The following is a 113,479-nucleotide window of genomic DNA, read 5'->3' as shown; positions in this document are numbered from 1 at the left end:
TCTCCCGCGTCCTTCGATCGACACCGGCATGGGGTTGGAACGCATCTCCGCGCTGCTTCAGGGCAAGCACGACAATTACGACACCGACCTGTTTCGTGCGCTGATCGAGGCGTCCATGCACGCCACGGGAACGGACGACCAGGGCGAGCGTCGCGCCAGCCACCGCGTCATCGCCGATCATCTGCGCTCCTCCGCCTTCCTGATCGCCGACGGCGTGCTGCCGATGAACGAGGGGCGCGGCTATGTGCTCCGCCGCATCATGCGTCGCGCCATGCGCCACGGCCAGCTGCTCGGCGCGCGCGATCCCCTGATGTACAAGCTGGTGCCGGCGCTGGTGCAGGAAATGGGCGGCGCCTATCCGGAGCTCGTCCGCGCGGAATCTCTCATAACCGAAACTCTGAAGCTCGAGGAAACCCGCTTCCGCAAGACGCTGGAGCGCGGACTGGGCCTGCTCAACGACGCTGTTTCCGGACTGGGCGAAGGCTCGGAACTCGACGGCGAGACCGCCTTCAAGCTCTACGACACCTATGGCTTCCCGCTCGACCTGACCCAGGACGCCCTGCGCCAGAAGAATATCGGCGTCGACACCGACGGCTTCTCGAAAGCCATGGCGCGTCAGAAGGCCGAAGCCCGCGCCAACTGGTCCGGCTCGGGCGAAGCCGCGACGGAAGCGGTCTGGTTTGAAATCAAGGAAGAGAAGGGCGCGACGGAATTCCTGGGCTACGACGCCGAGCGCGCCGAAGGCGTGGTTCAGGCGCTGGTGCGCGATGGGGCCTGCATCGAGGCGGCCTCCGCCGGCGAGGCGGTGCAGATCGTCGTCAACCAGACGCCATTCTACGGCGAGTCCGGCGGCCAGATGGGCGACACCGGCGAGATCCTGTTCGAGGGCGGCAAGGCTGTCGTGTCCGATACGCTGAAGAAGGGCGACGGCCTGTTCGTGCATTACGCCACGATCGAGAGCGGCGTGCTGAAACCCGACGCCGCCGTGGTGCTGGAGGTGGATCACACGCGCCGCGGCCGGCTGCGCTCCAATCACTCCGCCACCCATCTCATTCATGAGGCGCTGCGCGAAGTGCTCGGCACGCATGTGGCGCAGAAGGGCTCGCTTGTCGCGCCGGAGCGGCTGCGTTTCGACGTGTCGCATCCCAAGCCGATGAGCGCCGAGGAAATCCGCGTCGTCGAAGCCATGGCCAATGAGATCGTCGTGCAGAACGCGCCGGTCACCACGCGCCTGATGAGCGTCGACGACGCCATCGCCGAGGGCGCCATGGCGCTGTTCGGCGAAAAATACGGCGAGGAAGTCCGCGTGGTCGCGATGGGCACGGCCAAGCGCGGCGAAAAGGCCGGCAAGCCCTATTCTGTGGAGCTCTGCGGCGGCACGCATGTGCGCGAAACCGGCGATATCGGCCTGATCCGCATTCTCTCCGACACCGCCGTCGGCGCGGGCGTGCGCCGCATCGAGGCGCTGACGGGCGAGGCCGCGCGCGACTACCTCTCCCAGCAGGATGAGCGGGTCAAGCAAATCGCCGGCGTTCTCAAGACGCAGCCCGACGACATCATCGCCCGCATCGAGCAGCTCATGGATGAGCGCAAGAAGCTGGAGCGCGAACTCTCCGACGCCAAGAAGAAGCTCGCCCTCGGCGGCGGCGCAGGCGGCGGCGACGGACTGCGCGACGTCAACGGCGTCAAGTTCCTCGGCCGCGTCGTCACGGGCGTCGAACCGAAGGATCTTAAAAGCCTGGCCGACGAAGGCAAGAAGACCGCCGGTTCGGGCGTCGTGGTGTTCATCGGCGTCTCCGACGACGGCAAGGCGAGCGCGGTCGTGGCCGTCACCGAAGACCTGACCTCGCGCTACAGCGCGGTCGATCTGGTGCGCATCGCGTCTCAGGCGCTGGGCGGCAAGGGCGGCGGCGGCCGTCCCGACATGGCGCAGGCGGGTGGCCCGGATGGGTCGCAGGCCGAAGCCGCGCTCGAAGCCGTTGCGGCTGCGCTGACCTGATTGATTAACCATCACGCTTGTTTTATGGGGCCGATGTGATCCATCGGCCCCATTGCTTTTGCGGCGCAGCGGAAAATTCCCCGATTTTTAAGGCTTTTGGATCTAGCTGGAGGCAGCCAACACCCGAAGAGGCTTCGCCTTGTTTAACCTGCCCACCATGATGCTGTGCACGGGTCTGATGACCATGTCCGTATCGATCATCCTCAGCTATGCGCTTTATTACGAGAAGCGCGAGACGGCGCTCCGATGGTGGTGCGTCGCCATGTGGTGCGTCTGCATCGGCTGCCTCCTGTTGATGTTTCGCGCCGAGGAAAACACGTTCTGGATCTCCATCGTGTTCGGCAATGCCGCCATCCTGCTTGGTTATGGCTTCGTCTGGTTGGGTTTCGCCACCTTTCTCGGCACGCGCATTCCACCTTTGCTCGTTCCGCTCGGCGCAGCCATATGGATCGTCACATGCGCGATGTCCGAGGAATTCCGCAACGACTTCAATTCCCGTGCCATTTTCCTGTCGCTGATCGGCGCCGTCTACGCCGCGCTCAGCGCCCGCTTCGCCTATCGGATCTACCAGTCCGAGCGGCTGCCGTCGGCGCGCTTCACCTATCTCATCTACACCGCGCATTTCTGCACCTTCATGGCCCGTGTGGTGTTGTGCTCCATCTACCCGGTCGAGGGCGCGATAAACCCGTCCGTCGGCACCTGGTTCTCGTTGATGATGCTCGAATCCTTCGTGCAGGCTGCGTTCAGCACCTTCATCTTCGTGCTGCTGGTGCGCGAGCGATCGGAACGCCGGTATCGCCTGGCGGCCGAGATCGATGGCCTTACCGGCGCCGCCACCCGCCGGCATTTCGTCGAACGTTCGACCGCCATCCTGGCCGCAAAACCGAAGCACGCCGCGCTGGCGGTGCTGGATCTCGATTATTTCAAGAAGGTCAACGACACCTATGGTCATCTCGCCGGCGACGCGGTGCTGCGCGCCTTCGGCAGCCATGTCGGCAAGCGGCTGGAGGACGGCATGTTGTTGGGCCGCATGGGCGGCGAGGAATTCGCGCTGTTGATGCCTGATGTGGACGAGGAGCGGGCCGAAGCGTTTCTCGAAAGCCTGCGCATGTCGGTGGAACAGGCCACCACGCATTTCAACGGCAATGGCCTTAAAGTGACCACCAGCATCGGCATGGCCTCCATCGACGTGGCCGGGCGCCTGTTTGACCACCTGCTCGCGGGCGCGGACCACGCGCTCTATGTCAGCAAGGAACAGGGCCGCAACAAAGTGTCGGTGTTTTCGCAGGCGATGCAATTGCGCACCGTGCTGGAGAAAGACGGCGGCGAAACGCGCGTCAGCCTCCGCACCAAGCGGGTGAGCCGTGTGTCGGTCCGCACCAAAATGGCGCGCGACCGCGCCTGACCTCAGTCAGCGCGCGCTCCTGAGCGCCGCCGCCTGTTCGAGTGCGCGTTCGATCGACGGCGCGAACACCGTTAGCGGCGGTCCCGCATGGTGGACGCGCAGGATGGCGTCCATGTCGGGCGATGCTCCCGCGATGATCACCGTCACGCCGCGTTGGCGCGCCTTGCGCGCCATGCCTTCCACGACATTGGCGGCCGTGGAGTCGATATATGCGGCGCGGCTGACGTCGAGAATGAAGATCTGGGCGCTGTCGGAGATCCGGTCGAGGACCGCGCCCATGGATGCGGCGGCGCCGAAGAAGAATGCGCCTTCCAGCCGATAGACGACGATATCGGGATCGTCGGGCATGACGGCGTCGTCGAGCTCGGACGGCGTCGCAGGTTCCGGCGCGGCGGCCCTCACACGCACCTCCTTGCTCATCCGGTCGATGAACAGCACCGAGCCGATGAGGAAGCCCGCCAATATGCCTTCGGTGAGGTCGCGAAACACCACGATGAGGAATGTCGCCGACAACACCAGCGCATCGCCGCGCGAAGACCGTAGAAGGGCGGCAACGGCCGGCTTTTCGATCATGTTCCAGGCCACGGACGTCAGCACGCCGGCCAGCGCTGCAAGCGGGATATAGGCGGCGACCGGCGCCAGCAAGGCCATGAAGGCGAGAAGGAAGAGCGCATGCGCCATGCCCGCCACGGGGCTTTTCGCGCCGGCGCGAACATTGGTCGCGGTGCGGGCGATCGTGCCGGTGACGCAGAAGCCGCCGAACAGGGCAGAGCCGACATTGGCCACGCCCTGGCCGACGAGTTCGATATTGGATCGGTGCCGCCGTCCCGTCATGCCGTCGGCGACCACGGCGGACAACAGCGATTCGATCGCGCCGAGAAGCGCAAACGACGCGGCGTCCGGCAGGACGGCGGCCAGCTTTTCGAGCGACAGGAGCGGAATGGCCGGCGCAGGCAGGCCGCCGGGAATGCCGCCGAAGCGCGAACCGATGGTGGCGACGGGAAGATCGAGGCCGTAAGCGGCGAGCGTCGCCAGCGCTACGGCGATCAACAGGTTGGGGGCTCGCGGCGCCAGACGCTTGAGCAGAAGGATCGCGACGATCACGCCGAGGGAAATCGTCACCGCGGCGATGTTGACGCTATCCGCCGCGCCATACAGCGCCGCGAGTTTCTCCAGGACGCCGCCGGGTTCGACGCCGGCCAGCGTCAGGCCGAACAGGTCCTTCAATTGACTCGCGAAGATGATGACCGCGATGCCGGCGGTGAAGCCCACGGTGACGGGATAAGGGATATATTTGACGAAGCCGCCGAGCCTCAGCCATCCGGCGGCAATCAGCATGAGGCCGGACAGCGCCGTGGCGAGGATCAGCCCGTCGACCCCGTGGCGGGCTGACGTCGCGGCGACGAGCACGATGAAGGCGCCGGCCGGCCCGCCGATCTGGTGGCGGCTGCCGGAGAAAGCGGAAACGAGGAAGCCGCCGGCCACCGCCGTGTAAAGTCCCATCGCCGGCGTGACGCCCGAGGCGATGGCGATTGCCATCGACAACGGCAGGGCCACGATCGCCACCGTCAGCCCCGCGACAAGGTCGGCGCGAAGGCGATCGAAGCCGTAGCCTTCCTGATACACGCTCCACAGTTTGGGCGCGAAAACCTCGTCATCCGGCCGCATGCTGTCCATCCTCCAGGCGTTCGAGCGCCTGTGACGAATGTGCCTCGGTCGACCCGGCCGCGGCAATGACGAAGATCAATTCGGCGCGCGAAACTCGCGTCAGTTCATAGGCCGGCGCGGCAGGTCGGGTGCGGAGAGGGCGGCGAGCGAAGGCTTGGAAAACAGGTATCCCTGCATCAGCGTGACGCCGAGATCGGCGAGCGCCCGATATTCCTCGATCGTTTCCACGCCCTCGCACACCGGGGTGACGCCGAGATCGCGCAGCATGGCGAGCGTATGCGACACGATCTTGCGCCGCGGTCCGTGCTTGTCGATGCCGCGGATCAGGTCCATGTCGAGTTTGACGATGTCAGGCTGGAATTCTGCGAGAAGGCCGAGGCCCGCAAAGCCCGCGCCGAAATCGTCGATCGCCGTCTTGAAGCCCATGGCGCGATAGGCGTGCAGGATCTTGAGGAGATGGGCCGTGTCGACGCGTTCGCCCTCGGTGAACTCGAAAATGATGTTCTCGATCGGGAAATGCGCGCGCTTTGCCGCGGCCAGCGTCTGGCGGATGCAGGCCGATGGCTCGTAGACGGCGTTCGGCAGGAAGTTGATCGACAGCATGGCGCCGGTTTCCGCCAGGCTCAGGCCGGCGGCGAGATCGATCGCCTTGACGCGGCAGAGCTGGTCGAACGCGTATCGATTGTCGTCGTTGAGGCTGGACAGGACGACGCCCGCGCCTTCGCCGTTCTGGCCGCGCACCAATGCCTCGTGAGCGAAGACGCGGCCCGTGTCGGTGTCTACGATCGGTTGGAAGGCCATGGTGATGGCGATCGGAAATTTGGCCCCGCTGGCGCAGGCGGCGCAGTGTGTCATATCGTTCATTCTTGTCCCCGAGACCGGCGCTCCCACACGACGACGCCGTCGCTTTGGCGCAGATGCATGAAAGCACGAGCGCCGTTAATGTTCCGTCTCGGACAAGAAAAACGGCGCGCCCGAGTCGCGGGGGGCGCGCCGTGATCGCCGATCACGTGTCGATTTTGAAGACGTTGAACGGCATGCCGCGAGGATCGTCTCTCGTTTCCGGCAAGCCCATGTCGCGCCGCATCCGGTTGCTCAGGTTCAAGAGCCCGATATCGGCCGCCTGGAGGCGTTTTTGCCGCCTGCGGTCGCGCGCCGCCAACCAGACGGCAAGGATGACACGCAGAGGGTGGTGGCGTTCGATCAGCGCAGCAGCGATCCTGTCGATGCCGTGTTCGTCCAGAGGTTGTCTTGCAATCATCAGTTTTCAGCCCGACGCTCGACGCGCGGGTCCTCGCAATTGGGGGCGCGGACCGCATATGTCGCATGACGGCGGAAGAGCCGAGACGCGGCGTAGCGATGCGCCGGAATGGATTTAGGTTAGGAAAAAGCTGGAATCTGAGCTCAGAGCGCGCAGAACGTCGTCGGTCGATAGTTCTTCATGCCGGAGCGCACGAAACCAGCGAAAGCGTTGGGTACGACATTAAATGAATCCATCACGCCCTCCTGCGCTGGTGTTGACCTGCGCAAACTGTCGCATGGCTTTTCGGTTCTGGCAAGCGGGCGCAATCGAAAATTGCGCTGAAGGAACGGCCCTGTTGCCTGGGCGCCACAGATCGTTAGATGGTGAGACCGAAGCCCTGCAGTAGCCGGCGCGTGGAAAAATCTGGTTTTCCCGAGGTGAAGACGGCGCGATCGTGATGGGTGTCGGGATGCAGGTGATGCAGAACCGGAACCAGGCGCCGCGCCTGCCGCGCGATCGCCTCCGCCGGGTCGAGCCAGTCCACCGGCCAGGGCGCGAGCTTGCGGAAGAGATTGGCCATAAACGGGTAATGCGTGCAGGCGAGCACGACGATATCCGTCTTGCGGCCGTCCTTTTCCTGGAAGCACTGGCTGATCTCGGCGCTCACCGCCTCGGGATCGAGCGCTTCGCCGCGAATATAGGCCTCCGCCATCCGCGCGAGATGCTCGGAGCCGACCAGGCGGACATCGCACTGGCTGGCAAAAGACTGGATGAGATCGCGGGTATAGGCGCGCTTGACCGTGCCTGGGGTGGCGAGCACCGAGACGAGGCCCGACCGCGTGCGCTCGGCCGCCGGCTTGATGGCGGGAACTGTGCCGACGAATGTATGCTCCGGGAAGGCGGCGCGCAGATCGGCGCCGGCCAGCGTGAACGCCGTGTTGCAGGCGATCACCGATATTTCCGGTCTGTGTTCTTCAAGGATGCCTTTGAACAGGTCCAGGAGGCGCGCCTTCAATTCCGGCTCGCCCCAGCCGCCATAAGGAAATCCGGCGTCGTCGGCGACATAGACGAAATTGCGTTCGGGCATCAGCACCCGCAACTCCCGCAGCACCGTCAGTCCGCCGATGCCCGAATCGAATACGAGGATCGGCCTGTGGAGTTCAGTCATCGCCATCATCCGGATTGCCGGCGCCGCGCGGATTCTTGCGGCTGAACCGGTCTAGGGAGGAAACCACGCCCCGGAACACCTTGATCTCTTCGGAGGTCAAAGCGCGGCGGGACCATACGGCGCGGAGATTCTCCACCATTCTCGGCTTTTTGGCGGCGGGGCGGAAATATCCGCGCGCATCCAGCGCCTCCTCGATGTGATCGTAGAATCCGAACAGTTCTTCCTTGGTGGCCGGCGTCTGCGCCACGGCGGTAAACAGTGTTTCGTCTTCCCTCTCCATCCGTGTCTTCATCCATTCATAGGACATCAGCAGCACGGCCTGGGCGATGTTCAGCGAGGCGAAGGCGGGATTGACGGGGAAGGTGACGATCTCGTCGGCCAGCGCCACTTCTTCGTTGGACAGTCCCGATTTTTCGCGCCCATAGAGTATGCCGACCTTTTCGCCCGCGTCGTATTTCGCTCTCAGCGTCTTCGACGCCACGATCGGCGAGCGGACCGGCTTGAAGCCGTCGCGCATGCGGGCGGTGGTGGCGTAGACGAAGTTGAGGTCGGCGATGGCCGCTTCCAGTGTGTCGTACACCTGGACGGCGTCGATGACGTGATCGGCCTTGGAGGCGGCGGCGCGCGCCTTGTCACTCGGCCAGCCGTCGCGTGGATTGACCAGCCGCAGTTCCGATAAGCCGAAATTGGCCATGGCCCGGGCGACCATGCCGATGTTTTCGCCGAGTTGCGGTTCGACGAGCACGACCACCGGGCCGCCCGTGAGGAGTTCGAGTTCAGAATTTGTGCCGGACATGCCTGGTACCTGGGAAATTTCTCAGGCGAATAGCGCGTTTCCGCAGCCAAGTCATGCGCTTTCCCAACCGCTTCTCATTCCGGCTGGCTGAGAATGATCTCGGGTTTGTCGCCGGCGGGCGGCGTCGCCTGGCTTTCGTCGGGTTGCGGCGCATCCGGGCCGACATCCTGGCCGCTTTTGACGATGTCCTGCATCTCCGTCATCAGCGAATCGAGCTTGCCCTCGTCGTCCTTGCGCCTGATGTCGTCGATGACGGGCTTGCCGTCTTCGGTGATCACCGAGAAATGCACTTCGTTGACGCTGTCCTTGTCGACCGAGCCGTCGTCGACGCAGGTCCAGAGCTTGAACGTGACCGTGACGTCGGTCACGCCATTCGCCTCGGCGCCGGGGGTGATCGACACATCCTTGAGCGGACAGCCGTCCTGGCCGTTGGTGATCACGTCATAGCCGAAGGGTCCGCTGGCGTCGTCATAGATCGGAAATTTCGCCGCCGCGCGATAGGCCTCGGCGAAGCGCTTGCTGTAGAGCGCATCGAGCCGGTCCTTGTCGAAATAGTCCTGCCCCTCGACCTTGGGATCGTCGCTCCACAGCCCTTCGGCGAGAGTCATCACGTTCTTGACCGGATCGGCGGCGGCCTGGGCGAGGGCGGACGTCGCCGCGGGAAACAGCAGGAGCAAGGCGCAGGCGAGGTTTCGGACGGACATGGCGGTAATCCCGTAGGTTGGCGGCAAAGGCGAGGCGCATTGCCGCTTGGGTCGTCTCATTTCACGGCCGGATCATGAGCCGCGACAGATCGACCACGCTTCTACCCTGATTCTGGCGGGAGACTGCGGCCTATTTGGGACCTGTTCAGCGCCGGCTCGTGAGGCGACGCAGATCAGACGACCGGATCACTTCCCGAGTGCTTCCAGATCCGCTTTCAACGACGACACGACCTTCTCGCCGTCCATATGCTGGATGTCGTCGATCTTGAATGCGCCGCCTTCGAGGATCGTCACGAATTTGACGGTGGTCACCCGCTTGTCGTCGCCGGGATTGCCGAAGCAGTAGACCGCCCGGAAGCGGGCGATGACGTCGACATAGATGAAATCCGGATCCTTCGTCTCGATCGAGAGGTCCTTGAGCGGGCAATTGTCCTGACCGCCGATGACGGGATCTGCGCCGAGAAGATAGCCGCCATTTTCATCGGCTTCCTGCTTTTTCCAGGCGGCGCGGTAGAGGTTGACGAAGCTCTGGGTATAAAGCTTGCCGAGGCGTCTTTCGCTGAAGTAGTTGGACGCTTCCTCATCGGTTTTTCTAGCCGCAGCCATGTCGTCGGACGAGCCGGCGGCGGCCTCCATCAGTTCCTTCGGTCCAGCGGAGGCTTTCTTCGGCGTGAAGAGGGCCGCCGTGGTCACGGCGTTGAACTCGTCGCTGACGGCGACGACCTCGTTGTCGCGCACGGTGCGGAAGATCTCGTCGATCTTGTAGACCCCGTCATACTTGCCCATCATGAACAGCGCCTTCACCACCATGTTCCGCCGCGCGTCGCCCTTGAGGCAGGTGAACGGCTTGAACTGGGCGATGACGGGGATGAAATCGGTTTCCGGCTTCTGCTGCGTGATCTTGAGATCCTTCAACGGGCAGCCGTCCTCGGCGCCGGTGATCATGTCGTAGCCGAGCACCGTGTCCTTGTTGAGCCGGCTGGCATGGCCGACGGCCTCCTCGATGACTGCGGCGAAATCGGGACCGTAAAGTCTGCCCATCCGGTCTTCGCTGGTGTAGTCCTCGTCGCCGCCGGCTTCCGACCAATTGGCGGTCGCGGCCTTCATCAATTCGCGGGCGGGCCCCGTGGCATCGGCTGCGTGAGCGGGCAGGGCGGCGCCCAGAAGCAAGGCGGCGAGAATGGCTTTGAACATGGCGTCCCCCATCATGAAGCGAAGAATTCGCCAGATCCGAAGCAGAGCGAGGATGGCGGGTCAACCGGGCGAGAATGAATCCATAGTTCACGGAACGCAGCTCCCGCCCTTGCCGGACGCCGCGATCGACCTAGGAATTTCGTCGAATCCGGCGCTTCCTGTTTGCCTCGCGCGCGGCGGGTGTTATAGGCAAGTGCATTCACAGTCGAAGGTCGTCGGCTCCCAACCGGCGGCGTCATCAAGAGGACGAAAAATGAAGAAGATCAAGGTAGCCAATCCAGTCGCCGATCTCGACGGCGATGAGATGACCCGCATCATCTGGCAGCTCATCAAGGACAAGCTGATCCATCCTTACCTTGACCTCGACATCGACTATTTCGACCTCTCCGTCGAAAACCGCGACGCCACGGGCGACCAGGTCACCATCGACGCCGCCAACGCCATCAAGAAATACGGCGTCGGCATAAAATGCGCGACCATCACGCCGGACGAAGCCCGCGTCAAGGAATTCAACCTCAAGCAGATGTGGAAGAGCCCGAACGGCACGATCCGCAACATTCTCGGCGGCGTGATCTTCCGCGAGCCGATCATCTGCAAGAACGTGCCGCGTCTGGTTCCGGGCTGGACCCAGCCGATCGTCGTCGGCCGTCACGCTTTCGGCGACCAGTATCGCGCCACCGATTTCAAGTTCCCCGGCAAGGGCAAGCTGACCATCAAGTTCGTCGGCGAAGACGGCCAGGTGATCGAGCGCGAAGTGTTCGACGCGCCGGGCGCCGGCGTCGCCATGGCGATGTACAATCTCGACGAATCGATCCGCGAATTCGCCCGCGCCTCGATGATGTATGGCCTGATGCGCAAATGGCCGGTTTACCTGTCGACCAAGAACACCATCCTCAAGGCCTATGACGGCCGCTTCAAGGACATTTTCGAGGAAGTCTACCAGGCTGAATTCCTCGATCAGTTCAAGGAAGCCGGCATCACCTATGAACACCGCCTGATCGACGACATGGTCGCCTCCGCGCTCAAGTGGTCCGGCGGCTATGTCTGGGCCTGCAAGAACTATGACGGCGACGTGCAGTCCGACACCGTGGCCCAGGGCTTCGGTTCGCTCGGCCTGATGACCTCGGTTCTCTTGACGCCGGATGGCAAGACGGTGGAAGCCGAAGCCGCCCACGGCACGGTCACCCGTCATTACCGCCAGCATCAGAAGGGTCAAGAAACTTCGACCAACTCGATCGCCTCGATCTTCGCCTGGACGCGTGGTCTCGCCCATCGCGCCAAGCTCGACGACAACGCAGACCTCGCCAAGTTCTGCGACACGCTCGAGAAGGTCTGCGTCGCCACCGTCGAATCCGGCTTCATGACCAAGGATCTGGCGCTGCTGATCGGCCCGGATCAGCCCTGGCTGTCGACCACCGGTTTCCTCGACAAGATCGACGAGAACCTGCAGAAGGCCATGGCCGCCTGAGGCGACCGCCATTGTTGATATGAGCGGGCCCGGCGTTATCTACGCCGGGCCTTTTCCTTGACCGAAAACGGACGGACCCGCAGCATGGCGCGCGTGATGATGATCCTGTTTGCGCATTGCCTGGCCTGTCTGGGAGCGTTGGCCTCGGGCGTCTTCCTGCTGGTCGGATTGGATGTGCTCAAGGGAGCGGCGGAGCCCGAGGCGCTCGCGATCGCCGTTGGCCCGATGGTGCTGCTCGGGAGCTTGCTGCTCGCCGGCGTGCAGTTCATCCCGGTCTGCCTGATCGTTCTGCTGGCCGAATGGCGCTCTCTGCGGGGCCTAAGATATTATCTCGTCTCGGGGCTGGTCTTGGGACTGGTCTCTTCGCTCGGCGGCATCGAATATGGCAAGGCGAGCGGGGAAGATCTGCTCGGCGTCGTCGCATTGATTTACGCCTTGAGCGGCCTCGTCTGGGGCGTGATCTATTGGCGCATGGCCGGCCGAACCGCCGGCGCCTGGCGTGACGCCTTGCCGCCGGCGAAATGATCGTCCTTCATCGGATCTATTGCAGCAGACTCAACATCGTCAGCGGCTGTGAATTGGCGATCGACAGGGCCGAGATCGTCAGGCTGCGTTGCGCCTCCACGGCTCTCAGCCGCGAGGAGGCGATGTCGAGATTGCTGTCGACCATTCTGCCCACCCCGCGATCCTGGGTGTCCTGCAGATCCTTGACGAAATCATTCTGCATCTCGATGCGTTTGTTGAGCGCGCCGAGATTGGACGACGCCTCGATCATGGCTTCGAGCATATTGTCGGACACCTCCATCATCTCGGTGATGTCGACATCGGTCGTCGATTGGCTGACGGCGAATTCCGTATGGGCGGTGGGGTCGTTGCGCCCGTTCAGCATCACCCAGTCCGTGCCCGCTCCGATCGCCGCCGCATAAGCGGGATTGGTGAGAATGCCGACCTGACTGTTCTCGTCGATCAGGTGATTGGTGCCGAGCGCATTGGTCATGGAGTAGCGCAGGATCTTGACCTCCACCGAGCCGTCGGAGGCGCGGCGGAAGGAGCCGACGAGCTCGCGGTCCTTGTCGTCGCTCGCATCGTCGCGCACCAGCCAATTCTCCCCGTTGAACGAGGTCTCGTCGGCCACGGTGCGCAATTGATCGCGCAACTCCTGGATTTCGGCGTTGATCTTGTCGATTTCGGCGCCCGCGCCGAGCGCGGTGAGCAATTTGTTGCGGATGTCCCTGATGACGTCGATCGCCTGGTTGAAGCCGGTATAGGCGACGTCCACGGCTGCGGCCCCGAAAGCGAGCGAGTCTTCGGCGGCCGACAACGCCTTGTTGTCGGACTTCATCTGGGTCGCGATGGACCAGTATGCGGCGTTGTCGCTCGCAGTCTTGACGCGATAGCCCGTCGCGACCTCCTGTTGCGCATTGAGCACCTTGGCGCCCTGCGCACGCAGGATATCGACAGCCGCAATCGCGCTGGCGTTGGTGTTGATACTTGTCACGGCAACTTCCGAACTCAATACATGGACGATACAAATGCCTGGCCAGGTTCCTCGAACACACTCGAACTCGTCATGAACTCGTGAAGAACTATGGCAAACCAACCGTAAACGCCTATGCTTAACGTCGGGTTTACAGGCGCGATCGCACCAATCGCCCGCGCCGCCGCGCGACCCGTCAGGCGAGGTCGAGGAAGGCGTCGGCGAAGTCGTCGAGCAGACGCCAGTCGGTGAATTCCACGTCCCCGGGTCCGGTCGACGCGCCTTCGGCCTCCGCGATCCGGCGCATCATCCAGCGCTTGAAGAAATCATATTCGGTAAATCGCAGCGCCCCCGCGGCATTGTGGATCGCCTGCGGTCTCCAGCCCGTCTCCGCCTTCAGGGCTTCCGGGAAATTCGCCGCCGCGGCGCGCTCGTCGTCGTGCTCGCTGTGGATGGACAAGGTCACCGAGACCAAGGCCGAGGGCAGGGCGTTGAGCCAGTCCTTCTCGCGATGGACGAAATCGACGAAGGCCGTCGGATAGCGCCCCGCATGGATCGGCGCGGCGAGGATGACGGCGTCGGGCTTTTCGAGCCCGAATTCCTGGGCGGCGCCGACATTCATCAGCGCTGCGGCATGGCCCTTGTCCTCGACATGAGCGGCGATATGTTCGGCGATCTTGCGGGTCTGCCCCTCGATCGAGGCGTAGATGATCATGAGTTTCATGGCGCGTCCTCCGTTTCCGGTAGATTGCGCGCATGCGGCTGCGCCCGCCTTGTGCAGGATCAAGCCGACGCCGGCTCCGTTGCGCTTTCTTTCAGCGTCAGAAGGGCGGCGATGATGTCTCGGGGCGGCAGGCTCAGTCCCGACAGACAGATATCGAGATTACGCATGGCGCCAGGCTCCTTCGCCGGACGGTAGCGCAGGCGAAGATAGGTGATCGTCATTTCCCTGCGCGCGGCGAGTTCGCTCACGTCGCCCCAGGCGAGTCGCTCGCCGCCGCGATAGAACAGGCCAGCGGCGTCCGCGATCAGCGCCGGCTTCTTCCGGTTCAGAAGGCGGCTGAGAACAAACAAGCAGCCCACGAGTGTGAAGATCGAAAAGACGATCGCCGGGACCGGTGTCATCCCACGCTGCAGGGCTTGAAGACTATAGGCGCCGGTTGCGACAACGCCGCCCGCGAGCAGAAAAAGCCAGACGATCAGCAGGCCGGGGCGGTCGTGGAGGACGAGGGGTTTTGTCATGGCGGGCCTCCGGTTGCTCCGCCAGTCATAGCAGCCTGTCGGCGCCAATGGGTATCCTTGCCGGAGGAAAGCGCCGCGCAAAATCTGTGGGGAAGATCGATTTGATTGCCCGCCGGTCAGAATCGTTGCTAGGAGAGGGATTGGCGGACGACGAGGATTGGCATGACGGCAGGCATCGACATGGGAACCGGCGCGGGCGGCACGCGCGCAACGCTCGACCTTGAGGAATTGCTGGCGACCCGCCTTCTGGTGCAGGGCAATTCCGGCTCCGGCAAATCGCATCTGTTGCGCCGACTGCTCGAACAGTCCGCTGGTTGGGTGCAGCAGGTGATCATCGATCCCGAAGGCGATTTCGTCACTTTGGGCGATCGTTACGGCCATGTCGCCATCGAGGGCGACCGCACCGAGGCCGAACTGCTCGGCATCGCCGCCCGCGTGCGCCAGCATCGCGTCTCCTGCGTGCTGTCGCTCGAAGGCCTCGACGCCGAAGACCAGATGCGCAACGCCGCCATCTTCCTCAACGGCATGTTCGACGCCGATCGCGATTTCTGGTATCCGGTGCTGGTCGTGGTCGACGAAGCCCAGCTGTTTGCGCCCGCCGCCGCCGGCGAAGTCAATGACGAGGTCCGCCGCCTGTCTCTCGGCGCGATGACCAATCTGATGTGCCGCGGCCGCAAGCGCGGGCTCGCCGGCGTCATCGCCACCCAGCGTCTGGCCAAGCTCGCCAAGAACGTCGCCGCCGAAGCCTCAAACTTTTTGATGGGCCGCACCTTTCTCGACATCGACATGGCGCGCGCCTCCGACCTGCTCGGTCTGGAGCGACGGCAGGCGGAAATGTTCCGCGACCTGCCGCGCGGCAATTTCGTCGCGCTCGGCCCGGCGCTCAGCCGCAAGCCGCTGAAAGTGGAGATCGGCAAGGTCGAGACCTCGGCGCGCTCCTCCAGCCCCAAGCTGATGCCGCTTCCCGAAGCCAATATCGACGCCGCCGATCTCATTCTGACGCCCGATCCCCAGGAATTGACCCGGCCGATTCCGCGTTATGTGCAGCCTGCGCCGCGCCCCTCCACCGATATTCTCGCCGAACTCTCCAAGGCCCGCGACATCGAGCCGGTGGAGACTCGGGAAGCCCGGCCCAAACGCGCCGAACTGACAGAGGAAGAGCGCGAGCAACTCGTGCAGGCGGCGCTCGAAGACGTTCTGAGCCAGGGCGATTCCGCCTTCCGGCCCGACGCCGAACTGTTTCAGGAATTCCTCGTCCGTTGCCGCATCCGGCGCCTGACCGGCGCCACCGTGGCGTTGCCGGAATTCCGCCAAAGGCTGGCGATCATTCGCTCCGGCGCCGACGAGGAGACGCGCGGCAGCGAGACCTGGGCAAAAGCGCTCCATCTCTCCCGCAGCGTCACCGACGACTTGAAGGCGGTGTTCCTGCTGATCGCCAACGCCGCCATCACCGGCCAGCCCTGTCCGTCCGATCAGGCGATTGCGCGCGCCTATGGCACCCATTCCGCCCGCCGCGCCCGTCGACTTCTCTCCTATTTCGAGGAACAGGGCCTGATCGTGCTGCATCAGGACCGCCTCGGCGCCCGCATCGCCGCCTTCCCCGATCTCGATGCGGAAACGGCGCCGGGCAATCCCGACCAGCTCGAAACGGAGACACGGTCGGCGGCGGAGTGACCGTGATGTCTGGGCGGATGTCGAGGAAAACTTTCGAGCCCGCCTTTCAAAAATAGGTTTCAACGAACCTGGCGGCCGCCATAGGACATGCGTGTCGAGCCCCTATACCTGCGCTTGATCGGTCTCGACCAGATAGTCGTGCGATCTACTCAAGTATCCGTTGCGCCAGTGGCTGAAAATAGATGCTGGCGATCATGCTGGCGCCGAACAAAAGCCCCGCAAGCAAATGTCTTCTCCACGAAGGCCTGTCTCCGGGTCCTTGGCTGGAAGACATGGACGCGCTCGGTGCTTCCCGAAAATCCGGCGGCGGTGCAACCGGGGCTTTGCTTGCTTCCTGCCCGTGATCGCGTTCCCTATTCTGCTGGCCTCTTCGGTCTGGGGCTCGTCGTGTTGATTGTTGATCCATAGTGGTCGCCTCCTGACCTGACATGCGGGTTGGGTGCTAGGACGATTCTCAGCTCATCCGTCTCATTCTGTTGGTCCAAACCGGGATGATCTGCGAGGAAAAGGGCGCAGGTCGTGGCTGACGCTACGGTCAAGTTCTTCGACGACGCGGCCGCCCGGTTTTGACCAACCCTTCGGGCCGGATAAGCTGAGACACGCTCCAGATATGCGGCTGGCCAAATGTCTAATAGGGCTGGCCTTTCGGCTTCCGCCAGAAAGGGGAACGCGTAGCAGAGACTTCGGGACGGCTCCTGATCGCCGTAAGACGGCTTGCCGCCTTCACCCGTCCGGAGCCAGCCCCAATTTTCGGTAGAGCCAAAGCATAAGCCATAGTACGATCAGCCATCCGAGCACGACGTCGGATAGGAAATGAGCGCCAAAAGCGACACGGTTCAGAGCAACGATTATCGATAACGGGACAATCGCCGCTGCGACGACCATTCTGTAGGGGCTGGGCACGTACACCAGGGCTGCGAGAAATGCGGCTGCCGATGCTGCTTCGCCCGACAGGAACGAGCAATTGCGCTCGCACACCGATGCGAATTGCCATGCCGGCGTAAACTCCAACGTCCCGCCAAACTCAATCACATCCCGAGGTCTGGCCCGGGAGAAGAAGTTCTTGAACACCTGAACCGTGATTGCCGATCCCAGAACATAGCTCAATACGACGAACAAGGCGCGTCTTGTCATCAAGCGAAAAGAACGATGAAGTGGTCTCGCCGCGAGAAGAACGATCATGAAGGGCAAGACAATGTAGGGCAGCATGCGGTTGGCGTCGCGGATCCAGAGCAGCAGTGGATTTTCAGACAGATAAAACCGCGTGCCGAAGGTGAAGAACCTCGAAACGCCCATGTCGATTTGTGGAAACATGACGAACAGCATGCTGCAGAGCAGGATCACGATTCCCAGCGCAGCCAGCGGATTCAAGGAGACATAAACGCTCACAGGGTTGCAATGTCGGCGAACCGTTTCGTTGAGGCGCCGGATATAAGAAATCTTCTTGAATGACAGTTGACTGTCGTCCTTCGAGACCGAAGATGAATTTTGCACTGGGAACATCCGCTTAAAAGGGTCCTGGCCTTCACGAAATGTTGCCAGGGGTTGGATTGAAGAAGGCGCTTTCGAGGCCTCTTTTTTTGTCACGGCGTCGACAGGCGGAATGTTTGATTATGTGAAGATTTGTTTCAGGCCGGCCCGAAAAGGCGAGATCTGAAACAAATCTTAATATTCGCGCGGGCCAAAGACCGCCGCCGTCGTGCTACGGAAATCGCAAAGTGTGATGCGGATGGTATAGGGAGCCAGGGCTTGTCGGAGGCTGCTCGAATTCTGATTGTCGAAGACGACGTGGTGATAGCCGCCATGCTGCGCGATAGTCTCAATGAAAGTGGAATGAACGCGGAGATCGCCCAGAACGGCGTTGCAATGTATGCGCGGATGCGGGGATCCGGTTTCGACCTCGTGATCCTCGATGTTATGCTGCCTGGCGAAAATGGGCTCAGTCTGTGTCGGCGTCTTCGGGCTACGACGGACATACCCATCCTTATGCTGACGGCCGTCGATGCGGAAATTGACAGGATCATCGGTCTCGAAATTGGCGCCGACGATTATGTCACGAAACCGTTCAGCTTGCGGGAGCTGATCGCGCGCATACGCGGTCTGCTGCGGCGCGCCGCCTTGCCTTCGTTAAGGGATATGCGGCCAAAGCAACTGCGTTTTGACGGGTGGTTCGTGGACCCCATTCGACGGCAACTCTATGATCCGACCCACGCACGCGTCGGATTGACGACTCATGAGTTCGATATCCTGCTTGCCTTTTGCCGGAACCCGGGCCGCGTTTTGACGCGGGAGGAGCTCCTGGGCGTCACCCATGCTGGTCTGGCCGGTCCGATCGAGCGCAGCATCGATGTTCATATCAGTCGGTTGAGGCAAAAGATCGAGCTTGATTCTCGCGACCCCGTTGTCATCAAAACCGTACGGCTGGGCGGCTACGTGTTCACGGCGAATGTGGAGGAAGTATGAGGCTGAAAAGACTCCTGCCCGGCACCATAAGAGGCCAGATCACGCTGATCATTGTAATGGCGCTGCTCGTTGTCGGCATTGTCGGCAGAGCATTGGAGCAATGGGCCGGAGACGCCGCACCGGACATCGAAGAAATCGCCACGCGCGTCGACATGGTGGCTGAACTGCTCAAAACGGCTTCACCGGGCGCACGCGAAACAATCCTCGCGTCATCGCGCGCCGCCGGCTGGCGTTTTTCGTTGGCGCCCATATCGGTGAGCGAAAGCTTCACCGGACCGCCGGAACTTGAAGGCGCACTGAGCCTGATCATCGATTCGATTTTTCCAACCGACAGCACTCTGCCACCGCTAGTGGGAGGTTGGCGCGCCTTTTGGAAGGGCGAGAGAGTCATCGCCACAAAGGTCGACAGCGCCACGCTTCTTATCCTTCATGGCTTTCCAGACACAATCCTGAACAGTTCTGTCGTGAACGAGGCTCCCTATTACACTGTCGCTATCTTGGTTTTGATCGTGTCATTTTTTCTATTCGCCATTCGGGTGATAACGGAGCCAATCAAACGTATATCGGAAGCCGCCACCCATTCGGACATAAACAGCGCGGAGATTTTCGAAGAACGCGGACCCGCAGAAATCGTCGCGCTCGCCCATGCGCTCAACTTGATGCGAAGCCGGATACAGCTGATGGTTGGAACGAGGACACGAATGCTGCGTGGCATCAGCCACGATCTTCGAACCCCGTTGACCCGGTTGCGGCTTCGCGCCGATCGAATGGAGGAAGGACCGGTGCGCGAGGGCCTGCTATCGGACATCATCCGCATCGACGGTCTCTTGAACGAAGTTCTGAAATATCTGAGGGACGATTACGCGTCTGAACCGATACAGCGCGCGGATGTTGCTAGCCTGCTGCAAACGACTTGCGCTGAGTTCACCGATGTCGGTTACCACGTGCGGTTCGAGGGCCCCAATCGGATGATCATCGACTGCAAGCCACTGGCCATCATGCGCGCGGTCACCAACCTTTGCGACAACAGCGTCAAATTTGCGACCGAGGTCATTGTCGGTTTGCGGGAGTGCAAAACAGGCTGCGAGATAACGGTTATTGATAACGGACCGGGAATTCCTGAACATTTGAGAACACAAATTTTCGAACCGTTCTTCAAGGGGGATGATGCGCGACAGCAGGGTAAGGAGGGGTTCGGCCTCGGGCTTTCGATTGTCGCTGATATTGTTCATGCCCATCACGGCGCCGTATCTCTCGCGAACAACACGCCGAACGGCCTTGTCTTTAGGATCTTTATTCCAGGTCCAGTCGGTTGACCTGAGACCGCGGCGCACATGCTCTCGAAATACACCGCAGCGCCCGTCATGACTGCCAACACTGAAACAGAAAAGCCGCCGCTTTGCAGCGACGGCCTCACAAGCTTCTATCTCCGCGCCTACGCCTTATGTGTCTCTTCGTTGCGCGTCGCCCAGAGCGAGCCGAGGATGCCGGCCGCCAGGATGGCGATGGTGACGCTGAGCGAAACGGCGGGCGGGATCTTGGCGAGGCCGAACATGTCGGCGACGAAGATCTTGGAGCCGACGAACACCAGCACCGCAGCCAGGGCGTATTTCAGATAGGCGAAGCGGTGGATGAGGGCGGCAAGCGCGAAGTAGAGGGCGCGCAGGCCGAGGATCGCGAAGATGTTCGAGGTGTAGACGATATAGGGGTCGGTGGTGATCGCGAAGATCGCCGGGATCGAGTCGACGGCGAACACGAGGTCGGCCAGCTCCACCATGATCAGCGCCAGGAAGAGCGGCGTGATCAGCGTTTTCAGCTTGCCGGTCTTGGGGTCGGTTTCACGGACGATGAAGCTTTCGCCATGCAGCTTGTCGGACACCGGCAGATGTTTGCGCAGGAATTTCAGCGCCGGATTGTTGCCGATATCGTTCTCGTCATGACCGGACGAGAACAGCATTCTGATGCCGGTGATGACCAGGAAGGCCGCGAAGAGATAGAGCACCCAGTGGAAGTTCTCGACGATCGCCGCGCCCGCCGCAATCATGATGCCGCGCAGCACGATCACGCCGAGAATGCCCCAGAGCAGAACCCTGTGCTGATATTCCCGCGGAATGGCGAAATAGGAGAAGATCATCGCGATGATGAAGATGTTGTCCATCGCCAGCGATTTTTCGACCACGAAGCCGGTCAGATATTCGAGAGCCGGCTGCTGGCCCGACTGAAACCAGATCCAGCCGCCGAAGGCGACGCCGATCGTGATGTAGAAGGCGGACATCAGAAGGCTCTCGCGGATGCCGATCTCACGAGAGCCCTTGTGCAGAACGCCCAGGTCGAGAATAAGAAGCCCGAGCACGAGAATGATGAAGACAGCCCACATCCATACGGGCTTGCCGAGAAAGTCGACGAGAAGAAGGTCCATAAGTCAACCTGAGCCGGACGCGGTTGGCTAGGAGGATCCGACATCACGCGCTGTCCGGAAAGCGCGTCAGAGGGGCCCGGCTCCCAATTGCGTTTTGCAAATGGGGCAAGTTCACAAAGTTTTCAAGTCCCTTTGATTGACTTTTCCGGAATCCCCGTCTAGAAGCCGCTCAACTCCGGGCGGAAACGTCCGGTGTTTCGTTTTTGCTGACTTTAAACGGTGGCGAAAATGAGAGCATGTCCCGTGGTTTCTCCGTCTCGCGGCGTGAGAAGCCTGTCGGAGGCCGTCGCAAATGGCGGTTTTCAGAGGAGGGCGTGTTTCCTTAACCATAAAGGCGGGTTCTCTCCGCCGGATAACAAGAAAGGAAATGCGATGAGCAAGCGCGCATCGTCTAAGTACAAAATTGACCGCCGCATGGGCGAGAACATCTGGGGCCGTCCGAAGTCCCCGGTGAACCGTCGCGAATACGGCCCCGGTCAGCACGGCCAGCGCCGCAAGGGCAAGCTTTCGGACTTCGGCGTTCAGCTGAAGGCCAAGCAGAAGCTCAAGGGCTACTACGGCGACATCTCCGAAAAGCAGTTCCGCGCCATCTATGACGAAGCTGCCCGTCGCAAGGGCGACACCCCGGAAAACCTCATCGGTCTGCTGGAATCGCGCCTCGACGCCATCGTCTACCGCGCCAAGTTCGTGCCGACCATCTTCGCGGCCCGTCAGTTCGTCAACCACGGCCACGTGACCGTGAACGGCGTCCGCGTCAACATCGGTTCTTACCGCTGCAAGGCCGGCGACGTGATCGAAGTGCGTGAGCGCTCCAAGCAGCTCGCCATCGTTCTCGAAGCCGTGTCGCTCGCCGAGCGTGACGTTCCGGATTACATCGAAGCCGATCACTCCAAGATGAAGGCCACCTTCGGCCGCGTTCCGGGTCTCGCCGACGTGCCGTATCCGGTCATCATGGAACCGCATCTGGTCATCGAATTCTACTCCCGCTAATTTCTGGCTGGATCGTAGTTTTGGAAAGCCGCTCGCAAGGGCGGCTTTTTTGTTTTCAGCGTCTTTTGGAGACATCGCCATGAGAAAACTGTTGTTCGGTCTCGCTCTTGCGGCGGTGGTCATCGCCGCCGCGCTCAGCCTGTTCACCAGCATCCGCCTGCTCGGCGCGCAGAAGGCGGAGCCGGCGCCGGCCCGGCAGACCCAGCCGTCCAACGCGGCGCAATAAGCAAGCTTTGGCTTGACCCTCCGGCGCAATCCGCTATTGCCTCGGAGAACGAATTCGAGGCGGGACACGATCCATGCTCACCACCAATCCCGATGCGCGAGACGAAGACGACGGCGCATTCGCCGGCGACGCCACGATGGAGGCGCTCTATCGGCATGCGCCGCAATCGGGCAATTTCAACAAGCTCCGCAAGCGCCTCTTGCGCAATGTCCGCCAGGCGATCGACGATTTCGGCATGCTGAACGGCCAGAAACGCTGGCTCGTCTGCCTTTCGGGCGGCAAGGATTCCTATGGCCTGCTGGCGCTCTTGCTGGAACTGCGCTGGCGGGGGCTCCTGCCGGTAGAACTGATGGTCTGCAATCTCGACCAAGGCCAGCCGAATTTCCCCAAGCACATCCTGCCGGACTATCTCGCCAGCCTCGGCGTGCCGCACCGGATCGAATATCGCGACACCTATTCGATCGTGAAGGAGAAGGTGCCGGAAGGCGCGACCTATTGCTCGCTCTGTTCGCGTCTCCGGCGCGGCAATCTCTACCGCATCGCGCGCGAAGAAGGCTGCGACGCCGTCATCCTCGGCCATCACCGCGAGGACATTCTCGAAACCTTCTTCATGAATTTCTTCCATGGCGGGCGCCTCGCCGCCATGCCGCCGAAGCTGATGAATGACGAGGGCGACCTGATGCTGATGCGTCCGCTGGCCTTCTGCGCCGAGGACGAACTCGCCCGCTTCGCCGCCGCCATGCAGTTTCCGATCATCCCCTGCGACCTCTGCGGCTCCCAGGACGGGCTGCAGCGCAATGCGATGAAGGCGATGCTCGCCGACATCGAAACGCGCATGCCCGGCCGCAAGGACACGATGCTCCGCGCGCTCGGACATGTGAACCCGTCTCATCTGATGGACCCCAAGCTGTTCGATTTCGCAGGCCTGACCCGATGACATCCTTTCGCGACCATGATCTCGACCTCATCCGCAACATTCTCATCGAGGCGGGCGAGGCGGAGATCATGCCGCGCTTCCGCGCGCTCGCAGATGGCGACGTCACCGAAAAGAAGTCCTCCATCGATCTCGTCACCGACGCCGATCTGCTGACTGAAAAGCGGGTCACCGAGGCTCTGCTGCGGATCTATCCCGGCGCGCTCGTCGTCGGCGAGGAGGCCTGCGAGCAAAGTCCTCGCCTGATGGATCGTCTCGTCGACGCCGATCTGGCTTTCGTCATCGATCCCGTCGACGGCACCTTCAATTTCTCCGCCGGGTTGCCGGTGTTCGGCACGCTCCTCGCGGTTGTCGAAAAGGGCGAGACGGTCGCCGGCCTCATCCATGATCCGGTCCATGGCGACACGCTGATCGCCGCCCGCGGCGCCGGCGCCGCTGTGCATGGCAAGGGCGACTACAGGCTTCCAGCGAGGGTGATCGCGCCGCGCCCGCTCGACAGCATGGTCGGCACGGTCTCCATCAACGATATCGACCGTGATACCCGCCGTCGCATCGCCGGCAATCTCGCCAAGACCAAGATGGCCTTCGGCTATAACTGCTCGGCCTATGAATATTGGCTGGCCGCCACCGGCAAGGTCGATTTCATCGGTCATTTCAAGCTGATGCCGTGGGATCATCTCGCCGGCGTCCTCATCCATACTGAGGCGGGCGGCTATAGCGCCCATCACGACGGCTCTCCCTACCGCGTCGGACAGTTGGGCGGCGGCATCCTCTCCGCGCCCGATCGCGACAGCTGGGAGATGATCGCCCGGGAGATCCTGCATGCCGGCTGAACCAGTTTCTGGCGCAGGCGTTGAATCGGGATCTGAAGTCGCAGATTCAGTCTCTCAAGCTTTCCTCCCAAGTCTCTGAAAGGAATCGCATTTCATGTCTGTCGTCGATATCGAAGCTCTTGCTCATCTGCTCCGGGAAGCCGCCAAAGCCGAAATCATGCCCCGTTTCCGCAAACTCGGTTCGGGAGACATCCGTATCAAGACCGAAGCGTCGGACCTGGTGACGGAAGGCGACGAAGCCGCGGAACGCTTCATCAAGGCCAGATTGGACAGCGTGCTGCCGGGCGCCTTGTTCGTGGGCGAGGAGAGCGTCGCCACAGAACCCGAACTGCTGCCGAAGCTCGCCGACGCCGATCTGGCGCTGGTGATCGATCCGATCGACGGCACCTTCAACTTCGCCTCGGGCATTCCGCTCTTCGCCGTCATGGCCTCGGTGGTCTCCAAGGGCGAGACGGTCGCCGGCGTTATCTACGACCCGATGGGCGACGACTGGATTCTGGCGGAGAAGGGCGCGGGCGCCTATCAGATCACGCCCGAGGGCGTCCGCACGAAGCTGAAGGTGCGCGAGCCGGCTCCGCTCGCTGAGATGTTCGGAATGGCGTCCACCGGCTTTGTCGGCCCCGAGAAGCGCGCTCAGTTGCTGGCCAACTTCGCCAAGGTCCGCTTCCTGATGAACTACCGTTGCGCCGGCCACGAATATCGCGCCTTCGCCGGCGGCCATGTGCATTATCTGATGTATAACAAACTGATGCCCTGGGACCATCTCGCCGGCACGCTGATCTCGCAGGAAGCGGGCGCCTATGCGGCCCGGCTCGACGGTTCGCCCTATCTGCCCAGCCACACCGAAGGCGGACTGGTGCTGACCACCGACAAGGACACCTGGGACGAATTGAAGCGCGAAATCTTCGACATCTGATCCGGATATACCACGTTACATAGGCGGAGCGGTCAACCCGCTCCGCCGTATTTTTTGCCGACGCCGAACAGGCGGCCTTTCTCCGCCACCAGCACGGCGGCGATGGCGAACAGGCTGAGGCCGAAGAAGCCAGCCGCCACCGGCACGACCGTTCCGTCGTAAAGCGTGCCGATAACGGCGCCGAGCGCAGCCCCGCCGACCGTCTGCATGAAGCCGAACACGGAGGAAGCGGTGCCGGCCACCGCGCCCAGCGGCTCCATGGACAGCGTGTTCATGTTCGAACCGAGCAGGCCGAAAGTAAACATGATGACGGTGAACACGCCGAGAAAGGCGAAGAAGGGCAGGTGGCCGCTATAGCTCAGCGCCAGCCAGACGCCGCTCATGCCCATGAAGAACAGCAGCGCCGAATGGGCGACCCGACGCATGCCGAGCGCGCCGACGATGCGCGAATTGGTGAAGGACGACACCGCCATCATCATCGCCACGAAGCCGAAGGCGAGGGGGAACTTGTCGCCCAGGCCATAGATGTCGACATAAATGGGCTGCGCGGTGTTGATGAAGCCGAATAGGCCGCCCAGAACGAAGGTCGAGGCGATGCCGTAGAAAAAGGCCGAGCGGTTGGAGACGACGAGCCGGAAGCCTTCGAGAATGACGGCGGGCTTCAGCGGCCGGCGATTGTCCGCCGCCAGCGTCTCGTCCATCCGGAAATAGGCCCAGAGCCCGATCACGGCCGCAAGGCCGGACATGAACAGGAAGATCAGCTCCCAATGACCGCTGAACAGCAGCACCTGGCCGACCGACGGCGCAAAGACCGGGATGACCATGAACACCATGAAGATCAGCGACGACACTTCCGCCATCTGCCGTCCTTCGAAACAGTCGCGCACCACCGATTGCGCCACGACGCGCGTTCCGGCGGCGCCGAGCCCCTGAATGAAGCGCAGTGCGAGCAGAACTTCGAAACTCGGGGCGACCACCGCGAGCGCCGCGGCGACGACGTAGACCACGAGGCCATAGATCAGCGGCGCGCGCCGGCCGAACCGGTCCGACAGCGGCCCGAAGAACAGCTGCGCCGAGCCGAAGCCGATCAGATAGGACGTCAGCACGAATTGGCGGTGATTGTCTTCGACGATGTTGAGCGCATCCGCCATCGCCGGCAGCGCCGGCAGCATGATGTCGATCGCCAAGGCGTTCAGCGCCATCAGCGCGGCCATCATGGCGATGAATTCGGCTTTCGATATCTTGGTTTTCGACGTCATGAAAAGTCTCTTGTCATGTCAGGCGGTCGGACGGATGGCGCGGAACAGGCGCCCCTTGCGCGTCCATAGGATGACCAGGCTGGCGATGACGCCGCCCAGTCCGAAGGCCAGCGCCAGAGGCGTCGGCGTGCCGTCATAGGCCTGCCCCACCAGCCCGCCGCCGATCGAGCCGACGGTCATGGTGACGACGCCGTAGAGCGAGGAGGCGACGCCGGCGATATGGCCCTGGGGTTCCAGCGCCATGGCGTTGAAATTGCCCTGTAATACGCCGAAGGCCATCATGCAGATGGACAGGAACAGAAAGCAGACCCAGAACGGCGGCACGGCCGCGAGCGACAGCGCTGACAGCGTCAGGCCCGAGGCGGTGAACAGCAACAATGCGCCATGGGCGACCTGGCGGATGCCGAACATGCGCACCAGCCGGGCGCTGCACAACGCCGCCGCCGCCACGCCGATCGATGATGCCCCGAAAGCCAGGGCGAAGAGCTCGCCCAGCCCGTAGGCCTCGCCATAGACCTGCTGGACCGAGACGACATAGGCGAACAGGCCGACGAACGTCGCCATGCTCGCGATCGCATAGCCGGCTGTGATGCGGTTGGTGGCGATCTGTTTCAGCGCGTCGAAGACATTTTCAAACGAAATCGCGCGTCTGGCGTCGTGCGAAAGCGTTTCCTCCAGCCGAAGATAGGCCCAGGCGAACAGAGCGCTGCCGGCGATCGCATTGAACACGAACACGCCGCGCCAACCGCTGACATACTGGATCGCCTGGCCGATGCTGGGCGCGACGATCGGCACGATCATGAAGGTGGTGAACACGAAGGTCAGCACCCGGCCCATGGATTGGCCCGAAAAACAGTCGCGGATCACTGCCATCACCACGACCTGAAGCGCCGCTGTGCCGACGCCCTGGACCACGCGCATGGCCAGAAGAGTTTCGAAGCTGTTGGAGAATATCGCCGCCACGCTGCCGGCGAGATAGAGCGCCAGGCCGAAGATCAGGAAAGGCCGACGACCGTAGCGATCGGTCAACAGGCCGAAGAACAACTGCGACACCGAAAACGTGACGACATAGACGAGAATGACGAGTTGGCGGCTGTTGGGGTCGGCCACGCCGAATGTCTCGCCGATAGCAGGCAGGGCGGGCAACAGGATATCGATCGACATGGCCGCCACCGCGGCGAGCGACGCGGCGAGCGCGATGAATTCCGCCATGCCCAGTTTGAGCCTGTGGCCGGGCCCGGTGGCCGCCTCAGGCATGATGACGTCATGCATTTCGTAACCTCGGAAATATGCGGGAAGGCGCAAAAAAACGCCGGAACAGCAATGAGCGAAAGCTGAAAAAGTTACGGGCCGGAAAACCCGGCCCGTTTGGATGTCCATGTGGTTGGATCAGGCCGCCTGGCCTTTATGCGGCACGCCGTTGTCCGTGAACAACTGCTGCAATTCGCCGGCCTGGAACATTTCGGTGATGATGTCGCAACCGCCGACGAACTCGCCCTTCACATAGAGCTGCGGAATGGTGGGCCAATTGGAGTAATCCTTGATGCCCTGTCGCAGATCGGCGTCGGCCAGAACGTTCAGGCCCTTGTAGTCGACGCCGACATAATCGAGGATCTGCACCACGCGACCCGAAAAACCGCACTGCGGAAAATCGGGCGTGCCCTTCAAGAAGAGAACCACATCGTTGCTCTTCACTTCATTGTCGATGAACTCGTTGATGCCGCTCATGAAATCGTCCTCTTTGCCGAGCCGGGGTCAAGGTCCGGCCGCTTTTGTCTATCTATAGTCAACCGACAGAGCTTTTTAAAGAAGCGGCGCGGTTTTTTTCTGCGCCGCGGCGTGCGCGGCAATGAATGCGTCGACGCCTATTGCGTCGCCATGCATTTCCGCTCGCCGGCTTTTTGTATTGTTCCCGTCTCGACGTTCAACGTCTTGAGGGCGACGATCGCCGAACCCATGCCGTTGGCTTGGTTTTCCGGGAAGCTGGGGCAAGTCTTGGCCGTGGCCTTGACGGTGGTGCGCTCCCAGTAGGACAGCGTCTTGCCCTTCAGTTCATATTCGTCGGCAGGCGCGTCGAGAATCGCTTCGCCGGAGCCGAGATCATAGACGACCAGATCGCCTTGCGGGCCGGTGGAGCGCGTCAGCACCAGCGTCGAGCCGGCCAGTTCGCCGAACCAGAGCGGATCGCCTTCGCCGCCGATCACGTAGTCTGCGGTTTTTTCGTCGAAGACGCATTCCGAGGGCGCAGCGTCGCCGGAGATTTTGGTCACCGCGAAGCGGGCGCCCGGCTCTTCATCGAAAGCCTGTTCGACCACGTGATAGGCGCCGCTGGCGTGGCATTGCGGTTCCGCCATGCTCACGGATGCGAGCGACACGCAACCGCATGTGAAAAGAAGCAATATGGGATTGAACATGGAAAAGGCCTGTTAGATTCGACGCTTGGTCTTGGAGCGGGCGGCGCTGGTCCGGCGTTTGCTGACCTGTTTTTTCGCGACGGTTCTTGAGCTGGCGTCGCGGGCGTTGCGCCCCACGGAGCCGGATCCGGAGCCGGATTTTTCGGCGACTCTCTTCGTTTTGCGGCTCGACGTCGATGCGGTCGCGCTGCGGGTCTTGCGCTTGGTCCGCTTTGTGGCGCTCGGCTTCAGGCCGCTCTTCTTGAGGATCTCGGACACCGCGCTTTTGACGATGCCCGAAATGACGGCGTCCATGACATTGGACATGACCGCCCCCTCAATCCGGAGCCGATGTCTGCAGGGCGAGCGCATGCAGCACGCCGCCCATTTTGCCCTGCAGGGCGTCATAGACCATCTTGTGCTGCTGCACCCGGCTCTTGCCGCGGAAGGCTTCCGCCACCACTTCGGCGGCGTAGTGATCGCCATCGCCGGCGAGATCCCGGATCACGACGCGCGCGCCCGGTATGCCCTCTTTGATCATATCTTCGATATCGCCGGGATTCATGGGCATGGTCAGTCTCCTGCTTACTCGGCGGCCTCTTTGCGGCCATCCATGAAATCAGGGAACCATGATTCATGCGCCTTTTGCAATTCTTCAATTGCTATGGACTTGGCGGCGCCGAGCGTGACGGCTGCGCCGCCGGTCACGCCGATGAAGGGGGCGAACACGCCACGGGTCTCGGCCATCTCCAGAACCGAATCGAGATCGTCGCGCGACACCGTCACCACGTAACGCCCCTGGTCCTCGCCGAAATACACCGGGATCGGATTGGCGCCGTCGGGCGCGTTGATCGTCGCGCCGATGCCGGAAGCCATGGCCATTTCGGCGATCGCCAGCGCGAGACCGCCCGACGAGCAGTCATGCACCGAGGTCGCGGTGCGATCGCGGATCAGTTCGCGAACGAAATCGCCGACCTTGCGCTCATGGGCAAGATCGACTGCCGGCGGCGGGCCGTCCGTGCGGCCGTGGATGTCGCGCATATAGACCGATTGTCCCAGATGCGTTCCCCAGGAGCGCGGCGCGCCGACGAGCAGAATGCATTCATTGTCTTCGGAGAAGGCGATGCGCGCCATCGCCGACCAGTCGGCAATGAGGCCCACGCCGCCGATGGTCGGAGTCGGCATGATCGCCTGGCCGTTGGTCTCGTTATAGAGCGAAACGTTGCCCGACACGATCGGGAAATCGAGCGCCTTGCAGGCCTCGCCGATGCCCTTGATGGCGTGCACGAGCTGGCTCATGATTTCGGGCTTTTCCGGATTGCCGAAATTGAGATTGTCGGTCGCCGCCAGCGGCAGCGCGCCGGTGGCGGTAATGTTGCGCCAGCATTCCGCCACCGCCTGCTTGCCGCCTTCGAACGGATCGGCCTCGACATAGCGTGGGGTGACGTCGGACGAGAAGGCGAGGGCCTTCGACTTGTGGCCGTCGACGCGCACCACGCCGGCGTCGCCGCCCGGAAGCTGCAGCGAATTGCCCTGGATCAGCGTGTCATACTGTTCCCACACCCAGCGGCGCGAGGAATTGTTGGCGGAGCCCACCAGCTTGAGAAGCGCGTCGGCGACATCGGCCTGCGGCACGTCGTTTTCCGCCAGCGGCGCGGGCTTGACGGCCGGCGTCCAGGGACGGTCATATTCCGGCGCCTGGTCGCCGAGATCCTTGATCGGCAGATTGGCGACTTCGACGCCCTGATGCTTGACGCGGAACCGCAGGTCATCGGTGGTCTTGCCGACGATGGCGAAGTCGAGGCCCCATTTGACGAAGATCGCCTTGGCGACCTCTTCCTTGGAGGGCTCGAGCACCATGAGCATGCGCTCCTGGCTCTCCGACAGCATCATCTCATAGGCGGTCATGCTGACTTCGCGCACCGGCACGGTGTCGAGATCGAGCTCGATGCCGAGATCGCCTTTGGCGCCCATTTCGACCGCCGAGCAAGTGAGGCCGGCCGCGCCCATGTCCTGGATGGCGATGACGGCTCCGGTCTGCATCAGTTCGAGGCAGGCTTCCAAAAGGCACTTTTCGGTGAAGGGGTCGCCGACCTGCACGGTCGGGCGCTTTTCCTCGATCGACTCGTCGAATTCGGCCGAGGCCATCGTGGCGCCGCCGACGCCGTCGCGGCCGGTCTTGGCGCCGAGATAGACGACCGGCAGGCCCACACCCTTGGCTTCCGACAGGAAGATGGCGTCGGATTTCGCCAGGCCTGCCGCGAAAGCGTTGACGAGAATATTGCCGTTGTAGCGCGCGTCGAATTCCACTTCGCCGCCCACCGTGGGCACGCCGAAGGAATTGCCGTAGCCGCCGACGCCGGCCACCACGCCCGCCACGAGATGTCGCGTCTTGGGATGATCAGGCGCGCCGAAGCGCAGCGCGTTCATCGCCGCCACCGGGCGCGCGCCCATGGTGAAGACGTCGCGCAGAATGCCGCCGACGCCGGTCGCCGCGCCCTGATAGGGCTCGATGTAAGAGGGATGGTTGTGGCTCTCCATCTTGAAGACCACGACGTCGCCGTCGTCGATATCGACCACGCCGGCGTTCTCGCCCGGACCCTGGATGACGCGCGGACCCTTGGTCGGCAGCGTCTTCAGCCATTTCTTGGATGATTTGTAGGAGCAGTGCTCGTTCCACATCGCCGAGAAGATGCCGAGCTCGGTAAAGGTGGGTTCGCGGCCGATCAGATCGAGAATACGCTGATATTCGTCCGGCTTGAGGCCATGGCTGGCGATGAGGTCCGGGGTGATCGGGCGGTCGTTGGAAACGGTCATCGGGCTCTCGGAAAAAGTTGGAGGGCGGCGTTTGCCTGCCTATAGCCGATGGGCGGCGGCGATGCGACTGGAAAATGCGGGATCAACAGGCGCAATTCCGCAGGAATCGCATTCTCCGCATATGCGGGATCGGGACGCGTCCGAACATGAACGAACTGTAATCTGGCCACAGGGAACCGGTTCGGCGATCACGCGTTTTCCTGCTGTCACAAGCAAACAAAAGGAGCTTCGACATGGGTTCTGTAGCAGACAAGGTCAAAGGCGCCACCAATGAAGCGATCGGCAAGGGCAAGCAGGCCGTCGGCCGCGCCACCGACAATCACCGCCTCGAAGGTGAAGGCGCCGCTCAGGAGCTGAAGGGCAAGACCCAGAAGGCTGTGGGCGAAGCTAAGGATGCCGTAAAGAACGGCGTTGACCGGCTGTAACCGGACCGCAGGCTTCGATTTCGAAAGGCCGTCGGCGCACACGCGCCGGCGGCTTTTTCGTCATATCACCGCGCCTTCGCCTGAGGGCGCCTGATGCAGAATACGGCCGATCGTTTCCAGTCCACCGAGTGAAATCTGTCGATCGCGGCCCTCGCTGAAGCCGATCCGGACGTGATGGAACACCCGGTCGGTGCGCGCCGCCTTGAACTCGTCCTCGTCGTCGATCAACACGTTCTGATCGAGGGCCGCCTGCTTGAACGTGCCCGAGAGCCAGGGTTCCGGGAGCTTCAACCATAGAAAGGGAAGGCGTGGATGCGAGCGAAACTGCTGGCCGGCCAGAAGACGTCGCGCCGCCGCTTCCCGCTCGGCCAGTTCCGTGAGGACACGGTCGCGTATCTCCTCCGCCGCGCCGGAGAGAACCAGCCGCGCCGAAAGTTCCGCCAGCAGGAAGGGCAGGCCGCCGCTCACCAGCTTCTGCGTCAGACGCACACGCTGCGCCATATGCGGAGGGCAGGCGACCCAGGCGCCACGCACGCCGGCGGCGACCGATTTCGACAGTCCATTGAGAATAAAGGTCCTGTCCGGGGCGAGTTCGGCAAGCGTCGGAATGCCGTCGGCGATCATGCCGCCATAGAGATAATCCTCGATCAGCCAGACATTGTGACGCCGAGCAATGTCGATGATGTCCTTGCGCCGCGACAACGGCAGGCAGGAGGTCGTCGGATTCTGTCCTGACGTCATGATGAAGGCGGCCTTCGGATGCTCGCGCGCGCAGACGCGCTCGAAATCTTCCGGCAGCACGCCCTGCTCGTCCATGTCGGCCAGCACGATGCGGCGGCCCATCAGCGTCGCGCTGCGGGCGACCTGCGAATAGGTGAGGTGTTCGCAGACCAGGCGGTCGCCCGGCCCGGTCACGGCCGCCATTACGGCGTTGACGCCGGCATGGACGCCGAGTTGCGGCAGGACGGTCTCGGGGTCCGGCGCCCATCCTCCCTGCGCAAGCCAACGCCGCCCTGCCTCGGCCCAATCCGGCGAGACGGTCCGGGTGTAGCTCGAAATCTCGCTCGGATGCTCCGTTGCGATCTCCATCATCACCCGGCCGATGATCTCGGCCTGGCCGACATCGACGGCGGCGGTCGTGTCGAAGCGGAGCTTGCCCGATGGCGGCACGAGGGCCCGAGTGCCGCCATACGCAGAGGTCAGCGGGTCGCCGGCGGGCGACGCGTCGCGCCTTCCACCCTGCACATAGGTGCCGCGTCCGACTTCGCCGGAGACCAGGCCGCGCTCGCGAAGCAGCGCATAGGCGCGAGTGATTGTCCCGATTGTCACCTTGAGGTCATAGGCGAGGTCGCGATGCGGCGGCAATTTCGCGCCATCCGCGAGCGCGCCCGTCTTGATCGCCGTCTCGGCGGCGTCCGCGATGCGGACATAAAGCGGGCCTGTGCCGGCTTTAAGGTCTGGAAGCCAATGTGTCATGGTGACAATTCTATATATTGTCACCTTTTCACAGTCAAGTCATAGGAGGATTACGACACAATGTCCATTTTGAGTGAGTAAAAATGATGACAATAGAGACAATGATGTCGCGCGATATGAGCGAAATCAAGCCATCGCTGGCGCGCAGGTTGGTGTGGCTTTTCCTCCGCATGCGCCGCAACCGGCGGACCCGCCTTCATCTCGCCGACCTCACCGATGCAGCGCTCGAGGATATCGGGATCAGTCGCCGCGAGGCCGAAGCCGAGGCGCGGCGCTGGATCTGGCCGTGAAGGCGCAGACCCGGAGTGAACCGATCTACATCGTCAGTCTCGGCGTCAGGATCTGCCCGGCGATTCCCTCGAACACGCCGATCAACGTATTCGATTCCTGAACCAGCACAGCTTTATCGGCATCGGAAGCGCATTTTCCGAGCTCGACCGCAGTGCTGGAGGATTTGTCGATTCCAACGGCCACGGTGAAGATCGTAACACCCTTGTTCTTGGCGTTCTGGCAGACGGTGCTCATCAGCGTGTTGGATTTGACCGTGTCCTTCTTGGTGTGGGTAGGATAGGTGGGAGAGACCGTATTCGTGCCGTCCGTCATGATGATGATGAATTTTTTGACGTCGGCGTCATAGGCTTTTCCGTCCGTGAAGGGCTCGCCTTGCGACAGCGTGTTCCAGCCCCAGAGTACGCCGGGCGCGATGTAGGTTTCGTCATTGGCGACCATCGCCTTGATCGCTGCGCGCAGTTTCGTGTAGTCGCTCGTCAGCGTGGTGATGGCGGCGCCGCACTTGATGTTCATGAGCCCCGGATATTTCTTGTCCGGGCTGATATCCTGGGTGTCGAGCGGGTTGGTGCGTGAGCCGACGCAGCCGCTCCATTTGTAGTTCGTCGTCTTGTTGGAGCAGGTTTCGACCTCATCGCCATAGACGGTGTTGCTGCAAACCTTCTGGTCGTAGGTATAGGGCACGCCGTCATTGTAGCCCGTCTTCTTCTCCGTCGTGCAACCGCTTTGCGAAACGACCGGTCGCGACTTGGTGCAGACCCGCGCCGTCGTGGAATAGTCGTCCTTCACGTCGAGCCAACTGGCGTTGCGATAGGACATGCCGACATTGACATAACGGGAAAACGGCACGATCGAGAACCGCGCCTTCTTCTGCTTGGCGTCCATCTTCTCGAAGACGTCCAGCAGCGCATTCGACGCCGCCTTGAGATCGGTCAACTTCTGGCCGGTCATCGAATAGGTGTTGTCGAGCGCAAGCGCGATTTCGATATCGTCTTCGCTGCCGGATTGCGCTTGGGAGAGGATCTTCACATCGATGCCGTCGGGCCGGATGATCTTGGCGAGCGTCAACGGCGTCCTGGCGGACGCCTTCAGCGTGATGCGGTTGTCGGACGATACGGTGAAATCGGTGATCCGCACCTCGCTCGCAAAGGCCGACTTGAAATTGGCCTCGAACGAATTCTTCGCAATTGTCTCGAGAACCGTGGGCTCCGTTTCGCCCGAACTCGCCGCCGCCAGCACGGCCGCATCGGCTGCGTTCTGCATTTCGGTCCGTGTGGTGTAGGCGGTGATCATGTCGATCGCGATGCCCGAAGCCATGATCACCGGCGTGGCTACCAGCGCCGCCATCAGCGCGAAGTTGCCGCTTCGGTCGACAAGCATGGATGTCGGAGTCTTCATGGCTCTCTCCCCTGGATTGATCGGGGCAAGCCTCGCTTTCCGGATTGAAATCCCGGTTAAGCGTTTCGCTAAAATTCTAATCGGCCCACAGGTGAAACGCTTTCGTCCACATGAAGACCGCCGCCGAAGCTTGATCGGCAGCCTGAAGCTGAGAATTCTATCGAAAGTTCGCGTTATGCGCGACGGGCTGGTTTCCGAATTGTTGCAGCCTGTCCCGAATTCGGACGCCTTCGTCGCGCCGAATTGGCGCAGGTCAGCAGCCCTTGCCGCCGCGCGCCCAACGCAGCACGTCGGCGTTGATCCGGCCGGACACCGAAGCGTCCTGCATCATCGGCCCGAAGGCGCTGAGTTTGGCCCGCTCACCGCTCGCCTGGACGACCAGAAGCGGCCGCGATTCGGGCGAATGCGCCGGCACCAGGAGAATGCGCGGCGTGCCGCTGAACGAATTGAGTTCCGGGGCGAGGCGGTACTTCTTGAAAGCGGGGTCGCCGGATTTGAACCAGCAGGCATTGGCGCCGAGTGCGACGCGCTCCATCACCGGTAGCGCGCGCATCGAGGCCTGCGGGGCAGGGGCCTGGGGCGTCGAACAGGAAGCAGCGAGCGCCGAAAGGGCGATGAGCGCGGTGCGGGCCGGAAGGCGCATGCCGAATGTCTCCGTCGAACGAGGTCGGACAGGTTGCAGCTTTGGGAGGTCTCAGGCAGCGATGACGTCGAGCGCCGAGGCGAAGATGCCCTTGCCGTCGGAGCCGCCATGGGCGGCTTCGATCAAGTTTTCCGGATGCGGCATCATGCCGAGAACATTGCCCTTGGCGTTCATCAGGCCGGCGATGTGGTTGATCGAGCCGTTCGGATTGGTCTCGGGCGTATAGCGGAACAGCACCTGTCCTTCGCCCTCGATCCGCGCCAGCGTCTCGGCGTCGGCGAAATAATTGCCGTCGTGATGGGCGACCGGCGAGCGGATGATCTGGCCCTTTTCATAAGCGCGGGTGAAGTCGGTTTCGGCGTTGACCACTTCGAGCTTCACTTCGCGGCAGACGAATTTCAGCGAGGCGTTGCGCATCAGGGCGCCCGGCAGCATGCCGGCTTCGAGCAGGATCTGGAAGCCGTTGCAGACGCCCATGACCTTCACGCCCTTGTCCGCCTTTTCGCGGATCGCCTGCATGACCGGCATGCGCGCCGCGATCGCGCCGCAGCGCAGGTAGTCGCCATAGGAGAAGCCGCCGGGGATGACGATCAGGTCGACGTCGGGGATCTCGGTCTCGGTCTGCCAGATGGTCAAGGGCGCCTGGCCCGAAATCTTGGTCAGGGCGGCGATCATGTCGCGGTCGCGGTTGAGGCCGGGAAGCTGGACGACGGCGGATTTCATCGGGCAATCTCCGTAACGGGGGACAAATAGTCCGGCGGGACGTTCGCGGTGAGCCATACGCCATTGTCGGCGCGAAGGAAAGCATAACCTGCTTCCGCCATGGCCACCGCATCCACCGTCAACAGCATATGCTGACCGCGTCGCCGCATGGCGACCTGCCTGGCCGTTTCAAGATCGGGCGACAGATGGACATGGCTGCGCTGCATGGGTTTCAGGCCGGATGTCTGTATCTCCTCCCAGGCTGCCGCCGTCGTTCCATGATAGAGGATCCTCGGAGGCGCCACCGCTTCCAGCGCCAGATCGACGTCAACGCTGTGCCCTTGGGCGGCGCGGATACGGCCATCTTCAAGTGTGAACCGCTTCTTGGCGTTCTCGGAGATGACGCGCCGGATGTCGTCGTCGGACGCGCCGAGCTTCTCGCACAGCCTGTCGCTGAACTGCGAGTAGTCGGTCCAGCCATGCGGGTCGAGTTCGAGATCAAGCTCGTGCGGCGCATGACGCAGAACATAGCTCATGAATTTGGAAATCTGGGCGTCAGTGGGCATCACGATGTTTCAAGGCGTAAGGGGCTTTTGCGCCGCTTCTGCGAATTCGCGCAGGTCGAGCCGCGTCTCGATGCGATCGAACCGATCATCAATACGGGCGCAAACGCTCCTAATGCCATTCAGATCACCCTGTACATTGTGAAGATGGCCACGAATGGACAGCATGTCCTGCCGCAACTCGGAAACCGCGTGATCCACTTTGTCGAAGCGCTGCTGAAGGTTCTTCAAGATTTCGAACATCAATTCCTGCGTCACGTCGGCCATCGGCTGTTCCTCAACCATAACGAGCTCGACAACCATATATCTTCTTTAGGGTAGATTCTAGGCATGAGAATGGTCAAAATGCAAAAAACCGCCGCGAGAAATCCCGCAGCGGCCTCAAGTTCAACTACGAGCTTCAGATTAGCCCAGGCTGACGCTGTAGTTTTCGATCACGGTGTTGGCGAGCAGCTTTTCGCACATCGCCTTGAGATCGGCTTCCGCCTTGGCTTTGTCGTCATGGGAGATTTCGATGTCGAAAACCTTGCCCTGGCGGACGCTGCCGACATCGGAGAAGTCGAGCGCCGACAGCGCGCCCTCGATGGCCTTGCCCTGCGGGTCCAAAACCCCGTTCTTCAGCGTTACAACTACACGCGCCTTGATCATATGTCCCTCTGCATATCCGATAGAAGCTGGCTGCGGACCGTTCAGTCCGACTTGACGAGCACCGGGCCTGCGCCGCGGATCGGCTCGTTTTCATTGATGATGCCCAGACGGCGCGCGACTTCCTGATAGGCGTCGAGCAGGCCGCCGAGATCCTTGCGGAAGCGATCCTTGTCGAGCCGCTCGCGGGTTTCGATGTCCCAGAGACGGCAGGAATCCGGGGAGATCTCGTCGGCGAGGATGATGCGCATCATGTCGCCTTCATAGAGGCGGCCGCATTCGATCTTGAAATCGACGAGCTGGATTCCGACGCCGAGGAAGAGGCCGGTCAGGAAATCGTTGATGCGGATGGCGAGCGCCATCACGTCGTCGAGTTCCTGCGGGCTCGCCCAGCCGAAGGCAGTAATGTGTTCTTCCGACACCATCGGGTCGTCGAGCGCGTCCGACTTGTAGTAGAATTCGATGATCGAGCGCGGCAGCACCAGCCCTTCCTCGATGCCGAGGCGCGAGGCGAGTTCGCCGGCGGCGACATTGCGCACCACGACTTCGAGCGGGATCATCTCGACTTCGCGGATCAACTGCTCGCGCATGTTGAGGCGGCGGATGAAATGGGTCGGAATGCCGATCCGGTTCAGATGCGTGAAGACGAACTCGGAGATGCGGTTGTTGATGACGCCCTTGCCATCGATGATCTCGTGCTTCTTCTTGTTGAACGCGGTGGCGTCGTCCTTGAAGAATTGCACGAGCGTGCCAGGTTCCGGACCTTCGTAAAGGATCTTCCCCTTGCCTTCGTAAATCCGGCGGCGGCGGTTGTTCATAAAGTCTTCTCTTTTCGTTTGGCGGGGACTCACGCGGACTGCGGCGCCCCGTCGATGCGTTAAACGCTCATTAGCCGAAAAGATCGGAATTCACAATCACGCATCGTCCGCTGTCCAGAGATCGGCGCTTAGAGAGAATTGTAATGAACCGTTTTGCGAAGTTTTCAGTCGCAAGTTGTATAACCGGTCTTGTCGAAACGATGATCGCCAAGATCACAGACAAACGGGGACGAGAAAATGAAGAACATCAAGAAAATCGAAAGCACGCTCGAAAACAAGTTCGCTCATGACGAGGATGCGCGCTTCCACGCCATCATGCGCCGCACCCGCCGCCTCGCCGCCTGGGCCGCCGAACAGATCGGCGCCGATGCCGACGCCTACGCCTCGCAGCTCTCCGACCTCTATCTCGCGACGCCGGACGACGACGTGATGGCCGGCAAGGTGCGCCTCGACCTGAACCGGGCCGGCATTGCCTGCGCCCATTACGAAGTCCGCGTCAAGATGGTCGAGCTTCTCTTTGCCGAGCAGCAGGCCGTCGCCGCCTGACCGATCCGATTAACTCCACTTTCAGCCGCTCCGCCGGGATTTTCCGTCGGGGCGGTTGTCCTATGCGGTTTTGCCGCGAACCGTCGGGCGCCTGAGACGAAATCGCACTTTCGATTTCCGAATTGAACGACTATAAGCGTCGCGGACGATGCAACAATTCGGGAGACCCCAATGTCGGCTATCAGCGATCGCGAAAAGGCCTTCGAAAACAAATACGCCCACGATGAAGAAAAGAAATTCAAGATCATCGCCCGGCGCAACAAGTTGCTCGGCCTTTGGGCCGCCGAACTGCTCGGCAAGACCGATGCGGACGCTTATGCGAAGGAAGTCGTCGCGGCCGATTTCGAGGAAGCCGGCGATGAAGACGTGGTGCGCAAGGTCGAAGGTGATCTGACCGCCGGCGGCGTGTCCAAGTCCGCCGAAGAGATCCGCGCCAAATTGTCGGAATTGCTGTCGGTGGCCGCTGACCAGATCGAAAAGGGCTGAGTTCAGCCATCCTCACCGTGAAAGCCGCTCTTCGGGGCGGCTTTTTTTGTTGCTTTGCGACAGGCGTCAGGCCCGCGGCTTCAGCCGCGACAGAAATTGCGCGAAGACCATCGTGCCCTCGGGCCAGGGGCCATGACCCGAGTCGATATCGATATGGCCGGAATTGCCCGCGTCCACCAGAAACGAGCCCCAGGCGTTGGCCACGTCGCCCGCATGCTCATAGGAGCCGTGGATGTCGTTCTGGCTCGCCACGGTGATGGAGGGGAAGGGCAAGGGCGCATTGGGATAAGGGCCGAAGGTCTCGAAGATCTTCTTGCGCGGCCCTTTGAGCGTCAAGTCGGGCGGCGCGACGAAGAAGCCTCCGGCGACCTTGTCGGCGGCTCCGTCGAGAGCGTGCAAAGCCGCTCCGATTCCCAGGCTATGCGCCACGAGCACGACCGGCCGCTCCGCCTCGGTGATGGCCTTGCGGATGGTCTCGATCCAGACGTCGCGGTCCGGCTGGGTGAAGGAGGCCTGCTCCACCCGCCGCGCGGTGCCGAGCCGTGCGGACCAGCGGTTCTGCCAATGGTCCCGGTGCGGCGCGCCGACGCCGGGGATGAGGAGAATGTCAGTTTCAGAAGCTTTCATTCCCCTCAAATGCGTTCGTGCGGCGGCGGTGTCAAGCGCTCTGCCCGTGGCTATCGGTCAGTTGCGCTGAGTGACTTCCCACTATGTCGGTTCGCACTATTACTCGACTTCGCCGCCGTCGTCGGCAGACTCCTCCGCGGGCATGTCGGCTCCGCCGTCATCGGGCGCGGCTTCTTCCTGCCCACCCAAATCGTCTGACATGGCCTCGCCGCCATCATCGGCCGGCTCATCCATCTGGCTCTGATCATCCTCGGCGGGCGCCGCGTCTGCAGGCTCTTCCTCCATCGGTGCGGCTTGGTCGGAGCCGTCGTCTGCAGGGGCGGATTCCTCCGGCGCTTCGTCGACGGGGGCGGCTTCCTCGCCATCGTCTTGGGCAGGAGCGGCCTGTTCGGTTTCATCCTCGGCGGGCGCCGCTTCTGCAGGCTCTTCCTCCATCGGCGCGGCTTGATCGGAGCCTTCGTCTGCAGGGGCGGCTTCCTCCGGCGCTTCGTCGACGGGAGCGGCCTGCTCGCCATCGTCTTGGGCAGGCGCGACCTGCTCGGAATTGTCTTCCTGAGGCGCGGCTTGCTCATCCTGGAGATTGTCCCGATCGCTCGCGTCCGGCGCCTGCTCCTGCTCCTGCGACTGTTCGTCGGCGTTCATCTCCCCGGTATTGTCCTCCGGCGCCGCCTGCTCCTGATTGGAAACGTCCGCAGGCGCATCGGCCGCGTCGGCCGGCTGATCCTGTGCATCGTCGATCATGACGTCGTCCGGATCATCGACGGGCATAGCCTGCTCGTCGTCAGCGGCGGTGGCGGGCTCGTCTTCCAGCGTCGCCGCTTCGTCCGCTTGCGGATCGGCGGTTTCAGCCGCATCCTCGATCACCTCCTGCGAGTCGTAGCTTTCGGCAGCTTCGATTTGCTTCACCTCTTCCTCGGACGCGTATGCCTCCTCGACCGTTGCGGCGAAATTGGATTCGACGCTTTCAAATTCGCTGGTGAACGACTGATATTCTTCCGCGGAGTAGGAGAAGTCGTAGCTTTCTGAGACTTGGACGGTTTCCTGATACGTCTCCCAGGAATAGGATTGGTAGTAGTAGGTCGTCTCTTCGTAGAAATAGGTCGTTGTCGTCGAGATGTAATCCCACTGGTCGCGATAGACGGTGTAATATTCCGGTTCATAGGCCGTATACCAGTAATAATAACCGGAATAATAGCCTTCGAACGTCGCGATCAGGTAGATCGTCTGCCATTGCTGGCTCGGCAGCCGGTTTGCGCGCGAGGCGCGATCGAGCAGGCGTTGCAGCCTCTCGACTTCCTTCCTCTGGCTGGCGTTCAGCGCTTTCAGCGCAGCCATCTCGGCGAGCCGCTTCTGCATCGCGGCCAGACGGCGACCGTTCTTGACGGCAGCGTCCTTGGCGTTGGCGGCTTTGCCGCCCTTCACTCGCTTCAGATAGTCTTCCCAGGCTTTGCCGAGCGTTTCGACGCCGATCTTGACCTTCCTGTCCTTGATCCCGGAAAGACCGTAGCTCAACTCCACCTGGGCGACGGCGGAGGCGTATTTGGGCAGGCTCTTGGCGAGATTGGCGGAATTTTTGGAGCGCGCTGCCTTATCGACGGCCTTCAATTGCTTGGCGGCTTCGGCAAGCGCCTTGAGCAAGGGCGCCGATTTGCCCCGCTTGCTCCTGGGAAGCGCATTGATCGCGCGTGCGGTCACCAGGATCGCCTGGGCCTGTTTGTCCAGCAGCTGGGCGGCGTTCAGCTTCTTGGATTGGTAGGCGACGGATGTCGCCGCATGAGTGACGACTGAGTTCATGGGGCTCATGGCGAGACCCAGTGAAAGAAGCGTCGCTGGCAGGACGCGGCGGATGATGCGTGGCATAGTGGCCCCTTGAACATGCCCCGGGTTCAAACCTGTGCGCGCCGGGATCGCGCCATTGCCTCCCCTTGACGGCCGGCGCCGCGATTTTATTCCATCCATCATCGCTCATCCAAGCGGAATAAAGCTATGAAAGCGCGCGCATTTTCGAAAAATTTCTGAGAAATCCCAAAAGAAAACGGCGCAGCCCATCGCGAGCCGCGCCGTTTCAATCTCGGATCGATGAAGGCTTACGCCGCGCCGAACACCCGGCGGAAGATCGTGTCGACATGCTTGGTGTGATAGCCGAGGTCGAATTTTTCGCGGATTTCGTCTTCGCTCAGCGCCGCGCGCACTTCGGCGTCGCCGAGCAGTTCTTCGAGGAAGTCCTTGCCCTGTTCCCACACTTTCATGGCGTTCCGCTGCACGAGGCGATAGGAATCTTCGCGCGACACGCCGGCCTGGGTCAGCGCCAGCAGCACGCGCTGGCTCATGACGAGGCCGCGGAACTTGTTCATGTTCTTGAGCATGTTGTCGGGATAGATCACCAGCTTCTCGATGACGCCGGCCAGACGGTTCAGCGCGAAATCCAGCGTGATCGTGGTGTCGGGGCCGATGGCGCGCTCGACGCTCGAATGGCTGATGTCGCGCTCGTGCCAGAGCGCCACGTTTTCCATGGCGGGGACGACCGACATGCGCACGAGACGGGCGAGGCCCGTGAGGTTTTCGGTCAGCACCGGATTGCGCTTGTGCGGCATGGCCGACGAGCCCTTTTGACCCGGCGAGAAGAATTCCTCCGCCTCCAGCACTTCCGTGCGCTGCATGTGGCGGATCTCGATGGCGACATTCTCGATCGACGAGGCGATCACGCCCAGCGTCGCGAAGAACATCGCATGGCGGTCGCGCGGAATGACCTGGGTCGACACCGGCTCCGGAGCGAGGCCGAGTTGTTCGCAGACATATTCCTCGACCGACGGATCGATATTGGCGAAGGTGCCGACGGCGCCCGAGATCGCGCCGGTGGCGATCTCGGCGCGGGCGGCGACGAGGCGGGCGCGGTTGCGGCTCATCTCGGCGTAGAAGCGTGCGAAGGTCAGGCCCATTGTCGTCGGCTCGGCATGAATGCCGTGGCTGCGGCCGATGCGGACGCTGTCTTTGTGTTCGAAAGCGCGTGTCTTGAGCGCCGCGAGCACGCGATCCATGCCGGCGAGCAGAAGGTCGGCGGCGCGGACGAGCTGGATGTTTAGCGTCGTGTCGAGCACGTCGGACGAGGTCATCCCCTGGTGGACGAAGCGGCTGTCGGGGCCGATGAACTCGGCGAGATGGGTGAGGAAGGCAATGACGTCATGCTTGGTGACGGCTTCGATCTCGTCGATGCGCGCCACGTCGAACTGCGCGGCGGATCCCTTTTCCCAGATCGTCTTGGCGGACTCCTCGGGAATGACGCCGATCCTGGCGAGCGCCGTGCAGGCATGCGCTTCGATCTCGAACCAGATGCGGAACTTGGTTTCCGGCGACCAGATGGCGACCATTTCGGGGCGGGAGTAACGCGGGATCATCGGCGGCTTTCCTTGCGGCGCTTGGGGTTGCGGCCCGTCTAACAAATGCGGCCGCCCGCTTCAATGCGATGAGCGGCCAAACCACAGGCCGAAACCCAGGAAAATCGCGGCTCCCGGGAATCCGTAGATGGAAAAGGAGATGACGGTGAACTGATAGGCGGCGCTGAGCGTGGTGAAGGCGAATTGAAAGCCCCAGACGATCGTGAAAGCGGGCGCATGCCAATGGGAATAATAGAAGCGGTATTCGAGCGCGAACAACGCTGCGAGCGCCAGATGGGTGGCGAGCGCCGCGACGAGGGTCGCGCCCATCGTGCGGGCGATCCGCCTGCGTCTGCCGAAGGCCAGCCGCGACAGCCAAAGCGCCGGGGCGAAACCAAGCGCGCCGCCCAGAAAGAACATCGCCAGCACCGCCGGCCATTGCGGCGTCAGGAACTGATTGCGGTCATAAAGATCGATCCCGGCCACGAGACCCATCAACGCTCCGAACACGGGGGAACCGAAAAGGACGGCCGCCGGCGTCGGGGCCGTGTCCGCCATCCGCGCCACGAATGAGCCCAGACGGCTGCGCGCCGAGGTCATGGCGCATCCAGATGAACAGGGACTGCGATCCATCTGATGTCGTCGCCTTCGAAACCCTGGCTGGAGGCCTGGATCATGGCGACGGAGGTCGCGGCTCGATCGTTGTCCATCACGATCGCCCCGATCCGATATCCGGTCGGACATTTGCGGCTCGGGGGAACCGACCCGTCTTCGTATAGAACGCGGTCGACGGCTTTACCGCTCGCTTCGACGAGCTTCAGCAGGAAGCCGTTGAAGCCGTTGCTGGCGTTCAGGCAGTCTTTCGTGGCCGGAAACGGTTTGGCCTGAAGTTTCACCGAATAGGGTTTCGCCACGCCCGGAGCCCGCGGATAGCGGTTGAAGCGGACCGTCTCGGCATTCGCGCCGATATCGGCGGCGGCGCGATAGGCTGCGAAGGCGCCGGGGTCGGAATCCGCGCCGTAGCGGACGATCAGCCCTTTCGCCTTGGCCCAGGCGAGCGCCCGCGCCTCCTTGAGCGGCGCCTCGCGCTCGACCGTCACCCGAACGGGAGATCCCGGCGCGAATTTGTCTCGCTCGAGATCGATCACATAGATGTTGGAATAGGGAAAACCCGAGCCGTCCTGCACGCCGAATTCCTCGAAGGCGAACATCCTTGCGTCGGCGGAAAAGCCGATCACTCGCATTTCCGCCGCATCGCCTGCGCGCGTGGGACCGGTCTGGGAAACGCCAGCCGCGAAGGCGATTGCCAACAGGAGGGCTCGGAGGCGCGCGTTCATCCGCGCGCCTTTTCGGCCGCGGCGCGAATGGCCGCGATATTGGCGCGATAGGACTCGACGCCATCGCCCTTGTAGACGGCCGAGCCGGCGACCAGCACATTGACCCCTGCCGCCGCCGGAATGCCGGCGGTCTCGGCGGTGATGCCGCCATCGACTTCGAGCTCGATCGGTCGGTCGCCGATCATCTTGTGGATGCAGGCGATCTTGTCGGTCACGGCGGGGATGTATTTCTGGCCGCCGAAGCCGGGATTGACGCTCATCACCAGGATGAGATCGACGTGGTCGATGACGTATTCCAGCACGCTTTCCGGCGTGGCGGGATTGATCGAGACGCCGGCCTTCTTGCCGAGCGCGCGGATCGCCTGCAGCGAGCGATGCAGATGCGGGCCGGCTTCGGCGTGCACGGTGATGATGTCGGCGCCCGCCTTGGCGAAAGCTTCGAGATAAGGGTCCGCGGGCGCGATCATCAGATGGCAGTCGAACACCGCGTCGGTCAGCGGCCTCAGCGCCTTCACCACATCGGGGCCGAAGGAGATGTTGGGGACGAAATGTCCGTCCATGATGTCGAGATGGATCCAGTCCGCGCCAGCCTCCACGGCGTCCGTCACATCCTGTCCCAACCGGGCGAAATTGGCGGCGAGGATGGAGGGGGCGATCCGGATCGGTCTGTGCATCTGCGCGTCTCCCATGACAGTCGCTTGGTCTTGCAGGTCGCGCGGCGCGGCGCGTTCGCCGAGGCCATAGCACTCCGGCTTCACGCTCGCAATCGGCGCTCCGCCGAAGACGGGTCGGGCGGAACGAAAGCGCATCAGAGGCGGCGCTCTATCTCCACCGGCCCGAACACCCGCTCCACATTGGCCTTCAGGATGGTGTCGACATCGCTCATCATCACCAGTTGCCCGAGATCGACGAGGCTGGTCACGCCGTATTGCGCTATGCCGCAGGGCACGATGCCGCCGAAATGATCGAGTTCCGGGTCGACATTCAGGGAGAAGCCGTGAAAACTCACCCATTTGCGCAAACGGATGCCGATGGCGGCGATCTTGTCTTCGGTCATGGAGCCGTCGGGCAGGCGAGGGCGCTCCGGTCGCTGCACCCAGACGCCGACGCGATCCTCGCGGCGTTCGCCGCGGATATTCATGTCGGAAAGAGAGCCGATCACCACGTCTTCCAGTGCGGCGACGAAGGCGCGCACGTCCTGCCGGCGCCGCTTGAGATCCAGCATCACATAGGCGACCCGCTGTCCCGGGCCGTGATAAGTGTATTCGCCGCCGCGCCCCGTCGCGAAGACCGGGAAGCGGTCCGGCGACAGCAGATCCTTGGCGTCGGCGCTTGTGCCGGCGGTGTAGAGCGGCGGATGCTCCAACAGCCAGATCAGTTCGTCGGCCTCGCCGGCGGCGATTCTCGCGACTTCCGATTCCATCTCGGCCACCGCGTCCGGATAGTCCACCAGCCCGTCGGAAATGCGCCAGCGCACGGGATTTCCAGCCACTTGGGGCCACATGGACTGGGAAAGTTCGGCGCGCTGCATGGCGAAAAAATCCTCGAAAGCGATCTTGCGCCTATGTGGGGAAATTTATCCACAAAGGCAAGCCGCGCAAGGCGAAGCCGAGAGTTTCAGCGCTTTGCGGCGGCGCCGAAAAATATCGTCAAAAATCTTTCACACCGCTCTTGTGCGGCCGGAATCCATTTGCTAGATGCTCCCTCGCCGACGGAGTTCGGCACTCTACCACGATGCGGTCGTGGCGGAATTGGTAGACGCGCAGCGTTGAGGTCGCTGTGGGGCAACCCGTGGAAGTTCGAGTCTTCTCGACCGCACCAATCAAAAAAGCCCGCCTTTCGAGGCGGGCTTTTTTGCGTTGCAACGCCGGCGAGACACGTGGCTTTTATCAAATCTTCGTGTTGACTTATCTTCTAATTTGCTGCGGGATGTCTTTGAAAGATTTGCGAATATGCCGCAATCGAAAGGCGGAGTGACATGTGGACAGACGGTGCCTGGTATGAGCGTCGCTTGATCGGATTACATCGGTTCGCCAGCAACGTCCAACGGGTTCCCGGGTTTGGATACGGCCTTGCGCTCGTCTCGTTCGTATTGGCGCTTGTCCTTCGTATGGCGTCGGACGATTATTTGCCGCCTGGCTTTCCCTTTTTGACGTTTTTTCCTGCGGTCATCTTGTCGAGTGTGTTCGGCGGCGCGCGCGCGGGTATACTGTGCGCCGTCCTTTCCTTGCTGTCCGCCTGGTATTTCTTCATTGCGCCATATAGCGAATTCGGCGTCAGCGCGCCGGTCATTCTCGCTCTCGCTTATTTCGCGCTGGTCGCCACGATCGACATCACGATCATCGCCTGGTTGAACAAGTCGATCGCGGCGCTCGAAATCGAAAAGGAACGGAGCCGCAAGCTGGCGGAAGAACGGCTGGACCTCGCCCGCCATCAGCGCTCACTGTTTCAGGAACTGCAGCACCGAACGGCGAACAATCTCGCCATGGTGGCCTCGCTTCTGTCGATCAGCCAGCGCAAGCTCAAGCATATTCCCGAAGCCGTGGATGTTCTGCAGGATGCGAGGCTGCGGATCGACCAGATGTCGCGCGTGCATCGCCGGCTCTACGACCCTTCGACCGACGCGGTCCGGCTCGACAAGTTTTTCCGGGAATTATGCGAGGATCTACTGACCACCGGCGGCGTCAGCGACTATGAACTCGCCGTCGATTGCGATCCCATCGAACTCAGCGTGCAGCAGCTCACCAATCTGTCGATGATCGTGCTCGAAGCGCTGATGAACGCGCTGAAACATGCCGGCTCCGCCTCGGGCAGGCTTCGCTTGTCGCTCGGGCTCAAGCGTCAGGAGGACGGATCGGCGATTCTCGAGGTGCAGGACAATGGCGGCGGCTATCCCGCGGATTTCGATCCGTCGACCAGCCGTCAGCTCGGGTTCCGCCTGATCCAGTCTTTCGCCGACGGTTTGCGTGGGGACGCGCGGTTTTTCAACAGGGACGGCGCCGTGGTGGCGGTTCACTTCAAGCCGTGCAGCGAAAATCACGCTTTCGAGTGACACCGCTCGAAATTTAACGAAAGACACAGCACGGTCTCAACAGTCCGGCGTCTAAACATGGGTCAACGTCTTCTTTTGGAGCGCCCATGCCCCTGTCACCTTCCTCGATCCTGTTGCTTGCGTTGAATGTCGGGCTGCTCTGGCTGCTGATGGCCGCGCCGCTCGGCCGTCGACGCATCGTCATGCGCCGGACCTTCGACGCGGCGCCGGAACAGGTCTGGGCGATGGTTCATCCGCTCGGCGCGCACGCCACCTGGTCGCCCAAGATTGTCGAAAGCCAGGCCGGCGAGGGCGAAGGTCGCGTGCTCCAGACCATGAGCCACCACGATCGCCGGGGAGAGCCGATCCGTCGCATCCTCGCGCTGGAAAGCATCCCGGCTCATGGGCAACTCGCCTATGCCGCGCGCGTGGTCGAAGATTCGGCGTTGGACCCCGTCTTCTGGTCCGACTATTCGGAGACGCGCAGCGTGACGGCGAGGGACGGCAGGTCGGAATTGACGGTGGAGCTGGCCGATCGCTACCGTGGATTGGCGTTCTTTCTCTATCGCGTCATCATGCTCCGGCGGGAACTGCGCGATATCGAGACCTGGTTGAAGACGGGGAAAGCCGAACAGACGGGCATGCTGGAGCGTCCTATGACGCAAGTCCTGCTGGCGGTTTTGTCCACATTGCTGCTCTGGCCGTTTCTCGGCCTGACCACCCACGGCCTGATGCTGTCGACGATGCTCACCGTAACGATCGTGTGTCACGAGTTGGGCCATATGGCCGCCTATCGCGCGTTCGGTCATCAGAAGGTGCGGATGATCTTCATTCCGCTGCTCGGGGGGCTGGCGGTCGGCGGCAGACCCTATAATTCGAAATTGGAAGTCGCGGTCTGCGCCCTGATGGGCGCCGGCTTTTCGGCCTTTCTCGTTCCGATCGGCGTGGCTCTGCACGGCCTGGCGTCCGGACCCAATCCGCAAGCGGCCGATCTGGTGCTTTTGTTCCTGTTGGTCAGCGGCGCGTTCAACATGCTCAACCTGCTACCGATGTCGCGCTTCGACGGCGGTCAGGTGATCCGCCAGGTGTTTCCGACCCGCGACGGCTTGATGGGCGCGACATTCCTGGTCACTGCGGCGGTGCTATGGATCGGCTGGCGGATCGGTATTCCGATGACCGCGCTTTACGGGGGCCTTGCGGTGATGTTGGCTCTGAGCTTTCTGACCCAGGGCAAATCGACGGTGAAGCCGCGGCATGAACTCGACGAGATGACGCCCGCCGAGCGGATGCTGGTCGGCTTCGCCTATTACGCCGCGCTCGGCATCCACGGCCATGCGCTGATTTTCGCGAGCGATCGCCTGTTCGGCTGACCGTCTCAAAAAGCGAAGACGCCAGCCACCGGCACATGGTCCGACGGCTTTTCCCAGTCGCGCACATATTTTTCCACGCTGGTCGATTGCAGCCGATCGGCGGCCTCCGGCGAAAGCAGCAGGTGGTCGATGCGGATGCCCCAATTCTTCTGCCAGCTGCCGGCCTGGTAATCCCAGAACGTATAGAGCGGCGCGCCGTCCGACGTCGCTCTGACGGCGTCCGTCAAGCCGAGATTTTCGAGCCGCCGGAACGCCTGCCGCGTCGCCGGCAGGAAGAGCGCGTCACCCTCCCAGACTTTCGGGTCCCAGCAGTCATGCGGCTCGGGGATAACGTTGTAGTCGCCGGCGAGAATGAACGGCTCTTCGAGCGCCAGTCGGTCCCGCGCATGCGCTTCGAGGCGCTGCATCCAGCCGAGCTTGTAAGGATATTTGACCGGATCGGCGGACGGATTGCCGTTGGGCAGGTAGAGGCAGCCGACGCGCACTGCGCCGCCCTCGACCGAGAACACCGCCTCGATATAGCGCGACTGCTCGTCCGCATCGTCGCCGGGCAAGCCGCGCAACACGTCTTCGGGGCGCAACTTGGAAAGCAGCGCCACGCCGTTGAAGCCCTTCTGGCCATGGGTTTCGACATGGTAGCCGAGCGCCTCGATCTCGCCCCGCGGGAAGGCGTCGTCCTGGCACTTGATTTCCTGCAGGCAAACGATATCCGGCGCCGACTCCTTGAGCCAGGCCAGGAGATTGTCGATGCGCGCGCGGACGCCGTTGATGTTCCAGGTGGCGATTTTCATGCGGATCTTCCTCGGCGCTTCATATCTCGGAGGGTTTGTCTAACCTTTTCCGACATGTGCCGCCAGATCCTGAATCGATCGCCGAACAGCCTCAGATGGCGAAACTCGTTCCGCATCCGCAGCTTGCCACGGCATTCGGATTCTTGATCTGAAAGCTCTGGCCCATCAGATTGTCGACGAAGTCGATTTCGGAACCTTCCATATAGACGACGGACATCGAATCGATCAGCACCTTGGCGCTGTTTTTCTCGATCACCAGATCGTCGTCGCCCTGGTCGCTCACCAGATCGAACTTGTAGGAAAAGCCCGAACAGCCGCCGCCTTCGACCGAGACGCGCAGTGCGGTCTTGGCGGGGTCCTTGGAGACGATCGCGGCAATGCGGCGGGCGGCCGCGTCGGTGAGTGAAATCATGTTGCTCATGCTGGTCTTCCTCTCCAATCGGGGTCAAGGTCCGTTGGGTGAGTTGATGATACGCCAAAAGAGAAGCTTCGGGCAATGTCCTGCTTTTATTGACTGGACGCACTAGGTAAGTAGGAGGCTCACAGGCGTCAATGGGAATGGAGTTCATGACGATAGACAGGCAGGCCCTCGGTTTCGGCGTCGGCGCGCTCGCGCCTTATGCCGCGGACGCCTGGAAGACGCGCGGACGACTGTTTTCCGAAGGCGGCAGCCCCACGCGCTCCGATTTCCAGCGCGATCGCGACCGCATCGTCCACACCACCGCTTTCCGGCGCCTCAAGCACAAGACGCAGGTGTTCATCGCCCATGACGGCGATCATTATCGCACGCGACTGACCCACACGATCGAAGTGGCGCAGATCGCCCGGGCTCTGGCGCGCGCGCTGAAGCTGGACGAGGACCTCGCCGAGGGCGTGGCGCTGGTGCATGATTTCGGCCACACGCCCTTCGGCCATACCGGCGAGGATGCGCTGCACGCAGCCCTCGAACCCTATGGCGGTTTCGACCACAACGCCCAGTCGCTGCGCATCGTCACCAAGCTCGAACGCCGTTACGCGGAATTCGACGGCTTGAACCTGACTTGGGAAAGCCTCGAAGGGCTCGTCAAGCACAATGGCCCGTTGGTCGGCCCGGACGGGCAGGGGACGCGCGGTCCCGTGCCGCAACCGATCCTGGACTACTGCGCCCTTCATGATCTCGAACTCTCCAATCACGCCAGCCTGGAAGCGCAGGTGGCGGCCATCGCCGACGACATCGCCTACAACACCCATGACATCGACGACGGCCTGCGCTCCGGCTACCTCACCTTCGACATGCTGGAGGAAGTGCCCTTTCTGTCCGGGCTGATCCGTGAGGTGCGGGACCGTTACCCCGGTCTCGAGGCAAGCCGGCTGACCCATGAGATCATGCGCCGCCAGATCACCCGCATGGTGGAGGACGTGATCGGCGTCACCCAGCAGCGGCTCAAGGATGTGAGGCCGGAGACAGCGGACGACATCAGGACCGCAGGCCTGACCTTCGCGAGCTTCACCGAGGACATGGCGGTCACCGACAAGCACATCAAGAAGCTGCTCTTCACCCATATTTACCGGCATCCCGAGATCATGCGCATCCGCGCCGGCGCCGCCCAGATCGTCACCGATCTCTATTCCGCCTTCATGGCGGCTCCGAAGGAGATGCAGAGCCATTACTGGTACGATCGCTTCGACAGCATGCCCGAGCAGATCAAGGCGCGCCATGTCGGCGATTATCTCGCCGGCATGACCGACAATTACGCCGTCGCGGCCCATAGGCGCTTGTTTGACCACACACCGGATTTGCGATAGGGCAGCCCGCGACAAGGCTGAGACGGCGGCTGCGATGGCGACCGCCGCCGAAAGGATATGCGATGAACCTGTTTGCGGAATTCGAAACCCGGATCAAATCCATCCTGACCGACAAGGTCATTCCGGAGGACAAGCGCGGCGCTGATCTCGCCCGCGTCGTCGTCGAACCGCCGCGCGACGCCTCGCATGGCGACCTCGCCACCAATGCCGCCATGGTTCTGTCCAAGCCGATGGGCATGGCGCCGCGCGCGCTGGCCGAAGAGATCATCAAGCATCTGAAGGAAGACGCCGATGTGGCCGAGGTGGCGGTCGCCGGCCCCGGCTTCATCAACATCCGCCTTTCCGGCGCCTATTGGAGCCGTTTCCTCGCGGGGGTGATCGTGGCGGGCGAGGCCTATGGCCGCTCGACCATCGGCGGCGGCCGCAAGGTCAATGTCGAATATGTCTCGGCCAATCCGACCGGCCCGATGCATGTCGGCCATTGCCGCAACGCGGTGGTGGGCGATTCGCTCGCCAATGTGCTGATCGCGGCCGGCTATGACGTCACCAAGGAATATTACATCAACGACGCCGGCTCGCAGATCGATACGCTGGCCCGTTCGGTCTTCCTGCGTTACCGCGAGGCGCTGGGCGAAACGATCGGCGATATTCCCGAGGGCCTCTATCCGGGCGATTATCTCGTTCCGGTCGGTCATGCGCTCAAGGATGAATTCGGCTCGAAGCTTCGCGGCATGACCGAGGCCGAATGGATGCCGATCATCAAGGAACGCGCCATCGACGCGATGATGGCGATGATCCGCGACGACCTCGCCATGCTCAAGGTCCATCACGACGTGTTCTTCTCGGAGCGCTCGCTGCATGCCGATGGCGGCGCGCTGATCCAGAGCGCCATCAACGACCTGACCTATAAGGGCCATGTCTATCGCGGCTCGCTGCCGCCGCCGAAGGGCCAGGTTCCGGAAGACTGGGAGGACCGCGAACAGGTGCTGTTCCGCTCCACCGATGTCGGCGACGACATGGACCGTCCGTTGATGAAGTCCGACGGCTCCTACACCTATTTCGCCGCCGACGTGGCCTATTTCAAGAACAAGTACGATCGCGGCTTCTCCGAGATGGTCTATGTGCTGGGCGCCGACCATGGCGGCTATGTCAAGCGTCTCGAAGCGGTGGCGCGCGCCGTGTCCGAGGGCAAGGCCAAGCTGACCGTGCTGCTCTACCAGCTGATCAATCTCTACAAGGACGGCGAGCCGTTCAAGATGTCCAAGCGCGCCGGCAATTTTGTCACGCTGCGCGACGTGGTGGACGAAGTCGGCTCCGACGCCGTCCGCTTCATGATGATTTATCGCAAGAGCACCGAGCAGCTCGATTTCGACTTCGCCAAGGTGACGGAGCAGTCGAGCAACAACCCGGTCTTCTATGTGCAATATGCGCATGCGCGCTGCGCCTCGGTGGTCCGTCAGGCGCTGGAAGCTTTCCCGGATCTCGATATCGGCGCCGAAGCCCTGTCCGAAGCGGCGAAAAAACTGATTACCAACCCGAACGAGTTGCAGCTTGTCGCCAAACTGGCAGAATATCCCAGATTGATCGAATCAGCCGCCTCCGCGATGGAGCCGCACCGCCTGCCGTATTACCTCTACGACCTGGCGGGCGTTTTCAGCGCGCATTACAACAAGGGCCGTGATAATCCCGAGTTACGGTTTGTTAAGGCTAACGATAGAGAATTGACCCAGGCCAGGCTTGGGCTGGTGCGCGCCGTTGCTGCTGTTCTGAAATCCGGATTGTCGATTGTCGGCACATCCGCGCCGGACGAGATGTAACGAAGCCACCATTTGCCCACAATGCGCTGGCATGTTCTGTGCGAGATGCGTGATCGAGTGGTGAAATGGCAGATAACCAGCGGGTGCTGAAGAAAAACGCCGACGACGGCTTCCTGGCGGAAGACGATCCGTTGGCAGAGCTTGCCCGGATCGTCAATTTCGACCTTCCCGTCACGCCGAGCCGCGCGCGGATCTCCACGCCTCGGCGGGAACCGGAATTCAATCTCGAGGACGAGCTCCTCAAGGGGCTCGAACAATACGAGGTCGAAGACGACGCGCCGGACCTGAGCGCGGAAGCTCCCTTCGTCGCCCCGAATGTCGATCACGACGTTCGCTCCGCCGCGGCGCCTGTCGCGCGCGAGCGATCGGTCGAGCCTTCATTCGGGCCCGTTCGGGAGGGGCCGGCCTTTTATGCGCCGGTCGAGCCTGTCGCGAGCCCCGTTTCCGAGCCGCCCTACGTCCCGTCGCCCGCCGAACCGGTCTTCGACGCCGCGCCGCAGCCGCGTCTGGATCCCGTCGGTCGATCGCTGTTCGATCTTGAAGAAGAGATCATGCAGGAATTTGCGGCTTTTGACGCCCGTCGCGACGGGCCGGCGCCGCAAAACGCCTTCGAGCCGGCTCTCTCCCGACGCGAGCCTGAGCCGCCGGTCTATGCCCCGGCGCCGGAAGTCGCGCCGCTGCAGGCGGATGACGACCTCGCGGCAGACGGCTGGCGTCTGGAAGATGCCGATTTCGCGCAGGGCGAGGGCGCGCTCGATGTCGACGTCGAGCCCGAAACACAGCCTCTCGTCGAGGCGCAGCATACTTTCGTCGAAGCTCACTGGGACGACGCCGACGATTTTCCGGCCGATACCCTGGTCGAAGCGCTGGAAGACGAATTGCATCGCTCCATGGCCGATTCGCTCGATACGGCCGATGTCGAAGACCACGTCATGGAAGAGCCGCGCGTTGCGCCGGAACATCTCGCCTGGTCCACTCCTTCTGTCGATCCGGCCTCCTTCGACGACGACGCCTTCTGGCGTGAGCCCGAGGCCGATCTTTCCGTCGTCGAGGAAGAGGCTGCGTCTCAGCCCCGTTCTCAGCCGTCGACCGCGGACGCCATGGCGCTCGACCGTCTTTTGGCCGATGTCGAGCGGTATCCGGTGGTCACGCGCTCCGGCTGGTCGCGCTCGACCGCCTTCGCGCCCGTCGGCGGCAATTTGGCTCCGGCGGCTCGCGAGCCGGCAATCCCGCTCGTCCCCCAGGCCGAAACGGTTGCGCCTCCGGTCCCGTCGCCCACTGCTCAGGCGTCGGCCCTCGCATCCGTCGCGGTTCAGCCGGCGGTTGAAAAGGCGCGCGAGGACGTCGTAGAAACATCCGACGAGGACGACTTCCCGTTTTTCTCCGATGCCGAACTCTTCGATGAAAACGCGTTCGAACTCGATCTTCGTGAAATCGAACTCGATCTCCTCGACGTGATGGACGATGCGCCGCCCGCCAAGCCGGTTGTGGCCGCTCCGGAGCCGGAGCCGATCGACGATTCCTATCCTGCGGTGGAGAATATCGCGAAGCCTGCGCTGGAGGCGCCCGTCGTCATCGACGCCGCTCCGGTGAGATCCGACATCGGGGACCTGACCTCGTTGCCGTTCGATCCCTCGCAGATCTCCGTCGAGGAAGATGCGCTGGAGCCTTTGGCCGAGATCGACGTGCCGGAACTTCCGGTGGTCGAACAGGAACAGGCCTCGACGGATCCGGCCGATTACGATCTCGATATCGACGCCGATATGGCGGAGTTTTTCGCCGCGCGTCCCGAGCCGGCGGCGATCCTGCCGAGCCGGGCGGCGGGGCGCGTCGAAAGCGCTGCTCAGCTTGCGGCGGCGCCTGAAAAATCGACTGGCGATTTCGACGAGTTCGAAAAGGCGCTGGAAGAGGATTTCCGTCGTTCGCTGTCCGAGAACCGCGCGACCGTCAATCTCGACCGTGTTCCGCTCACGCCTGTCGACGTGGAAGAGACGTCGGACCGTCGCGGTCGTTCGCGGCGGGTTCTGGTTCTCGCGGCGTCCGTCGTCGGCGTCGCGCTGCTCGGCGGCGCCGGCGTCTACGCGTTCATCGGCGGGGCAGGCGGCTTGGTCGCAACCTCCGGCGAACCGAAGATCATTCTCGCCGACAAGGAGCCGATGAAGGTTGCGCCCGAAAATCCGGGTGGCCAGAAGGTCCCGAACCAGGACAAGGCGGTCTACGACCGCGTCTCCGGCGCGAGCACGGAAGAGGCGAAGCAGCCTCGTCTCGTGACCTCGAACGAAGAGCCCGTCGACGTCGTCCAGAAGACGCTGATGCCGGAAAACCTGCCCCTGGACGACGAACAGGACGCCATGGGCACGCCGACCGAAGACACGACCGACGCCCGGCTTCTGCCGGAAGGCGCGACCGAAAACGTGTCGACTTCGGAAAAGGTCGCCACCGGCGTCGCGCCCCGCAAGGTGCGCACCATGATCGTCCGGCCGGACGGTTCGCTGGTGCCGCGCGAAGAGATCGTCGCCGACACGGCCGCCGCCACGCCGGATGCGCCGGCGACCGCGTCCGCCCAGCCGGTGGACGTGCCCGAGCGGCTGCCGCCGGATGATATTTCGCGCACCATCGAGCAGGCTTCGGCCGATCCGTCCGTAGGCCAGGAACAGGCGGCCCGCTCGGTGCAGCCGGCTGCGAGGCAAACGCAGCCCGTCGCCGACACGCAGTCCGCCGCCGACAACCAGACCGACGCTGCCGAAACGGCGACAGGCGATCCGACGGATGGCGCGGTGATCACCGATCAGGCCGCGATCGCCGCCGCTTCGCAGGCGGACGTGCCTGCCGCGACCGACGCGACCGAAACCGCGCCGGCGGAACAGCCGCCCGCTCAGCCGGTCGAAACCGCCTCGGCGCCGGCCAACACGCCGGTGCCGAGCAATCGCCCGGTCGAACAGCCGGTCAACGTGATCGGCTCCGTCACCGATCAGGGCCGCGTCACCGACGACCCGGCCGCCGCGCCGCAGACGGCGAATGCAGAGCCGCAGACGCAAGCGCCTGTCGCCCAGACGCCGACGCCGGCCGGCTCCTATGTGATCCAGATCGCATCGCTGCCCAGCCAGGCCGACGCCGAGTCCTCCTACAAGCGTCTGTCGACGAAATTCGCCGGCGTGATCGGCGGCCGCGGCGTCGATATCAAGCGGGCGGCGATCGCCAACAAGGGCACCTATTATCGCGTCCGCATCCCCGTGGGTTCCAAGCAGGACGCTCAGGAGCTCTGCGCCCGCTACAAGGCCGCCGGCGGTTCCTGCCTTGTTTCCAAGTAAGGTTTACGATTAATCTGCGCGCGGCCGGGACATTTCGTTCCGGCCGCGCGTGTTTCCAGCCCATCGGGCCGCGGACCCCCGTCGTTCCGCGCCCGCGATCTGCGAACAGCGACACGAAAGATCATTCATGAGCGATATCAACGCCGTCATCTTCGGGGCGAGCGGCCTCGACCTCACCGAAGCCGAACGCGCCTTCTACCGCGAGGCCAATCCCTGGGGCTTCATCCTGTTCGCGCGCAACATCTCCGCCGACGCAGAGCAGATCAAGCGCCTGGTCGCCGATTTGCGCGACAGCGTCGGTCGCAATGCGCCCGTCTTGATCGACCAGGAGGGCGGGCGCGTCCAGCGCATTCGCGAGCCGCTTTGTCCGCGCTATCCCTCGGGTCGTGACCTCGGCGACATCTGGCGGCAGGATCCGGCCAAGGGCGTTCGCGCCGCCTGGCTGATGTCGCGCCTGCACGCTTTCGACCTCCTGAAGCTCGGCGTCAATGTCGACTGCCTGCCGGTGCTCGACGTGCCGATCGAAGGCGCGAGCGACGTGATCGGCAATCGCGCTTACGGCAAGAATCCCGAGATCGTCACCCAGATGGGCCGCGCCGCCGCCGATGGCCTCAAGGCCGGCGGCATGCTGCCGGTGATGAAGCATATGCCGGGCCATGGCCGCGCCTTCGCCGATTCTCACCATGATCTGCCGGTGGTGGACACGTCGCTCGAGGAGCTTCGCGCCCATGACTTCCCGCCCTTCAAGGCGATGGCGAACGAGGTGATGGGAATGTCCGCGCATGTGGTGCTGACCGCTGTCGATCCGGACAACCCCGCCACGACCTCGCGCAAGGTGATCGAGGAGATCATTCGCGGCGAATTCGGCTTCGACGGCCTGTTGCTTTCCGACGACAGCTCCATGAACGCGCTCAAAGGCACGCTGGGCGAACGCGCCCGCGCCATCGCCTCCAACGGCGTTGATGTCGTGCTCCACTGCAATGGCGCGATGCCCGAGATGCTGGATGTCATCGCGCAGGTGAAGCCGCTCGCCGGCAAGACGAAAGAGCGCGCCGACCGCGCCGAAGCCGCCTTCGCCGCTCCCGACGACAGCAATGAGGCCGATCTCCGCGCCGAATTCGCCGCACTCCTTCCCACGGCGTGAGGCGGAGCTATGGCGGCAGGGGCTGACGCGCAGGATCAGGCGCCTCTCGAGAAACTCTGGGAGGATCGCCCCGTCCGTGTCGACGAGACCCTGCCGGTCGCCGAGGTCGAGCCGGCGCTGGTCATCGATGTCGGCGGCTTCGAAGGGCCGCTCGACTTGCTGCTCCATCTCGCCCGCAATCAGAAAGTCGATCTCGCCCGCATTTCGGTTCTGGCGCTGGCCGAGCAATATCTGGAATTCATCGAAAGCGCCCGCCGGGTGCGGCTGGAGCTGGCGGCCGATTATCTGGTGATGGCAGCCTGGCTCGCCTACCTCAAGTCGCGCCTGCTGATCCCGCAGGCCCCGAAGGACGACGGCCCCTCTGGCGAGGAGATGGCGGCCACGCTCGCCTACCGGCTCCGACGGCTCGAAGCGATCCGCGACGCGGCCATGCGGCTCGTCAACCGCAACCGGCTGGGCCGGGACTTCTTCGCCCGCGGCGCGCCGGAATTCATTCCCGAAGAGCGCAAGTCCGCTTATGACGCCTCGCTTTATGAACTCCTGTCCGCCTACGCCAATCTCCGCCAGCGGCAGGCGATCACCAATGTCACCATCCAGCGGCGCAAGGTCTGGTCGCTCGCCGACGCCCGGTTGATGCTGGCCCGCCTCGTCGGCGCGCTCGACGATTGGACCGCGCTGGACACATTCCTGATCCGTTACGCGAGCGATCCGGAAGAGCGCGCCACCGCCATCGCCAGCTCCTTCGCCGCCACGCTGGAGCTGATCCGCGAACGCCGCATCGAGGTGCGGCAGGAGGGGGCGTTCCAGCCCATCTTCATGCGCACCGGCTCGAACCCCATCACCGACGCCGATCTCGAAGCCATGGAGGCGGGACGTGACTGACGTGCTCGCGCCTGAAACCATCGCGCTCATGGGCGACATCTTGAATTCCGATGCGGCGCGGGCGGCTGAAGCGCTGATCTTCGCCTCCGCCAATCCGGTGTCGGAACATTATCTCACCGAGCGGCTGCCGCGCGGCGCCGACGTGCCGCGCATCCTCGCCGAGCTCAGCCGCTTCTATGCCGCGCGCGGCGTCAACCTGGTCAAGATCGACGGCTTCTGGGCCTTTCGCACCGCCGCCGATCTGTCCTTCGCCGTGCGGCAGGAAGGACAGGAGCCCAAGAAGCTGTCGCGCGCCGCGCTCGAAGTGCTGGCCATCATCGCCTATCATCAGCCTGTGACGCGCGCCGAGATCGAGGACGTCAGAGGCGTGCAGACGTCGAAGGGCACGCTCGACGTTTTACTGGAAGCCGGCTGGGTCAAGTTCCGTGGCCGCCGGCGCACGCCGGGCCGTCCCGTGACCTTCGGCACCACGCGCGATTTCCTCGATCACTTCGGTCTCGAAGAGATCCGCGATCTCCCCGGCATCGAGGAACTCAAGGCCGCGGGCCTGTTGACCGGACGCATTCCGGCCGGATTGTCCGCGCCGATCCCCAAGAGCGACGACGAGCTTGCCGGCGACGAGGACCCGATTACGCAGCTCGATCTCGAAGAACTCGGCCTCTTGACACCAGGGGGTGAAGCGGATGAATAGCGTCATCTTTTAATATGCGGGCCTCATCCCGCCGGGATAGAAACGCCAGTGCCGAGCAACAACAGCCTGAAGGATGCGCAGAGCCCCCGCCGATCGGCCGGCGTGACCTTCGCCGCCGGGCTGAGCTTCGAAAACATCACCCATAGCTATGGCGACAAGCCGATCCTTCTCGATCTCTCGCTCACCGTCGAGCCGGGCGAAGTGCTCTGCCTGCTCGGTCCGTCGGGTTCGGGCAAGACGACGCTTCTGCGCATCGCAGCCGGCATCGAGGCGCAAAGCGCGGGCCGTGTTCTTCTGAACGGACGCGAGATCGCCGGCCCCAACGCTTTTCTGCCTCCGGAGCGGCGCGGCGTCGGCCTGATGTTTCAGGATTTCGCCCTGTTTCCGCATATGACCATCGTCGACAATGTTCGTTACGGACTGACGGCGTTGCCGAAGGACAAGGCGAAGGCTGAGGCGCTCAGCGCTCTGGAGCGGGTCGGGCTTTCGGACTATGCGGACGAATATCCGCACAGGCTCTCCGGCGGGCAGCAACAGCGCGTCGCTTTGGCGCGCGCTCTCGCGCCCCGGCCCGCCGTTCTGCTGATGGACGAACCCTTTTCCGGCCTCGATTCCCGGCTGAAGGACTCGATCCGCGCCGACACGCTGTCAATTTTGCGTGAGGCGAGGGTGACCGCGATCGTGGTGACCCATGACGCCGAGGAGGCCATGCGCATGGCCGACCGCATCGCGCTCCTCAAGGACGGTCGATTGGTGCAAGTCGGACCCTCCGAAACGCTCTATCGGCATCCGGCCAATCTCTTCGCCGCGTCGTTCTTCTCCGAGGTCAACCTGATCGAAGGCGTGGTTTTACGCGGCCAGGTCGAAACTCCGCTCGGCGCAATCGCCGCCCCCGGCATTGCCGAACAGAAAACTGTGGATGTCGCCCTGCGTCTGTCGGGCCTGAGAATCGCCCCGGACGGCGAGGGCGCCAAGGCGCGCATCCTGTCTCGCCGCTTTCTGGGCGTGGTCGATATGTTCACACTGGCGGTCGAAGGGCTCGATGAGCCGATCCGGGCGCGCATCAGGGCGGACGAAGTGCCGCATGGTCTCAGGGATGTCGTTGTCTCGGTGAACGAACGTGATACATTGGTGTTTGAAAAAGCCATAAAGACCGACTAAGTCTTGTTGGCACAAAACTGGGAGTGTGAGCATGGGTTCCTTTAGCGTATGGCACTGGCTGATCGTTCTGGCCGTCATTCTGATTTTCTTCGGCCGCGGCAAGATCCCGGAATTGATGGGCGACGTCGCCAAGGGCATCAAGAACTTCAAGAAGGGCATGGCCGAGGAAGAAACCGCCGACAAGACGCCGTCCGTGGACCACAAGGCCGACGAAGTGAAGTAACAGGACGCCGGCAGGGGCGGCCCGAGCCGCTCCAGCCGCAGGATAATCAACATGCTGGAAGTCGGCTGGAGCGAGATCCTCGTCATCGCGCTCATACTCATCATCGTGGTGGGTCCCAAGGACCTGCCTGGAATGCTCAGGACGTTCGGTCGCATGGCGACCCGCGTGCGCGGCATGGCCAACGAGTTCCGTTCACAATTCGATGAGGCGCTTCGCGAAGCCGAACTCGACGATGTTCGAAAAGGTCTGAGCGAGGTCAACAAGCTCAACCCGACCAACAGCCTCCGCGACGCCATCAACCCGATCCGCAAACTCGGCGAGGACATCAAGTCCGACCTGCGCAAGGCGACGGATATCAAGGACGAGCCCAAGCCGTCCGTTACGGGCCCCGAGGCGGAAAAGCCGGGCGAGCTCGTCGCCCCAGCGGCCAATCCGGTTCTGGAGCCGGTTGCGGCGCTCGCGCCCGCGCCTGCTGACACGCAGCCCGAGGCCCTGAAAACGCCGCCGGCCGTCGTCACTCCAGCGTCGCCCCCGGCGGTGATCGAGCCTAAGCCTGTTCCGGCCGTGGTGGAGGCCAACCCGCTTCCCGTCGTCCTGGACGAAAAGCCCAAGGCGAGGCGGGCGTCCAAGCCCAAGGCGGAAAAGGCCGAAGGCGAGGTCGAAAAACCGGCCCGCGCGCCGCGCAAGTCTCCCGCAAAGGCTGCAGGCGAAACGCCGGATGCGCCGAAGCCGCGGAAGAAGCCCGCCAAGAAATCCGATGAAACCGGTGACGCATGACTGAAGAGATCGAGGACAAGCCGCAGCCGCTCATCGAGCATCTGATCGAACTGCGCCAGCGACTGATCTGGGCCGTCGTCGCGTTTTTCGCAGCCTTCCTGGTGTGCTTCTTCTTCGCCAAGGAATTGTTCAATGCCTTGGTTGTACCCTACCGCATCGCGGTGGAATGGGCGCATCTCGACGTTTCCAAAACCGAACTGATCTACACCGCGCCGCAGGAATTCTTCTTCACCCAGATCAAGGTGGCGATGTTCGGCGCCATGGTGATCGCCTTTCCGGTGATCGCGACGCAGATCTACAAATTCGTGGCGCCCGGTCTCTACAAGAACGAGCGCGCCGCGTTCATGCCGTTTCTCATCGCTTCGCCGGCCTTGTTCCTGCTGGGCGGCGCGCTGGTCTACTTTCTCTTCACGCCGATGGTCATGTGGTTCTTCCTCTCCATGCAGCAGGCGGGCGGGGAAGGGCAGGTGGCGATCTCGCTGATGCCGAAAGTGTCGGAATATCTCAGCCTGATCATGACGCTCATCTTCTCCTTCGGTCTGGTGTTCCAGTTGCCGGTGGTGACCTCGCTTCTGGTGCGCGTCGATCTCCTGAGTTCGAAGACGCTGGCGGAGAAGCGCAAATACGCGGTCGTCATCGCCTTCATCGTCGCCGCCGTGCTGACGCCGCCGGATCCGATGTCGCAGCTTGGTTTGGCCATTCCGACGATCATTCTCTATGAAGTCGCCATCTATGCCGCGAGACTGATCGAAAAAAGCCGCCGGCTTCGGATCTCCGAAGAAAGCGCCGACGGATCGGCCTGATTTGACGGGCAAGCCGCGCTTGCGGCTTGTTTTTCCGCTCTCCGCGCGCCAAAACCACGGTGATCCGGAATCACGCTTGTCGGGATTCCGCCCCTGAGCCAAGAGACGGTGTTCACATGCTCGATATCAAATGGATTCGCGACAATGCGGCGGCGCTGGACGCCGCGCTCTCAAAGCGCGGAGCCGACGCCCAGTCCGCAACCCTGATTTCCCTCGACGAGGCGCGCCGCGCCGTCGTCCAGAAGGCGCAGGACATGCAGTCGCGCCGCAACGCCGCCTCCAAGGAGATCGGCGCGGCGATGGGCCAGAAGAACATGGAGCTAGCCGAAAAACTCAAGGCCGAGGTGGCGGCGATCAAGGTGGATCTGCCCGCAGCCGAGGAAGAAGAGCGCCGCATCACCGCCGAGCTCAACGACGCGCTGTCGCGCATTCCCAACATTCCGCTCGCCGATGTTCCAGTCGGCAGGGACGAGAACGACAATGTCGTGGCGCGCGTCACCGGCGACAAGCCGCGCTGGAACCATCCCGCCAAGGAGCATTATGAAATCGGCGAGGCGCTCGGCTGGATGGATTTTGAAGGCGCCGCCAAGATCGCCGGCGCGCGCTTCACCATCCTCAAGGGCCAGCTCGCGCGGCTGGAACGCGCCATCGGCCAGTTCATGCTCGACACGCATACGATGGAGCACGGTTACACCGAAGTGCAGCCGCCGCTGATGGTGCGCGACGACGCCATGTACGGCACCGGCCAGCTGCCGAAATTCGCCGAAGACCTGTTCCGCACCACCGACGACCGTTGGCTGATCCCGACGGCGGAAGTGCCGCTGACCAATCTCGTGCGTGAGCAAATTCTCGAGCACGACGCCCTGCCGTTGCGCCTCACCGCGCTCACCCCCTGCTTCCGCTCGGAAGCCGGTTCGGCGGGTCGCGACACCCGCGGCATGCTGCGCCAGCACCAGTTCAACAAGGTCGAGCTCGTCTCGATCACCGACGCGCAATCCTCGATCGCCGAACATGAACGGATGACCGAATGCGCCGAAACCGTGCTGAAGAAGCTCGGCCTGCATTTCCGCACCATGACGCTCTGCACCGGCGACATGGGCTTCGGCTCGCAGAAGACCTATGACATCGAGGTCTGGCTGCCGGGGCAGAACACCTATCGCGAAATCTCGTCCTGCTCGGTCTGCGGCGATTTCCAGGCGCGCCGGATGAATGCGCGCTATCGCGACCGCGCCGACAAGGCTGTCAAGTTCGTGCATACCCTCAACGGCTCCGGCACCGCCGTCGGCCGCGCGCTGATCGCCGTGATGGAAAACTATCTCGATGAAGACGGCTCCATCACCATTCCTGACGTGTTGCTTCCCTATATGGGCGGCCTGAAGAAGATCGAGAAAGCGAGCTGACATCATGCGGATACTCCTGACCAATGACGACGGCGTCCATGCCGAGGGGCTGGCGGTGCTGGAACGCATCGCCCGCACGCTTTCGGACGATGTCTGGATCATTGCGCCGGAGACCGATCAGAGCGGGCTCGCGCATTCGCTGACGCTTTCGGAGCCCCTGCGGCTCCGGAAGATCTCCGACAAGCATTTCGCCCTGCGCGGCACCCCGACCGACTGCGTGATCATGGGCTGCAAGGAAGTTCTGCCGGGCAAGCCCGATTTGATTCTCTCCGGCGTCAACGCCGGCGCCAATATGGCCGATGACGTGACCTATTCGGGCACCATCGCCGGCGCGATCGAGGGCACGCTTCAGGGCGTCAAGTCTTTCGCGCTCAGCCAGGCGGCGGCCTATGTCGATGGAGAACGCGTCACCCCTTGGGAGATCGCCGAACTCTACGCGCCGGACCTGATCCGGAAGCTGCTTAGGGTGGAAATGCCCGCCTGGACGCTGATGAACCTCAACTTCCCCAATTGCGCGCCTGCCGAGGTAACCGGCGTGGACGTGACCTCGCAGGGCAAACTGGATTTCGGCGTCAATGTCGAACGCCGCATCGATGGTCGCGGCTTCCCCTATTACTGGCTGAAGTTCGACAGCCGCCAGGGCGATTTCCGGGAGGGCACCGATATCCACGCGCTGAAGGCCGGCAAGATCTCGGTCACGCCGTTGAAACTGGACCTGACCGATTACAGCCTGCTCGACCGGATCGATCAGGCCCTGAAGAGCGCCTGACATGCCCCATAGCGTGAGCAGCAAGGAAGGATTTGCCGCTCTCTGCCTTCGGCTGCGCGCCAAAGGCGTCACCAGCGCCGAGCTTCTCAACGCCATCGAGCAGACGCCGCGGCACCTGTTCGTGCCTTCGGACTTCATCTCAAGCGCCTGGAGTTCGCGCACGCTGCCGATCGAATGCGGCGCGGTGATGGAAGGCGTCGATCTGGCCGCCGTCCTGATCGACCTTCTCAAGCTGAAACCGAGCCATCGCGTGCTGGAGATCGGCACCGGCAGCGGCTTCACAGCCGCCGTGATGGGGCGGGTCGCCGAACGTGTTTTGACCATCGATCGCTATCGGACGCTGGTCAATCTCGCCCAGGAGCGCATGGACAAGCTGGCCTTGCGCAATGTCATCGTCCGTCAGGCCGACGGCAATATCGGGCTCCAGGGGGAGGGAACCTTCGACCGGATTCTGATTACGGCCGGTTTCTCTGCATTCCCGCGAATCTATGCCGAGCAACTCGTGTCGGGCGGCGTCATGCTGGCGCCCGTGCTGGGCGAGGACGGCGTCGCCCGGATGATCCGTCTCGTCAAAGCCGGCAGTCGTTTCGAGCGTGAAGATCTCTTCGAGACGCCTTTTCAGCCGATCGTCCAGCAGGTCGCGCAGACCCTGTGACAGAGGGCTTTGAGCCCTTTTACAAGACGTTGTTAAGGTTATCGTTTCCTAGATTTATTTTAAGGATGCCGGCGCAGTTAACCGCACGGTAACTCTAACGCGCTTTAATCATAGCCAAGGTAATGCGTTGCACGGGTTGCAGTCATGCGTAGCTATGAAGTCGTAAAGTCCAGAATGTCTTCCATCCGTTTGATCACGGTGCTTCTCCTCGCCGGCGCGGCGACCGGTTGCAGTTCGGATGTCACGCGTTTCGACAGCCTGTTCTCCCGCTCGCGGACGGACACGCTGACGACGGCGTCGGTTCCGCATCGGGTCAACGCCGTCAACGGCAAGGTTCCGACGCCGAGGGCCGAGTTGGCCCGTGGCGATGTGTCCGGCGACGCCGCGCTGAACCAGCCCTATCCGGGTCAGCCCTATGACGCCTTGGCCACGAGCACGGTTCCCGCAGCTCCCAGCCGCGTCCAGCGCGCCGAACTCACCGCCCCCGGCCAGAGCCAGGAGCGCGTGGCGCTCGCCCAGCCGATGCCGGCGCGTCAGGTCATGACGCTCGACAGCCAGCGGGCCGCCGATCCGATCCGCACCGGCAGCGCCCAGTCGATCTGGAAGGTGACCACGCGGTCGCCGCGCGTCGAAATCAAAAGCGGTCAGACCCTGTCCGGCCTGTCGGCCAAATACGGCGTGCCGCAGCGGGAAATCCTGCGCGCCAACAATATGGAAAGCGCCGCCGACCTGAAATATGGCCGAACCGTCGTGATCCCGGTGACGGATTCCATGGGCCAGGCCATGCCTCCGGCGGTCGAGACGTCCAAGAAGGTTCCGGTTCCGGGCAAGGCGCCGGCTCATGATCAGGCCGTTTTGCCGGCTACGGCGTCGCTGCAGGACAAGAAGAAGGCAGTCGACGCCAAACTGGCTGATGCCGGCGACGCCCCCGATGGCGCAGGCTACGTGGTCAAGCCGGGAGATTCGCTCGCCAAGATCGCCCGCGCCAACAAGGTCAGCGTCGACGCGCTCAAAAAGGCCAACGGCATGGCGGTCGCCGATATCCGCATCGGCCAGAAGCTCGTCATCCCGGCCGCAGGCGCCATCGCCGCCGATCCGGTCAAGACCGCAGCCGTTCCGGAAGGCCAGGCCGTCAAGCAGGCTACGGCCGCCAAGCCGAAGACCTATACGCCGCCGGCCGCTGAAAAGAGCGTCGCGGAAGTGCAGAAGTCGTCCGACAACGGCGAAGACGCGCCCGACGCCACCGGCATCGGCAAGTTCCGCTGGCCGGTGCGCGGCGCGGTCATCGCCGGCTACGGCCAGAATGTCGACGGCGCGCGCAACACCGGCATCGACATCTCAGTGCCGGAAGGCACCCCGGTCAAGGCGGCCGAAAACGGCGTCGTGATCTATTCGGGCAGCGGCCTGAAGGATCTCGGCAACACTGTTCTCGTCCGCCACGACGACGGGACCGTCACGGTCTACGGCAATGCGGCCGGCCTCAACGTCAAGCGCGGAGACAAGGTCACCCGCGGCCAGGTCATCGCCAATTCCGGCATGAGCGGCGGCGCAAAGCGTCCCAAGCTCCATTTCGAGGTCCGGCAGAACGCCGTGGCCGTCAACCCGATGACGTTCCTCCAGTAAGTATTGCGTCGGAGGATCGCGCGTGAGAAGCCCGGCCCCTCAGCCGGGCTTCCTTCGTTTTCGGCGCGGCTTCAGAGCGTCTGCCGCAGGCGACCCGCGAGATCCTGGATGAATTGCCAGGCGACGCGGCCGGAGCGCGAACCGCGCGTCGTCGCCCATTCCAGCGCTTCGGCATGAACGCGCTCGCGCTCGACCGTCAGCTTGAAATAATCGGCATAGCCGTCGATCATCGCCAGATAGTCGTCCTGGCTGCATTTGTGGAAGCCGAGCCACAGGCCGAAACGGTCCGACAGCGACACTTTCTCCTCGACCGCCTCGGACGGATTGATCGCAGTGGACTGCTCGTTTTCGATCATGTTGCGCGGCAGAAGGTGTCGGCGATTGGACGTCGCGTAGAACACGACATTGTCGGGCCGGCCCTCGACGCCGCCGTCGAGCGCCGCCTTGAGCGACTTGTAGGACGTGTCGTCGTGATCGAAGGAGAGGTCGTCGCAGAACAGCACGATCCGCTCGTCGCTGGTTTTCAGCACCTCCATCAGCGCGGGCAGGGTGTCGATATCCTCGCGATGCACCTCGACGAGTTTCAGCCGAATCGAAAGATCTTCGTTCACCGCGGCGTGCACCGCCTTCACCAGCGAGCTCTTGCCCATGCCGCGCGCGCCCCAGAGCAGCACGTTGTTGGCGGGAAATCCCGCGCCGAAACGTTCGGTATTATCATGCAGAATCGACTTGACGTGATCGACGCCTTTGATCAGCGAAAGCTCGACGCGGTTGGGTCTCGACACCGGTTGCAGCGCCAGTCGCTCGGGCGCCCAGACGAAGCAGTCCGCCGCAGCCCAGTCTACCGTCGGCGCTTTCGGGCCGGCCGTACGCTCGGCGGCGTCGGCCAGTCTTTTCAGTTCATTGAGGATCGCGGAGAGGATTTCATCGTTCATCGTGTCGCTCCTTTTTCCTGGTGGCGAGGCAGCTAACATGCGCGGCAGAACCCCGAAAGGTCGGAAGCCGGTGAAAACGTCGGTTTACGAATGGTTATTTCCAAGCCTCCTGTTGCATTGACAGGCCATCTTCCTATATTCCGGCGGCCAGAAAACCGGCCAAATCTGGCCGTCTACGTTTCATCGTCGGGAGTATCAGATGATTTTCACGGAAGCCTTCGCGCAGTCGGCAACGTCGCAGTCCTCGCCGCTGGGGGGCGGTTTGGACATTCTTCTCCTCTTCTTGCCGATGATGGTCGTCTTCTATTTCCTGATCTTCCGGCCGCAGCGCCAGCAGGTCAAGAAGCGCGAGGAAATCCTCAAGAACATCCGTCGCGGCGATCAGGTGGTGCTCGGCGGCGGTCTGGTGGCCAAGGTCACCAAGGTCACCGAAGGCCAGGATGAGATCGAGGCCGAAATCGCCGAAGGCGTGAAGGTCCGCGTCGTCCGCGCCATGATCGCCGAAGTCCGCGTCAAGGGCGAGCCTGTCGCAGCCAACAAGCCCTGATTTTCAGACGGCGCGGTTCTCGCGCCGTTTCGCATTTTCGCCTGACGGAACCATATCGAGACGCTCATGCTCTATTTTTCGCGCTGGAAAGCCATCGCCATTTGGCTTGTGACGCTGGTCAGCATCCTGATCGCCGCGCCGAATTTCATCCCCAAGGATGTGCTGGACAGCATGCCGTCCTGGTTCCCGAAGACGACCATGACGCTGGGTCTCGACCTGCAGGGCGGCTCGCATATCATGCTGCAGGTCGAACGCAGCGACATCGTCAAGGAGCGCATGGAGACCGTGCTCGACGATGTCCGCGGCAATCTGCGCAAGGCGTCGATCGGTTATACCGGTCTCGCCACCCGTGGCCAGCAGGTGACGTTCAAGCTGCGCGATCCGAGCCAGATCGACGCCGCCAAGGAAGCCCTGAAGGATCTGACCCAGTTGGTCAGCGTCGGCGGCTTCGCCGGCTCCTCGATCCAGGAAGCCACGGTGAGCAACGCCGCCGATGGCTCCTTCGAGGTCAACCTCACCGATGAAGGCCTCAACTACCGCATCCAGTCCGCCGTCTCCCAATCGATCGAAGTGGTCCGCCGCCGCGTCGACGAACTCGGCACCACCGAGCCGCTGATCCAGCGCCAGGGCGTCGACCGCATCATCGTCCAGGTGCCCGGTCTCGACGATCCGCAGCGTCTCAAGGCCATTCTCAACAAGACCGCCAAGCTGACCTTCCACCTCGTCGACAATTCGATGCCGGTGCAGGAAGCCATGAACGGCCGTCCTCCGGCCAGTTCGGAAGTCGTCTATTCGAACGACGATCCGCCCGTCCCTTATCTTCTGCAGAAGCGCGCCATCCTGACGGGTGAAAATCTCGTCGACGCGCAGCCGGGCTTCAACCCGGAAAACAACGCCGCGATCGTCTCTTTCCGCTTCGATTCCGCCGGCGCGCAGAAATTCGGCCGCATCACCCAGGAGCATGTCGGCGAGCCCTTCGCCATCGTGCTCGACAATCAGGTGATCACCGCCCCCGTCATCAACGAGCCGATCCTCGGCGGCGCCGGTCAGATTTCCGGCAATTTCACCGCCCAGAGCGCCTCGGATCTCGCCGTCCTGCTGCGCGCAGGCGCGCTGCCGGCCACCCTGACCGTGGTCGAAGAACGCACCGTCGGCCCCGGCCTCGGCGCCGACTCGATCCGCGCCGGCTTCATCGCCGGCGTGATCGGCCTCATCGCCGTGATCGCCTTCATGCAGCTATTCTACGGCACGCTCGGCGCCATCGCCTCGGTCGCGATGGTGATCAACGTCGTGATGATCATCGCCATCCTGTCGATGCTCGGGGCGACGCTGACCCTGCCCGGCATCGCCGGCATCGTCCTGACGATCGGCCAGGCGGTCGACTCCAACGTGCTGTTCTATGAGCGCTTCCGCGAAGAGGTGAAGGCCGGCAGGCCCATCACCCAGGCGATGGAGACCGGCTTCAACAAAGCCTTCGGCACCATCATCGACGCCAACCTGACGACGCTGATCGCCGCCGTGATCCTGTTCTACATGGGCTCCGGTCCGGTGCGCGGCTTCGCCGTCACGCTGTCGATCGGCATCATCACCACCGTGTTCACGGCGTATACCGTGTCGCGCCTGATGATCTCCATCTGGTTGCGCCGCACCCGTCCGAAAGCGCTGCCGAAGGGCGTGCGCACCGGCTTCTTCGATTTCGCGCAGATCCGCTTCATGAGCGTGCGCAAATGGACCTTCGCAATTTCGGCAGCGCTTGCCGTCGCATCCGTGGTCGGTTTTGCGACCAAGGGGCTGGAACTCGGCATCGACTTCACCGGCGGATCGATGATCGAGCTCAAGGCCAAGCAAGGCGACGCCAATCTCGGCGACATCCGCGATCGTCTGGGCGGCCTCAACCTCGGCGGCGTCCAGGTGCAGGGCTTCGGTGATCCGAGTTCGGTGCTGGTGCGCGTTCAGAGTCAGGACGCCGGCGAAAACGCCGAACAATCCGCCGTCAACAAGATCCGCGGCGAATTGAGCGATGATTACGATTTCCGCCGCGTCGAAGTGGTTGGTCCGTCCGTGTCGGGCGAACTGGCGATGACGGGCGCGATCGGCGTCGGCCTCTCGCTTCTGGCGATCATGGTCTATATCTGGTTCCGCTTCGAATGGCAGTTCGCCGTCGGCGCGATCGTGGCGACGCTGCACGACCTGTTGCTGACGCTCGGCCTGTTCGTGTTCACCGGTCTCGAATTCGACATCACCAGTATCGCGGCCATCCTGACCATCGTCGGCTACTCGCTGAACGACACGGTCGTGGTCTATGACCGAATGCGAGAAAATCTGCGGCGATACAAGAAGATGCCGCTGGAGGTGCTTATCGACACCTCGATCAACTCGACGCTGTCGCGCACCATTCTGACCTCGGTTACCACGATGATCGCCATCGCGGCGCTGGTTCTGTTCGGCGGCGAGGTCATTCGCGGCTTCACGATTTCGATGCTGTTCGGCGTCGTGGTCGGCACCTTCTCGTCGATCTATATGGCGGCGCCGGTCCTTATCCTCTTCAAGCTTCGGTCGGATGCGTTCGACAAGAAGGATGAAAAGGACGAGAAGGCGGGCGAAGCGCAGGCGGTGTAAGGCGTGGCCAGAGGCATCATCATCCGCGAGCAGCATTTCCCCGGGCGGGCGCCGATCGACGCCTATGGCAACGGCGGCTTCCGGTTCGCCGATATGAGCCACCGGGGATCCATCCTCTGCCTGCCCTCGGGCATCTATGGCTGGGATGTCGCCGACGGGGCCGATATCGATGAGGCGGGCCTTGCGCGCGTACTGTCCGAGGCCGCCGAGATCGAGGTGTTGCTCGTCGGCACTGGCGTCAACCTGATGCCGCTGAAGCGCCCGCTGCGGGATGCTTTGAAACAGGCGCAGATCTCCGCCGACCCGATGTCCACCGGGGCGGCGGTCCGCACCTTCAACATTCTGCTCGCCGAAAACCGTGCGGTCGCAGCCGCGCTGATCGCCGTGGAGTGAGCCATGGCCATGGGCCGCCACGACGCCTATGACGCGTGCCTGACCACGCTGCGTTCGACCGATCTCGACCGCTATCTGGCCTGTCTCCTGATGCCGGAAGACAAGCGCGGCGCAGTCGCCGCGCTCTACGCCTTCAACGCCGAACTGGCGCGGGTGCGCGACGTGGTCCGCGATCCATTGCCGGGCGAGATCCGCCTGCAATGGTGGCGCGATCTCGTCGAGGGGCAGGGCGCCGGCGACGCCATGGCCAATCCGCTCGCCGCCGGCCTCATACACGCCGTCGACGAATACAGGCTGCCGCGCCCGGCGCTGGCCGCGATGACCGAAGCGCGCATCTTCGATCTCTATGACGACCCGATGGAAAGCCGCCGCATGTTCGAAGGCTATGCCGGAGAGACGTCTTCCACTCTCATCCAGATGACCACGCTGATCCTGGCCCCCGACGCGGCCCCCAGGCTCGCCGACGCCGCCGGTCATGCCGGCATCGCACAGTTGGTGGCCGGAACGCTCTTGCTGACGCCGTTGCATCGTCGCCGCAGGCAGGTCTATCTGCCGGGGGACATTCTCGCCGCCACCGGCCTGACCGCCGCGACATTTCTGGACGGCGACGGGCCCGCCATGGCGCAGGCTCTTTCCGCCTTCATCGGCTACGGCCGCGACCATCTGGCCGCTGCGCGCGCCGCCGCAAAAGACGAACTGGCGCAACCCGCCGCCGACGCCTATCTGCCGGTTGCTCTCGCGCAGGCGGTGTTCGACAAGGCGGAAAAACTCGGCCCGATCTGCCTGACGGAGCCGGCTGTTTCGCCGCAATGGCTCAGAATGTGGCGCCTGTGGCGCGCCCACCGCCGCGCTGGCTTCTGATTCTCCCGTAAGTTCCGCCAGGCTTTACGCTCCGCTAACCCTTTCGGCCTTAAACTGAGCAATCGTATCGGAATGTGGCCGACGGATGAGACTATGCGTATTGCGTTTTGCATCACTTGGAGCCGGCGTCTGCTGACGGTCGGCGTCGCCGTCGCGCTGACGTCCTGTTCGGGGGATCTTACGCCGCCCGCCGACATCGGCTCGGAAACCGTCTCCAGCGTCAAGGTCACCCGGCATACCCGGCAGGCGACCTATGCGGCGCCCGTCAACGCGGCGCAGACCACCGAAAACGTCGATCCCTATCTCGACCAGCCCAATCTCGCCGGCATGGGCGACGCGAGCGCCGATCGGGCTGCTTCGCTGGATCAGCCGCTGGTCGACGCCGCGCCGCAGGCGACCGGGCCGCTGGCTGCGGACGCGCAGGCGATGACGATCCCCGACCAGGGCGTCAATATCGACGACGGCCTCGGCGTTGCTCCCGTCGGGCTTGCGGAGGAACAGGCGCGCGACATCGCCGAGGGCGCCACGTCGCAGCCAGTCGTCGCCGGCGTCGGCACCGACGAACTCGTCGACATGTCTTCTCCGTCGACGCCGCAGACCGTGCCGTTCGACCAGGCGCGGGAGGCCAACCAGATCACGCTCCCCAGCCGTCGCAGGGACGCGCCCGAGCAGAAGGTGGCGTTCCTGCCGCGTTTCTCCGATCCGATGCAGGTTCCGGAATCCTATGGCGGTCTGACCAAGGCGGACAAGGCCTGCCGCCAGGATCTCGAGAAACTCGGCGTGCGCTTCCAGGACATTCCGGCGATCTCGAACGGGCCGAGCTGCGGCATCGCCCATCCCATTCTGGTCAGTGGCTTCGCGAGCGGCGTGCAGTTGAAACCTGCGGCCAAGCTGAACTGCAACGTCACGCGCGCCTTCGCCAAATGGGTGCGCAACGAACTCGTGCCCGCTTCCCGCTACCGCTATTTCTCCGGCATCAAGGCCATTCACCAGATGTCGTCCTATTCCTGTCGCAAGATGAATTCTCGATCCAACAATCCCTGGTCCGAGCATGCGCGCGGCAACGCCATCGACATCGGCAAATTCGTTCTCAACAACGGCAAGGAAATCGACGTCCGCAAGAAGGGCTTCTTCCAGTTCCGCGAGAAAGGGCTGCTCAAGACGGTCCGCGAGGATTCCTGCCGCTATTTCACCACCGTGCTCGGGCCTGGCGATGCCTATCACGGCGACCATTTCCACTTTGATTTGCGCGCGCGCAAGCGTGGATATCGCCATTGCAGTCTCTGAGCGCGGCCACAATCGTTAAGATTTTTTGTTTCGCCATGAACAGTCCTTAATGGCGGCGCGTTATAGCGGCGACGAAGAGTGTTGCCGCCATGACCAAGACATCGATTTCGAGATTTTATAAATTCGCCAAGCCGACTTTGCTTGCAGCCGTTCTTCTGCTGACCGGCGGGAAGTGGTATTCCTATGTCGCCCATGCCGAGAGTCCTTTCGATGATGTCGGCGCGAGCCTGAACGCGATGATGCCGGGACCGATCAACCGGTACGGCTGTGGCATGCTGCGCAAGCGTTTCGGCGATCTGCCTATTCCGCCCAAGGGCTGTGACGTCGATGGCCAGTGGAAATAAGGCTCCGTCCAGCCGATCGTGACGGATTGGCGGCCGGCGCGGCTTGCAGGGCGACCGAGACGGGCTTAGCGGAGGTCATCCGCCCTCAGGAGCCCGCTGATGCCCGAACTTTCCGAACTGATCGTTTTCGCCCTCGCTCTCATCGCCGCGGGCGTCGTATCGGGTCTGCTCGCCGGCCTGTTCGGCGTGGGCGGCGGCGCGATCCTCGTCCCGGTCTTCTACCAGGTCTACGGCCTGCTCGGCGTCGCGGACGCCGTGAGAACCCATGTCGCGGTCGGAACGTCGCTCGCCATCATCGTGCCCACCTCGATCCGCTCCTTCCGCGCCCACAAGGCCCGCGGCGCCGTCGATGTGGACGTGTTGCGCGGCTGGGCCTTGTCGATTCCCGTCGGCGTCGTGGCGGCCGCTTTGATCGCGGCCTATGTCTCCGGCGCAGAACTACGCGGCATCTTCGCGGTGTTGTCGATGCTGATCGCCATTCGCATGTTTCTCAACCGTCAGAGTTGGCGGCTGGGCGACGATCTGCCCAAGGGCGCGATCAATGCCGGCGCGGGCTTCGGCATCGGCCTGTTTTCCGGCCTGATGGGGGTCGGCGGCGGCGTGCTGTCCAATCTCTGGATGACCCTGTTCGGTCGCAGCGTGCACCAGTCGGTCGCCACCGCATCGGGCGTGGGCGTGCTGATCTCGATTCCCGGTTTGATCGGCTATGTCTGGGCCGGCTGGGGCGAGCCCTTCCTGCCGCCTTTCTCGACCGGCTTCGTCAACTGGATCACGGTGGCGCTGGTCATGCCGATGACGCTCATCGTCGCGCCTTACGGCGTCAGACTCGCGCATGCGCTGGACAAGCGACAACTCGAAATCGGCTTCGGCCTGTTTCTGACCGTCGTCTCGATCCGCTTCTTCGTCAGCCTGCTCTGATCAGTCCCTGAGTTTCAATTCATCGCCTTCGAAAGAAAAGGCGCTCAGCGTCTGCAGAAAACTCATGCCCAGCAGGCTTTCGTCCATCCGGCCCCGTTCGGCGACGCCGGCGCGGATATTGGTGCGTTCGATTCCGCCGATGCTCAGCACGGGAATGGTGACCGGCGCCATCATCGCCCGGCCGTTGGCGGTCATCACGGGCGAGGTGAAGGAAAGGCCGGCCATGTCGAGGCCGGCGCGTTCGGCGTCCTCGTATGTCAGGGCGATCATGCTCGCGCCCGTGTCGACCATCATCGGCACCGTCTTGCCGTTGAGGGATACATCGGCCTGGAAATGGCCGTTGCTCGCCTTGTAGAGCACCACCGTGTTGAAGCCCTGGGCGTCGGTATAGGTGGAGGCGCGGCCGGGGATCAAACCGGCGGTCAACCGGGAAGCGACATCCTGCGCGTCGTTGCGGTAGAGATAGACGGCGACCAGCGCCAGCGCGATCAGCGACCAGATGGCGAGGCTGCGCGCCGCCTGGCCGAGATTGCGCTGGCTGGCCAGCACGCCCGAGCCGATCAGCGCGGCGATCATGCCGTATTTCACCAATTGGGCGATCTGGTCGCCGTCCATGTCGAAACTGTCGGGCGCGAGCGCCATGGCGCCGATGAGCAGCAGGAGGCCGGCGATGACGGCGATCAACAAGCGCTGCATCAGTTGTCGCCCCCCCGCGCCATCCGCGTCCGGCGCGTCTCGCGGCGCGGCTTGCGCTCCACCGTCTCCAGCCGGGCCGGCAACGAGGCCATGATCGTGCGGCGTTCTTCGCCTGAATACAGTGTCCAGGCGCCGATCTCGTCGCGGGTGCGCCCGCAGCCGAAACAATAACCGGTCTTGTCGTCGATCGAACAGACGAGAATGCAGGGAGATTCCATGATGGCCCTTCTGGTGCGCGTCGACTAGAATATGGGGTTTGTCAGGTCAGGAGCGCAAGGGCAAGCAGCGCGGCGATCTCCGACACTTGCTGTGTGGCGCCGATCGTGTCGCCGGTCTGGCCGCCGAGGCGCTTGCGGACATAGCGGCTGAACCCGGCTGTAACCGCCGCCGCCGCCGCGATCGCGCCCAGCGCGTGCAGCGGCCCGGCGGCGACGCCGATCAGCACGACGGCGATTGCGGCCGCCGAGACGGTTGAGAACAACGCGCTCGCTCCGTCGGGCCCTCCCATCGCCACCGCCAGTCCATCCGTCCGAGCCGGCGGCAGCACGCGCCAATGCCAGACCATGGCGGCGCGGCTGAGCGCGGCGACCGCCAGGAAAATGGATAGGGCGCCGAGCGGTCCGATGACGGCGGCGATGGCTGCGAGCGCGCTCGCTCTCAGTCCATAGGAGAGAATCAGCGCCGCCGCGCCGAAGGAGCCGATCCGGCTGTCGCGCATGATGGTCAGCGCCCGCTCGCGGTCGCGCGTCGCGCCCAGCCCGTCGGCGGCGTCGCTCAAGCCATCCTCATGCAGCGCGCCGGTGGTCATGGCCACCACCGCATAGGCGAGCATGGCGGCGACCAGCGGCTCGAGACCCAAGCCGAGCGTCAGCGCCAGCGCCAGGCCGGCCGGCGCCGTCACGACCACGCCGGCCAGGGGAAAGGCGCGCGACGCCTTCGTCAGCGATCCGTCATGGCCTTCGAAAAAGTGGTCGGGCACGGGAAGCCGGCTCAAGAAGCCTGTTGCGCGGGCGGTGTCCACGACCAGATTTGCATGCGTCATCAAGTTCATTCCTTTGCGACCGGCGGCGGCGTGATGAAGGTTGCCGCCTGCGGAGACTGCGGATAATAGGGACGCGTGCCTCGCCGGAAAAGAAAAAACAGGAGACCTGGGTCATGAGCGTGAGCGGCCTGCCATTCGACGATTTTCGCAATCTGATCGCAAACTTGCCCGGTCCCGACAGTTTGGCGCTCGCATCGGCGCGCGATCGCGACAGCCAGTTGACCAAACCGGCGGGATCGCTCGGCCGCATGGAGGAAATCGCCTTCTGGCTCGCCGCCTGGACCGGTCGCAAGCCTGCCGTCAACCGTCCGCTCGTGGCCATCTTCGCCGGCAATCACGGCGTCACCAAGCAGAAGATCACGCCCTATCCGCCCGAAGTCACCAAACAGATGGTGGCGAACTTCTCCAATGGCGGCGCGGCGATCAACCAGATCTGCGCGACCTATGATCTCGGTCTCAAGGTCTTCGATCTCGCCCTCGACTACCCGACCGCCGACATCACCGAGGAAGCGGCGCTCTCCGAGCGCGATTGCGCCGCCACCATGGCCTTCGGCATGGAGGCCATCGCCGGCGGCACGGATCTTCTCTGCCTGGGCGAAATGGGCATCGGCAACACCACCATCGCCGCCGCGATCAATCTCGCGCTCTATGGCGGGACAGCCGAGGATTGGGTCGGCCCGGGCACCGGCTCCGAAGGCGAAGTGCTGAAGCGCAAGATCGCCGCCGTCGACAAGGCCGTGGCGCTGCACAAGGATCATCTCTCCGATCCGCTCGAAATCCTCCGTCGTCTCGGCGGACGCGAAATCGCCGCCATCGCCGGGGCCATCCTCGCCGCCCGCATGGAGCGCATCCCGGTGCTGCTCGATGGTTACGTCGTCACCGCCGCCGCCGCCATACTCAAGGCCGCCAATCCTTCCGCGCTCGATCACTGCCTGATCGGCCATGTCTCCGCCGAACCCGCGCATATGAAGGCGATCGACAAGCTCGGCAAGACGCCGCTCTTGGCGCTTGGCATGCGGCTGGGCGAGGGCTCGGGCGCGGCGCTCGCCGCCGGCATCGTCAAGGCCGCCGCCGCCTGCCATGCCGGCATGGCGACGTTCGACAGCGCGGGCGTTTCCAACAAGGGCTGACCCGCCGCATGCCTCGCGACAGGATCGGTTTGCTAAAGATCTGCTGAGGGATTCTGTGATTCCTCGGCTGATGGGATCAGTCTGGCGCGATTGCGACGATAGAAACGGGAGAAATGCGGATGCGAGAGCCGGAAGAGAAGAAGACGGGCCTGGCGCATCTGTTCGCCGCCGCCAGCTATTCGCTGGCCGGCTTTCGGCGCGCTCTGGGCGAATCCGCCTTCCGGCATGAGATCATCATGTTTCTCGTCGCGTTGATCCTGTTCGCCGTCGTCGGCGCGACGCTGGCGGAATATCTCATCCTCGTCATTCTCTTCATGATCCTGTTCGGCTTCGAGGCGCTCAACACCGCCGTCGAGGAACTGGTCGACCGGGTGTCGCCGGAAGTGTCGAAGACCGGCAAGCACGCCAAGGATCTCGGCTCTTTCGCGGTTTTCTGCATGCTGGTGTCGGTGGGGCTCTACATGGCTTGGGTCGTCTTGCTCTGACCGGCCGACTGCGGGATCAGGCGAAGCTTTTCTTCTTCCGATCGATGGCTGAGGTTTCCTCCACGGCCGGCACGGTCTGCAGCACGCGCTTTGCGGGCAGGATGGCGATGCATTCGGTGCCTTCGCGCAGCTTCGATTTAAGATAGAACTGGCCGTCATGCTTGTGCAGCAGCGCCTGGACGATGGGCAGGCCCAGGCCGGTGCCCTGTTCGGCGCTCTTGATGGCGATGGAGCCCTGGCCGAAGGCAGAGAGCACCACCGGGATTTCTTCCTCCGCGATGCCCGGCCCATTGTCCTTGATGGACACATATTGTCCCCCCGAGGCGGTCCAGCCCGCCTTGACGGTGATCTCGCCGCCCTGCGGGGTGAACTTCACCGCGTTCGAAAGAATGTTGAGCACGATCTGGCGCACCGCTTTCTCGTCGGCCCAGATCGACGGCATTCCCGGTTCATATTGTTCGACGATCCGGATCGACTTCGACTTTGCCCGAAGCTGCACCATGCCGATGCAGTCCTCGGTGATGTCCACCAGCTGCACGGCCTCTTCGTTGAGCTGGTAGCGGCCCGCCTCGATGCGCGAGAGATCGAGGATCTCGTTGATCAGATTGAGCAGATGTTGGCCCGACGTGTGGATGTCGGTGACATATTCCTTGTAAGTCGGGTTGTTGAGCGGGCCGAGAACCTCCGTCGCCATCACTTCGGAAAAGCCGAGAATGGCGTTGAGCGGCGTGCGCAACTCGTGCGACATCGACGCCAGGAAGCGCGACTTTGCCAGATTGGCTTCCTCGGCGCGGCGCCGGGCTTCGTCCGACATCGATTTCGCCACTTCGAGTTCGGCGATCAGGTCGTCTTTTTCCGACTGGAACGACATGACGCGGATATTCGAGCTGTAGAGCCGGCTGGTGATGAAGACGAACAGGATGAGCGACGCGGTGAACACCGCCGTCAAGGCGAGATCGGTCGGCGCGCGCGTGACGAAGGCCGAATAGGCGAGGGCGACCACGACCGGGGCGAATGTGGCGAGCGCCGCGCCGCGCAGCATGGACTGCGCCATCGACGTCGCCGACAAAGCCAGCACCAGAACGGCGCTCTTGAAGTAGAAATAGGTGTCGCCGCCGCAGGCGTCGCAGCCGATCAGCGCAAACCAGGTCCAGCACAAGCCGACCGGGATCTGCGAAAACATCAAGATGCGACGCCAGCGCTGGACATTCTCGTAGGTGATCTCGCTGCGCTGGGCGCGCACCGAAATGGCGATCTGCAGAGCATGGGCCGCGAGGCTCGCCAGCATCCAGCCGAACAGATTGACGCCGGTGAACACCGAATTGGCGAACAGGCTGATGACGATCACGAACAATGGCAGGGCCGCAGCGCTGTATTGTATCGAGGAGAGGTGGAGAGCGAGCAGTTCCTTGTCGAAGGACGTGGCGGCGCCGGAGGTGATCTGCAGCCGTTCACGCGTGTTTTTCACCGCCCGGGCGACATCCCTGTTCCGGGACACGCGGGATCGATCCACGATGATCTTGTCTGGAGACAAACTGGCTTTCTGACTCATGACCCGAACTGGCGCACCCAAATTAAGGGGCGAGATTATCTCTTATTCGTTAAAAAGATGCTGCCTCGCTAAGCATTCGTTTGCCATGCCGACATTGCCGTCTATAGCCCTCTCAAACGGATCACGGGACGACACGATGAGATTGGCCAGGGACTTGTTGCTCACGCTCTGCTTCTTGAGCCTCATGGGCCTGATCGCGCTCAAACTGCGGCAGGGCGAGACCGAGCGGCTGGGCGGCGCTTTCAGGGTCGTCGATGGCGACAGCCTCGAGCTCGGCGGCCGCAAGCTCCGGCTTCGATCCATCGATGCGCCGGAGCTCTCCCAGACCTGTCTGCGCGCGGGAGCGGCATGGCCCTGCGGCGTCGAGGCGCGCGACGCGCTCGAAAGCCTGATGACCGCCGACGGCGTCGTCTGTTCCGGCGGACGGGAAGACAAGTATCGTCGCCTGCTGGTGGAGTGTGTGGCGGGACGCGAGGATGTCAACGCCGCGATGGTGCGATCGGGCATGGCGCTGGCGTTCGGCGGTTACCGCGCGGAGGAGGGCGAGGCTCAGCAGGCGCGCCGGGGCGTGTGGGCGGGCGAGTTCGAGCGTCCGTCCGATTGGCGAAAGGGACATCGTCACGCCATGGCCGATGAGCAGGAGCATGGCGGCTCCTTCCTCGCACGCTTTTTCGACCTTCCTTAGACATCCGAAGGACGCGCCATTATGCTGCGTCGGACTCACAGGCATGACAGGTCAGGCGAATGAGACTCTATGATTCAGATTGGGCGCCCAATCCGCGCCGGGTGCACTGTTTTCTCGCCGAGAAGGGCGTCCTCATCGAGCGTGTTCAGGTCGATCTCAAATCCGGGGCGCATAAACAACCCGAATTTGCCCGCATCAATCCGCTGCATCGCGTTCCGGTGCTGGAGCTCGACGATGGAACCCATATCGCGGAATCGGTGGCCATCTGCCGCTATGTCGAAGACCTGCATCCCGAGCCGGCGCTGTTCGGCCGCGACACGCGGGAGAAGGCGCTGGTCGAGATGTGGAACCGTCGGGTGGAGCTCGGCCTGTTCTCCCATATCAGCGCCGCCTTCCGCCATGGTCACCCCGGCATGGCGATGGCCGAACAGCCGCAAGTCAAGGAATGGGCGGATGCGAACCGGCCGAAGGCGCTCGACGCCTTGCGCTTCCTCGATCGACATCTCGACGGACGGTCCTGGCTGGTGGACGACTATTTCTCCATCGCCGACATCACGCTGCTCGTCGCCTTCGATTTTCTCAAGGCGGCCCGGTTGGCCTGCCCGGAAGACTGCGGCGGCTTGATCGCCTGGCGCGAAAGGATCGGCGCACGCGCCTGCGCGGCTATTCCGTGAGGCCTGAAATCAATGCGCTCGCTGCGGAAATCGCAGGCTGTCGCCTGTGCCGCGATGCGCCCGCCGGCGGTCCGGAGCAACGATTGCCGCATGAGCCGCGTCCGGTCGCGGTTCTCTCCGACAGGGCGCGCATCCTCATCGCCGGCCAGGCGCCGGGATTGCGGGTGCATGAAAGCGGCCTGCCGTTCGACGACGCGTCGGGGGATCGCCTCAGGGACTGGCTCGGCGTCGACCGGGAGCAATTCTACGATGCCGACAAGTTCGCCATCCTTCCGATGGGCTTTTGTTTTCCGGGCTACGACCGGCATGGGTCGGATCTGCCGCCGCGGCCGGAATGCGCGCCGGCCTGGCGGGCCCGCGCCTTGCGCCTGATGCCGCAGGTCGAACTGGTGCTGACCATCGGCGGCTATGCGCAGGCCTGGCATCTCGGACGAAAAGCGCCGATGACCGAGACCGTGCGAGACTGGAGGCTCCATCTTCAGAGCGCAGTCCTGCCGCTGCCGCATCCGAGCTGGCGCAATACCGGCTGGCTGAAACGCAACACCTGGTTCGCGACGGATCTGCTGCCGGAATTGCGGGCGATTGTTTCGCGGTGGATTATCTGATTGTTCGTCTGTCTTTTTGGGAGAAACATGCAATTATGAGAAATAATATTCCCCTGGAGGCGTGAATGGACCGGCTCGATAGAAAAATCTTGAGACTTCTTCAGGAGGACTCGACGCTAGCGGTCGCGGACCTCGCCAAGAAGGTCGGCCTGTCGACCACGCCCTGTTGGCGTCGCATCCAGAAAATGGAAGAGGATGGCGTCATCAAGCGCCGCGTGGCGATTCTCGACCCGATCAGGGTGAATACCAAGGTCACGGTCTTCGTGTCGATCCGCACCAATTCCCATTCCATCGAATGGCTGAAGCGCTTTTCCGAAGTGATCGCCGAATTTCCCGAAGTGGTCGAGTTCTATCGCATGAGCGGCGATGTCGATTACCTGCTGCGCGTGGTCGTGCCGGATATCGCCGCCTATGACGCCTTCTACAAGCGCATGATCGCCAAGATCGAAATCCGGGACGTCTCCTCGGCGTTTGCGATGGAGCAGATCAAATACACCACCGAACTGCCGCTCGACTACATGATCCTCGAACAGCCGAAAAACCACGAGGAATAGTCAGTCGCGTCTGGCGAGGCGCTTGTAGACCGCCTCGCTTTCCAACTCGCGGAGCGCATCCTTGCCGATCCAGCGCGCCGTCTTGTCGGCGCTCTCGGCGAGCTCTTCCGCAAGAGTCCGCGCCGCCGCGTGACAGGCGCGGTTGCGCTTGCCGATCTGCCGGAGCGCCCAGTTGACCGCCTTGCGCACGAAATTGCGCGGATCGCGGGATCGGGCCTCGACGAAGGCGAGCCAGGCGATCACATCCTCGTCCGCCAATGTCTTCTGATGCACCGCGCCCCAGCAGATCATCGAAAAGGCCATACGACGGACGAATTCGCGTTCGTCTGCGGCGAATTCGGCAATCAGCACGGGCCCATGGCCGGCGCGCATGATCGGCTCGTTGACGGCGTCGACCAGTTCCCAGGAATTGCAATCCGCAGCCCAGCGTCGCGCCTGGTCGACCGTCATCCGCTGCGGCTCTTCTGTAAAAGCGGCGAGCAGCCTGGCTTCGCGAATGCCGCTGTCCCACAGGGCGAGCGCGCGCTCATGGTCGCGATCGATCTTGCGGCCAAGCGCCCGGAGATCGGTGTTGGAGACGCCGAGCGCCGTCTCCGTGACGATGCCGAACCGGGCCATGCCGGCGACATTGTCCGAGCTGGCCATCGCCCTGAGCGTGGCGATGACCTCGTTTGCGTCAGATGTTTTAGCGAGCCCGCTCATTTCTCCAGGCGGGCGAGCAGCGACGACGTGTCCCAGCGATTGCCGCCCATGGCCTGAACGTCGCCGTAGAACTGGTCGACCAGCGCGGTCACCGGCAATTTCGCCCCGTTGCGACGGGCTTCGGTGAGGCAGATGCCGAGATCCTTGCGCATCCAGTCGATGGCGAAGCCGAAATCGAACTTGCCTTCGTTCATGGTCTTGTGGCGGTTTTCCATCTGCCAGGAGCCTGCGGCCCCCTTGGAGATCACGCTCACCAGGTTTTCGACGTCGAGACCAGCCTTCTTGGCGAAATGGATGCCCTCGGCGAGGCCCTGGACGAGACCGGCGATGCAGATCTGGTTGACCATCTTGGCGAGTTGCCCTGATCCGGCCGGGCCCATCAGGCCCACCATGCGCGCATAGGCGTCGATGACGGGCTTGGCGCGCTCGAATATGTCGGGCTTGCCGCCGCACATCACCGTCAGCACGCCGTTTTCGGCGCCGGCCTGGCCCCCCGAAACGGGCGCGTCGATAAAGAAGCCGCCGCGCGCCTCCGCCGCTGTCTCGAGTTCTCGGGCCACCTCGGCGCTGGCCGTGGTGTTGTCGATGAGGATCGCGCCGGGCTTCATGGACGACAGGCAGCCGTCGGGGCCTGTGGTGACCGATCGCAGGTCGTCGTCATTGCCGACGCAGGTGAAGACGAAATCGGCGTCCCGGGCCGCCTCCGCCGGCGTGAGCGCATATGCGCCGCCGAACTGCGCCGCCCATTTTTCAGCTTTCGCCGTGGTGCGGTTATAGACGGTGACCTCATGGCCGCCCTTGACCTTGAGATGGCCGGCCATGGGATAACCCATTACCCCGAGCCCGATAAACGCCACTTTGGCCATGGAAAAACTCCCGCATGTCAGATGTTCTGCGGGAGGTTTAGAGGATTGCTAGGTGTTGGGAAAGGGCGCCGCCCGGCGAATATGAGGCCTTTCAGCGGACTTTGCTGCTGGACGCCAGGACAGCCTGCAAAGCTTTGCTTTGCAATTCGATCCGCTCGTTGGTGAACAGCGAAACAGAATCCGGGCCAAGGCGCACGCTGATCTCGTTCCAAAGTCTGCGCAGCCTGCGGACATGCAGATCGTCTCCAATCCACATCATGACATGCTCAATCGCCTGAGTGGCGGATTTGGGGTCGATGAACATGCTGCGCCCCCAATTGGCGAACTCGGCCGCGTCCACTTCCTTCGTAACGTTGTCCTGAGTGATGAGGAACTTGGCATGACTTTCTTTCTGAATTCCCGTCAGCGCCATATTCGGGGCGAAAAGAATCCCCGCGTAAAAGGCGTCGAACTTATCGATGACCGCGGAATCTTCGCGCCTGATCGGTGAGTCCTGGATGATCGCGCGCTCAAGATCGAAGATCGTTCGGATGTTGAACTGTCGCAAAAGCAGGAAACGATCGAGCCCCACAACGCAGCAAAGCTGCGCCTGAGCAATCCAGTCGATCGCCTGGTAAATTCCGTAGGGCGTTTCGATATGCAGCATGATCGGATTGTACGTGGCGAGCGCCTGGACTTCGTTGATGCCGCATTCTTCCAGCCGAAAGCGCGTAAAGAAGTCGATGCCGTCGATCACATCAAGCGGAACGATGCGCGTCCACGTCAGGAAGCGGTCATCTGTGGATTTGAGCCATTTTGTCCAGGGCGAAATCCGCAGCAATGCAAAATGCGCCGCGCTTTCCGGCAGAAGTCCAAATCCGAGCGCGAGCAACATCCATGTGAAGGACACTCCGGGATTGATCGCCGGAAGAATGGCCGGCTCGCCGCGGCGTATGGAATCGATCAACGACATCGGATCCGGGACCGCACGATAAAGAGCGATCGTCACCATCACGGTGATCGTCGTGACGGCGGCTTGCCGAATGAATGTGAACGCCTGCAAATCGAAAACGGACAACGCCCGCACGAGATACCTGATGGATGAGGCAAAGGCTCCGACGAATGCGAAGCTGGCAATCGTGGCGATGTTTTGCGCCGACCAGAGGAGACCTGGATTTTCGGCGAAACTTGTGGTCCCGGCGTTGCCTCCAAGTACGAATACGCTCAGCCATGCGCTGCTTCCGCACGGGCTTTGTCCTGCATTGCAAAGTATATTCGTGAATAATAACTGAAATCCGGCAAAAATAACGACTGCATAGGTGAGTGAGCCGAGTAGCAATCTGATGTCGCCTGTATTCCCGAAGGCCCGCGTTGCATTGATTGTTGCATCGATCTGGGCTATCTGTTCGTCGACCTCTGTCATGCCGTCGCGACGATTGAGGTCCAGGTTTATATCGGCGCTATATTTGCTGCGAACGAACTCGAAAGATGGATTGATGCCCGCATTTTCAAACGAGTGGGCTGTGTTCGGGAATGTCTTGATGTAATCGCGGATCAATCTGAGCCGCCGCAGACGGATTTCGAAACGCCCGAAAAGGAGCGAGAAAATCGTCAATGTCGCGATAGCGGCGGCCGTGACGATCGGCGATGTCATGAATGCGCTCAAGACGCCGCCCGTAAGTTCGTTTCCCATTGCAATTCCCCTGTTTTTTACGGAGGATTGCAATAGGATCCGGACAACGCCACCAACCATCTACATGCATAAGGTGAAAAATAGAAATTAATAAACTTTCGGTTTATTCTGCCCGCCTTTTCGCCGTCACCAGGTGCCCCGCGATCGGCGCGCCGTCCTCCAGCCGCACCGTGATGTCGACCATCTCGATCACGTCGAAGCCGGCTCCGTCGAGCGCGCGGGTGACATAGGCGCTCGCATGGGCGAAGCGCTGGTGGGGGCCGACCATGAAGTCGCGGCCCTGCAGCGTGTCCTCGGGCAGCGTTTCGGAGGAGAAGATGAAGTAGCCGCCTGCGGTCATATTGTCGGCGACGCCGAAGAACAGTTCTTCGAGAAAACCGAGATAGGGCAGCACGTCGGTCGCGGTGACGAGGTCGAAGGGGCCGTCCTCGTTGTCTTCGAGATAATCGGCGGCTTCCGAGACATAGAGGGTCTCGTAGAGATCCTTCTCATGGGCGATTTCGACCATGTTCTCGGAAATGTCGAGGCCGGTGATGTCCTCGACGATGTCGCGCAGCGCCCCGCCTGTTAGCCCCGTGCCGCAGCCGAGATCGAGCATCTTCTTGAACGGGCCGAGGCCGAGCGCCTGGATGCGCTGGCGCGTCAGCATCGGCACGCAATATTCGAGCTGGTCGACAAGGATGCTTTCAAAGGCTTCCGCATGCTGGTCGAACAGCGTGGCGACATAGGCGTCGGGCGCTTTGGGCGGCGTGTCGCCGAGACCCATGGAGGCGAGACGCACCGCCGCGCCGCCATGATCGTCGGGGTCTAGCGCCAGGACCTTCTTATAGGCCTCGGCCGCTTCAGCGAACTGGCCCGATTTCTCGAGCGACAGCGCCCGGTTATAGGCGTCTGCGAGCGCCTGTTCGTCGATCTTCTTCTTCTTGGCCATCACTCGCCGTCCTTCGCCCGTTTTCAAGGGCTCATACGGCTGATGGCCGGCAAAATCAATGCAGGATCATCTCGCCCTTCAGCGCCCGCCATTCCGTCGGCGTGATCAGCCGGTTGTGGACATAGCGGACCGAATGCAGCGCTCCGTCGAGCTTCGCCCGCCAGAAAGCGAGGAAATTCATCATTTCTGGAAAGTCCGGCGCCAGATCGTAATGCTGCCAGACGTAACTCTGCAGCAGGCTGGGATGATCGGGCATGCGATAGATGATTTCGGCTGTGGTCAGGCCGTAGCCTTTGAGCCGCATGTCGAGTTCGTGATGCATGGCAACCTCTTATGTTTGAGTTCCCTGAGCTTGCCGTTCCATTGAACGCCCTCATGGTTGACCAAAGCTTAAGAAGTCGCGTGGTTTATGACATTCCTGTGAAAAATCAGCAGCTTGGCAGCATCTCATGAAGAGTGCTGCCAAGGCGCTTCAGCGTTTCAGATGGCGCGTCAACCGCATTTCCAGCCAGTTCCAGACGTTGCGCAGCGTCTCCACGATGACCAGATAGACGATGGCCGCCCAGATATAGATCTGGTAGTCGAAGGTGCGGGAGAAGGCGCGCCGCGTCTCGCCCATCACGTCGAGCACGGTGACGATCGACACGATCGCCGAGCCCTTGATCATCAGGATGATTTCGTTTCCGTAAGGCCTGAGCGCCACGATGATCGCCTGCGGCAGGATCACCTTGCGATAGGCGTGGAAGCGGTTGAGGCCGAGGGCGTGGCAGGCTTCCACCTGGCCTCGCGCCACGCTTTCGATGGCGCCGCGCAGAATTTCCGCCTGATAGGCGGCGGTGTTGAGCGTGAACGACAGGATCGCGCAGTAATAGGCTTCGCGAAAGAACCACCAGAGGCCGAGACTTTCCCAAAAGCCCTTGAAGCTGCCGAAACCATAATAGATCAGGAAGAGCTGGGCGATCAGCGGCGTGCCGCGAAACAGATAGACATAGCCGTAGGACAGCGCCGACAGCAGCCGGTTGCTGCTCATGCGGGCAAAGGCGATCGGCAGCGACAGCAGCGCGCCGAGCGTGATCGACACGGCGACCAGTTCGAGCGTGATCACCAGGCCGGACAGAAGTTTGGGCGCGTAGCGGGCGAATTTGTCGCCGCTGAAGCCCTCCACCATCGAGAATCCGGCGGCGATGATGGCCGCGAGCCAGACGCCCATGAACACGATGCCGGCCAGTCGCTCCAGCGTAAAGGCGCGGGGCGGGGCGGGCGGGGCCGGCTGCGGCGGGATCAGATCATGCGCGATGCTCATGCGCGCACCTCCGCCTGCTTGGCCCTTCGTTCGATCCAGGAGAAAACGAAGGAGGAGAGAATGGCGAGAACGAGATAGAGCAGGCAGGCGTTGCCGTAGAAGAAGAACGCCTGCTTGCTGACGCGCGCGGCGATCTGCGTCTGGCGCATGATGTCTGACAGGCCGACGATCGACACCAGCGCCGTGTCCTTGAGCAGCGTCATCCAGAGATTGCCGAGGCCGGGCAGGGCGATGCGGATCAGTTGCGGCAGCACCACCAGTCGCATGGTCTTGCCGCGCGAGAGGCCGACGGCGTATCCGCCTTCATACTGGCCGCGCGGAATGGCCTTGAAAGCCGATTGCAGCACTTCGGCGCAATAGGAGGAGAAGACCACGCTGAGCGCGATCATGCCGGCTGCGAAGGCGTTGATTTCCACCGGCCCGTCATAGCCCATGCCGGCCAGGGCCGATTGCAGCGCCTGCTGCATGCCGTAATAGATGATGAACAGGGTCAGGAGTTCGGGCAGCCCGCGAAACAGCGTGATGTAGATGTCGGCGGCGCGGCGCAGATAGGGCTCCTGCGATTGTTTGGCCAGCGCCAGGAAGAAGCCGAGCAACAGGCCGAAGGGCAGCGTGCAGAGCGACAGCGACGCCGTGACGTAGAAACCGAAGGCGATTTCGTCGCCCCATCCCGCCGCGCCGCAAGCGAGCAGCGACTTCGACAGGAAGATGTTGAACACGCCCACGGGTCCGCAGAGCGGGTCCACCGTCGTCAAAATCGGATGAAGCAGCGCCCAGAGCGCGCTGAACAGCGCATCGACAGCGGCCGAGATGGAAGCGAGGAGAGACGCGCTGCTCTCCGCCGTCGAAACGGCTTCTCCCTGCATTCTTTTCCCCTTTGTTCCCTTTGCGGGATTTCTCTCTCTTCTTGTCAGTCAAAAAAGGCGGGAGAGCAAGTCTCCCGCCGCATTTCCGATCACGGCTCGTGATTATTCGCCGTAAACGTCGAAGGGGAAGTACTTGGCGTTGATTTCCTTGTACTTGCCGTTGGCGCGAATGGCGGCGATGGCGCCGTTCAGCTTTTCGCGCAACGCGTCGTCGCCCTTGCGGACGGCGATGCCGGCGCCGTCGCCGTTGATGGCGGGATCGACCGGCAGCGTGCCGAGGATCTTGCAGCAGGCGCCGTCTTCGGTCTTGAGCCATTCCGAGAGAACGACGACGTCGTCGATCACCGCGTCGATGCGGCCGTTGGCGAGGTCGAGCTTATATTCGTCCGCGGTCGGGTAGAGCTTCAGCTCCGACTTCTTCATATGCGCTTCGGCATAGTTGGAATGGGTGGTCGAAGACTGCGCGCCGAGCACCTTGCCGTCGAGGCCGGCTTCGCTGGCTTCCTTGATCGGAGAATCCTTCGGCACGGCGATGGCCGGCGGCGTGTTGTAATACTTGACGGTGAAGTCGACCTTTTCCTTGCGCTCCGGCGTGATCGACATGGAGGCGAGGATGGCGTCGAACTTCTTGGCCTGCAGAGCCGGGATGATGCCGTCCCAGTCATTGGTCACGAAGGTGCATTCGGCCTTCAGCTCTTCGCAGAGCGCCTTGCCGATATCGATGTCGAAACCGGTCAGCGTGCCGTCGGCCTCGAGATTGTTGAAGGGAGGATAAGCGCCCTCCGTGCCGATCACGATCTTGTCGGCGGCAAAGCTTGCGCCGGCGAAGGCTGCCATGACCGAAACGGTCGCGGCCAAGGTCAGGCGACGTGCGATGTTCATGATTTTCCCCTGTATGCGATGCGGGCCTTGCGCCCGACAGTTGTCTGCTGGCGCATTTTCCATAGCGCCTCGCCTTGAAATAATGGTCCTTTTCCAAAGCGAATTGCAACACAGAAACGCATCGACGTCCCCACGAAAATTCGGCGTCCCGAATATGAACGGGAACTGAACCGTCGGTTCAGTGTTGATAAAGGCCGGATTTCGTAAGTCTTTCGGCACGGCCCGGATGGAAACATAAAAAGGCCTCGAATCGATTGAGATTCGGAAAACAGAACAACACGAAGCGCGAGGAAACAGTCTCATGGCGTTACGACACAAGCTTTTGGCCACCGCGGCGATTCCGCTGATCGCCCTGACGGGCCTCTCCCCGGTTTGGGCGGCCACCATGCCGCAGGCGGTCATCGCCGCGCCGCAGAGCACGGATGTCGTGCAGGTCCAGTCCGAGGAAGAGCTCCTTCAGCAGAAGGAGCAGCGCCGTCAGGAGCGCCAGCAACGCCAGCAGGAAAAGCAGCAGCGTCAGCAGGAGCGCCAACAGCGCCAGCAGGAACAGGAACAAGGCCAGGGCGAGCAGCGCCAGAAGCGCCAGCAGGAGAAGCAGCAGCGTCAGCAGCAGGAGCAGGACCAGCAGCAGGACCAGCAGCGCCAGCAGGAGCGCGAACAGCGCCGGCAGGAGCGTCAGCGCCAGAAGCAGGAAGAGCAGCAGCGCCAGAACGACGCCGAGACCCAGAAGGAGCAGCGCCGCCAGGAGCGCAAGCGCCAGCAGGAAGAGCAGCAGGGCCAGCAGCAGGAAGAAAACCGCAAGGATCGTAAGCGCAACAACGCCGAGGCCCAGGAAAACCGCGTCAACGAAGACCAGAGCCAGGACAAGCCGCGCAAGCGCAACAATCAGGCCGAGGACAATGCCGGTCAGGCCGATCAGGCGGAAAAGCCGCGCAAGCGCAACAACGGCTCCGTCGAGGAGGTCGAGACCCAGCGTCCGCGCAACGGCCAGGCGGACGCCGGCGAAAAGAACGGCGAACCCAAGCGCCTGCCGGTCAAGAACGGCGCGGCCGTTCTCGACAGCGAGAAGGACGCCGACAAGGGTGACGAAACCGCCCGTGAACGCCGCCGCCGCGAGCGTCAGGAGGCCGAACCCGTCCGCGCGCCGCGCTCCGACCGCGAAGCCCAGGCCGGCTTCAAGGACAAGGACGGCAGGCCGATTCGCGTTCGCCCCGCGCTCGAGGAAAAGGGTGAGCGCATCACCGGCTTCCAGGGCTATGATCTCGGCGAAGGACGCCGCCTGAACGATCGCGACAACCGCGTCATCATCAAGCTCGGCGATCGCGTGATCGTCCGCGACGACGATCGCGATCGTCTCGGCCGTCGCGGCGACACCCGCTACGAGCGCCTCGCCAACAACCGCGTGCGTGAGGTCGTGGTGCGTCCGGATGGCGTCCGCATCGTCACCGTCCGCAACCGCTATGGCGAAATCATCAAGCGGACCCGGGTGGAGCGCGCCGGCCGCGAAGTGGTGATCTTCTATTCGCCGATCCTCGACGCCGGTCGCGCCGATCGCCTCTATCTGCGCGATCCCGGCGCGCGCCTGCCGCCGATGCGGTTGAGCATTCCGGTCGAGGACTACATCATCGACGTTTCCAAGGAGCCGAACCGCAACTATGTGGAATTCTTGGAAGAACCGCCGGTGGAGCCGGTCGAGCGCGTCTACTCGGTCGACGAGGTGAAGTACTCGGCCCGCATCCGCGACAAGGTTCGTCGTATCGATCTCGACACGATCACCTTTGACACCGGCAGCTGGGATATCTCGATGAGCCAGGCCTCTTCGCTCAAGCGCGTCGGCGCCGCCATCAAGCAGATCCTCGACGAGGATCCGGGCGAGACCTTCCTGATCGAAGGTCATACCGATGCCGTCGGCTCCGATGAATCCAACCTCGTCCTGTCTGATCACCGCGCCGAATCGGTGGCGGAGGTGCTGTCCGACATGTTCGAGATCCCGGCTGAAAATCTGGTTACGCAGGGCTATGGCGAGCGCTACCTCAAGATCAATACAGAGGAAGCCGCCCGCGAAAATCGCCGCGTCACCATCAGGCGAATCACGCCGCTGGTGCGCCCGGTCGCCCAGGCCGAGTGACGGATCGTCTTGACTGAAAAAGCGCCGGAACGGTCTGTTCCGGCGCTTTTGCATGGGCCGTTGTTGCGCGTCGGCCCACATTCACGCAAGCTTGATCGGCTAGCCGTGAGGGTGTTGATGCTGGAGTTGGCCGATGATCTTGGCGATTTGGGTGGTGATCCTCGGGGCCGCCTTGGGTTTCTTCTATTGGGCGACCGGCTTCGTGCGCAAAAGCGAAGCCGACGAGCGTTTCGACGCCGGCCTCGCTGTGCTCGAATTCGCCCGCGCCTATCCTCATGAAGCGATCCGCAATCTCGTGATCTCGGGCGACGGCGAGATGGTGTTCCTGAGATTGTGGACCGGCGGCGCCGGATGCATGCGCCGCATCTCCAGCCGCTATCTCTGCAGCCTGATCGACGCCGAACGCGTCACGCTGTCCGCGACGGCCGATCCCAAGACGATCTCGATCGAATTCCACGATCACGCCGCCCTGACCGGCGTCTACTCCTTCAAGAGTGAAAAAGACGCCGCCGAAGTGTCGCTCTGGCTGCTGGGCTCAGTCGCCACCCGCATCGACAGGGACATGGAGCCGAGCGCCAACCTCTGAGCGCCCGGCGTTCTTTTGCGGGCTTCGAATTTAGGCCGCCGAGCGTCCTTCCGCCAGCCAGTCACGGCAATGTGCGAGCGCGCGGGCTGCGATGGCCTTGCGCTTGGCGATGGTCTTCTCCTTGCCGCGCAGCCGCTTGCCTTCCGATGTCGTGGCGACGCTGCCCGGCTCCGGCTCGGGAAAAAGCCCGAAATTGATGTTCATCGGTTGGAAGGAGCGCTTGCCGGGCTCTTCGTCCCTCGCCAGGTGGCCGCCGGTGATATGGCCGAGCAGGGCGCCGAAAGCGGTGGTCGCGGGCGGCGCCGATAGTGCTTCGTCCAGCCGATCCGCCGCGGCGAAGCGACCGGCGAGAAGCCCGATGCTGGCGCTTTCGACATAGCCTTCGCAGCCGGTGATCTGGCCGGCGAAGCGCAAGCCCTTGCGGCTCTTCAGCATCAGCGAAGCGTCGAGCAGCACCGGCGAATTGATGTAGGTGTTGCGATGCAGGCCGCCGAGGCGCGCGAATTCCGCATTCTCGAGGCCGGGAATCATCCGGAAGATCTCCGTCTGCGCCCCGTATTTCAGTTTGGTCTGGAAGCCGACCATGTTGAACAGCGTGCCCAGCGCGTTGTCCTGGCGCAACTGCACCACGGCATAGGCTTTCACCGCCGGGTTATGCGCATTGGTCAGGCCCATCGGCTTCATCGGACCGTGGCGCAGCGTCTCGGGCCCGCGCTCGGCCATGATTTCGATCGGCAGGCAACCGTCGAAATAGGGCACGTGCTCCCATTGCTTGAATTCGGTCTTTTCGCCGGCGATCAGCGCGGCGACGAAGGCTTCGTATTGTTCGCGGGTCATCGGGCAGTTGATGTAATCCTTGCCCGTGCCGCCCGGCCCGACCTTGTCGTAGCGCGACTGGTGCCAGGCGATGTCCATGTTGATCGTGTCGCGATGGACGATCGGCGCGATGGCGTCGAAGAAGGAGAGGGAATCGGCGCCTGTGGCGGCGCGGATGGATTCGGCGAGATCAGGCGCGGTCAGTGGTCCGGTCGACACCACCACATTGTCCCATTCCTCGGGCGGCAACGCTGTGATTTCCTCGCGGATGACGGTGATCAACGGATGCTCGGCGATCCTTTTCGTCACGGCTTTGGCGAAGCCTTCGCGGTCCACCGCCAGGGCGCCGCCGGCCGGCACCTGATTGGCGTCGGCCGCCGCCATGATCAGCGATCCCGCCATGCGCATTTCGGCATGCAGCACGCCGACCGCGTTGGAGGTGGAATCGTCGGAGCGGAAGGAATTGGAGCAGACCAATTCGGCAAGACTGTCGGTCTGGTGCGCGTCGGTTTTGCGCACGCCGCGCATTTCGTGCAGGACGACGGGGACGCCGCGATTGGCGATTTGCCAGGCGGCTTCCGAGCCGGCCAGACCGCCGCCGACGACATGAATGGGGGAGGGATGTGTGCTCATGAGGCGGCTCTTAACATGACGATCGGCAAAAAACCAAGGCGGTAAACGCGCGTCACTCGGCCGCTTGGCTGAACACGCTCTGCGCAGTGTCGTAGCTGCGCTGCGCCGAGAGGATTTCCTCCTCGTGGTCGAGCGTCCAGGCATGCAGCGCGCGAATGGGCTCCTTCAGCGAAGAGCCGAGCGCCGTTATCGCATATTCGACGCCGATGGGGGAACCGGCGATGACGCGGCGAGACACCAGTCCGTTGCGTTCAAGCCGTCTCAGGCACTGCGTTAGGGCCTTCTGGGTGACCCCGTCCATCGCCCGGCGGATGTCGTTGAAGCGTCGCGGCTGCTGGCAGAGCACCGCGAGGATGAGAATCGACCATTTGTCGGCGATCTGGTCGAGGATCAGCCGGTTCGAGATGCCGGTCCGGATCGGGATGCAGGCGTCGCCGGGCATGCGGTTTCCTCCTGTATATCTGGTAGCTTCGGAGTGCGTTCTTGCTACTTGGTATACAATTTATACATAGGGAGTCCACCTCCCGAGGTGCGATATTCAATGAGGACGAAATGACCACGAAAACCGCAGAAACGCTGTTCCGGCCGCTGACCATCAAGGGCCTGACGCTGAAGAACCGAATTGTCATGGCGCCGATGACGCGCACTTTCTCGCCCAAGGGTGTGCCGGGGCAGAATGTCGCCGATTATTATCGCCGCCGCGCCGAATCCGATGTCGGCCTGATCCTGTCCGAGGGTACGGTGGTGGCGCGCCCGGCGTCGAAGAACCATCCCAATATCCCGTTCTTCCACGGGGATGCGGCGCTCGCCGGCTGGAAGACCGTCATCGACGCCGTGCATGGCGCCGGCGGCCGCATGGGCCCGCAGATCTGGCATACCGGCAGCACCATCGCCGACAAGGATTACAATCCCGAAGGCATCGAGAGCCCGTCGGGCCTGCTGGCGCCGGGCCAGCCGCGCGGCAAGGCGATGACCGACGCCGACATCGCCGACACCATCGCCGCCTTCGCCCAGGCGGCGGCAGACGCCAAGGGGCTCGGCTTCGACACGGTCGAGATCCACGGCGCGCATGGCTATCTGATCGACGAATTCTTCTGGGCCGGCACGAATGAACGCCAGGACCAGTGGGGCGGCTCGACCATCGCCGAGCGCAGCCGCTTCGCCGTCGAAGTCGCCAAGGCGGTCCGCGCCGCCGTCGGTCCCGACTTTCCGATCCTGTTCCGCGCCAGCCAATGGAAACAACAGGACTTCTCGGTGCGACTCGCCAACAGCCCCGAGGAAATGGCAAGCTGGCTGCAGCCTCTGGTCGATGCCGGCGTCGACGTCATCCATGCGTCGCAGCGACGCTTCTGGGAGCCTGAATTCCCGGAAATCGACGGTGAAAAGGGCCTGAACTTCGCCGGCTGGGCCAAGAAGCTCACCGGCGCGACGACCATCAGCGTCGGCTCGGTCGGCCTCAGCGGCGAGTTCATCGCGGCCTTCGGCGGCGAGAGCTCCAAGCCCGCCAGCCTCGACAACCTCATCGAACGCATGGAGCGCGACGAATTCGACCTGATCGCGGTCGGTCGCGCGCTGCTCAACGATCCCCAATGGGTCACCAAGGTGCAAAAGGGTGAATTCGACACTCTCAAGGAGTTCAGCCCGGCCGCCCTCGGCGAACTGGTCTGATCCAACGGGCGGCGGCGCAGCCGCCGCCCGTTCCCTGAATAGCGTCTCGCAAATGCAAACGGCGCCCAATCGGGCGCCGTCGACATGATCGAAATTTGTGTTCTCGCGCGATTAGCGGAAAGAGCGAGCCGCGATGTTGCGGATCTGGTAGCGGTTCACGCCGATGTCCTGGAGCGTGTCGTTCGAGAGGTTCGACAGCTCGGAGATGGTGCGGCGATAGTTGACCCAATTGATGGCGATGCGAAGCGGGTTCATGGACGTTTCCTCTTTAGACTTTTCTCTAGCGGCCTGACTTTCTGCCCGGCTCGAAACTTGATGTGCTCTTTATACATGCGAATAATAATAAGGTGGAGTGCGAATTATGTGCACCTGCTATGCAAATAAGCATGCATTGCACAATAACGAGGCGCGGGGCAAAGTTTCGCCACTGGTTAACGGCCGTGCGTTTCCCAAATTCGCGTTAACCAAAGGCTGGTTCTCCGGCGTTTCCGACGAAGACAGAGGAGCCGCGAGGCGCGCGCGAGCTGGGTGCAGTGCAGCGTCACGGCCATAACGCGCGAAAGCCGCCGGATCGCTCCGGCGGCTTTCGAAAATCGGATGTGTTGCGAGGCTTAGCGAACGGCCTGGCGAGCAACGCGACGGATGTCTTCGCGGGCAATGCCGAGATCGCTGAGTTCGCGATTGGTCATGCGGCCGAGTTCGGTGACGGTCTGGCGATACTTGACCCAGTTGTTGTAAGCGCGAGCGATGTTCATGATGCGGTTCCTTTTCGGTCTGGAGCGGTCCGGTTGGCCGCTCTGAATTTCATGATCCGAAGATAATGCTGCGGCGCACATGAAACCAGCGCCAATGCAGCAGTGCACCTATGCAAAAATCGCATCTCATTAACTTAAGTATCTCACAAGATTTGGCTTTTATTAATCACTTTGGCAAATCCGCGGCTCTTTTGTGATCAATTCGCCTCTTTTCTAGGCGCCGAGGCGGTTTGCGACGACCGAGACGCCGAAACTGGAGACCGAAGTCGAGATCATGTCCCCCGGCGGCGGCGATGGATGAAAAGCGAGCCGATCCGCGTATGAGGAAACATGCGATCGCGGCGTCCGAGGCAAATCCGGCCGGCGCTCGCTCCGGTCGCGACCAGTCGCGCCCCGGGACGCCTTCCAGGCGTGCAAACGACTGCGAGTCCTGGAATCAAAACGCCCACCGGGGGAGGAGGTCCGGTGGGCGTCGTTGGATTTGACCGACGACTGGGAGGAGGAGTGTCGTCAGTCACATCGGGGCGCGTGGGAGGAGGAGATCGCGACCCCGAATTCTATTCACCCTTGCGGGAGGGCAGTTGCGCTTGCGCGCCGACGTATTGCCAATCCGTCTCGTCAGGTCCGCCCTGTCGTTGAAAGAGAGAATAGTATGACAAATCTCTTTTTTGCAGCGCAAAAAACTCAGGGGCGGTATGCTGTGCTTGCATGGCTTTCCGGAAGACCAGCCATGGAGCGATTTTAGTAAGCTCTGCTTTACATTGTGTAAAAGCCGGGCCGATTGCGGATCTTTTTTCTTTCCATGCCGAAAAGCGGGTGCTAAGGACGCGCCCAAGACGCCGCTCGACGCGGTGTGTGTGATGCGGGTGTGGCGGAACTGGTAGACGCACGAGATTTAGGTTCTCGCGCCAAAAGCGTGGGGGTTCGAGTCCCTCCACCCGCACCAGCCTCTGGCGGAATTATATGAAGCGGGTTCTTTCCCGCACAATCGGCATGCACAGGCGAACGGCACGGAAAAGACGGGAACTCCGGCTCTCCCGGCCCATTTTGCTTGCAAAAGGACTCCGAATTTGCATAAAGCGCTTTTCCGGCGGATGAGCGGTGGAGTTCATCTACAACGAGAGGCTGGCGCGTTCTGCTGCGCCGCCGCGATTATGAAGGTAGGAACATGCAGGTTATCGAAACGCTCGCGGACGGGCTGAAGCGCGAACTCAAGGTCGTCATCCCGGCCAAGGACATGGAAGCTCGGATGAACGAGCGGCTTGAGGAAGTGAAAGGCCGCGTCCGAATCAACGGCTTTCGTCCCGGCAAGGTGCCCTTCGCCCATATGAAGAAGATGTATGGCAAGTCGGTGATGGCCGAGCTGGTCAACGAGATCATTCGTGACCGGCCGACCGAAATCCTCACCGGTCGTGGCGAAAAGTCCGCCACCCAGCCGGAAATCGCCATGACGGAAGATCAGGCGGAAGCCGACAAGATCCTCGCCGCCGAGGCCGATTTCGAATTCACCCTGTCCTACGAAGTGATCCCGCCGATCGAACTCAAGGACATGAGCTCCATCGCCGTGACCCGCGAAGTCGTGGAAATTCCCGACTCCGAAGTCGAAGAGCAGATCCTCCGCATCGCCGAGAGCGCCCGCAGCTATGCCGACAAGGACGGCGCGGCTGAAAACGGCGACCGCGTGACCATGGACTACGAAGGCAAGCTCGACGGCGTTCCCTTCGACGGCGGCAAGGACGAGGGCGCCGAACTGGTGATCGGCTCCAACCGCTTCATTCCCGGCTTCGAAGACCAGCTGGTCGGCGTCAAGGCCGGCGACGAGAAGGTCATCAACGTTTCCTTCCCGGCCGACTATCCCGCCGCCAACCTGGCCGGCAAGGACGCCACCTTCGACATCAAGGTCAAGGCCGTCGCTGCCGCCGAAGCGCTCGAAGTCAATGACGAGCTCGCTTCCAAGCTCGGCATCGAATCCGTCGATCGCCTGAAGGAAATCGTCCGCGGCCAGCTGGAAAGCCAGTTCGGCACGGTGACCCGCCAGAAGCTGAAGCGCCAGCTGCTCGACCAGATGGACGCGCTCTACGCCTTCGACACCCCGGCTCGCCTCGTCGACGCCGAGTTCGAGCAGATCTGGCGTCAGATCGCCTCCGATCTCGCCCAGTCCGGCAAGACCTTCGAAGACGAAGACACGACGGAAGAAAAGGCGCGCGAAGAATATCGCAAGCTCGCCGAACGCCGCGTCAAGCTCGGCCTGGTTCTCTCCGAAATCGGCGAAAAGGCCGGCGTCGAGGTGTCCGAGGACGAACTGAACAAGGCGCTCTACGCGCAGATGCAGCAGTTCCCGGGCCAGGAAAAGGAAATCATCAAGTATTTCCGCGAAACGCCCGGCGCCATTGCCGGCCTGCGCGCCCCGATCTTCGAAGAAAAGGTCGTCGATCACCTGCTGACGCAGATCTCGGTCACCGACAAGGTCGTCACCAAGGAAGAGCTGATGGCCGACGACGAGGCCGAAGCCTCTTCGGAAGACAAGGCTGAAAAGCCGAAGAAGAAGGCGTCGAAGGCGGAAGCCAAGGCCGAAGAGACCGGCGACGACGCCGTCGAAGCTGCGCCGAAGAAGAAGGCTGCGCCGAAGAAGAAGGCCGCCGCCGAAGACGCCGGCGAATAAGCTTCGTCTTTACTCTTTATAGAATCAGAAGGGCCGCCCGGATGTCGGGCGGCCCTTTTCGTTTCCTCACTCTGCGACGCCGTCAGAGAATGAAGGAGCCGGAGTCGAGCTGGGCGATTTTGGCGCCGGCCACCACCAGAGCGTCGCCGCCGCCGAAATCGAGCACCACGCCATAGTTCATCTGTTCGAAATGTTGTTTCAGCGCCATAAAGGACTTCATGTTGAAATCGCTGAGATCGATCAGATCGGCCCCTCCGAAATCCTGCACTCGGTCGCGATCCCAGCCCTTCTCGAACACGAAGACGTCAGCGCCGCCGCCGCCGACCATGACGTCTTGATCGCCGCCGCCCATCAGCCTGTCGGCGCCGTTGCCGCCCCAGAGCCGATTTTCGCCCTGATTGCCCCTCAGCACGTCGTCGCCCGCGCCGCCCTTGGCGTTTTCGATCAGCGAACGCTCATCCTTCTCGTGAAGGAGGGCGTTGTAGATATTGCCCTTGGCCAGCCTGGACGGATTGTCGAAATCGAGATGCGCGCTCTGGCCCCGACTGAACCGCGATTCCTCACCGGGCCGCAGGTCGATGGTCACATCGTTTTTGTAGGCGCGGAGATCGTAGGTGTCCACGCCGCCGCCGTCCCAGATGGTTGCGAAGATCCGGTTGGCGCCGGGCTTGAAGGCCGCGTCTCCATTGACGATGGTCGCGCCGCTGTCGGGTCTCCAGCGATAGACGGTGTCGCCGCCATTCGTCGAATAATCGGCTCCATACAGATGCTGCAGAGCGGCGATGTCCGCCATCATGAAGCTCTGCGGATAATCCCACACGTCGTTGGTGTAACCCGCCGTCGTCGAAGCCCCGGTGTAGCTCCGGTAAGACATCACCGAATATTCGAGCGAATCCAGTCCGCGCGCCATTTGTCCGAAGCCGTTGCTCGCCTCATGCGGGTGTTTGAGGCCGAGCGCGTGTCCCGTTTCGTGAATGACGGTCAGATAGGCGTAGTTGCCCATTCTGGCGTTTCCGTAGTCGAAGTTGTCCCCGAACCAGACATCGCCGCCGCTCGAATGGTTGCTCGGATAATAAGCATAGGCGGTTGGATTGGCGGAGGTGGAATCGGCGTAGCGTATATCCGACTTGGCGTCGGATCCTTCGGCGATTCTAAGCTTGGTGAAACCTTCGACCGAGAAACCGTCATTGGCCTTGCCGGCATAGGATTGGTCCAGAATATAACGCGCCGCCGATCGGATGTTCTGCTCTACCGCGCCGAAACCATGGTTCTTCTCACCGCCGTAGCTATAGTCCGACGCCTTGTCGGGAAAAGCGTAGAACAACGCGTCGCCTTTCCATTTATATCCGCTCAACACACCGTCGATGATATTCCGTCCTGTTCCCCCGACAGACGTGGCTCCTCCCGCCGCCGGGGACGTGGAGATCGTCGACATCAAGTCCGAATTGGCCATGTTCAATTCCTCGTTAGGTTCAACCCAGTGTTGTTCGCATGTTCCGAAGAAGCGGGGCGAATCTTCTCTTCCTTGAAGCTTGTCACGCTTCTGCGCCATCTGACAACGCGCATCCGCGGGCGGGCTCCCACCGGCAAGGCGGAGAAGTCACGACCCCTATACTCTGTATCCCGCCATGTTCAGGTAGATCGAAGCTCGTCCTTTCGCGACGATGGGCGTTGAACTTGCGTCGGTCGAGAAACGCCATGCGCCGACACTTCAGGCGTCCGGGCTGTGCTTAATTTAGGTCGCGATGATAAAATAACCGCCACTCATTGCGCCTGAATCGTCGCCGTGTGTAAATCAGTTTATTAAAATCCTAGGCGGCAAAAATGCTCTTCACTAAGTGAGCCTTATTGAAAATATTGAAGAATTTTAATCGCGACATGCTTTCTAGTACCTATACGGTAAGTTTTAAGTAATCATTCCCGCATACGATGCCCCCAAATACGCAAAAGGGGCTGTATCATGGCGATTAGAAGTAAGACCGTAACTGTCAGTAGCCTGGCCGAGGTCACTGGCACCTCCAAGTCCGAAATCATTCTCATCGACTCCTCGGTCTCCGGATCGCTGGATTTGGCGGGCGGCACCGACAGCCTCGCGCTGGACGGCTCCACGAACAAGCTTACGCTCACCAGCGTCGAAACCGTCAGCGGGGGCGCTGGCGATGACGACATTACGTTCGCAACGTCGCAGAAGGCGGTTGTCGATCTCGGGGGCGGCGACGACGAACTGACCTTGACGGCGATCTCGACCGTCAGCGTGGCGAACATCGAAACCTTGACGGGCAGCACCGGCGCCGACAACGTGACCTTCACCGCCGCCGCTCGCGGCGTCGAAGTGAACATGCGCGGAAGCAACGACAAGGTCACGCTCGGCAAGTTCAACAACACCGTTTATCTCGAAAAGGTCGAATCGATCGTCGGCGCCGCCTCTTCCGACATCGTCTATCTCGACGGCGCCTATAACAGCGGCAAGATCGACCTCGCCGCCGGCGACGACAAGCTCATCATCGACGAGAACGGCGCGACCGTGACGATCTCGAACGTCGAGACGGTGATCGGCGACGAAGCCGACGATAAAATCACGCTCGGCCTCGTCACGAAGAAGATCAACCTCAACCTCGGCGCCGGCGACGATACCGTCATCATGGCGAAGGGCGCCAACGCGATCAGCGTCAAGGGCGTGGAAAACATCACCGGCAACACCGGCGTCGACGCCGTGACCTTCACCGGTCGCGCCTATGACGTCGAGGTCGATCTGGCCGGCGGCAAGGACAAGGTCGTGCTCGGCGCCTTCGCCAACGAACTGACTGTCTCCAACGTCGAAACCATCGAAGGCGGCAGCAAGGACGACAGCGTCACCGTCGACGGCGCGATCAGCGGCACGGTCAAGCTCGGCGCGGGCGACGACACTCTGACGCTCGACACCGACGGCGCCACGATTTCGGTTTCCGACATTGAAACGATCGTCGGCAAGAGCGGCGACGACACGGTGATCTTCACCGGCGCGGCCAACCTCGCCATCGACCTGGCCGGCGGCGACGACACGATCACCCTCGCCAAGGCGTTGAACACCCTCACCATCTCCAACATCGAAACTGTCAATGGCGGTCTCTCCAACGATGTCGTGGTGGCCTCGACCATCCTGACCGACGCTGTCATCAAGCTCGGCAAGGGCAACGACTCGCTGACGCTCGGCAACTTCCAGAACTCGCTGTCCGTCGCCGACATCGAGACCATCACCGGTTCGAATCAGAACGAATATATCAAGCTCACCGCCGGCATCACCGGCGGCGCTTATGATTTGGGCGGCGGTTCGGATACGCTGGATCTGTCCTCCGGCGCGGTCAGCCTCACGGTGTCCAACACCGAAACGATCACCGGCGGCGCCAAGATCGAGCGTGTGACCCTCGGCACCGCTGCTGAAGGCGTGTCCGTCGATCTCGGCGCAGGCAAGGACCAGCTCACTCTCGCCAACGCGACCAACACGGTCACCGTTGAAAATGTCGAAACTGTTACCGGCGACGCCGGAGCCGACAAGGTTATCGTCGAGGGAGCGGCTGCTGGCGTCACCATCGATCTGAAGACCGGTAACGACATCCTTGATATCAGCGCTGCGGGCGGGACCTTCACTGTTTCGAATGTCGAGCAGATCACGGCTGGCGTTGCGACGAATGTCGATGTCGTCACCCTCGGTTCTCAGCTCGCCGGCACGATCGATCTCGGCGGCGGCATCGACAAGCTCACGCTCGGCGGCTACCTCAATACGGTGACGCTCGCCAATATCGAAACGGTCATCGGCGGAAAATCGGCCGATATCGTCGTCGCTTCGGATGTCGCCGATTACATGGTGCTCGACCTCGGCGTGGGCGTCGACACGCTCGACATCTCGGCCACGCTGTCGGCCGGCACGTTCAGCGTCACCAATGTCGAATCGATCATCGGTGGCGGCAATGACGACATCGTCGCCGTCTACGGCGCGATGAAGACCGCGACAGAAATCAATCTGGCCGGCGGCGCCGACACGTTGTCGCTCGACAATGCGACAGGCACCTTCTCGGTGATGAACGTCGAAACCGTAACCGGCGGCGCGTCGGTTCAGTCGATCATCGTCGCCTCCGACATGACCGGCGGCACGATCGACCTCGGCGCCGGCAACGACACGGTTTCCTTCACCGGGTCGAGCCACGCGACCGCCACAGTCACCAATGTCGAGACCATTTCCGGTGGCGCAGGCGATGAAACCATCACGCTGGGCGGCGCATCGGCTGTCACCGGCGCGACCATCAATCTCGGCGGTGGCGACGACACGGTCACATTCGGCGCGAATGGCGGCACGATCACGGTCAGCGGCGTCGAAACGGTTGCCGGCGCGGCGGGCTCCGACTCGGTCGTCTTCGCGACGATCGTCGATGATCGCCTGGTTGATCTCGGCGGCGGCGCCGACAAGATCACGCTCGGCAACTTCCTGAACACGCTCACCGTGGACGAAGTCGAAACCATCGTCGGCGGCAAGAGCGCTGATCTCGTCTATGTCACCGGCGCAATGACCGGCGGATCCTATGATCTCGGCCTCGGCGTCGACCTCGTCGATCTGTCCGCCACGTCGTCCGACGCGACGCTGTCGCTCAGCAATGTGGAAAGCGTGGTCGGCTCCGACAACGGCGACACCATCACCATCCTGACCGCCCAGAGCGTTCTGACGATCGATCTGGACGATGGCGACGACACTCTGACGCTGAACGCGGGCGGCACCGCCACGATCAGCAATGTCGAGACCATCGAAGGCGGCGCATCCACAGACGTCGTGGTTCTCGCAACCGCGGCCGACGGCGCGAGCGTCGATCTGGGCGGCGGCAACGACTCTCTGACCCTGTCCAACAACGCCAACTCGCTGACCGTGACGGATGTCGAAACGATCACCGGCAACGCCGACAGCGACTACGTGATCATCGACAGCGCCGCATCGGGCTCGACCGTCAATCTCGGCGCCGGCTCCGACACGCTGGAAGTGTCCAACGGCGGCAGCTTCACGATCTCCGGTGTCGAAACCTACACCGTCACCGGCGGAACTTCGGTCGACCTCGTCACCCTGGCGGGCGCCGAAACCGGCATGACCCTGTATTTCGGCGACGGCGCCGACAAGCTGACTCTCGCCGCTGCAGGCGCGACGGTCACCGTCGACTCGATCGAAACGATCACCGGCGGCGCGTCCATCGACATCGTCACCCTGCTCGACACCGAGACCGGCGCGACCATCGACCTCGGCGCGGGCGCCGATGCGATCTATGCCGACGGCCCCGGCGGCGTGACCCTTACGGTCGCCAATGTGGAAGTCATCAGCGGCAACTCTGGCGATGACGACGTCATGGTCACCGGCACGGCGACCGGCATGTCGATCAACCTCGGCAACGGCGACGACATGGTCGAATTCTCCTCGACCGCGGCCACCGTCACCCTGGAAGGCGTGGAATCGGTCGTCGGCGGAGCCGGCATCGAAGTGATCACCTTCACCGACGAGCGCGACGGCGACTATATCGACCTCAAGGCTGGCAACGACGCGATCGTGCTCGCCAGCGCTGCGAACTCTCTGACCATCGCCAATGTCGAAACCATCACCGGCGGACGCGACGACGATTACGTCGTTCTCGACGGCGCAACCACGCTCACGGGTGATTTCGGCCTCGGTTCGGACACGCTTGACTTCCTCTCCAGCGGCACTGTCACCGTCTCCGGTCTGGAGACGCTGACGACGACCGGCGCGAACAACCAGGATGTGACGCTGAGCGCTTCGGCGACCGGCCTGACCATCTACTTCGAGGACGGCGTCGACAAGCTGACGACCTCCAACTTCGGCGCGACGGTGACCCTGGACGGCGCAGAAACCATCACCGGCGGCTCCGGCAAGGACAAGATCACCTTCAGCACCGACGTCGTCGACGGTTCGGTCATCGATCTCGGCGATGGCGTCGACAGCGTTACGGTCGCGAGCGGCGAATATCTGCTCATCACCGTCGCCAATGTCGAAGCCGTCACCGGCGTCGGCACGGCTGCCGATGAAATCCATGTCACCGGCTCCTCCGACGGCATGACCATCAGCCTCGATGCCGGCAGCGACGTCGTCTACTTCGACGACGCCAACGTCACCGCAACGCTGACCGATGTCGAAGTCGTCCACGCCAGCAACAGCGTCGAAGTGCTGACCTTTGCGAACAGCATCGCCATGGCTGTCGATCTGGAAGGCGGCTCCGACTCGATCACGCTCGCCTCCGCCGGCAACACGCTGACGGCGACGGCGGTCGAAACGATCAACGGCTCGTCGGGCGTCGACCTCATCACCCTGGGCGGCGTATATGCCGGCGGCTATATCGATGGCGGCGCGGGCGCGGATGTGCTCGACTTCGACACCAACAGCGCAACGCTGACGATCGCCAACATCGAAAGCATCGCGGATGCCGGCGGCAACGACGTCATCACCGCGGCGACCGTGATTAGCGGCATCAACCTCGATCTCGGCGCGGGCAACGACTCGCTGCAGCTGACTGTCGGCGGCAACAACTTCAGCGTCACCGGCATCGAAACCGTCACCGGTTCGTCGGGCATCGACTCGATCATCCTGACGGCCACCGATCAGCTGACCATCTCGCTGGTTGAAAACGTCACCGGCTCTTCCGGCAAGGACGACCTGATCGTCGTCGGCGCCGCGACCGGCCTGACGGTGGACCTGGCCGCAGACGACGACCAGATCACCTTCGACGGCACGGGCAACGTCACCGCGACGCTGTCCAACATCGAAACCATCGTCGGCGGCGCGTCCAGCGAAGTTCTGACGATCCTCACCCAGGTGACCGGCGGCGAAATCGATCTGGGCGGCTCTGCGGCAGACAAGCTGACGCTGGGCAACTTCGCCAACACGCTCTCGGTCGCAAACATCGAAAGCGTGGTCGGCGACGCCGGCAACGACGTGATCTACACCTCGGCGGCTGCCGATATGGTCCTCAACCTCGCTGGCGGCACCGATACGCTCACGATCGAGCAGGGCGGCACCATCACGGCGTCTGGCATCGAAGTCGTCACCGTCACCGGCGCGAACAGCGACAACATCATCCTGTCCGGCGCTGAAGCCGGAATGGCAATCTACGGCGGCGCGGGCATCGACACGCTGACCACGTCTTCGCTCGGCGCGACGCTGACGGTCGACGACATCGAAACCATCACCGGCGGCGCGAGCATCGAAATCGTCACGCTGGTCGACGGCGAAGCAGGCGCGGTGATCGACCTCGGCGCCGGCGACGACACGATCAACGCCAATGCGGGCGCTTCGGCGGGTATGACCATCACGGTCGCCAATGTCGAAACCATCAACAGCGGCGCTGAAGACGACAAGATCACGGTGACCGGCGGTCATACCGGCATGGTGATCGACGGCGGCGCGGATGACGATTGGGTCATCTTCGACGCGACCGCGCACACCACGGCAACGCTGACCAACGTCGAAACGATCGAAGGCGGCGCGAGCATCGAAGTCATCACCCTCGGCTCGGGCATGACCGACCAGGTCGTCGACCTCGGTGGCGGCGACGACATGCTGACGCTGGCTGCTGTGAACAACAGCTTCACCGTCACCAATGTGGAAACGGTCGTGGGCGTGGCCGGCGATGACTACATCATCGTCGACGACGCTGCCGATGGCACGTTCTCGCTCGGCGCCGGCGCCAACACTCTGATGTTGAACGACGGCGGCACGGTGACCGTGAGCGGTGTGGACACCTTCACGGTGGCGGCGGGCTCCAATGTCGACATGGTCGTGTTGAGCGGCGCTGAAGCCTCCGGCAAGTACTACTTCGACGGCGGCGACGATGCGCTGACCACCAGCAACAGCGGCGCGACCTTGACGGTCGATGCCGTCGAAACGATCACCGGCGGCACGGGCGTCGAAATCATCTACTTCGAAGATGGTGTGACCGGATCCTACATCAACCTCGGCGCCGGCGTCGACGAAGTCACGCTCGTCGGCTCTACCGCCGGAACGTTCACCGTTGAGAATGTGGAATCGGTGTTCGGCAATGCAGGCGACGACGTCGTGACCGTGAAGGGTCTGAGCCAGGGCATGACCCTGGAGCTCGGCGGCGGCACCGGCGACAGCGTCGACTTCACCAATGCGGCCGCGACTGCGACCCTGTTGGATGTGGAAGCGATCACCGGCGGCGCGAGCACTCAGGCGATCACCATCAACAACTCGGTGGCTATGGCGATCGACCTGCTTGGCGGCGGCGACGCTCTGACCTTGGTCGGAAGCGGCAACACGCTGACGGTGAGCAATGTCGAGACCGTCACCGGATCGGCCGGGGTGGATCTCATCACCCTCGGCGCTGCCTATGAAGGCACGTTCGACGGCCAGGGCGGCAACGACTCGCTGACCACGGCTGCAGGCGGTGCGACCATCACGATCGCAAGCATCGAAACGGTCACCGGCGCGGCGGGTGATGATCTCATTACCTTCAGTGTCGCGGCTTCGGGCGTGGAAATCGACCTCAAGGCCGGCGCCAACTCGGTGACGCTCGCCAACTTCACCAACTCCATCAACGTCACCGACGTCGATGTGGTGACGGGTGGCACGGGTACGGACACCATCGTCCTCGACGGCGCCCAGACGATCACGGTGGCTTCGGTCGAAACCGTGACCGGCGGATCCAGCGAAGTCGACAAGGTGTATGTCAACAGCGGCGCGACCGGGCTGACGATCGATCTCGGCGGCGACGCCGGCGACAACGTGGTCTTCGGTGACTTCAACGTGACGGCCACTCTCGACGGCGTCGAAAGCTTCGTCGGCGGCGCGAGCATGGACATCATCACCATGCTGAGCGGCATCACGGCGCAGCTCATCGATCTCGGGGCCGGCAACGACTCGCTGACCCTCGCTGCAGCGCCCAACACGCTGACGATTGCGGGCGTCGAAACGCTCGTCGGTTCCTCCGGCGCCGACACGATCACCTTGTCGGCGGCCTATACCGGCGGCAATCTGGATGGCGGCGTGGGCATCGATAGTCTGACGCTGGCTGCTGCCGGCGCCACCGTCACCGTGTCGAACTTCGAAACCGTGACCGGCGGGGCCGCCAACGACCTCATCATTGTGGCCGCGGCGGCGACCGGCGAGCTCTACACGCTCGGCGCCGGCGATGACAAGATCGTCCTCGGCAACACCGCGAGCGACATCTCGATCATCGCGGTCGAAAGCGTGGTCGGCGGCACGGACATCGACGTCATCCGCCTCGATGCGGCGGCGACGGTCACCATGGCCAATGTCGAGACTGTGGTCGGCACGACCGGCGACGACAAGATCGTTATCACCGGCGTGGCGACGAGCCTCACCCTGGGCCTCTTCAACGGCTCCGACACTGTCGACTTCTCCGCGGCTGCCGTGACGGCGACCTTGGACAGCGTCGAAACGATCATCGCCGGCGGCAGCACCCAGGTGCTGACCATCGTCGACCAGATCGATGCGGCAATCGACCTGCTCGGCGGCAAGGATAGCCTGACCTTGGCCAATGGCGGCAACACGCTGACGGCGTCCAACATCGAAACGATCACGGGCGGCACCGGCGCCGACCTGATCAAGATCGCGGCGGCTCTCACCGCCGGATCGGTCGACGGCAGAGCCGGTACCGATGTTCTCGACATCTCGACGGCGGGCGCCACGATCTCGGTCTCGGACGTCGAAAGCATCGTCGGTTCGGCCAACAAGGATGTGGTGACATTCTCGACGGCAGTGGTGGGCGACGACTTCGATCTGGCGGCGGGCCGCGACAAGATCGTGCTCGGCGACTTCTCCAACGACATCACCGTCGCCAATGTCGAAACGATCACCGGTGGCACAGGCGTGGATCTCGTGACCTTCGCCCAGGCCGTCACGGCGCTGACGATCGACCTCGGCGCCGGCTCCGACAAGCTGACGCTGGATGCGGCCCTGGGCGCCACGATCACGGCGGCCAATGCAGAAACCATCACGGGCGGCTCCGGCAACGACCTCGTCACCATCTCTTCGGGCGGCGCGGAACTCATCGACCTCGGCGGCGGCACGAGCGATCGTCTCTCCTGGTTCGACGCGGGCTTCACCGGCACTGTGGCCAATGCGGAAAGCCTGGTGGGCGGCTCCGGCGCCGACATCGTGACGATCTCCGGCGCTGCGGCGCTGGCGTCGGCGGACTTCGGCGGCGGCAATGACAAGATCATTCTCGACAACGCCACCAACGGTCTGACGATCGTCAGCATCGAAAGCGTCACCGGCGGCACCGGCGACGACACGGTGACCATCGGGGACGGCGGCGCTTATGGCGGCTGGTTCGACTTCATCTCGGGCGGCGACAAGCTGATCGCGAATGACAGCGGCTCGGTCTTCACGGTGTCCAATGTCGATACGGTGACCGGCGGAACGGGCTCGGATGTCGTGACGCTCGCGGGCGGCACCGGCGGCATCTTCAACCTGGGCTCCGGCAGTGACACGATCGTGATGGGAGCCTATGACAATACGGTCACCATCTCGGGCGTCGAAACCGTCACCGGCGACACCGGCGCGGATACGATCAGCGTCACGTCGTCCTTCACCGGCCGCGTATCGCTGGGCGGGGGTACGGACTCGATCACCTTCAGCGCTGCCGCAACCGGCACGTTCACGGCGGTCGAGCTGATCACGGGCAGCGGTTCCGCCGACACCTTCACCCTGACTTCGGGCTATTCCAGCTCGACGGTCGACGGTGGAGCGGGCGCCGACACGGTGATCCTCTCGGGTGACACCACGGATGTGACCTTCACCAACGTGGAAACCATCACCGGCTCGACGCGTATCGACGAAATCGTCACGACCGGCTCTCAGGGCGCGGTGGTTTCCCTCGGCTCGGGTGGAGATATCTTCACCTCCGGCGCGGCGGACGACACTGTCACCGGCGGCGGCGGCCTGGACGAGTTCCACTTCAACGTGACGACGAACGCCGGCAATACCGACGTCATCACGGACTTCGCAGTGGATACCGACGTGATCTACCTCGAGGGCGGCTCCGGCTCGCTGACCTATCTCGGCGACAACAGCGGCTGGACCTCCAGCGGCGCGGCGGAAGCCCGCTTCGTCACCGCGACGAAGCTGCTCGAAGTCGACACCAACGGCGACGGTTCGGCGGATCTCAGCATCAAGCTGTCGAACATCACCGCCGGCAAGCTTAGCGAAACCGACATCAGCTGGTCGGTGTAACGGGCGAAGCCTCGAATTAAGGGGAGGGCGCGGAGCGATCCGCGCCCTTTTCGTTTTCCGTTTTCGCCTCGCTCCCTTAATCTCGCGAACCGACGATTATGATTCTTGATAAGCGAGGAAGAGACGATGATCGAAGCACCCGTGTCCTGGGGGGAGTTGGTCGACAAGATCACCATCCTGCAGATCAAATCCGACCGGATGACCGACGAGGCGAAGCTGGCCAATGTCCGCAAGGAATTGGCGCTGCTGACCGAAAAGCTCGGCGACCATGCGCGCAATGACGAGGTCTCCAGGCTCACCAAGGCGCTCTACGACGTCAACGCCGCCCTTTGGGACATCGAGGACGATATTCGCGATTGCGAAAACGCCGGTGATTTCGGCGATAAATTCGTCCAGCTTGCCCGTTCGGTCTACATTACAAACGACAAACGCGCCGAATTGAAGCGCGAGGTCAACTTCGCGCTAGGGTCGGGCCTTATGGAGGAGAAATCCTACCAGAAATACAAGGTCCAATAAGGCGGGTCGCCGCCGGACGAACAGGAGCGAAGAGAGCATGGGCGGGGAGATGACCGGGGTCGAGCGCTATTCCGTGGAAGATTGTCGGCGAATGCTCGGCGACGGAAAGGTGGCGGAAAGTCTGGCGGCTCTGGAAGATCTCTCCCGGCTCAATCCCACCGACGCCTCCGTCTATCACTATATGGGGGTCGGACTGCATCTTTCGGAGCGGTCGCTCGATTCGCTCGATTATTTCAGGCGCGCGCTCGAACTCGACGCGACGCAGGCGAGCGTCTGGCAGAATTATGCGACCGCCTTGCTCGGGGCCGGTTTGGTCGAAGACGCGGTCGCGGCGGCGCAACAGGCGGTGGCGCTGCGGCCTTCGGGCGTCGGCGGCTATACCAATCTCGGCGTGGCCCTGTCCCGCGCAGGACGGCTGGCGGAAGCCTATGAGGCCGTCGCCAGGGGGCTGGAGATGGAGCCCGGCAATGCCGGCCTTCTTGTCCAGGCGTCGCAAGCGTCTCTCGATCTGCACGAGAAAGGCCGCGCCCAGCAGCTGGCCGCCGCCGCGCTGAAAGCTGCGCCCGAGAGCCCCGAAGCCCATCTGGCGCACGGCGCGGCTCTTCAGTCGCTCGGCCGCGACCGCGAAGCGCTGGCGGAATTCGAGTGGGTGCTGCAGCGAAATCCCTTGCAGAAGACCGCGTTCATCAATGGCGGCGCATCGCTGCGCAATCTCGGCTTGATCGACGCCGCCATCAATCACTATGTCGAAGGTCTGAAGCATTGGCCGGAATGGGAGTTGCTCCGCTATAATATCGCGGTGAACCGGCTTTATCGCGGCGATTGGCTGCAGGCTTGGGACGATTACGAATTAAGGCTCAGAGTGTCGTCGGCGCTCGAAAAGAGCCCGGTGTCGAATGCGCCGCTCTGGTCCGGTCAGGAATTGCCGGAAGGTCGGCTGGTCGTCGTACACGAACAGGGATTCGGCGACGTTTTCCAGTTCCTCCGCCTGCTGCCTGCGGCGCGAAAGCGCGTCGGGGAACTGGTCTTCGTCTGTCATCCGCGGATGTTCAACATTCTCTCGCGCCTCGACGTCTTCACCAACGGCGACATTCGGTTGCGCTCCGATGTCGAGCCGTTGCCGGAGCATGACGCCTGGTTGCCGCTGATGTCGCTGCCGCGGCTCGCGCGGCTCGAACCCGGCAATGTGCCCATCGGTGTGAGCCGTTTCCGCGTCGAAGAGGAGCGGATGGCGAAATGGCGCCGGTTCGGGCAGCGCGGCGAATCCAAGACTACATGGCGGATCGGCCTGTGCTGGCAGGGCAATCCGAAGACTGCGGTCGATATCGGCCGGTCCATTCCGCTCGCCGCCATGGCTCCGCTGACGTCGCTGTCGGACCGGGCGAATTTCATCTCGCTGCAGCGGCATTACGGTCTCGACCAAGCGGTTCCCGACGGCCTGCGCATCCTGTCTCCGGGCAGTGACTTCGATGCGGGTGACGAGGCTTTCGTCGACACGGCGGCGATGATCCTCTCGCTCGATCTCGTCATCACTTCGGATACGGCGGTCGCGCATCTGGCGGGGCTTCTGGGCAGGCCGGTCTGGCTCTTCCTGAAAAAGGCGCCGGATTGGCGCTGGGGCGGCGAGGGGAGCGTGACGCCGTGGTATCCCAATATGCGGCTGTTTCGTCAGAAAGAGGCCGGCGACTGGCGTCCGCTTTTCGAAGAAGCCGCAGCCGATCTCGAAGCCCTGTTCGGGGAGCTCGGTCAGGATTATGGTGATCGCCCGGTTCAGGACGGCGTCAAGCTGCACGGTCTCGGCCAATTTCAGAATGCGATCGCGATTTATGGCAAGGCGATCGCCTATCGGCGCGGCGACGCCCATTTGATGAACCTCAACGCCATGGCGCTGCTCGAAGGCGGCCGGCGCGGCGCGGAGGCGGCCCGCAAAGGGCTGCCCTTCGCCTTGCAGTCCGTGGCGCTCGCGCCTGGAACCGCCGACTATTGGAGCAACCTCGCGGTTCTGCTGGACGGTCTCGGCCAGCGGGCCGATGCCCGCCGCGCGCTTGGTTTCGCGCTCGCCGTCAATCCCTCGCATACGCCGTCGCAGGTTTCCCTCGCCAAGCGCGAATCCGCCGAGGGCAAATATGCGGAGGCGCTGGCGCGGCTGGAACCGGTCGCCAAGCGCGAACCGAAGTCGATCCCGGTGTTGACCGCGCTTTCGTCGGTCTACACCGATATGGGCAACCATCTCGAAGCGGAGCGGGCGATGCGCCGCGTCGTCGACCTCGAGCCGGAGAACGCCAAGCTCTGGGTCCAACTCGGCGCGACGCTCAATTCCGCCGCGAAATTCCGGGCGGCGGCGGAGGCATGGGAGCAGGCGTCCTTCCTCGATCCCAAAAACACCGACGCATTGTCCAATCTCGGCGTCTACGAGCGCAATCACGGCGAACTCGGCCTGTCGCTGTATTACCAGCGCCGCGCCGTCGCCATCGATCCCAAGCATGCCGAAGGCTGGAACAATCTCGGCATCGCCGAGATGGAGGGCGATGACGACGAGGCGGCCAAGCGCGCCTTCATGACCGCCATCAATGTTCGTCCCGGTTATGCCGACGCCCATCTCGCGCTCGGCATGGCGTTGCTCAACGAGGGCGATTACGAGCGCGGCCTCCAGCATTACGAATGGCGGCTGAAATCCGAAAAGCTCGGCCTGATGGCCAATCGCCCGCGCGTGCCGCTCTGGAACGGCAGTGACCCGAAAGGGCTGAAGATCCTCCTGATGGCCGAACAGGGTTTCGGCGACGCTTTCCAGTTCTGCCGCTATGCGACCTGGTTCAAGGAGCGCGGCGCCGACAAGGTCTATATCGCCTGCCGCTCCGTCATCGGTCATCTCCTGAAGACCGTGCCGGGCGTCGATGGCGTGTTCGGCGATGGCGACAAGCTGCCCAAGACCGACGCGATGGCCTATATGATGAGCATGCCCGGCCTGACCGGAATGCGGCTGGAGACGATCCCGTCGCGTGAAAGCTATTTCACGGCCGATCCCGAACGGGTGACGAAATGGGCGGAATGGCTGGCGCAAAAGCCGGGCTTCCGCGT

The 113,479-nt window shown here is 62.7% G+C and carries 106 protein-coding genes and 2 tRNA genes (2 of these 108 only partly in view); 54 read left to right on the top strand and 54 right to left on the bottom strand.

Annotated features, from left to right (window positions below; translation table 11 throughout):
• Both alaS and OCK01_RS06905 read left to right on the top strand, forming a co-directional pair.
• Positions 1–1,999: the 3' portion of an alanine--tRNA ligase gene (gene alaS / locus OCK01_RS06910; protein ID WP_263823477.1), read on the top strand. 656 nt of this gene lie to the left of the window's left edge; 1,999 of the gene's 2,655 nt are visible here — the last part of the coding sequence; its start codon lies off the left edge, out of view; its stop codon occupies positions 1,997–1,999.
• 139 nt (positions 2,000–2,138) lie between these two features.
• Positions 2,139–3,404: a GGDEF domain-containing protein gene (locus tag OCK01_RS06905; protein WP_263823476.1), complete on the top strand. Its 1,266-nt coding sequence runs from the start codon at positions 2,139–2,141 to the stop codon at positions 3,402–3,404.
• A 6-nt stretch (positions 3,405–3,410) separates the two neighbouring features.
• On the opposite strand, the gene OCK01_RS06900 is transcribed toward OCK01_RS06905, so the two are convergent.
• The 7 genes from OCK01_RS06900 to OCK01_RS06870 all read right to left on the bottom strand — a co-directional run bounded on the left by OCK01_RS06900 (position 3,411) and on the right by OCK01_RS06870 (position 10,177).
• Complete coding sequence (locus tag OCK01_RS06900; protein WP_263823475.1) at positions 3,411–5,072, bottom strand: SulP family inorganic anion transporter; 1,662 nt, start codon at positions 5,070–5,072, stop codon at positions 3,411–3,413.
• Positions 5,073–5,171: 99 nt separating this feature from the next.
• Positions 5,172–5,927: an EAL domain-containing protein gene (locus tag OCK01_RS06895; protein WP_263823535.1), complete on the bottom strand. Its 756-nt coding sequence runs from the start codon at positions 5,925–5,927 to the stop codon at positions 5,172–5,174.
• Between the two features lie 151 nt (positions 5,928–6,078).
• The gene (locus tag OCK01_RS06890) at positions 6,079–6,333 is read right to left on the bottom strand and encodes a hypothetical protein (protein WP_263823474.1); all 255 of its coding nucleotides are present in this window, start codon (positions 6,331–6,333) and stop codon (positions 6,079–6,081) included.
• A 358-nt stretch (positions 6,334–6,691) separates the two neighbouring features.
• Positions 6,692–7,489: a glutamate racemase gene (gene murI / locus OCK01_RS06885; protein WP_263823534.1), complete on the bottom strand. Its 798-nt coding sequence runs from the start codon at positions 7,487–7,489 to the stop codon at positions 6,692–6,694.
• Complete coding sequence (locus tag OCK01_RS06880) at positions 7,476–8,279, bottom strand: RNA methyltransferase (protein ID WP_263823473.1); 804 nt, start codon at positions 8,277–8,279, stop codon at positions 7,476–7,478. The genes murI and OCK01_RS06880 overlap by 14 nt, the downstream gene beginning before the upstream one ends.
• A gap of 74 nt (positions 8,280–8,353) precedes the next feature.
• Positions 8,354–8,983, bottom strand: coding sequence for a hypothetical protein (locus OCK01_RS06875; RefSeq protein WP_263823472.1), 630 nt, complete (start codon positions 8,981–8,983; stop codon positions 8,354–8,356).
• Positions 8,984–9,169: 186 nt separating this feature from the next.
• On the bottom strand, positions 9,170–10,177 hold the full coding sequence (locus OCK01_RS06870) for a hypothetical protein (RefSeq protein ID WP_263823471.1): 1,008 nt from the start codon (positions 10,175–10,177) through the stop codon (positions 9,170–9,172).
• Between the two features lie 253 nt (positions 10,178–10,430).
• Between OCK01_RS06870 and OCK01_RS06865 the strand changes: the two genes are divergently transcribed.
• Entirely contained in the window at positions 10,431–11,645 is a 1,215-nt protein-coding gene (locus tag OCK01_RS06865) for an NADP-dependent isocitrate dehydrogenase (protein ID WP_182826590.1), read from the top strand.
• A gap of 84 nt (positions 11,646–11,729) precedes the next feature.
• The gene (locus OCK01_RS06860) at positions 11,730–12,170 is read left to right on the top strand and encodes a hypothetical protein (protein WP_263823470.1); all 441 of its coding nucleotides are present in this window, start codon (positions 11,730–11,732) and stop codon (positions 12,168–12,170) included.
• A gap of 16 nt (positions 12,171–12,186) precedes the next feature.
• On the opposite strand, the gene OCK01_RS06855 is transcribed toward OCK01_RS06860, so the two are convergent.
• The 3 genes from OCK01_RS06855 to OCK01_RS06845 form a co-directional block, all read right to left on the bottom strand.
• Complete coding sequence (locus tag OCK01_RS06855; protein ID WP_263823469.1) at positions 12,187–13,143, bottom strand: flagellin; 957 nt, start codon at positions 13,141–13,143, stop codon at positions 12,187–12,189.
• A 175-nt stretch (positions 13,144–13,318) separates the two neighbouring features.
• Positions 13,319–13,846 carry a flavodoxin domain-containing protein gene (locus tag OCK01_RS06850; RefSeq protein WP_182826586.1) on the bottom strand — a complete coding sequence of 176 codons (528 nt, stop codon included), beginning with the start codon at positions 13,844–13,846 and terminating at the stop codon, positions 13,319–13,321.
• Between the two features lie 59 nt (positions 13,847–13,905).
• The gene (locus OCK01_RS06845; protein ID WP_263823468.1) at positions 13,906–14,364 is read right to left on the bottom strand and encodes a hypothetical protein; all 459 of its coding nucleotides are present in this window, start codon (positions 14,362–14,364) and stop codon (positions 13,906–13,908) included.
• Between the two features lie 162 nt (positions 14,365–14,526).
• Between OCK01_RS06845 and OCK01_RS06840 the strand changes: the two genes are divergently transcribed.
• Positions 14,527–16,038 carry an ATP-binding protein gene (locus OCK01_RS06840; RefSeq protein WP_263823467.1) on the top strand — a complete coding sequence of 504 codons (1,512 nt, stop codon included), beginning with the start codon at positions 14,527–14,529 and terminating at the stop codon, positions 16,036–16,038.
• A 723-nt stretch (positions 16,039–16,761) separates the two neighbouring features.
• Here the strand turns inward: OCK01_RS06840 and OCK01_RS06835 are convergent.
• Entirely contained in the window at positions 16,762–17,532 is a 771-nt protein-coding gene (locus tag OCK01_RS06835; RefSeq protein ID WP_263823466.1) for a phosphatase PAP2 family protein, read from the bottom strand.
• Between the two features lie 309 nt (positions 17,533–17,841).
• Between OCK01_RS06835 and OCK01_RS06830 the strand changes: the two genes are divergently transcribed.
• Entirely contained in the window at positions 17,842–18,501 is a 660-nt protein-coding gene (locus OCK01_RS06830) for a response regulator transcription factor (RefSeq protein ID WP_263823533.1), read from the top strand.
• Complete coding sequence (locus OCK01_RS06825; RefSeq protein ID WP_263823465.1) at positions 18,498–19,817, top strand: ATP-binding protein; 1,320 nt, start codon at positions 18,498–18,500, stop codon at positions 19,815–19,817. The genes OCK01_RS06830 and OCK01_RS06825 overlap by 4 nt, the downstream gene beginning before the upstream one ends.
• Positions 19,818–19,936: 119 nt before the next feature.
• Here OCK01_RS06825 and OCK01_RS06820 read toward each other — a convergent pair whose 3' ends face one another.
• Positions 19,937–20,920, bottom strand: coding sequence for a TerC family protein (locus OCK01_RS06820; RefSeq protein ID WP_263823464.1), 984 nt, complete (start codon positions 20,918–20,920; stop codon positions 19,937–19,939).
• Between the two features lie 372 nt (positions 20,921–21,292).
• Here OCK01_RS06820 and rpsD point away from each other — a divergent pair, with 372 nt between their 5' ends.
• The 5 genes from rpsD (at position 21,293) to OCK01_RS06795 (ending at position 24,819) form a co-directional block, all read left to right on the top strand.
• Complete coding sequence (gene rpsD, locus OCK01_RS06815; protein WP_137158161.1) at positions 21,293–21,910, top strand: 30S ribosomal protein S4; 618 nt, start codon at positions 21,293–21,295, stop codon at positions 21,908–21,910.
• A gap of 79 nt (positions 21,911–21,989) precedes the next feature.
• Entirely contained in the window at positions 21,990–22,136 is a 147-nt protein-coding gene (locus OCK01_RS06810; protein ID WP_182826580.1) for a hypothetical protein, read from the top strand.
• Positions 22,137–22,272: 136 nt separating this feature from the next.
• Positions 22,273–23,073: a tRNA 2-thiocytidine(32) synthetase TtcA gene (gene ttcA / locus OCK01_RS06805; RefSeq protein ID WP_263823532.1), complete on the top strand. Its 801-nt coding sequence runs from the start codon at positions 22,273–22,275 to the stop codon at positions 23,071–23,073.
• Positions 23,070–23,903, top strand: coding sequence for an inositol monophosphatase family protein (locus tag OCK01_RS06800; protein ID WP_263823463.1), 834 nt, complete (start codon positions 23,070–23,072; stop codon positions 23,901–23,903). The genes ttcA and OCK01_RS06800 overlap by 4 nt, the downstream gene beginning before the upstream one ends.
• A 94-nt stretch (positions 23,904–23,997) precedes the next feature.
• Positions 23,998–24,819, top strand: coding sequence for an inositol monophosphatase family protein (locus tag OCK01_RS06795; RefSeq protein ID WP_263823462.1), 822 nt, complete (start codon positions 23,998–24,000; stop codon positions 24,817–24,819).
• Between the two features lie 32 nt (positions 24,820–24,851).
• Here the strand turns inward: OCK01_RS06795 and OCK01_RS06790 are convergent, their stop codons facing one another.
• The 7 genes from OCK01_RS06790 to purL form a co-directional block, all read right to left on the bottom strand.
• Positions 24,852–26,078: a multidrug effflux MFS transporter gene (locus tag OCK01_RS06790; RefSeq protein WP_263823461.1), complete on the bottom strand. Its 1,227-nt coding sequence runs from the start codon at positions 26,076–26,078 to the stop codon at positions 24,852–24,854.
• An 18-nt stretch (positions 26,079–26,096) separates the two neighbouring features.
• Positions 26,097–27,350: a multidrug effflux MFS transporter gene (locus tag OCK01_RS06785; RefSeq protein ID WP_263823460.1), complete on the bottom strand. Its 1,254-nt coding sequence runs from the start codon at positions 27,348–27,350 to the stop codon at positions 26,097–26,099.
• Between the two features lie 117 nt (positions 27,351–27,467).
• A complete protein-coding gene (grxD, locus tag OCK01_RS06780) occupies positions 27,468–27,806 on the bottom strand; it encodes a Grx4 family monothiol glutaredoxin (protein ID WP_263823459.1) in 339 nt (112 codons plus the stop codon).
• 137 nt (positions 27,807–27,943) lie between these two features.
• Positions 27,944–28,432: a hypothetical protein gene (locus tag OCK01_RS06775; protein WP_263823458.1), complete on the bottom strand. Its 489-nt coding sequence runs from the start codon at positions 28,430–28,432 to the stop codon at positions 27,944–27,946.
• A 72-nt stretch (positions 28,433–28,504) separates the two neighbouring features.
• Complete coding sequence (locus OCK01_RS06770; RefSeq protein ID WP_263823457.1) at positions 28,505–28,798, bottom strand: hypothetical protein; 294 nt, start codon at positions 28,796–28,798, stop codon at positions 28,505–28,507.
• Positions 28,799–28,808: 10 nt separating this feature from the next.
• Positions 28,809–29,042, bottom strand: coding sequence for a BolA/IbaG family iron-sulfur metabolism protein (locus OCK01_RS06765; RefSeq protein ID WP_137158151.1), 234 nt, complete (start codon positions 29,040–29,042; stop codon positions 28,809–28,811).
• A gap of 14 nt (positions 29,043–29,056) precedes the next feature.
• Complete coding sequence (gene purL, locus OCK01_RS06760; RefSeq protein ID WP_263823456.1) at positions 29,057–31,288, bottom strand: phosphoribosylformylglycinamidine synthase subunit PurL; 2,232 nt, start codon at positions 31,286–31,288, stop codon at positions 29,057–29,059.
• Positions 31,289–31,521: 233 nt separating this feature from the next.
• On the opposite strand from purL, the gene OCK01_RS06755 reads away from it, so the two are divergent.
• Complete coding sequence (locus OCK01_RS06755; RefSeq protein ID WP_263823455.1) at positions 31,522–31,713, top strand: CsbD family protein; 192 nt, start codon at positions 31,522–31,524, stop codon at positions 31,711–31,713.
• Positions 31,714–31,773: 60 nt separating this feature from the next.
• On the opposite strand, the gene OCK01_RS06750 is transcribed toward OCK01_RS06755, so the two are convergent.
• The gene (locus tag OCK01_RS06750; RefSeq protein ID WP_263823454.1) at positions 31,774–33,189 is read right to left on the bottom strand and encodes a PLP-dependent aminotransferase family protein; all 1,416 of its coding nucleotides are present in this window, start codon (positions 33,187–33,189) and stop codon (positions 31,774–31,776) included.
• 116 nt (positions 33,190–33,305) lie between these two features.
• Between OCK01_RS06750 and OCK01_RS06745 the strand changes: the two genes are divergently transcribed.
• Positions 33,306–33,479: a DUF1127 domain-containing protein gene (locus OCK01_RS06745; RefSeq protein WP_263823453.1), complete on the top strand. Its 174-nt coding sequence runs from the start codon at positions 33,306–33,308 to the stop codon at positions 33,477–33,479.
• Positions 33,480–33,504: 25 nt separating this feature from the next.
• On the opposite strand, the gene OCK01_RS06740 is transcribed toward OCK01_RS06745, so the two are convergent.
• The 7 genes from OCK01_RS06740 to purC form a co-directional block, all read right to left on the bottom strand.
• Complete coding sequence (locus OCK01_RS06740; protein ID WP_263823452.1) at positions 33,505–34,875, bottom strand: TadE/TadG family type IV pilus assembly protein; 1,371 nt, start codon at positions 34,873–34,875, stop codon at positions 33,505–33,507.
• A 253-nt stretch (positions 34,876–35,128) separates the two neighbouring features.
• Positions 35,129–35,518 (bottom strand): hypothetical protein, encoded by a 390-nt coding sequence (locus OCK01_RS06735; RefSeq protein WP_263823451.1) that lies wholly within the window; start codon positions 35,516–35,518, stop codon positions 35,129–35,131.
• A 51-nt stretch (positions 35,519–35,569) separates the two neighbouring features.
• Complete coding sequence (gene purQ, locus OCK01_RS06730; protein WP_182826567.1) at positions 35,570–36,241, bottom strand: phosphoribosylformylglycinamidine synthase subunit PurQ; 672 nt, start codon at positions 36,239–36,241, stop codon at positions 35,570–35,572.
• Positions 36,238–36,786 carry an RNA 2'-phosphotransferase gene (locus OCK01_RS06725; RefSeq protein ID WP_263823450.1) on the bottom strand — a complete coding sequence of 183 codons (549 nt, stop codon included), beginning with the start codon at positions 36,784–36,786 and terminating at the stop codon, positions 36,238–36,240. Before OCK01_RS06725 ends, purQ begins: the two co-directional genes overlap by 4 nt.
• 9 nt (positions 36,787–36,795) lie before the next feature.
• Positions 36,796–37,050, bottom strand: a complete 255-nt coding sequence (locus OCK01_RS06720; protein ID WP_263823449.1) for a hypothetical protein — start codon at positions 37,048–37,050, stop codon at positions 36,796–36,798.
• A gap of 138 nt (positions 37,051–37,188) precedes the next feature.
• A complete protein-coding gene (gene purS / locus OCK01_RS06715) occupies positions 37,189–37,431 on the bottom strand; it encodes a phosphoribosylformylglycinamidine synthase subunit PurS (RefSeq protein ID WP_263823448.1) in 243 nt (80 codons plus the stop codon).
• A 41-nt stretch (positions 37,432–37,472) separates the two neighbouring features.
• Positions 37,473–38,246, bottom strand: a complete 774-nt coding sequence (purC, locus tag OCK01_RS06710) for a phosphoribosylaminoimidazolesuccinocarboxamide synthase (RefSeq protein ID WP_182826565.1) — start codon at positions 38,244–38,246, stop codon at positions 37,473–37,475.
• 237 nt (positions 38,247–38,483) lie between these two features.
• Here purC and OCK01_RS06705 point away from each other — a divergent pair, with 237 nt between their 5' ends.
• Complete coding sequence (locus OCK01_RS06705; RefSeq protein ID WP_182826564.1) at positions 38,484–38,792, top strand: ATPase inhibitor subunit zeta; 309 nt, start codon at positions 38,484–38,486, stop codon at positions 38,790–38,792.
• Between the two features lie 171 nt (positions 38,793–38,963).
• Complete coding sequence (locus OCK01_RS06700; RefSeq protein ID WP_182826563.1) at positions 38,964–39,278, top strand: DUF1476 domain-containing protein; 315 nt, start codon at positions 38,964–38,966, stop codon at positions 39,276–39,278.
• Between the two features lie 66 nt (positions 39,279–39,344).
• Here OCK01_RS06700 and OCK01_RS06695 read toward each other — a convergent pair whose 3' ends face one another.
• From OCK01_RS06695 to lipB, 7 genes are all read right to left on the bottom strand, one after another.
• Entirely contained in the window at positions 39,345–39,905 is a 561-nt protein-coding gene (locus tag OCK01_RS06695; protein ID WP_263823447.1) for an RBBP9/YdeN family alpha/beta hydrolase, read from the bottom strand.
• 99 nt (positions 39,906–40,004) lie between these two features.
• A complete protein-coding gene (locus tag OCK01_RS06690) occupies positions 40,005–41,765 on the bottom strand; it encodes a hypothetical protein (RefSeq protein ID WP_263823446.1) in 1,761 nt (586 codons plus the stop codon).
• A 227-nt stretch (positions 41,766–41,992) separates the two neighbouring features.
• Positions 41,993–43,300, bottom strand: a complete 1,308-nt coding sequence (purB, locus tag OCK01_RS06685; protein WP_263823445.1) for an adenylosuccinate lyase — start codon at positions 43,298–43,300, stop codon at positions 41,993–41,995.
• A 60-nt stretch (positions 43,301–43,360) separates the two neighbouring features.
• A complete protein-coding gene (locus OCK01_RS06680; protein ID WP_263823444.1) occupies positions 43,361–43,879 on the bottom strand; it encodes a hypothetical protein in 519 nt (172 codons plus the stop codon).
• Positions 43,876–44,616 carry a DUF2259 domain-containing protein gene (locus OCK01_RS06675; RefSeq protein WP_263823443.1) on the bottom strand — a complete coding sequence of 247 codons (741 nt, stop codon included), beginning with the start codon at positions 44,614–44,616 and terminating at the stop codon, positions 43,876–43,878. The genes OCK01_RS06680 and OCK01_RS06675 overlap by 4 nt, the downstream gene beginning before the upstream one ends.
• Positions 44,613–45,290: a ribulose-phosphate 3-epimerase gene (rpe, locus tag OCK01_RS06670; RefSeq protein WP_263823531.1), complete on the bottom strand. Its 678-nt coding sequence runs from the start codon at positions 45,288–45,290 to the stop codon at positions 44,613–44,615. Before rpe ends, OCK01_RS06675 begins: the two co-directional genes overlap by 4 nt.
• Positions 45,291–45,424: 134 nt before the next feature.
• The gene (gene lipB / locus OCK01_RS06665) at positions 45,425–46,147 is read right to left on the bottom strand and encodes a lipoyl(octanoyl) transferase LipB (protein ID WP_263823442.1); all 723 of its coding nucleotides are present in this window, start codon (positions 46,145–46,147) and stop codon (positions 45,425–45,427) included.
• A gap of 205 nt (positions 46,148–46,352) precedes the next feature.
• Here lipB and OCK01_RS06660 point away from each other — a divergent pair.
• From OCK01_RS06660 to OCK01_RS06650, 3 genes are all read left to right on the top strand, one after another.
• Positions 46,353–46,437, top strand: a tRNA-Leu gene (locus OCK01_RS06660).
• A 157-nt stretch (positions 46,438–46,594) separates the two neighbouring features.
• The gene (locus tag OCK01_RS06655) at positions 46,595–47,668 is read left to right on the top strand and encodes a sensor histidine kinase (RefSeq protein ID WP_318530233.1); all 1,074 of its coding nucleotides are present in this window, start codon (positions 46,595–46,597) and stop codon (positions 47,666–47,668) included.
• Positions 47,669–47,754: 86 nt separating this feature from the next.
• Positions 47,755–49,017, top strand: coding sequence for an SRPBCC family protein (locus OCK01_RS06650; RefSeq protein ID WP_263823440.1), 1,263 nt, complete (start codon positions 47,755–47,757; stop codon positions 49,015–49,017).
• A gap of 5 nt (positions 49,018–49,022) precedes the next feature.
• Here the strand turns inward: OCK01_RS06650 and xth are convergent, their stop codons facing one another.
• Together xth and erpA are read right to left on the bottom strand one after the other, a co-directional pair.
• On the bottom strand, positions 49,023–49,808 hold the full coding sequence (gene xth / locus OCK01_RS06645) for an exodeoxyribonuclease III (protein WP_263823439.1): 786 nt from the start codon (positions 49,806–49,808) through the stop codon (positions 49,023–49,025).
• 91 nt (positions 49,809–49,899) lie between these two features.
• On the bottom strand, positions 49,900–50,229 hold the full coding sequence (gene erpA, locus OCK01_RS06640) for an iron-sulfur cluster insertion protein ErpA (protein ID WP_182826554.1): 330 nt from the start codon (positions 50,227–50,229) through the stop codon (positions 49,900–49,902).
• 146 nt (positions 50,230–50,375) lie between these two features.
• Here erpA and OCK01_RS06635 point away from each other — a divergent pair, with 146 nt between their 5' ends.
• From OCK01_RS06635 to OCK01_RS06570, 14 genes are all read left to right on the top strand, one after another.
• On the top strand, positions 50,376–51,593 hold the full coding sequence (locus OCK01_RS06635) for a deoxyguanosinetriphosphate triphosphohydrolase (protein WP_263823438.1): 1,218 nt from the start codon (positions 50,376–50,378) through the stop codon (positions 51,591–51,593).
• A gap of 62 nt (positions 51,594–51,655) precedes the next feature.
• Positions 51,656–53,410 carry an arginine--tRNA ligase gene (gene argS / locus OCK01_RS06630; protein WP_263823437.1) on the top strand — a complete coding sequence of 585 codons (1,755 nt, stop codon included), beginning with the start codon at positions 51,656–51,658 and terminating at the stop codon, positions 53,408–53,410.
• 65 nt (positions 53,411–53,475) lie between these two features.
• The gene (locus tag OCK01_RS06625; RefSeq protein WP_263823436.1) at positions 53,476–56,721 is read left to right on the top strand and encodes an SPOR domain-containing protein; all 3,246 of its coding nucleotides are present in this window, start codon (positions 53,476–53,478) and stop codon (positions 56,719–56,721) included.
• Positions 56,722–56,848: 127 nt separating this feature from the next.
• Positions 56,849–57,865 carry a beta-N-acetylhexosaminidase gene (gene nagZ, locus OCK01_RS06620; RefSeq protein WP_263823435.1) on the top strand — a complete coding sequence of 339 codons (1,017 nt, stop codon included), beginning with the start codon at positions 56,849–56,851 and terminating at the stop codon, positions 57,863–57,865.
• Between the two features lie 9 nt (positions 57,866–57,874).
• Positions 57,875–58,747 carry a segregation and condensation protein A gene (locus OCK01_RS06615; RefSeq protein ID WP_263823434.1) on the top strand — a complete coding sequence of 291 codons (873 nt, stop codon included), beginning with the start codon at positions 57,875–57,877 and terminating at the stop codon, positions 58,745–58,747.
• Positions 58,716–59,438 carry an SMC-Scp complex subunit ScpB gene (gene scpB, locus OCK01_RS06610; protein ID WP_412178987.1) on the top strand — a complete coding sequence of 241 codons (723 nt, stop codon included), beginning with the start codon at positions 58,716–58,718 and terminating at the stop codon, positions 59,436–59,438. Before OCK01_RS06615 ends, scpB begins: the two co-directional genes overlap by 32 nt.
• A 48-nt stretch (positions 59,439–59,486) precedes the next feature.
• Positions 59,487–60,599 (top strand): ABC transporter ATP-binding protein, encoded by a 1,113-nt coding sequence (locus OCK01_RS06605; protein ID WP_263823433.1) that lies wholly within the window; start codon positions 59,487–59,489, stop codon positions 60,597–60,599.
• Positions 60,600–60,630: 31 nt separating this feature from the next.
• Entirely contained in the window at positions 60,631–60,822 is a 192-nt protein-coding gene (locus OCK01_RS06600; protein WP_182826548.1) for a twin-arginine translocase TatA/TatE family subunit, read from the top strand.
• Between the two features lie 51 nt (positions 60,823–60,873).
• Positions 60,874–61,599, top strand: a complete 726-nt coding sequence (gene tatB, locus OCK01_RS06595) for a Sec-independent protein translocase protein TatB (RefSeq protein WP_263823432.1) — start codon at positions 60,874–60,876, stop codon at positions 61,597–61,599.
• Positions 61,596–62,402 carry a twin-arginine translocase subunit TatC gene (gene tatC, locus OCK01_RS06590; RefSeq protein ID WP_182826546.1) on the top strand — a complete coding sequence of 269 codons (807 nt, stop codon included), beginning with the start codon at positions 61,596–61,598 and terminating at the stop codon, positions 62,400–62,402. The genes tatB and tatC overlap by 4 nt, the downstream gene beginning before the upstream one ends.
• 116 nt (positions 62,403–62,518) lie before the next feature.
• The gene (gene serS, locus OCK01_RS06585; RefSeq protein WP_263823431.1) at positions 62,519–63,802 is read left to right on the top strand and encodes a serine--tRNA ligase; all 1,284 of its coding nucleotides are present in this window, start codon (positions 62,519–62,521) and stop codon (positions 63,800–63,802) included.
• 4 nt (positions 63,803–63,806) lie between these two features.
• Entirely contained in the window at positions 63,807–64,571 is a 765-nt protein-coding gene (gene surE, locus OCK01_RS06580) for a 5'/3'-nucleotidase SurE (protein ID WP_263823430.1), read from the top strand.
• Position 64,572: 1 nt separating this feature from the next.
• The gene (locus tag OCK01_RS06575) at positions 64,573–65,226 is read left to right on the top strand and encodes a protein-L-isoaspartate(D-aspartate) O-methyltransferase (protein ID WP_182826543.1); all 654 of its coding nucleotides are present in this window, start codon (positions 64,573–64,575) and stop codon (positions 65,224–65,226) included.
• 174 nt (positions 65,227–65,400) lie between these two features.
• Entirely contained in the window at positions 65,401–66,849 is a 1,449-nt protein-coding gene (locus OCK01_RS06570) for a peptidoglycan DD-metalloendopeptidase family protein (protein WP_263823429.1), read from the top strand.
• Positions 66,850–66,920: 71 nt separating this feature from the next.
• On the opposite strand, the gene OCK01_RS06565 is transcribed toward OCK01_RS06570, so the two are convergent.
• On the bottom strand, positions 66,921–67,784 hold the full coding sequence (locus OCK01_RS06565; protein WP_263823428.1) for an ATP-binding protein: 864 nt from the start codon (positions 67,782–67,784) through the stop codon (positions 66,921–66,923).
• A gap of 199 nt (positions 67,785–67,983) precedes the next feature.
• Here OCK01_RS06565 and yajC point away from each other — a divergent pair, with 199 nt between their 5' ends.
• The 7 genes from yajC (at position 67,984) to OCK01_RS06530 (ending at position 74,753) form a co-directional block, all read left to right on the top strand.
• A complete protein-coding gene (yajC, locus tag OCK01_RS06560) occupies positions 67,984–68,331 on the top strand; it encodes a preprotein translocase subunit YajC (RefSeq protein WP_263823427.1) in 348 nt (115 codons plus the stop codon).
• Between the two features lie 66 nt (positions 68,332–68,397).
• Positions 68,398–70,950, top strand: a complete 2,553-nt coding sequence (gene secDF, locus OCK01_RS06555; protein WP_263823426.1) for a protein translocase subunit SecDF — start codon at positions 68,398–68,400, stop codon at positions 70,948–70,950.
• A 3-nt stretch (positions 70,951–70,953) separates the two neighbouring features.
• On the top strand, positions 70,954–71,343 hold the full coding sequence (locus OCK01_RS06550) for an Mth938-like domain-containing protein (RefSeq protein WP_182826539.1): 390 nt from the start codon (positions 70,954–70,956) through the stop codon (positions 71,341–71,343).
• A gap of 3 nt (positions 71,344–71,346) precedes the next feature.
• On the top strand, positions 71,347–72,204 hold the full coding sequence (locus OCK01_RS06545; RefSeq protein ID WP_412178985.1) for a phytoene/squalene synthase family protein: 858 nt from the start codon (positions 71,347–71,349) through the stop codon (positions 72,202–72,204).
• A gap of 99 nt (positions 72,205–72,303) precedes the next feature.
• Positions 72,304–73,491, top strand: coding sequence for an extensin family protein (locus OCK01_RS06540; protein ID WP_412178986.1), 1,188 nt, complete (start codon positions 72,304–72,306; stop codon positions 73,489–73,491).
• Positions 73,492–73,580: 89 nt separating this feature from the next.
• Positions 73,581–73,835 (top strand): hypothetical protein, encoded by a 255-nt coding sequence (locus tag OCK01_RS06535; protein ID WP_263823424.1) that lies wholly within the window; start codon positions 73,581–73,583, stop codon positions 73,833–73,835.
• Positions 73,836–73,934: 99 nt separating this feature from the next.
• Positions 73,935–74,753 carry a sulfite exporter TauE/SafE family protein gene (locus OCK01_RS06530; protein ID WP_263823423.1) on the top strand — a complete coding sequence of 273 codons (819 nt, stop codon included), beginning with the start codon at positions 73,935–73,937 and terminating at the stop codon, positions 74,751–74,753.
• Here OCK01_RS06530 and OCK01_RS06525 read toward each other — a convergent pair whose 3' ends face one another.
• The 3 genes from OCK01_RS06525 to OCK01_RS06515 are packed head-to-tail and all read right to left on the bottom strand — an operon-like array spanning position 74,754 to position 76,491.
• Complete coding sequence (locus OCK01_RS06525; protein ID WP_182826535.1) at positions 74,754–75,449, bottom strand: TIGR02281 family clan AA aspartic protease; 696 nt, start codon at positions 75,447–75,449, stop codon at positions 74,754–74,756.
• Positions 75,449–75,667, bottom strand: a complete 219-nt coding sequence (locus tag OCK01_RS06520) for a DUF1289 domain-containing protein (protein WP_263823422.1) — start codon at positions 75,665–75,667, stop codon at positions 75,449–75,451. Before OCK01_RS06520 ends, OCK01_RS06525 begins: the two co-directional genes overlap by 1 nt.
• A gap of 41 nt (positions 75,668–75,708) precedes the next feature.
• Positions 75,709–76,491, bottom strand: a complete 783-nt coding sequence (locus OCK01_RS06515; RefSeq protein ID WP_263823421.1) for an adenosylcobinamide-GDP ribazoletransferase — start codon at positions 76,489–76,491, stop codon at positions 75,709–75,711.
• A gap of 113 nt (positions 76,492–76,604) precedes the next feature.
• On the opposite strand from OCK01_RS06515, the gene cobT reads away from it, so the two are divergent.
• Both cobT and OCK01_RS06505 read left to right on the top strand, forming a co-directional pair.
• A complete protein-coding gene (cobT, locus tag OCK01_RS06510; protein WP_263823420.1) occupies positions 76,605–77,621 on the top strand; it encodes a nicotinate-nucleotide--dimethylbenzimidazole phosphoribosyltransferase in 1,017 nt (338 codons plus the stop codon).
• A gap of 119 nt (positions 77,622–77,740) precedes the next feature.
• Entirely contained in the window at positions 77,741–78,106 is a 366-nt protein-coding gene (locus OCK01_RS06505) for a diacylglycerol kinase (protein ID WP_263823419.1), read from the top strand.
• Positions 78,107–78,122: 16 nt separating this feature from the next.
• Here OCK01_RS06505 and OCK01_RS06500 read toward each other — a convergent pair whose 3' ends face one another.
• Entirely contained in the window at positions 78,123–79,658 is a 1,536-nt protein-coding gene (locus OCK01_RS06500) for a sensor histidine kinase (protein ID WP_263823418.1), read from the bottom strand.
• Between the two features lie 136 nt (positions 79,659–79,794).
• On the opposite strand from OCK01_RS06500, the gene OCK01_RS06495 reads away from it, so the two are divergent.
• The 4 genes from OCK01_RS06495 to OCK01_RS06480 all read left to right on the top strand — a co-directional run bounded on the left by OCK01_RS06495 (position 79,795) and on the right by OCK01_RS06480 (position 82,176).
• Positions 79,795–80,343, top strand: coding sequence for a thermonuclease family protein (locus OCK01_RS06495; RefSeq protein ID WP_263823417.1), 549 nt, complete (start codon positions 79,795–79,797; stop codon positions 80,341–80,343).
• Between the two features lie 59 nt (positions 80,344–80,402).
• Positions 80,403–81,017, top strand: coding sequence for a glutathione S-transferase family protein (locus tag OCK01_RS06490; protein WP_263823416.1), 615 nt, complete (start codon positions 80,403–80,405; stop codon positions 81,015–81,017).
• Positions 81,014–81,622, top strand: a complete 609-nt coding sequence (locus tag OCK01_RS06485) for a uracil-DNA glycosylase family protein (protein ID WP_263823415.1) — start codon at positions 81,014–81,016, stop codon at positions 81,620–81,622. Before OCK01_RS06490 ends, OCK01_RS06485 begins: the two co-directional genes overlap by 4 nt.
• A gap of 65 nt (positions 81,623–81,687) precedes the next feature.
• Complete coding sequence (locus tag OCK01_RS06480) at positions 81,688–82,176, top strand: Lrp/AsnC family transcriptional regulator (RefSeq protein WP_182826527.1); 489 nt, start codon at positions 81,688–81,690, stop codon at positions 82,174–82,176.
• Here OCK01_RS06480 and OCK01_RS06475 read toward each other — a convergent pair whose 3' ends face one another.
• From OCK01_RS06475 to OCK01_RS06440, 8 genes are all read right to left on the bottom strand, one after another.
• Positions 82,177–82,878: a DNA alkylation repair protein gene (locus tag OCK01_RS06475; protein ID WP_263823414.1), complete on the bottom strand. Its 702-nt coding sequence runs from the start codon at positions 82,876–82,878 to the stop codon at positions 82,177–82,179. It lies immediately after the preceding gene.
• Positions 82,875–83,744 (bottom strand): NAD(P)-dependent oxidoreductase, encoded by an 870-nt coding sequence (locus tag OCK01_RS06470; RefSeq protein ID WP_263823413.1) that lies wholly within the window; start codon positions 83,742–83,744, stop codon positions 82,875–82,877. Before OCK01_RS06470 ends, OCK01_RS06475 begins: the two co-directional genes overlap by 4 nt.
• A 91-nt stretch (positions 83,745–83,835) precedes the next feature.
• Positions 83,836–85,416, bottom strand: a complete 1,581-nt coding sequence (locus tag OCK01_RS06465; protein WP_263823412.1) for a hypothetical protein — start codon at positions 85,414–85,416, stop codon at positions 83,836–83,838.
• 103 nt (positions 85,417–85,519) lie between these two features.
• The gene (locus OCK01_RS06460; RefSeq protein WP_263823411.1) at positions 85,520–86,347 is read right to left on the bottom strand and encodes a methyltransferase domain-containing protein; all 828 of its coding nucleotides are present in this window, start codon (positions 86,345–86,347) and stop codon (positions 85,520–85,522) included.
• Between the two features lie 55 nt (positions 86,348–86,402).
• On the bottom strand, positions 86,403–86,669 hold the full coding sequence (locus OCK01_RS06455; RefSeq protein WP_263823410.1) for an usg protein: 267 nt from the start codon (positions 86,667–86,669) through the stop codon (positions 86,403–86,405).
• A 150-nt stretch (positions 86,670–86,819) separates the two neighbouring features.
• A complete protein-coding gene (locus OCK01_RS06450; RefSeq protein WP_182826522.1) occupies positions 86,820–87,650 on the bottom strand; it encodes an ABC transporter permease in 831 nt (276 codons plus the stop codon).
• A complete protein-coding gene (locus tag OCK01_RS06445) occupies positions 87,647–88,516 on the bottom strand; it encodes an ABC transporter permease (RefSeq protein ID WP_263823409.1) in 870 nt (289 codons plus the stop codon). The genes OCK01_RS06450 and OCK01_RS06445 overlap by 4 nt, the downstream gene beginning before the upstream one ends.
• Before the next feature lie 102 nt (positions 88,517–88,618).
• Entirely contained in the window at positions 88,619–89,398 is a 780-nt protein-coding gene (locus OCK01_RS06440; RefSeq protein ID WP_263823408.1) for an ABC transporter substrate-binding protein, read from the bottom strand.
• Between the two features lie 301 nt (positions 89,399–89,699).
• Between OCK01_RS06440 and OCK01_RS06435 the strand changes: the two genes are divergently transcribed.
• Both OCK01_RS06435 and OCK01_RS06430 read left to right on the top strand, forming a co-directional pair.
• Entirely contained in the window at positions 89,700–91,526 is a 1,827-nt protein-coding gene (locus tag OCK01_RS06435; RefSeq protein WP_263823407.1) for an OmpA family protein, read from the top strand.
• Positions 91,527–91,659: 133 nt separating this feature from the next.
• On the top strand, positions 91,660–92,112 hold the full coding sequence (locus OCK01_RS06430) for a hypothetical protein (protein ID WP_182826519.1): 453 nt from the start codon (positions 91,660–91,662) through the stop codon (positions 92,110–92,112).
• Between the two features lie 30 nt (positions 92,113–92,142).
• Here OCK01_RS06430 and trmFO read toward each other — a convergent pair whose 3' ends face one another.
• Complete coding sequence (gene trmFO, locus OCK01_RS06425; protein WP_263823406.1) at positions 92,143–93,561, bottom strand: methylenetetrahydrofolate--tRNA-(uracil(54)-C(5))-methyltransferase (FADH(2)-oxidizing) TrmFO; 1,419 nt, start codon at positions 93,559–93,561, stop codon at positions 92,143–92,145.
• A gap of 52 nt (positions 93,562–93,613) precedes the next feature.
• Complete coding sequence (locus tag OCK01_RS06420; protein WP_182826518.1) at positions 93,614–94,003, bottom strand: winged helix-turn-helix transcriptional regulator; 390 nt, start codon at positions 94,001–94,003, stop codon at positions 93,614–93,616.
• 110 nt (positions 94,004–94,113) lie between these two features.
• Between OCK01_RS06420 and OCK01_RS06415 the strand changes: the two genes are divergently transcribed.
• On the top strand, positions 94,114–95,229 hold the full coding sequence (locus OCK01_RS06415; protein ID WP_263823405.1) for an NADH:flavin oxidoreductase: 1,116 nt from the start codon (positions 94,114–94,116) through the stop codon (positions 95,227–95,229).
• A 111-nt stretch (positions 95,230–95,340) separates the two neighbouring features.
• Here the strand turns inward: OCK01_RS06415 and OCK01_RS06410 are convergent, their stop codons facing one another.
• Positions 95,341–95,484 (bottom strand): DUF1127 domain-containing protein, encoded by a 144-nt coding sequence (locus OCK01_RS06410; protein WP_137158085.1) that lies wholly within the window; start codon positions 95,482–95,484, stop codon positions 95,341–95,343.
• 356 nt (positions 95,485–95,840) lie between these two features.
• On the bottom strand, positions 95,841–95,984 hold the full coding sequence (locus tag OCK01_RS06405) for a DUF1127 domain-containing protein (RefSeq protein ID WP_182826516.1): 144 nt from the start codon (positions 95,982–95,984) through the stop codon (positions 95,841–95,843).
• A gap of 862 nt (positions 95,985–96,846) precedes the next feature.
• On the opposite strand from OCK01_RS06405, the gene OCK01_RS06400 reads away from it, so the two are divergent.
• Together OCK01_RS06400 and tig are read left to right on the top strand one after the other, a co-directional pair.
• Positions 96,847–96,930: transfer RNA gene (locus OCK01_RS06400), tRNA-Leu, on the top strand.
• Positions 96,931–97,152: 222 nt separating this feature from the next.
• Complete coding sequence (gene tig, locus OCK01_RS06395; protein ID WP_263823404.1) at positions 97,153–98,646, top strand: trigger factor; 1,494 nt, start codon at positions 97,153–97,155, stop codon at positions 98,644–98,646.
• Between the two features lie 82 nt (positions 98,647–98,728).
• Here tig and OCK01_RS06390 read toward each other — a convergent pair whose 3' ends face one another.
• Complete coding sequence (locus tag OCK01_RS06390) at positions 98,729–100,099, bottom strand: M10 family metallopeptidase (RefSeq protein ID WP_263823403.1); 1,371 nt, start codon at positions 100,097–100,099, stop codon at positions 98,729–98,731.
• A gap of 507 nt (positions 100,100–100,606) precedes the next feature.
• Here OCK01_RS06390 and OCK01_RS06385 point away from each other — a divergent pair.
• The 3 genes from OCK01_RS06385 to OCK01_RS06375 form a co-directional block, all read left to right on the top strand.
• Complete coding sequence (locus OCK01_RS06385) at positions 100,607–109,885, top strand: calcium-binding protein (protein WP_263823402.1); 9,279 nt, start codon at positions 100,607–100,609, stop codon at positions 109,883–109,885.
• Between the two features lie 126 nt (positions 109,886–110,011).
• Positions 110,012–110,401 (top strand): DUF6165 family protein, encoded by a 390-nt coding sequence (locus OCK01_RS06380; RefSeq protein WP_263823401.1) that lies wholly within the window; start codon positions 110,012–110,014, stop codon positions 110,399–110,401.
• Positions 110,402–110,438: 37 nt separating this feature from the next.
• Positions 110,439–113,479, top strand: the 5' portion of a protein-coding gene (locus OCK01_RS06375) for a tetratricopeptide repeat protein (protein WP_263823400.1). 1,975 nt of this gene lie beyond the right edge of the window; only the first 3,041 of its 5,016 coding nucleotides appear in the window; it begins with the start codon at positions 110,439–110,441; its stop codon lies off the right edge, out of view.

Origin of the sequence: Rhizobium sp. TRM95796 (genome assembly GCF_025779995.1) — a bacterium.
GTDB lineage: Bacteria > Pseudomonadota > Alphaproteobacteria > Rhizobiales > Rhizobiaceae > Rhizobium_E.
The sequence above is the reverse complement of the archived record's forward strand: the minus strand, read 5'-3'. Positions and strand labels throughout refer to the sequence as shown.

What these genes read in the sequence shown, in the direction of transcription:
- OCK01_RS06900 (WP_263823475.1), bottom strand. Translation starts at nt 5,072, where the DNA reads ATGCGGCCGGATGACGAGGTTTTCGCGCCCAAACTGTGGAGCGTGTAT.
- OCK01_RS06895 (WP_263823535.1), bottom strand. Translation starts at nt 5,927, where the DNA reads ATGACACACTGCGCCGCCTGCGCCAGCGGGGCCAAATTTCCGATCGCC.
- OCK01_RS06890 (WP_263823474.1), bottom strand. Translation starts at nt 6,333, where the DNA reads ATGATTGCAAGACAACCTCTGGACGAACACGGCATCGACAGGATCGCT.
- murI (WP_263823534.1), bottom strand. Translation starts at nt 7,489, where the DNA reads ATGGCGATGACTGAACTCCACAGGCCGATCCTCGTATTCGATTCGGGC.
- OCK01_RS06880 (WP_263823473.1), bottom strand. Translation starts at nt 8,279, where the DNA reads ATGTCCGGCACAAATTCTGAACTCGAACTCCTCACGGGCGGCCCGGTG.
- OCK01_RS06875 (WP_263823472.1), bottom strand. Translation starts at nt 8,983, where the DNA reads ATGTCCGTCCGAAACCTCGCCTGCGCCTTGCTCCTGCTGTTTCCCGCG.
- OCK01_RS06870 (WP_263823471.1), bottom strand. Translation starts at nt 10,177, where the DNA reads ATGTTCAAAGCCATTCTCGCCGCCTTGCTTCTGGGCGCCGCCCTGCCC.
- OCK01_RS06865 (WP_182826590.1), top strand. Translation starts at nt 10,431, where the DNA reads ATGAAGAAGATCAAGGTAGCCAATCCAGTCGCCGATCTCGACGGCGAT.
- OCK01_RS06860 (WP_263823470.1), top strand. Translation starts at nt 11,730, where the DNA reads ATGGCGCGCGTGATGATGATCCTGTTTGCGCATTGCCTGGCCTGTCTG.
- OCK01_RS06850 (WP_182826586.1), bottom strand. Translation starts at nt 13,846, where the DNA reads ATGAAACTCATGATCATCTACGCCTCGATCGAGGGGCAGACCCGCAAG.
- OCK01_RS06845 (WP_263823468.1), bottom strand. Translation starts at nt 14,364, where the DNA reads ATGACAAAACCCCTCGTCCTCCACGACCGCCCCGGCCTGCTGATCGTC.
- OCK01_RS06840 (WP_263823467.1), top strand. Translation starts at nt 14,527, where the DNA reads ATGACGGCAGGCATCGACATGGGAACCGGCGCGGGCGGCACGCGCGCA.
- OCK01_RS06830 (WP_263823533.1), top strand. Translation starts at nt 17,842, where the DNA reads ATGCTGCGCGATAGTCTCAATGAAAGTGGAATGAACGCGGAGATCGCC.
- OCK01_RS06825 (WP_263823465.1), top strand. Translation starts at nt 18,498, where the DNA reads ATGAGGCTGAAAAGACTCCTGCCCGGCACCATAAGAGGCCAGATCACG.
- OCK01_RS06820 (WP_263823464.1), bottom strand. Translation starts at nt 20,920, where the DNA reads ATGGACCTTCTTCTCGTCGACTTTCTCGGCAAGCCCGTATGGATGTGG.
- rpsD (WP_137158161.1), top strand. Translation starts at nt 21,293, where the DNA reads ATGAGCAAGCGCGCATCGTCTAAGTACAAAATTGACCGCCGCATGGGC.
- OCK01_RS06810 (WP_182826580.1), top strand. Translation starts at nt 21,990, where the DNA reads ATGAGAAAACTGTTGTTCGGTCTCGCTCTTGCGGCGGTGGTCATCGCC.
- ttcA (WP_263823532.1), top strand. Translation starts at nt 22,273, where the DNA reads ATGGAGGCGCTCTATCGGCATGCGCCGCAATCGGGCAATTTCAACAAG.
- OCK01_RS06800 (WP_263823463.1), top strand. Translation starts at nt 23,070, where the DNA reads ATGACATCCTTTCGCGACCATGATCTCGACCTCATCCGCAACATTCTC.
- OCK01_RS06795 (WP_263823462.1), top strand. Translation starts at nt 23,998, where the DNA reads ATGTCTGTCGTCGATATCGAAGCTCTTGCTCATCTGCTCCGGGAAGCC.
- OCK01_RS06790 (WP_263823461.1), bottom strand. Translation starts at nt 26,078, where the DNA reads ATGACGTCGAAAACCAAGATATCGAAAGCCGAATTCATCGCCATGATG.
- OCK01_RS06785 (WP_263823460.1), bottom strand. Translation starts at nt 27,350, where the DNA reads ATGCATGACGTCATCATGCCTGAGGCGGCCACCGGGCCCGGCCACAGG.
- grxD (WP_263823459.1), bottom strand. Translation starts at nt 27,806, where the DNA reads ATGAGCGGCATCAACGAGTTCATCGACAATGAAGTGAAGAGCAACGAT.
- OCK01_RS06775 (WP_263823458.1), bottom strand. Translation starts at nt 28,432, where the DNA reads ATGGCGGAACCGCAATGCCACGCCAGCGGCGCCTATCACGTGGTCGAA.
- OCK01_RS06770 (WP_263823457.1), bottom strand. Translation starts at nt 28,798, where the DNA reads ATGTCCAATGTCATGGACGCCGTCATTTCGGGCATCGTCAAAAGCGCG.
- OCK01_RS06765 (WP_137158151.1), bottom strand. Translation starts at nt 29,042, where the DNA reads ATGCCCATGAATCCCGGCGATATCGAAGATATGATCAAAGAGGGCATA.
- purL (WP_263823456.1), bottom strand. Translation starts at nt 31,288, where the DNA reads ATGACCGTTTCCAACGACCGCCCGATCACCCCGGACCTCATCGCCAGC.
- OCK01_RS06755 (WP_263823455.1), top strand. Translation starts at nt 31,522, where the DNA reads ATGGGTTCTGTAGCAGACAAGGTCAAAGGCGCCACCAATGAAGCGATC.
- OCK01_RS06750 (WP_263823454.1), bottom strand. Translation starts at nt 33,189, where the DNA reads ATGACACATTGGCTTCCAGACCTTAAAGCCGGCACAGGCCCGCTTTAT.
- OCK01_RS06745 (WP_263823453.1), top strand. Translation starts at nt 33,306, where the DNA reads ATGAGCGAAATCAAGCCATCGCTGGCGCGCAGGTTGGTGTGGCTTTTC.
- OCK01_RS06740 (WP_263823452.1), bottom strand. Translation starts at nt 34,875, where the DNA reads ATGAAGACTCCGACATCCATGCTTGTCGACCGAAGCGGCAACTTCGCG.
- OCK01_RS06735 (WP_263823451.1), bottom strand. Translation starts at nt 35,518, where the DNA reads ATGCGCCTTCCGGCCCGCACCGCGCTCATCGCCCTTTCGGCGCTCGCT.
- purQ (WP_182826567.1), bottom strand. Translation starts at nt 36,241, where the DNA reads ATGAAATCCGCCGTCGTCCAGCTTCCCGGCCTCAACCGCGACCGCGAC.
- OCK01_RS06725 (WP_263823450.1), bottom strand. Translation starts at nt 36,786, where the DNA reads ATGCCCACTGACGCCCAGATTTCCAAATTCATGAGCTATGTTCTGCGT.
- OCK01_RS06720 (WP_263823449.1), bottom strand. Translation starts at nt 37,050, where the DNA reads ATGGCCGACGTGACGCAGGAATTGATGTTCGAAATCTTGAAGAACCTT.
- purS (WP_263823448.1), bottom strand. Translation starts at nt 37,431, where the DNA reads ATGATCAAGGCGCGTGTAGTTGTAACGCTGAAGAACGGGGTTTTGGAC.
- purC (WP_182826565.1), bottom strand. Translation starts at nt 38,246, where the DNA reads ATGAACAACCGCCGCCGCCGGATTTACGAAGGCAAGGGGAAGATCCTT.
- OCK01_RS06705 (WP_182826564.1), top strand. Translation starts at nt 38,484, where the DNA reads ATGAAGAACATCAAGAAAATCGAAAGCACGCTCGAAAACAAGTTCGCT.
- OCK01_RS06700 (WP_182826563.1), top strand. Translation starts at nt 38,964, where the DNA reads ATGTCGGCTATCAGCGATCGCGAAAAGGCCTTCGAAAACAAATACGCC.
- OCK01_RS06695 (WP_263823447.1), bottom strand. Translation starts at nt 39,905, where the DNA reads ATGAAAGCTTCTGAAACTGACATTCTCCTCATCCCCGGCGTCGGCGCG.
- OCK01_RS06690 (WP_263823446.1), bottom strand. Translation starts at nt 41,765, where the DNA reads ATGCCACGCATCATCCGCCGCGTCCTGCCAGCGACGCTTCTTTCACTG.
- purB (WP_263823445.1), bottom strand. Translation starts at nt 43,300, where the DNA reads ATGATCCCGCGTTACTCCCGCCCCGAAATGGTCGCCATCTGGTCGCCG.
- OCK01_RS06680 (WP_263823444.1), bottom strand. Translation starts at nt 43,879, where the DNA reads ATGACCTCGGCGCGCAGCCGTCTGGGCTCATTCGTGGCGCGGATGGCG.
- OCK01_RS06675 (WP_263823443.1), bottom strand. Translation starts at nt 44,616, where the DNA reads ATGAACGCGCGCCTCCGAGCCCTCCTGTTGGCAATCGCCTTCGCGGCT.
- rpe (WP_263823531.1), bottom strand. Translation starts at nt 45,290, where the DNA reads ATGCACAGACCGATCCGGATCGCCCCCTCCATCCTCGCCGCCAATTTC.
- lipB (WP_263823442.1), bottom strand. Translation starts at nt 46,147, where the DNA reads ATGCAGCGCGCCGAACTTTCCCAGTCCATGTGGCCCCAAGTGGCTGGA.
- OCK01_RS06655 (WP_318530233.1), top strand. Translation starts at nt 46,595, where the DNA reads ATGTGGACAGACGGTGCCTGGTATGAGCGTCGCTTGATCGGATTACAT.
- OCK01_RS06650 (WP_263823440.1), top strand. Translation starts at nt 47,755, where the DNA reads ATGCCCCTGTCACCTTCCTCGATCCTGTTGCTTGCGTTGAATGTCGGG.
- xth (WP_263823439.1), bottom strand. Translation starts at nt 49,808, where the DNA reads ATGAAAATCGCCACCTGGAACATCAACGGCGTCCGCGCGCGCATCGAC.
- erpA (WP_182826554.1), bottom strand. Translation starts at nt 50,229, where the DNA reads ATGAGCAACATGATTTCACTCACCGACGCGGCCGCCCGCCGCATTGCC.
- OCK01_RS06635 (WP_263823438.1), top strand. Translation starts at nt 50,376, where the DNA reads ATGACGATAGACAGGCAGGCCCTCGGTTTCGGCGTCGGCGCGCTCGCG.
- argS (WP_263823437.1), top strand. Translation starts at nt 51,656, where the DNA reads ATGAACCTGTTTGCGGAATTCGAAACCCGGATCAAATCCATCCTGACC.
- OCK01_RS06625 (WP_263823436.1), top strand. Translation starts at nt 53,476, where the DNA reads ATGGCAGATAACCAGCGGGTGCTGAAGAAAAACGCCGACGACGGCTTC.
- nagZ (WP_263823435.1), top strand. Translation starts at nt 56,849, where the DNA reads ATGAGCGATATCAACGCCGTCATCTTCGGGGCGAGCGGCCTCGACCTC.
- OCK01_RS06615 (WP_263823434.1), top strand. Translation starts at nt 57,875, where the DNA reads ATGGCGGCAGGGGCTGACGCGCAGGATCAGGCGCCTCTCGAGAAACTC.
- OCK01_RS06600 (WP_182826548.1), top strand. Translation starts at nt 60,631, where the DNA reads ATGGGTTCCTTTAGCGTATGGCACTGGCTGATCGTTCTGGCCGTCATT.
- tatB (WP_263823432.1), top strand. Translation starts at nt 60,874, where the DNA reads ATGCTGGAAGTCGGCTGGAGCGAGATCCTCGTCATCGCGCTCATACTC.
- tatC (WP_182826546.1), top strand. Translation starts at nt 61,596, where the DNA reads ATGACTGAAGAGATCGAGGACAAGCCGCAGCCGCTCATCGAGCATCTG.
- serS (WP_263823431.1), top strand. Translation starts at nt 62,519, where the DNA reads ATGCTCGATATCAAATGGATTCGCGACAATGCGGCGGCGCTGGACGCC.
- surE (WP_263823430.1), top strand. Translation starts at nt 63,807, where the DNA reads ATGCGGATACTCCTGACCAATGACGACGGCGTCCATGCCGAGGGGCTG.
- OCK01_RS06575 (WP_182826543.1), top strand. Translation starts at nt 64,573, where the DNA reads ATGCCCCATAGCGTGAGCAGCAAGGAAGGATTTGCCGCTCTCTGCCTT.
- OCK01_RS06570 (WP_263823429.1), top strand. Translation starts at nt 65,401, where the DNA reads ATGTCTTCCATCCGTTTGATCACGGTGCTTCTCCTCGCCGGCGCGGCG.
- OCK01_RS06565 (WP_263823428.1), bottom strand. Translation starts at nt 67,784, where the DNA reads ATGAACGATGAAATCCTCTCCGCGATCCTCAATGAACTGAAAAGACTG.
- yajC (WP_263823427.1), top strand. Translation starts at nt 67,984, where the DNA reads ATGATTTTCACGGAAGCCTTCGCGCAGTCGGCAACGTCGCAGTCCTCG.
- secDF (WP_263823426.1), top strand. Translation starts at nt 68,398, where the DNA reads ATGCTCTATTTTTCGCGCTGGAAAGCCATCGCCATTTGGCTTGTGACG.
- OCK01_RS06545 (WP_412178985.1), top strand. Translation starts at nt 71,347, where the DNA reads ATGGCCATGGGCCGCCACGACGCCTATGACGCGTGCCTGACCACGCTG.
- OCK01_RS06535 (WP_263823424.1), top strand. Translation starts at nt 73,581, where the DNA reads ATGACCAAGACATCGATTTCGAGATTTTATAAATTCGCCAAGCCGACT.
- OCK01_RS06530 (WP_263823423.1), top strand. Translation starts at nt 73,935, where the DNA reads ATGCCCGAACTTTCCGAACTGATCGTTTTCGCCCTCGCTCTCATCGCC.
- OCK01_RS06525 (WP_182826535.1), bottom strand. Translation starts at nt 75,449, where the DNA reads ATGCAGCGCTTGTTGATCGCCGTCATCGCCGGCCTCCTGCTGCTCATC.
- OCK01_RS06520 (WP_263823422.1), bottom strand. Translation starts at nt 75,667, where the DNA reads ATGGAATCTCCCTGCATTCTCGTCTGTTCGATCGACGACAAGACCGGT.
- OCK01_RS06515 (WP_263823421.1), bottom strand. Translation starts at nt 76,491, where the DNA reads ATGACGCATGCAAATCTGGTCGTGGACACCGCCCGCGCAACAGGCTTC.
- cobT (WP_263823420.1), top strand. Translation starts at nt 76,605, where the DNA reads ATGAGCGTGAGCGGCCTGCCATTCGACGATTTTCGCAATCTGATCGCA.
- OCK01_RS06505 (WP_263823419.1), top strand. Translation starts at nt 77,741, where the DNA reads ATGCGAGAGCCGGAAGAGAAGAAGACGGGCCTGGCGCATCTGTTCGCC.
- OCK01_RS06500 (WP_263823418.1), bottom strand. Translation starts at nt 79,658, where the DNA reads ATGAGTCAGAAAGCCAGTTTGTCTCCAGACAAGATCATCGTGGATCGA.
- OCK01_RS06495 (WP_263823417.1), top strand. Translation starts at nt 79,795, where the DNA reads ATGAGATTGGCCAGGGACTTGTTGCTCACGCTCTGCTTCTTGAGCCTC.
- OCK01_RS06490 (WP_263823416.1), top strand. Translation starts at nt 80,403, where the DNA reads ATGAGACTCTATGATTCAGATTGGGCGCCCAATCCGCGCCGGGTGCAC.
- OCK01_RS06480 (WP_182826527.1), top strand. Translation starts at nt 81,688, where the DNA reads ATGGACCGGCTCGATAGAAAAATCTTGAGACTTCTTCAGGAGGACTCG.
- OCK01_RS06475 (WP_263823414.1), bottom strand. Translation starts at nt 82,878, where the DNA reads ATGAGCGGGCTCGCTAAAACATCTGACGCAAACGAGGTCATCGCCACG.
- OCK01_RS06470 (WP_263823413.1), bottom strand. Translation starts at nt 83,744, where the DNA reads ATGGCCAAAGTGGCGTTTATCGGGCTCGGGGTAATGGGTTATCCCATG.
- OCK01_RS06465 (WP_263823412.1), bottom strand. Translation starts at nt 85,416, where the DNA reads ATGGGAAACGAACTTACGGGCGGCGTCTTGAGCGCATTCATGACATCG.
- OCK01_RS06460 (WP_263823411.1), bottom strand. Translation starts at nt 86,347, where the DNA reads ATGGCCAAGAAGAAGAAGATCGACGAACAGGCGCTCGCAGACGCCTAT.
- OCK01_RS06455 (WP_263823410.1), bottom strand. Translation starts at nt 86,669, where the DNA reads ATGCATCACGAACTCGACATGCGGCTCAAAGGCTACGGCCTGACCACA.
- OCK01_RS06450 (WP_182826522.1), bottom strand. Translation starts at nt 87,650, where the DNA reads ATGAGCATCGCGCATGATCTGATCCCGCCGCAGCCGGCCCCGCCCGCC.
- OCK01_RS06445 (WP_263823409.1), bottom strand. Translation starts at nt 88,516, where the DNA reads ATGCAGGGAGAAGCCGTTTCGACGGCGGAGAGCAGCGCGTCTCTCCTC.
- OCK01_RS06440 (WP_263823408.1), bottom strand. Translation starts at nt 89,398, where the DNA reads ATGAACATCGCACGTCGCCTGACCTTGGCCGCGACCGTTTCGGTCATG.
- OCK01_RS06435 (WP_263823407.1), top strand. Translation starts at nt 89,700, where the DNA reads ATGGCGTTACGACACAAGCTTTTGGCCACCGCGGCGATTCCGCTGATC.
- OCK01_RS06430 (WP_182826519.1), top strand. Translation starts at nt 91,660, where the DNA reads ATGATCTTGGCGATTTGGGTGGTGATCCTCGGGGCCGCCTTGGGTTTC.
- trmFO (WP_263823406.1), bottom strand. Translation starts at nt 93,561, where the DNA reads ATGAGCACACATCCCTCCCCCATTCATGTCGTCGGCGGCGGTCTGGCC.
- OCK01_RS06420 (WP_182826518.1), bottom strand. Translation starts at nt 94,003, where the DNA reads ATGCCCGGCGACGCCTGCATCCCGATCCGGACCGGCATCTCGAACCGG.
- OCK01_RS06415 (WP_263823405.1), top strand. Translation starts at nt 94,114, where the DNA reads ATGACCACGAAAACCGCAGAAACGCTGTTCCGGCCGCTGACCATCAAG.
- OCK01_RS06410 (WP_137158085.1), bottom strand. Translation starts at nt 95,484, where the DNA reads ATGAACCCGCTTCGCATCGCCATCAATTGGGTCAACTATCGCCGCACC.
- OCK01_RS06405 (WP_182826516.1), bottom strand. Translation starts at nt 95,984, where the DNA reads ATGAACATCGCTCGCGCTTACAACAACTGGGTCAAGTATCGCCAGACC.
- tig (WP_263823404.1), top strand. Translation starts at nt 97,153, where the DNA reads ATGCAGGTTATCGAAACGCTCGCGGACGGGCTGAAGCGCGAACTCAAG.
- OCK01_RS06390 (WP_263823403.1), bottom strand. Translation starts at nt 100,099, where the DNA reads ATGGCCAATTCGGACTTGATGTCGACGATCTCCACGTCCCCGGCGGCG.
- OCK01_RS06385 (WP_263823402.1), top strand. Translation starts at nt 100,607, where the DNA reads ATGGCGATTAGAAGTAAGACCGTAACTGTCAGTAGCCTGGCCGAGGTC.
- OCK01_RS06380 (WP_263823401.1), top strand. Translation starts at nt 110,012, where the DNA reads ATGATCGAAGCACCCGTGTCCTGGGGGGAGTTGGTCGACAAGATCACC.